Genomic DNA, 115,343 nt, shown 5'->3' with positions numbered 1-115,343 from the left:
GGGCATCAGCCCATCCCTGTACGAAGCTGCTTCGATTGATGGAGCAACCCGGATGCGCAGAATCTGGCACGTGACTTTACCTGGCTTGCGAACTACGATCGTGCTCTTGGCTGTGCTAAGTTTGGGAAACGTGCTCAACGCAGGTTTTGATCAAATTTTCAATCTGTACAATCCGCTGCTGTACTCGACGGGCGACATTATCGATACCTGGGTATACCGAGAAGGTCTGCTGAACATGCAGTATGGACTCGCAACCGCGGTTGGGTTGCTGAAATCGGTGGTCAGTTTTGTGCTCATCATCGTCTCGTACCTGCTTGCTTCGAAGTTCGCCAATTACCGCATATTCTGACAATGAGAAGGAGTCGAGCGAGATGATAAGAGAAACGACGCTGCGATCCAGAGTATTCGATGTCACGCTGCTGGTCGTGCTGCTCCTGATCGCGTTCCTGTGCATATTGCCTCTCTGGTATACGCTGGCCGTGTCTTTAAGTGAAAAATCGGCTGCTGCTGCCGGGAAAGTATGGTTATGGCCCGTTGGCTTCAACCTCAATTCATACCAGCAAATTATCGGAGACCGTTCCTTTTTCAATTCCTTCTGGATTTCCATACAACGGGTTGTGCTTGGTGCGACAATCACGTTCATCGTGACGACAATGATGGCTTATCCGCTCTCCAGAAGCCCGCGCGAATTTCACATGCGCAACGTGTTTATGTGGATTCTTGTGTTCACACTGCTGTTCAACGGGGGGTTGATTCCCTGGTATATGACCGTAAAGGCCATCGGGCTTTATGATACCATTTGGGCACTTGTGCTTGGCGGGGGAGTGCCGGTATTTAACGTCATTTTGATCGTGAACTATTTCCGCAATTTGCCCAAGGAGCTCGACGAGGCTGCGCTCGTGGACGGGGCCGGACCGTGGCGAATGTTGATCACCATTTATGTACCGCTGGCCGTGCCCGTACTGGCCACGGTAACGTTGTTCACCATCGTGTACCACTGGAACGAGTTCTTTCATGGTCTGGTGCTGACTTCAGGGCAGGATCAGTATCCGCTGCAAACGTTAATCCAGCAATTTGTCGTGGTCATCGACGCGTCCAACATGACAGAAGACCAGTATAAACGGATGAATGAGTTGTCCAATCAAACACTGAATGCCGCGAAAATTTTCATCGCCATGCTCCCCGTACTGATTGTTTACCCTTTCCTACAGCGCTTTTTCATCCACGGGATTACACTCGGTTCGGTGAAGGAGTAGTTGCATGGTTCATGATGAAATTCAGAGCAGAGTGCACCGCATTGAGCTACAAATGATCTTCCTTCTTTAAATATATTTACTGATTTCAATCCGGAAGCTTTTACGCAACTGAGTTTAATTCAACACTTTTAAATGGCATTATAAAAGTATCCACAGTCGTGTGGCTGCCTGTGTCTTATTGTTTTGGTAGTGGCTTAGCGCCACCAGCCGGAGCAAGACCGTCGAAAAAGTGGATAAGAAGCCTCTCCGCTCTATTAAGCAGGAAAAAGCACCGAAAGCTGCAAAAACGGATGAGCGAACCAAACAGAAACAGCCGGCCGGGATTGGCGGCGGAAGTTCCATTTCCGCAAAATCGACGGAACAGGCACAGCAGGCAGCACCGTCTCCGAAACTGCCGTCCGAACCAAGGGAAGCACCCCGAGCCATAACATACGCATTTTAAGCAGATTAATATTAATTCGTATATAATTGCCTTAATGTACGCTGAAGATTGATAGTGTCCTTTGTCATATTTGGGTTCGAGAGGTAGCAATTAAATGGGACATTTCGGAACGTAGAATACAAAAACTTTGTGAAGAAAAACGGATTGACGGAACGGTTTAAGTTGGACGTTCGTGGTCGATTCCAAAAGACGCAAAAAGCGTGTTGATGAGCGATATCAAGAGAATTGAGGAGTACGTATATGAAAGCGAAAACTGTTTTGTATATTGAAGATAATCAGGAAATCGGTTCATTATTTGATCCTTGTTCTGCTTTCGCTCATCATCATTATCATGGCAATCGGAGTATATCCCTCTTCAAATCAAACGGACTCTGACATATCGGATCATTATCAAGCTATACGGATTTCTATTGTAATCATCATTACCGTATTTGTTTTCGTTTCAGGAGCGTTCTTCTATGGCCTTCGACGGCTCATACGCCTGCAAAAGGCCATGTTTACACTGCCCTAGATTGCTGTCGTGCTCGGTTATTACTTCATCGCTGGCCCACTCTTATGAGACCAGACATTTTTGGCGAAGTCTCTTCCTGACACCGCAGGATTTGTTATGTGGTTTCCGCAACCTGATAATGCCGGTGTGCTCACCCCTCTGCAAGGGAGCATCCTTCTGATCACATGGACACTTGCTGCAATCTTGATCGCTGTGATTGTATACCGCAAACGAGATATGTGATTCAGGACTTGTCCACACAGAAGATTGACAATAATCTTATTGCAATTTGATTAAATCGGCCGATTTATATAAACGACATGCAACTGCCAAAAATTGAAAGATTATGGTAGGTGACTAAATGCGCGCATAAAAGGACCTTCCGATGGCAGTAATGCAATTGGAGGCCTTTTTATGCGCGCAAGGGTTTTGTATCGGTTGATGGAAGGACTCTCACCTTATTTTAATCACCGGGGTAGCTGAAACCTTCATCCGTTATAGCTTCAAAAAAACTCAAAAAAAACAGAATCTTTTTCGCCCATTTTCCATTCGACACCTTTCGGGGATTTCCCTTAGAAGGTGTTTTTTTACTATTTTTTGACTATCCACGAGCTTTAATATAAGCGTGAAGCTGAAATTTGCCAATGATTACTGCAGAGTTGCGGAATACATTGAGGTCAACACCTCCGAGAACGCGGTTTAGAGGCACCGCATTTTTAACGGCAGTTTGCTTTCCTAATAGAAATGTTCCGGTCTCCACGCTCGGCACTGCGCGGAAGGGAACACCTACGGCCCTCCGGGCGGATGCAACGCCTGGAGGGCCGTACGGAGTCACTGCTGGCAGGGCTTATGGCTTGGAGACGAGCTCCAGAACGGTGGACTCATAGAGCACCGCCGATACAACCTTGGCGGTGCGCTGGGAGATCTTCCAGCCGTTCGGGGTGCGCACAAGGGTGTCCTCGTAGATCCCGTGGAGGTTGAGGACCTTTTCGGGGTTCTCGCGACTGGTCTGGATGTTGGCGTTGCCGTAGCACCGGGAAGTGGCCTTATCGCCGTTGATCATGATGGCGATGTTGCTGACGTGGTGCACGGTCAGGCCCAGGTTAGCGTGCCATTCCTCATTGAAGGAGGCGAGGTCCTCAAGATTGTTCCATGCGCCCGTGGGGAAGTCGGCCTGGACGTCGTCAGTGAAGCAGGTGCGGTACAGCGACCAGTCTTTGCGGTCGATCGCTGTCGAGTAGCGGATCAGGACGTCGGAGATCGCTGTCTTGTCCTCGAAGTTGGTTGCCGCTACGGATTCAATAATCTTTTCTGTTTTCATGTTAAGTAGCCTCCCATAAAGGTTGAATTGACTTGCCTTTTTTCTTTATAATCACACTTCACCGGAAATTTTATTGCCGGCAGGCGGAATGTAACAACTCAGGCCCCCGCCGTATTGGTCAGTACACGTATTTGTTTTCTTCCATAAGAACTGACCGATCAAGTACCATGAGCTTCGTGAAGCTCGATACTGTCGAAGCCAATACTTTGGCATTGGCTTCCGCCTGTACGAAGGCATCAACAATTTTGACTATTTCTTGTTGAGAGTAATCATTGACCTTGCCTCGTAAGCTTCACCGTAAAAGTCTCGATTCTGTCATGATTAGTCCAACACCGTTTTCAGGCCTGCGGCGAAATGACATCTTCACCTCATCGACTCCATTATGAACCGGTCCTTAGTACGAATGCTATTTTAAAAGACTAGAGGGAAAAGAACTTGAACCAATTACCATATTGGACAAGAACATGGTCCGATTACCGATTAGACATATAACTAATCGGTTCTTTTCCTCGTTAATTCATTAAGCTAACGGGCAGGAAAGCTTGGTATGGCTTTAATGAAATGACTACTGTTTTGACAAGAAGAGAATCGAGTGATATTATTTGCATGTGCAAACAAATAATATTGGAGGTAATTTTAAAATGAATAATTTATCCACACCTTTCAAACTAAAGAACCTGGAACTCAAAAATAGAATTGTCATGGCTCCGATGTGTCAATATTCTGTTGAACTAAAAGATGGCGTACCCAATGATTGGCATTTTGTGCACTATGCTTCCAGAGCTGTTGGTGGAACAGGACTAATCATTGTAGAAATGACCGGAGTTGATCCTGATGGAAGAATAACAGATGGTGATCTTGGTCTGTGGTCCGATGATCAAATTCCTACATATCAACGTCTCGTCTCTGAAGTCCAGAAGCATGGATCTAAGATAGGTATACAGATTGGGCATGCCGGCAGAAAGGCAGAGGATGCTATTCAACCAGTAGCGCCGTCCTCTGTTCAAGGTGGAGCGCTACCTGAAGAGACGAAATATGGGGAGTTAAAACTCCCCAGAGCTTTAATGATCGAAGAGATTAATCGAGTAATTAGTCAATTTAAGGATGCTGCTAGACGTGCAGTTGAAGCAGGGTTTGATACCATCGAACTTCATGGTGCTCATGGGTATTTGCTTCATCAGTTTATGTCACCCAGTATTAATATCAGAAAAGATGTATATGGAACAGACCTTTCGAAATTTGGTGTAGAGGTCATTCAAGCGGTGAAAAGTGTCATGCCTAAAAATATGCCCCTGATTATGAGACTTTCTGCAATTGAATACATTGATGACGGGTATGACATTGAACATGCATTGAATATGGGAGAAAGATTTAAAGCTGCAGGTGTAGACATTTTCCATATTTCTAGCGGTGGTGAAGGAATTCCAGGCAAATTGAAGCCATTAAACACGCCTGGTTACCAAATACCTTTTGCAAGAATGTTTAAGGATCGTCTTGGTCTTCCTGTGATTGCTGTAGGAAAGCTTGAAAATGCTGAACTTGCTCAAGCAACTATTGCAAATGGTGATGCAGATCTGGTTGCGGTGGCGAGAGGAATGTTGAATGATCCTTATTGGACATTGCATGCGATCAAAACGACAACAAAGAAAGTGGAAGCGCCTTTTCAGTATTCTAGAGGTATTCGTTAAAGATTTAGTCTTATCTGCATATGACTTTGCTTCATAGCTAAGAATAAAAACAAATTTAAATAAAGGGAGAAATAAAACGTGAAAAATATTACAAGAGGAATCGATCATATTGGAGTAACCGTGCCCGATATCGAAGAAGCAACAATTTTCTTTAAAAAGGCTTTTGACGCTAAAATTGCTTATGATAATAAAAAATTAGATGATGAGCCTTTAGCTGGACCAAATGTAGAGAAAACATTAGGTCTAAAAAAAGGAACCAAAGTTATCCATATGCGTTTGCTTTCTTTCAATAATAGCGCTAGTATCGAACTATTTAATTATGCCGATACGGATCAACGGAAACCGTCAATTGCTTCTGACTTGGGTGTTCAACATTTTGGTTTCTATGTGGATGACATTAAAGAAGCAGCTAAAGCATTTGTTGAAGCAGGTGGAGAGTTATTAAATGATCCCGGTGAATTGTTAGGAGATGTTGAAGATGGAACAGGTCGTTTTGTGTATGGGCGTGCACCATGGGGAATGTTAATTGAACTCATTAGCTATACACCGCATGGATTAAACTATCCTGAAGATAGTGAAGCAAAACGTTTTACACCATAACATCTACACTAATGACCAACCATATAAGAAATTTGATGCAAAGAGAAAATTTCTATTCATGTAAGTAATGCTGTATCCCTATGTCAGTATATTCTAAGGAACTGCATGCACTAAGCTATACTCATTTTGAGGAGACGGCATCGATTTGATCTTTTGACATCAGCTTAAGTTGAGGTAATACTATATGTGAGACAATACAACGTATAGAATGAAAGGACGATATACTTGAGCGATTCGGATTATCTAATTAATGACTGGGTCAATTTCTCCAAATATCATGATCGGATTAATAATGCTTTAAACCATATTCTTCAGGAACGTTATCAATTTAGCTTAAAAGAGTTTTATTTGCTTATGTACCTATATCATTCCGAAGACAATAAGCTTCGTCTGTCTACTGCATCGAATATGATTGGTTTAAGCCAAAGTGCTCTTACTCGTCTAATTACCAGATTGGAAAACCATACTTTTCAACCTGTAGAACGAGTTGTGTATGAAGAAGATAAGAGAGGCTTCTATGTTGTTCTTACTCCAAACGGTGAGAAATATACGAGTGATATTATTTCGGAAGTTAGTTTTGCTTTAGAGGCGTCTATGTCTGAAAAGGATAAAAAAAACATTCGATTATTTACGTCTTAAATACGGTACACAAATAAATTTGCCGACATCGAATCATATTCAGACCTTTGGAACTCTCAGCGCTCATCACACTAATCCGACTATCAAATAAACGGACACTATAACAGTAAATGCATGATGGGCAAAATAACCACAGTCGCAATGTATAGCGACTGTGGTTATTTGATCGTTACAAACAGAGATTGTCTTTTAAATCACAGCCGGAGTTACAAAAGACTAATTTGCATGAACTCATTATGCCTGAGAATATCACATTGCTTCCTTCAGTATCTTCTTGGGAAGAGGCAATACGAATAGGTGCATTATTCAAAATAAATCTCATACTTTGTCGAGGGACAAGAACATATTCCCATTGAAGTCGCTATATTAGCGGCTTTTTAATTTTATCGGTACAAGTTCGTGTCCCGAGCCGAAGACAAGAACTTGTACCGATTACCGTATTGGACAAGAATCTTTTCCTATTACCGATTAGTCGTGTATCTAATCGGTATGGTGTCACAAACAAGAAAGTGTTCCATTCACCAATCTGAGGACAAGAACTTAGTCCGATTACCGAATAGGCATATATTTAATTTTTTTTCTTTTGTAAATCTAATGGGCAAAATAGTCTTAATATCCAGTCCAATATTAAGAAAATACAAATACGAGTGGTCAGTGATACGAACCAAAAAAGTAATGTGATGCTCTAGAAAGAGTGCACAGAATCTATTAATAAATATACCCGGGTATTATTGATATTTTGTGTTTTTACCCGTGTATATTCATCATAAAAGAGCTGTAAAGAAGGAGGATATATATCTATGTCACTATCAACGAAATGATCTAGTAAAGCAGGTCCATTGGTTTAAGCAAAATACTGCGTCGGCAACCGGATTATAATGACATGGAATACGGCAGCAAATGTTGAGATCGACGGGGGGGATGCTGTAGACTTGGTATGGGCGATTTGTGTCCGCGTACGAGTAAACGCTGCATTAAAAAAAGACCTACACCAATGTTTTAGGTCTTTTTTTCACCATTTCAAGGTAGAGCTGTTACTTCATTGGTAATATTAATGGGCGTATAAGTGCTTCGCCCTTGTCAGCCCTTCGCGATGCTGACGACACCTTCATTGATATTCCATTGGGACTGCTGCATGATTTTTTTTGCTATGGCAGTATCCCTTTGCGCAAGGGCTTGAAAAATAGCTTCGTTCAAGGAGTGCTTGCGTGTCGGGGCTGCGCGACAATGTGTTGCCGCCGATGGTGTCGAACACGACATCGACTCCGCGGCCACCCGTTTCTCGCATGACGGCGTCGACATTTTTCAAAAGAAACGAGTGTCTATTATATTGAAGAGGCAGCTTTTGCTACAGGCGAACATGATGATCCGAACAGCGCTGTTGGCATGGGTAATGCTAGCACCTTAAGGAGTTTGTAGCTATGGAACTATAGTGGTCAGGAGAGCCTAACCTCGGCAAGCGCTTCCGTACGGAGTCATCTCATTGCGTTTGCCGCGGAAGAATCCCGTTTGACCCGGGGTAAATCGATTGATTTAAAGGAATAAGCAAAAGAAATAATGGCTGCACAAGAAGTTACCGAGCAGCAAAAGATATAAGCAAAGTTTTAGTAGCGATTGCTTCCGGGAATGGGGGAAGCAATCGCTATGTTTTTTTGCGGATTTTTTATTTTTTGTCCGTCACATGTGTACAAAAAATAAAAATGATGATACATTGAAATTAGTTTATTTCCTTATTATAACAGGTTTTTTTTGAAGAATACCGTGTCTCCTGTACGAGGACATGCGTATATCGAGGAGGGAATGGAATGTCAAGTCAAGCATTGGACCAATTTTTAAGTTCGAACATCGAAGATCTAAAGACTAAAGGTCTATATAACGTCATCGATACGCTGCAGGGGGCAAATGGTCCTGTTATTCGTATCGACGGAAAGTCCCTAATCAATTTGTCTTCTAATAACTATTTGGGATTGGCAACTGATCACCGCCTGATCGATGCTTCAGTTAAGGCGTCGCAGACATACGGGGCAGGCGCAGGGGCTGTGAGAACAATTAATGGTACGATGGATCTTCATATTGAGCTTGAAGAAAAACTGGCCCGTTTCAAAAAAACGGAAGCCGTTATCGTGTATCAATCGGGATTTAACTGCAATATGGCTGCTATATCCGCGGTAATGGACCAGCATGATGCGATTTTATCAGATGAGCTGAACCACGCTTCGATTATTGATGGCTGCCGCCTGTCGAGAGCCAAGGTGATTCGCTTTAAGCATTCGGATATGAATGATTTAAGACAGCAGGCGAAAGATGCCAAGGAATCCGGTCAGTACCATAAAATTATGGTCATCACCGATGGGGTTTTCTCCATGGATGGTGATATAGCAAAGCTGCCTGAAATCGTGAAAATAGCAGAAGAATTCGATCTGATTACTTATGTGGATGATGCCCACGGTTCGGGCGTTCTCGGAGCAGGTGCGGGAACCGTGAAGCATTTTGGATTGTCCGACCGCATTGACTTTCAAATTGGTACTCTTTCCAAGGCGATTGGCGTTGTCGGCGGTTATGTGGCGGGTAAAAAACAGCTGATCGAATGGTTGAAGCTGAGAAGTCGTCCGTTTCTGTTCTCGACATCGCTACCTCCGGCTGCAATCGCTTCTTGCAGCGCTTCTGTCGACATTTTGATGAATGACAAAGAGCTGATCGAGAAGCTGTGGGAGAACGGCAATGATTTGAAAAATGGCTTGAGCCGGCTTGGATATGATGTAGGCCAAAGCGAAACGCCGATCACACCTTGTATCATTGGCGATGAAGTAACCACCCAACAGTTCAGCAAACGGCTTTATGAAGAAGGCGTTTACGCCAAGGCAATCCTGTTTCCCACGGTTCCGAAAGGAACCGGAAGAATACGCAACATGCCGACAGCTGCCCATACCAAGGAGATGCTCGACCAGGTGATCTCCGTTTATGAGAAAGTTGGCAAGGAAATGAAGCTGATTTAGCTGCATTCGCGGGAGTACATTTCGGGAGGAATGTCTTATGATCAAGATTTTGGTGACCGGAGCACTGGGCCAAATCGGTTCTGAGTTAGTTGTTAAATTACGTGAAATTTATGGTGCGGATCACGTCGTTGCTACGGATCTCAGGTCATCAGCCCACGAAATTACCCGATCGGGGCCATTCGAGTTGCTGGACGTGACGAATGATAAGGCGATGTTTGAAATCGCCAAGCGGTACGAAGTTGATACCGTCATCCATTTGGCTGCGCTGCTGTCGGCTACCGCAGAGGAGAAACCGCTGCTTGCCTGGAATTTGAATATGGGCGGATTGATGAATGCACTTGAAATATCCAGGGAGCTCGGCTGCCAATTTTTCACTCCAAGCTCCATTGGATCTTTTGGTCCTTTGACTCCGAAAGACAATACCCCTCAGGATACGATTCAGAGGCCCAATACGATGTACGGCGTGAACAAAGTGTCCGGCGAACTGCTTTGTGATTATTATTTTCACAAATACGGCCTGGACACTAGGGGGCTGCGATTCCCGGGTTTGATATCTTATATGACGCCTCCCGGCGGAGGAACGACGGATTACGCCGTGGAAATTTATTACGCAGCCGTGACGGCTGGCCGGTATACATCTTATATCGCCAAGGACTCAAACATGGACATGATGTATATGCCGGATGCCCTGAACGCTATCATCGATTTGATGGAAGCGGATTCTTCCCGGTTGATACACCGAAATTCATTTAATGTCACCGCAATGAGCGTGGATCCGGAGGCGATCGCTGCAGCGATTCGGGATGAGCTTCCCGGCTTTATCCTCGATTATGACGTTGATCCAAAGAGACAGGCGATTGCCGATAGCTGGCCGCATTCCATTGATGCAACGGCAGCAAAAACAGAATGGGGATTTCATGCTCGCTACGACCTGAAGGCCATGACGAAGGATATGCTTTCACAGCTAAGCGAGAGACAAATGCTTCGCAAAGCTTAAAGTTATTATAAATTCACTGTACAAAGCGAGTAGAAATACAAAAAAATCTGCATCAAGAGGAGATTTGACGTTACCCGGGCCTTTTGTTGCAACTTCTCTTTTGATCCTCCAGCTTGCGAGAAGAAATATGGAATCAAAAGCCACACCTGTAGTAAAACAGTTGTGGCTTTTGGTTAACTGTCGAGGTACAAGAACTTATTCTCATTGAAGTCGCTATTCAATTAGTGTATATTTCCAGTATATTGGAATGGGATAGGCGGGAATTGTACATATTTTCGGGGGAAGATCTTTAGTATGTGTATAGGAAAGAACAAGCGGGGCTTGTACAATAATATTAGAAATTGTAAACGCTTGCTTCACTCCCGAAACTGAAGGAGAACAATTCCAATACCAAAGGAGATGCCTTATGAATCAACAACAACTACCTAAGCCCCACCAGCCGCTCGTAACCCACATCTTCACTGCGGACCCGTCCGCCCATGTCTACGAGGGCAAAATCTACATCTATCCTTCCCATGACCTCGATCATGACGAGCCGAGCAACGATAACGGCGACCAGTATAAAATGGAAGACTATCATGTCCTCTCGATGAACAACTTTGACTCCCCTGTGGTCGATCACGGCGAAGCGCTGCATCTGAGAGATATTCCGTGGGCCTCCAAGCAGCTCTGGGCACCGGATGCCGCTTATAAAAAAAATACCTATTACCTGTTCTTCCCGGCACGGGACCATGACGGCATCTTCCGTCTGGGTGTGGCAACATCAGAGTCTCCGGCAGGCCCGTTCAAGCCGCAGCCGAATTATATGGAAGGCAGCTTCAGTATCGATCCAGCTGTACTGGTGGATGACGACAATCAGTCATACATCTATTTCGGCGGACTCTGGGGCGGACAGCTGGAGAAATGGCAGACCGGCAGCTTCATGCCAGATGCAGAAGGACCTGCTCCTGACCAACCGGCGCTTGGACCGCAAGTTGCACTGCTTAGCGACGACATGCTGTCCTTCCAGGGCAAGCCTGCCGAGATATCGATTGTCGATGAAGACGGGAATCCGATTCTGGCCGGGGATGAGGACAGGAGATATTTTGAAGGCCCATGGATGCATAAATATAACGGCTATTACTACCTGTCCTACTCTACAGGAACCACGCATAAGCTCGTATATGCGATCGGCAAGAACCCGATGGGACCATTCACGTTCAAAGGCGAGATTCTCTCTCCGGTTATCGGCTGGACAACCCATCACTCTATTGTGCAAGTTGAAGACAAGTGGTATCTGTTCTATCACGACAGCTCCCTGTCGGAAGGCGTCAACCACAAGCGCTGCGTTAAATATTCCGAGCTGAAATACAACGAAGACGGAACGATCCAGAAGATCAATCCTTATCCGGGTACCGAGTAAACTGGCGGGGCTGCTTTTTTTGAGTAGAACAGTAAAACTATAGAGGACCATTAATCATAAGAAATCACTTAGAATATTTTGCAAACAATTGTTGTAATACTTCTTTTACCGGCATTGGTTTACGACCAAGTAGCATTTCTAAGTCCGTTGAATTGTTGACTGATTTTCCTTCACGGATACCTATTTGTGTCATTGCTAGCATGCTTGCTAATTGCTCAGGTACTTTACCTTTTAGCGTCTCACCAAATGCTGCATCATCTACGTGCAGGAAAAGAAGAGACTAGGAAGAAAGAGGATTACGTTAACGGAAAATAATAGAACAATATAAGCAACAAAACAGCCGATCATTGTGATCGGCTGTTTTGTTAAGTTAACAGGCAGGTAGTTGCTCTTAATAACTTAACACAAAACTAATGTTATCTTCGTATCTTAATGATTACTCTCATTCAAAGATGGCTTACGATGGTGAGAGGACAACTTGGACTGGCCATAAGGTAAGTAGGTGATATCCGTCAGAAGAGCGAGACCAGGGATTCTTTTCTTGAAGTCTCTCTGCAAAAGCGGCACTGTTCTTTTCTTCTGAGAGGAACGACCAAACCGAATTTATACATCAATCTGCGAATTTATTTAAACGACCACATCCAAAATTTAGTGAAACATATACAGATATGATATATAGGTTTACCATTTAATTTGGTTTATTATCAAGTATCCTTCAGCAATTCAACCATGTTAGAATAGTGAATTTCACTAAGTTGCTCGATAAAGTTATCTACCCTGTAGTTCTCCGGTTCAACAATCCAGAGACAAATTACTCCTACCAATCCAGATATCATGTATTCGAGACCAATTTTTATCTTCTCATCGTGACGATGATCGCCGATCCCCGAAAAAATGATCGTTTTAAACGCCTCTTTCAAGTATACGGAGAAGTTTGGATAAATATTTTGAGTGATCATTGTCTTAAAAAATATCATATTGGCTTCAATATTGTCGAAAATCGTTGTTAACATGGTAGCAAACATATCTTTATCCATCTCATGAATTGAACTCACTTCCAGGCTTAAGCAAGCATTTAAACTCTCCACATTTTCCTGAAATAACTTCTCCATGAATTGAGGTTTATCTACATAGTGCAAATAAAATGTGTTGCGATTTATCATTGCTTCTTCGGCAATGTCCTGCACAGTAATTCGTTCATAGCCTTTGGTTTGTACTAATCTCAGAAACGCTTCTTTAATGGCTTTCCGCGTTTTGAGAATACGGAGATCCACTTTATCTTTACCCAATTCGTACTTCCCCTCCATAAATAATAGTCAAATTTATCAAAAGTGATGTTTAAGTAACACATTGAATTATATCAACCATTGAGTCGTTTAAGTGTACGTTTTACAATTAAAACTGTCAATTGAACTCACTAACTCATTCATAAAAGGAGAATCATAAATGAAAACACTGGCGGTTATTGGTGCGGGTAAGGGATTAGGATTATCTATTGCGAAGAGCTTTGGCAAGCATGGCTTCCAAGTGGCATTAGTTGCAAGAAATGCTGCTAAGCTGCAAGATATGGTGGATGAACTGAAAGGGGATGGTATCGAGGCATCTTATTTCGTAGCAGATATTTTTAACAAGGAACAGATTGAACAGGCTATGACCAACATGAAAGAAAAATATGGTCTGATTGATGTGTTGGAATTCAGTCCAACAGCAGGCAATTATCCTCCCACTTCTGTATTGGAGTTAACGGCGGAGAACGCCAGGGACGCATTTGAGGCGAATGTGGTTAGTGCCATCCATGTCGTCAATGCTGTTCTCCCTGATATGCTCGCCAGGAAAGAGGGAGCCTTGCTCTTTACCTCAGGATTATCCGCCATGTACCCTGTGTCCATGATGGGGAATATCGGTATTGCTCTTTCAGGGTTACGCAATTATGTTGCTAATCTTCATACATCATTGTCTGCTCAAGGGATTTTTGTGGGCCACCGCTCTTTAGGCTTATTAATCAAGGAGTCAGGTACTGGCGCAATTAATGATCCGGATGTAATTGCCGAGATGTGGTACCAGGCCTATGTAGAGAAAAACGTATGGGAAGAAGAGTATCCTAAGGGTGTTACCCCCGAAACCATTCTGTTTTAACATTTGTGGTGATTTCTGCTTCCTTGCAGAGATGTGGAGGTGGATAACAAGAACATCACAGTATTTGGCTGTACGGGTAAAACCGGACGAGAAATCGTCCGTCAGGCGCTTGAAGCGGACACTCCGTAACGGCTTATGCTAGGTATCCACAAAAGCTTGAACATCTTCAGATGAAAATGGCTAAAGATCTCGATTCATCCCGAGAAAAAGCAAGAAATCAGTTAGCTCCACTTTGAGCCTAAGGCAATCTAGAGATTAAGCTAACGGGAAACTATAACTCAAAATACAAAGAAGCAGCTGTTCAATATGATCGGCTGCTTTTGTTCAATAATGGGCAGGCCGAATTGGGGGATAGGCCGGAGACCGGTGCGCAGATGGGGAGGTGGGCAGCCTGTCTGCGCTCCGCGGTTCTGGCCCTTACGGTCATCGTACCGGTTTATCCGGCAGAACGCGCATCGGCGGCCTCGGCTACGATGGCCTAGCAAGGAGGGTTTACACAGGATCAACTCGACGGATTGGCTTATCTGAACGAGATCCATAGAATCGAGCCAGCGGTCATGAGGTAGCTTTCGCCTCATGACGTACAGTCGAATGAGAGCTCCCTCTTTACAAGCGTATGCTTGCACTGCGGACACGCCCAGTTAACGTCTTTAATGGTCAAGCATTCCTCACCGCTGCTCCTCCTTCAACCATAGCTAGGCTCTCCTTCGGTGCCGGAGGCATCTTCACCAAATGGACAATTTTGAATACTCTTCTACCTGCGACCATATCGGTATGATTTTGCGTGCCGGGTGCCTCCAGCCATTCCCATACTCGATCTTCCCCTTCTAAGGAGCCTTTAAGCGCGTGCAGGCGGGTTTCCAGAGCATCGTCTCCCGATTGTAATACATTGCCTGTAATATCCCGGATCAAAGAGGTGTGAAAGCCTAGTCTTTGCCACTGCTCTTCATAGTGCGGCACGTCGGAAGCGCTCATAATATCCGCGTACAAAAATGTCCCACCTGGCTTTAATACACGGTAGGTCTCCGTAAAGAACAGCTCAATATGAGGATACAAATGCGAGGACTCGATGTTCAGCACAATGTCGCAGCTTTCCGTTTTAACAGGCAACTGCTCCGCGTCGCCAATACAATAGTAAGCCTGCTCATATCGGTTATTCCTTTGGCAAAATTGAATATTGGACGGTGTCAGATCAATGCCGACCACGCTGCCGGTCCCATAGTTTTTGCATAGCTCGCTCACGTTGCCTCCCCGTCCACAACCGATTTCCAGGATATCCTTGCCTGAAACATCCAGGCCGCCAATAATTTCGCGAAGCAACTGGATACTGCTGTGGTTAATACCTTGAAGGCCGCCCGGTAGTTCGTTATCGGATGCATAACCCCAGTTAATAAAGGTGGAAAATCTGGACAGTCTTTTCTCCTCAAGCGACTGGTTAATAGAGTCAAACATGCCGATGATCGCTTCCTTTTGCGCCGCGCCTTCGGCAAGCTTCTCCGCTACAGGACGGTCAATTAACATACTTGCAAGACCCTCTTCCCAGGCGTATTCGATGCCGCAAGTCTTGCAGATCAAACAGTTGTCCGCTTCATAAAGATCACTCTTGCATTCAGTGCATACCAGGGTAATACCGGACAAAGGCCAAGTCGTTTTCATATCTACATCTCCTCATCGTTTTAGCCGCTATCGCTGCTATAATTATTTATCGTCTTACTCCATATCAAACGGACATTTACCAGAAGAAGCATAATCTTTACTCCCCATTTTAATTTCAAGAATATGGATTTAATATACAACTTTCATACATATGTTTCCAGTTATAATTTAGAATAGTGATGAATAATCTCTGCCAACGTGTCGAGGGACAAGAACATTGCACCATTTAAAGTTACTATTGGATAGGATTTGATAGATAAAAATATAATGAGTTTTAACAATGAAAAAAATGACCTCTAAATCATTGCGGAGGGTTGGGACTGGCTATAAAAGCATTACAAAGCACAAACGCATAAAGGCAAAAGGCACCTGAAACCGTAATTTGGTTTTTGGTGTCTTTTGTATTAAGACTGTAGTGAGCCACCTCTTCAACGATATCACCTTACCCTAGACGCGATGAACTCCAAAATCAGCGAAGTGTCCACCATGATGGATCATATTGTTTAGTAGACCTCGCACGTGGTGGTACATTTGGGTATTCAATAGTTTACATTTTATTTACTGAATAATTAAATGCGAAAGGACAACTCAAATAAAAATGACTTTTTTCAGATAAAACACTATAAAATTGTGCATATGTAAACTAAAAAAAGTTTATTTTCATTTAAAAAATAATGTTAATGTAAAAAAATAGTTTGACATTTGTACACACGTGGATTATTTTGTTAAATATGGGCATGTTGTTTTGGTGCTCTTGTAGTTTTTCTTGGTTGCTTCTTTAGAAAGGTGGACTTAATCTGTCCCGAACGAGTTGAATCAAGTCTAATATGGATCTTATTTAAACCCAAAGGAGCGTGAGCAACATTAACGAAATGCACTTATCAGATGATATTAGCAGCAGAAAAGGATCAGGAAATCTGTATTACAGGGAGACATACAGGCCCCAATTTCATTATTCACCTGGGGAGAATTGGATGAATGATCCTAACGGCATGGTTTACTATGAAGGTGAGTACCATCTGTTCTACCAACATACCCCACATGATACGCAGCCTGACTTCGGCAATATGCATTGGGGGCATGCGGTAAGTGAGGATTTGGTGCACTGGGAGGAACTTCCACCAGCCATCCCGCCGGGGGAAGACGGAGCAATCTTTTCGGGAAGTGCAGTGGTTGATAAGAACAACACAAGCGGTTTCTTCAGCGAAGAAGGATCAGGATTAGTTGCAATTTATACGAATGAGGGCAACGTGGCTCAGCCCGGCAAACCACAGGTGCAGAGCATCGCTTACAGCAGGGATAAAGGTCGAACTTGGATAAAATATGAGGGTAACCCTGTTTTGTTCCCAACGAAAACGCTAGACTTTCGTGATCCGAAGGTGTTTTGGTATGAAGAATCGTCAATGTGGGTTATGGTTCTCGCCGTAAGAGACCGCGTCGAATTTTACACGTCTTCGAATCTGAAGGAATGGTCTTTTGCAAGCGATTTCGGTTCCGATATTCCGGGCATCCATCGAGGGATATTTGAATGTCCTGAGGTATTTAAAATCCAAGTGGATGAGGATCCCAATATCACTAAGTGGGTTCTGATGCTGAGTGTCGGGGATAGAAATGGTGTGAATCCAAACGATTCAGAACCACCGGCAGGCGGTTCTGGCATGATGTATTTCATAGGGAACTTTGATGGTAGTTCATTCACACCAGATGATACGTTGGAATCTTTAGATGTTATCAGATGGGTAGATTACGGATCTGACTTTTACGCGGCCGTGACCTGGGATGGTATTCCGAAAGAAGACGGACGAAAGATTTGGGTCGGTTGGATGAACAACTGGCGTTATGCTTCAGCTCTTCCTTCAAAGGAATGGCGTGGCCACATGTCAATCCCCCGAGAGATAAAGCTTAGGATGTTTTCGGAGGGAATTCGCTTAATTCAAACACCCATAAGTGAATTAAGTCAGCTAAGAAAAACAACTTTGTTGTCTCTTCAAGACTTGACGATTAAACCAGATATGAACGTTTTGTCTGCTATCTCTGCTGCAAAGGTGGAAATTATTGCGGAATTTGAAATCGGTACTGCCGTGGAATTTGGGTTCAAGGTGCGAAAGTCTTCCTCTTCCACTCAGGAGACAATCATCGGATATGATGCCTTGAATGAGGAGTTGTTTGTCGATCGGACGAAGTCGAACGCTACTGATTTTCATCCCGATTTTGCTGCAAAACATAAGGCTCCTATGAAGCCAGAGCATGATCGGATACAGTTGAGCATTTACGTTGATTGGTCTAGTGTGGAGGTCTTCGGAAATAAAGGAGAAACAATTATTTCAGACATGATTTTCCCTGACTTGGAAAGTAGAGGGTTAGAACTCTATTCCCTTGGCGGAGAACTAAAGGTCGTGTCGCTTCAAATCAATGATCTGATAAGCATTTGGGAAAATAGAACTGTTTAGATTTTATTGAATCGACGAATGGTTACTTCCCGATTTTGGGCACCTGGATCTGAACTTGGTGTCCAAAACTAATTAAATCTACCAAGGGGGTGCCTAATTGCGATCCAAGATATTACCGATGCAGTATCCGGCCGTCACCTCGTGGCAGTGGCAGGCAAATACGTTTGCCGTCCTAGCCAATTACCCGCAAGCAAAGCCGTGGATTATGACACATTTCATTCCGCTCCAGCTCACCTTAAATTTAAATGAGGGAAGTTCCTACGTGGACTTCTACCGTACTCCTACCTTTGAATTTTGTCCTTGGCTGCTTCGCCAACATTTAAGTCGTCAGTTGGTCCGAAATTTCAACAAGGATATATGTACTTTTCTGATGGATTGTATAGACATGAATAATTATATTTATTTGCTTCTTGATCACGCGCAGTTTTTGGATATTGAATCTTTCTTCTCACATGACTCATTTATTTTTGGTTATGACGAGGAGAAGGACATATTTCATATCGCCGATTTTACATTCGAAGGGGGGAAATACTCATTTAACGAAATCACATTTGAGCAAATGAGACGTGCCTACGAGGGAATCGATGACGATGGAGATTGGTTGTATGCGTGGAAGGGTGGTCTCTCTCTGTTACAGTTCAACAAGCGAGCAGCTTATGACTTTAATCTAAACTATGTTATTGAGCACCTTAAGGACTATTTAAATGGAGAAAATCCCGCCGACAAATACAGAGAGTTGGGTTATATAACAAATCCATGTGTATGTGGAATTCGTGTTTATGACGAGCTGATTTTGGATATAAGCCGCATACGCAGTGGACAAATTGAGGAAGATAATCGCCCGTTTCAAGTGATCTATGATCACAAGATCTTGATGTTGGAACGAATTGACTTCATGAATCAAACTGGTGTTCTAAGGGGAAGTAATCAGCTCAGGGTTCGCTATCAGATGATTGCCGACGATGCTCTATTAGCGCGAAATTTGATTATCAAATATTCACTGACGAAAAACGAAGATAACCTCAAAACAGTGGAAGTGTTAATTAGGCGTATTCAAGCCTGTGAGCGTGAGGCTATTGAACTTATGATCTACAACTTGAGCCTTGTGTCAAACATAACTCCAATGGGCGTTGAGGAGGAGGTCTAACGTTGAGAAAACAACCCTGTTTGGAACGCATCCAAAACCTAATTCATCAAAAGATACCGGACTACGATAAACAACGGATAAACGCCAATGTGTTACTTAAAGAGATATGGATCCAAATGAGTTCTATGGAGATGATTACATTCGTCGTGGAGCTCGAAGCCGAATTCGGTCTAGAGCTCCCGGACGAACTGGTAGGTAACATGGCGGGCAGTCATCTAACCCTTGGCGACTTGGCTGATCTTATTAAAAGTTACCAGGAACGCTTATAGCAAGTGGGACTTGATCATGCACACTCACAACATGCAGTCTGAAGCAATATGAGTTTGGATCAAGCTGATGCTCTGGCGGACGGGACGAATGCGCATGTTGAATCACTTGTCTAAGCATCTCCCATCGGGAGTGCCATAATAGACGGATCTGGGAGCGGTATTCCAGGATGGCCGCAGTCTTCTGTTTCAAACTGCACTTGGGAAGCGAAATGTAGACTGGATATAGATTCCGGGCTAGGTCAATTTCCCATTTTATATCTTGACCATAGTTTAGATACGGTAGATCTTCGTAGTAAATCAAACGGGCAGAGACTTCCAGATTACTAATACTTCGTACAGCTTGTTCGGCCGCAACCCGCACGATACCGTGATCCACATGTCTGCCGATTGCAAGCGGAATATAAATATGATCGTAGTCCGTAAGACAGAGTCGTGTCAAAAGTACTTCTGTTGCCTCAGAAATCACGTCCAGCTCGGTCTCGTAGTCACTACGGAACAGATCGTCCAGCTTTTCATATGAGGGGGCACCGCTGCGATCTTTACGATAGATACATTCCTGCATGTCCAGATGAATCGTGTCCACATCGAGAAGATCACATGCACTAATGTCCTCTTCTCGCCGTACCTTCATCACGTCGGAGCTTAGTCCGAACTTTTTGTGCAGGATGCGAGCAAGTAAGGATAGATCTGTGCCAGTACCAGTGAAAACAGTTGCTATGGTCACATGATAGCCAGCACGAACAAGCGAATCGATATAATCGCCGCAAGAAATAATAGCATCGTCCAGATGGGCGGAGACAAACAGACAGTGGTGATTCAAGGCTTCAAGACCTCCCTTTAACAGCAATAAGAAATATATTACTATTATACCTTTTATTTAACTATTTGGGATTAAATAAAAATCGAGACTGCAAATTGAAAGGATGACGTTTATGTTTGAAACATTAAAAAATATCATTGCAACTGTGCTCGAGGATGACTCGCTTCGTGAAACTCTCACAATGGAGAGCGACCTGATTAACGACGTCGGGTTAGATTCCCTACAGATGATAACGTTTATTCTCGGCGTTGAAGATGCTTTTGGGGTGGAGATCGTTTACGAGGACCTGGACTTGGCTTGTCTGCGCTCAATCGGTGCCTTCATGGCATTCCTAAAAGGCATGAATCAAGAGGTCGGGTAGTATGTTGGTTGCCAGCACTTTTGATTCGGAAACCTATTGGCGTGAAGAAGGGAGTAGCAGGTTGCCTTTTATTCCTGATCCTTCACGGTCGCGGGTCGTAATGGCTATGGATGAATTGCTGGCTTCCTTATGTGGCCCGGAGGACACACTGTTGACCCGCTTTGAGATGGATGAGGCGCACATGGATTATTTGGCGCACATCGGCTTTCATTTTAAACAGCTTAGTGCGAATGTCCCAAGCCATGAACCAAATCTGTTTCGTGCTCTGTACGAAGTTCCAGAGACCGACGAGAGGCTGAAGCAGTTTAGTGAAATGACTCCCTTTTCAGTCGCACCTTACGCTCACGAGCTTCTCGACAGGTACAACTATTCGAACAATCTGCCCACCCTTCAAGATGTTAAACGAGTAAATTCTAAGTTGTATTCCGCTGACCTTGCTAAGAAACTTCTGGGCAGCTCCTATAGCCAGCCAGTGTTCAGCGCGGATGAATTGGCTGCAGTAGGGCGAGAGCTTATGGGGTTGGCGAATGGGGTCCTGTTAAAAGACCCCTTTGGCGTAGCTGGAAAAGGCAATATGCTGTTTAAAAACCTATCATCTTTGGAACGTGTAGTAAGCTATTTGCGCAAACAAGAGCAAGCTGGTTCCTCAACGGCGTTTCTTGTCGAGCCGTTCCTTGACGTGGAATATGATTTTTCGTGCCAATTTTCAATTGATGAGAGCGGGTCGTACCAGATCATCGGCTTGCAGCAAATCATCAATCGACAGTTTGCTTATGTGGGGTCACAAGTGATGCAGGAGGAGAACAGTCATTCGCTAATACGGAACGGTTATTTCGATGTCATTGAGAAGCTTGCTTCCTCACTATACAAGGACAGGTACTTCGGCCATGTTTGTGTAGACTCCATGATACTAAAGGACGGCACAATCGTGCCGATTGTAGAAATCAATGCCCGTCAATCGATGGGACTGGTCAGTCATCGACTGGGCGAACGGCTGGAAAATGGGAAGCACGGGACATTTACGTTCCGAACGGTAGGCAGTCGCCATCGATTTGATTACGGGCAGTGGCTGCGGCAGCTGGATGATGACAGCGTTTTATACCCTAATCATACCGGTGAGGGCATCATCCCGCTTTCCCCGGCGTGCATGTTTGCTGGCTATGGGGAATCAGATTACCCACAGACATTAAGCGAAGGCAGTTTCATCAAGGGTAGGCTTTATCTGTTTGTAATCGCGCGAGATGTACAGGAGCAGAAAAGTTTAATCGACAAGCTAAAGGAACGTTTTGAAGTCCAGGGAGGCAAGTGGTATGGATAGTCATTTGAAGCCTTGTGTCACTATACTTGGATCCGGTAACTCACTAGGTGTGTACATGCCCGCCGTACAGCTAGGCATTTACCTGGAGCGTTCCGGCATTTCAAACGAAGTCTGTGTGCTCGAAAATGTGTATGTCGACGGCGTAAAGAACAAAGTGCCGTCTTATCGTAAAGCCTTTCATGATAATTTCGCCATCGCCCGAAAGAGTGTGGAGTTGGCTCGCGATATTTCAGATTGCCTGGATCCCACCAAGATACAGCTGCTGCTGGAAGATTGGTCCCGTGAGCGTCGGACGTCGTTCATTGCGTTGACTGGGTTCTGGATCCCGATTTTGGAACAATATGAACGGTTTGTTGGGACTCGGCTCAAAGTCGACATGCTTCATCTCGATGCTGCGCTTTCGCCATCTTATTTGGTCTATGGATCTCGAAGCGAGCGGTACAACCACATTTGGTTTTACGAACCGACCAAGAAGCGTTTTGAATTACAACTTCCGTTGACGGACGAAGCACCGATCCCGTTTCGCCAGCGAGAAGAGAGGTTGGTGGTCCATGGTGGCGGCTGGGGGATTGGGACCTACCCGCAGGCTGTTCGAGACCTGCTTGAAGGCGGTATGGAGCTGGATGTTCTGGCTTATTTTGACGAGGATATCCAGCCTGATCCACGCATTTGCTATTATCGGAACGACCCATCGTGGAGTCCGTGGCTGAGGAATAGACGGGGGGAATTCGGTTTTCCTCCATTTGCTCAGATCCAACATGGAGAGACTCCCATTTACTTAGACCGCGGAAGTGTTCCTCTGCTATTTGAACGAATTCGCCGTTGCACAGCCATTGTCAGTAAGCCGGGTGGCTATTCCTTGATGGAATCGTTCGCCGCTGCGACGCCTATGGTTTTTCTTGAGCCCTTTGGAAGACACGAAACCGCCAATGCTGATTATTGGATTAAGCAAGGATTTGGCGTGTCCTTTACGGATTGGAAGATGCAGGGGTTCAACATCGAGATATTGGAACGTGCTCATTGTAACCTACTACATGCTCGTGAGCATTGCAAAACTTATGGAGGTGTAAATTATGCAACCCAAAACGAGTCGGAAGTTTGATGAGCGTGTGTTTAACGATCTGAAGCGTACAATTATGAATATGTCCCGGGTCAGTCGGCTTCGAGCGACCGATAGTCGCTATGCGATGGAGATCCCGGAAGATATCGGGATCAAGCTGAACAACGGGTGCAACTTGCGTTGCAAGCATTGCTACGAGTGGAACGCGGACGGCTTTCACTGGGACATGTCCAAGGAGGAGCAAGGTAAAGAAATCGATGTCGCGTTGGTCGATAAGCTCCTTGCCTTCACCCATGAGAAGAAGTCGAAAGTTTATCTTTGGGGCGGAGAGCCGCTGTACCATAGCAAGTTCGATCAGATTGCGAATCTGCTGGAACGCGATCAGCGGACGACGACGATTTGTACTAACGCGATTCTTCTGGAGGAAAAGTTAGATTCACTGCTTAAGATCGGTGAGGGACTTGTCGTACTAGCCAGTCTGGAGGGATTCGAGACAGAGAACGACGCGATTAGGGGCAGAGGGACCTACAAAAAGGTGGTTAGTGCCATAGAACGTCTGCTGGAGTTGCAGCGTCAGGGCATTTTCAAGGGCAGAGTATCCGTCAGCTTGACGATGAATGATCTCATGATTCCCAAAATGTTTGATTTTATGAAGTTTTTCGAGGAGATGGGCGTGGATTCGGTCTACTTTGTATATCCGTGGTATATCGCACCTGAGTCTGCTCAGGAGATGGACCATTTCTTCATCAAAGAGTTTGACTGGCTGGATCCAATCCGTCAGGGTAGCTGCAGTTGGAATTCATTCACTTATCATATCTCCGGCGAGAAGGTGGGGGCACTCAAGGAGGAGGTTCTCCGCATCTCCCAGCAAACATGGGGAAGCCGGGTTCGATTTATGCCCGCATTGGAGCAAGACGAGATAGAGGATTTTGTCACTGGCGTGCAGAGAACCGGGATGAAGCGGAAGGAATGCTTGGCGATCTCCACCCGAATGGACGTATTGCCGAGCGGAAACGTCACTCCGTGCAAGTTCTTTCCTGAGATGGCGGTCGGCAACATTAGTGATGTGGATGTGAAGGAGGTTTGGAAGGGAGAAAATTTTGCCAAACACCGAGAGGTATTAGCTTGCGGACTGATGCCGGTCTGTTCCCGATGCGGGTTACTTTATCATTATGGCCGGTAAACGTTATCGTCCACCTTCTAGTTCTATTTCATGGTTAAGGAGGAGCGCAATTGACAGCGATCCAAGTGGTGCAGTTAGCTAAAAACTTCACCTATTACACCAAAGAGGTCGGAATGCTTCATTCCATTAAAAACCTCTTTTATCGGAAAAGTTTGACAAAGGAAGCGGTGAAAAATATCTCCTTTTCGATCGAAGAGGGGGAAATGGTTGCATTCCTTGGGCCTAATGGGGCAGGCAAAACGACGACGCTAAAGATGCTCTCTGGCATCTTACATCCAACTAGCGGCGAACTTACTGTACTGGGCTTCAAGCCTTATGAGCGAAATAAGGAATTCAAGAAGCAGTTCGCTATTGTAATGGGGCAGAAGAGTCAACTATGGGTTGACTTGCCTGCGGCGGAATCCATTTTGCTAAACAAATATATCTATCAGGTTGACGATCAGCATTACAAACAAACACTGAACGAACTCATCGAACTGTTGGACGTCAAGCACATTATGAATGTTCAGGTAAGGCGTTTATCGCTAGGTGAGCGTATGAAGATGGAGCTCCTTGCGGCGCTTATTCATAAGCCGAAACTGCTTTTCCTGGATGAGCCGACGATCGGACTCGATATTGTTACACAGAAAAAGGTGCGGGAGTTTTTGAAGTATTACAACGAACAGCATAGGACAACGATTATTTTGACAAGTCATTACATGAAGGACATCGAGGATCTGTGCAAGCGGACGATCATTATCAATGATGGCAGGCTCGTCTTCGACGGGGATCTGAAGCGAATCGACGATGTCTTGAACGACACAAAAATCATACAGTTGAAATTTAAGCAACAAGTAGCGACTGGACAGCTGCAGTTGTACGGGAAGGTGCGTCAATCGGACGGATTTCATGCCACGCTGGAGATAAGTAAGGAGCGCATTAGCATGGCTTCCAGGGATTTGCTTGAACACTACCCGATTGAAGATATTACGATCGAAGATATTCCTATCGAGGAAGTCGTTGTATCCTTGTATCAGCGGGATGATCGGGTATCCGGATGAATGCCTTTCCCAAATACGGACGCGTGTTCCAGTTAGGCGTTCAGTCTTCACTCGAATATCGACTTGACTTTCTCTTTTCCTTGATCAGTGCATTCTTTCCGATTCTGATCCAATATTATATTTGGACAGCGGTCTATGGAAGATCAGAATCGTCGGAATTTTTCGGATATACCTACGGCCAAATGATTTTATACACAATAACGGCAGCCATCGTGACAAAAATTGTGACAACGGATATAGGTCAAAACGTGGCTACCGAAATCAAGGATGGTGGGTTGAATAAATATTTGGTTCAACCGGTCAGTTTTTTCGCTCTAAAGCTATTTACTATGCTGGGGCAAAAGATTTTCTTTTTTTCAGCCATGCTATGTATCTTGCTGTTTACACTCGTTTACTTGACCGGAACTTATGGTATACGGATTCCCTTGACACATATTCTACTCTTTATGGTGTCAATGGTCCTGTCTTTGTTGTTAAACTTTCTTATCTCTTATACGCTCGCGGCTGTTGCATTTATATTGTCTGAAATCTCCTATTTTTTTGAAATGACCGGCTTATTTGTCATCATTTTAAGTGGTGGTGTTTTTCCGATTGAGGTGTTTGGTAAGACCATAAATAAGATTTTAGACTACTTGCCATTCAAGTATACGATCCATTTTCCTGCGAATGTTATTAATGGCAGATTGTCAATGGACGAGGCAGTACAAGGAATCGGGATGCAGTTCTTCTGGATGATCGCGCTGCTTGCCTTTTCACGGATCGTATGGCGCGCCGGTATGAAGAAGTATCTCGGATTGGGGGGCTGACCGGTGAGAGGATGGCTGGGAACGCTTCGCAACTACCTAATGATTTACTTTTTGTTCATTAAGAACTGCTTTATTGCTCAAATGGAATACAGGACGAACTTCATACTCGGGATTGCTGTGGAAATCGCTTACTTGTTTGCCAAGCTGCTTTACGTCGTAGTAGTTTATGAGACGGACTTGCATATCGGATCGATCACGCCTGATGGTATCTTGATGTTTGTCGGCACATACACGATTATGACCGGTCTCTATTCCGGGCTGTTTTTCCCTAATTTCGTGAGGGTATCCGAGTATATACGCAACGGGACGTTGGATCTACTCATGGTTAAGCCAATTTCACTACAGTTTTTGGTTTCGCTTCGATACATCGATCTTGGGATGCCAATTCCGAATTTCATCGCGGGTGGAACGATGGTTGTGATCAGTTGGAATGCATTAAATATTCCGGTAACGGCATGGAGTTTATTCTCATTTTTGTTTTACTTGGGGACAGCGTTGATCATTACTTACTGTCTGATGTTCATCCCAGCTTTGTTATCCTTCTGGCTTGTTAATACGGGAGGACTGGCGGGAATTTTCTATTCCATTTGGGACGCCAACAATATGCCAATGCCGATCTATTCACGTTTCATCCAACGAATCGGCGTGTATGTGCTGCCTTTTCTCGTCATTACGAATTTTGGGCCTATGATGGTGATGAATCAGCTGACACCTGCTTTGGCGGTATGGGGCGCTATCGCACCAATCGTGCTCCTTGTAATCGTTCGCTTTGTCTGGAATCGGGCTATACGTAATTATAACAGTGCAAGCGGCTAAAGGCTGACAGCTTAATTGAGGGAGGAATGACATGCATATGCTTCGTTGGCCGGCAACCGGCATTTCCTTAGTATGTCCTATTTGCAAGTCAAAGCTAAACACATCGGATCAGATGTTGGTGTGCGGGGAGTGCGCGGTCAGTTATCTCTTCGGTGATGGTGGTGTTCCGTTTATGCTGGCTGATCTGCAAGGGCAGGAAAGCGGGGAAACTGCAGTCCTCAAAAAGGATATCATGAAGATGTTCACTAACTATAATCGGTCCTTGGACGAGAGTGGCTTTTCCCGCTTCTCGACATTTATCAATTGGGGGTTCGCCTCCGAGTTCAACCAGGCACCAGCAAGTGTCAATCGAAACTCCATCCGGCTTCTGCAGGAGTGCTTGGATGGTTTATATCTCGAGGATAAGAACATTTTGGAGGTAGCCTGTGGCAGGGGGGGAGGCGTGCGAGAGCTCTGTCGAAGTTACGGTGTGAGAAGCGTTGTTGGCTTAGATCTGACCGAAGCCAATATTGCATTTTGCCAATTGACCAACCGTTTCCCAAATGCCTATTTTTGTGTTGGGGACGCCGAGAGGCTTCCTATCGGTTCGTCATGTTGTGATTTTGTCCTCAACATGGAAGCGTCTGATCTATATCCGTCGATTAAGTCTTTTTATGACGAGGTCTTCCGGGTGCTGAAACCGGGCGGGACTTTTGTTTATGCGGACGATTTGCCAACCTGGAAGTTTGACAATGGTGAACGGTATTTGCTTGAACTGGGCTTCGAGCTGCTTATATCACGCGATATCACGGGGGAAGTTTTGCTTTCAAGTGATCAAGTTCTAAAAAATCGCATAGCCGCTTTTGGATCTGAAGGTCAGATGGATACTGCGATTTGGAAAACAATGGGTGTGCCAGGTACGTCCTTGTACGATGAAATGAAGAGCGGGGAACGCCAGTACAAGATCATGCATTTCCGAAAGCGGGCTCATCACAATGTATGAGAACCACTTGACGATCGTCGATTATTCCGTCTATCTCCCGAAGTCCCGTATCCATGTCACGAAAGCGATTCAGCAGGTGAAGGCTGACGGCGTTGAATTTCGAATGAGCGATTCCGAATACTTGAACAAAGGCTTTGAGCTGGTGCCCATAGAAGAGGAACTTGAATTGGAACAGATGATTGCTACCGTGTGTAGGCCAATTCTGCACCGGGCTCTGCAAATGAATGTACAGATCGCGGCAGTCATGTTTGCTAGTGTAACGAATAATGAAAACGGTGAACGGAATCTTTTTGATCGCCTAACAGATGAATTCGCCCTTGAGACAGTCCCATTTATCCCTTTGGAGGAATATTCTTGTTCCACGATGCACTTATCGTTGAGCCTGGCGTCGAACTACTTCATGGCCCCGTGTCAGCAAGGTAAAGGAATCTTGTTCATCACTGCCGACAGAGCTATGAATTCTTATGAACGGAGCGATCCGTTTATGGTGTTCGGTGACGGCGCGAGTGCTGCTTTATATATGAAGGGGCAGCGTCAAGGACAGCAGACACTTGCTTCGGTTATGAGAGTCGACGGCCTCGTATACGATCTGGATCCAGATCGTATTCAATTATATTACTCAACGTTTTATTTAGGGGTCAGACAGGCAGTAAAAGCAGCATTAAGCGAGTCCGGTATTCACATTGCTCAGATCGCCGTGATCTTTTGCACCAATCTGGGGCTACACGTATGGAGTATGCTGGCTCAAGTACTGAGGGTGTCTCTGGAACGCTTCTACAATCTAACCCTCTCCAAGGACGGACACATTCATAACACCGATATCCTAAATAATATCGATCACGCTATCTGTTCAGGTTTCTTGAAAGAAGGGGACTTGTATATGACGATTTCCGTTGGCTTCGGAGGCTATTACGGTTGTGCGATTCATCGGTATTCCAAGAAGGTGAACGAGCTATGTATTTGACATTTCATCATGCTGAGGCAGCTTTGGGATTAGAAATGCCATGGGGACGGATAACCGATCTAATTGAAACGAATAGGAATTGGACCGAAGGAATTGACTTGCTCTGTTACTGTCATCAGACGGACTTGGAAACTGGTGTTAATGGCTGTGCTAAACTGAGACAAGAATTAGGGCTAAATGAGGTTATGCCCATTTCCGTCGGGCAGTCGGGTAGCCTTTCTCTATATAATGCATTAACATTATTAGACTGGATGTTCAATAGCGGTACAAAAAATCATGCTCTTTGCGTCATTGCCGACTCATTCATTCCGGATCATATGGACAAACAAGGGAGTTACATGAGTATGATCGCATTGATCGGTGTATCGACTATGGCCGGGGATTATCGAGTTGAAAGCTGCCGTAAGCTTCCAGGTACCAGCGTTAAAGCTGGAGCGAAAAGTGCAGTTGAACCGATTCTAAAGCTTGGGCTGCACCACCCGGAGTTTACAAGCGATCCGGAGATGGAAGTCGTCACGTTCGATGCTGGAGTCTTCGGCGCATGCCAACTGAAGTTGCGACGAACATAATTCCCTTCACCCGCTCAGTTTTACCAAGACCATATAGGAGAATGTTTGGTTTTTTCCATGCGCTCCTTCGTGACCCCGAGATGATGGCGGCATTTTACATTGCGCAGAGTATTACAGGTGGAATTACACTAAACTCTTCTCAGAAAATTATTCTCGGCGGCAGCGTCTAACTTCAAATGTCGAGGGACAAGAACTTGGTTCCTTTGCCGAAAAGGACAAAAACATTGTGTCATTTCGGATTAGCTAGATTTCTAAATAGCATCATGATGGAACTTCCATGGCGAGATAAAAGTCACATAAATATAAAACTTCGCTTGAATAACGATTTTTCTGTATCAAGAATAGGTTTTTCGGATTTTCGTACCTAACGCAAGAACTTAGTATTTGCTGGAAAGGTTAAGAACATGGTACCATGTCGATTAAAATATTAATCAGCAGTACCGACTAAGAATGTGTGGTATCTTCTGGTAGAGCATCGTACTCGCTATTGAAGTAAGGTTATTATGAGAGACCAGTAGAAAAAAAATCCAGGGAAGCCTGCGCTAGCTTGAGCATATTAAAACACCAAAAAGCAGCTGATCAACGTGATCGGCTGCTTTTGTTCGAGTCTTAGATAAGGGTAGTAAAGCATGAGAGAGCTTAGTCATGACCGATTAGTAGGTTATCGGAATTGTGTCTGTAAGGCTATCTCTGAGCCAGCCTGAAATCATTTCTTCCTGAATCCTAAATAATTTAGTTAGGATTAATAATGAATATTGAAATAACCACCACCGAGGCCATTCGGAGAATTTGCATATATTTGTTGATAACCATAGGCCCCTTCAATTATTACTTTTTGACTTCCATATTGTGTGGCTTCATGTCTTACAGGATATAATGTTCCATTCTCATTTCTGAGTTGGAATTTGTAGGTGCCTAGAACATTAGCTTGAAAAGTTATTTCAATTCTCCCCGTCATATAAATATATGGAGTGTACACACCATTATCAAAATAACCGGGGTATGGATTGCTTGCAAATATACTGATTCCATCTTTCACTTGTCTCTGCATAAGAATATCTTGTGAGACAGGGGTAGTGGGAGTCAAAGCTTGATCAGCAAAAGCAGCTTGAAAAGGGACTATCATAGAGAGGGCTGAGAGTAATGCAATCGTTGTTTTTTGATATTTTTTCACGATCAACATCTCCTTGAGAATTTTTGATTTTACATTTTAGACATGATTTTCACAAGTAAAAACAACAAGTAACAATAAAAAGGATGCTAATGGATGTTCCCCTCACCCCCTAGATATAAATTGGATTTTACAATAATAACAATACATATATTTCCATAATAAAACAGTTACAAAAATCACTATCACTCTAGTTTTTTTGATATTTTCTTATGTCATTCTTTGTCGAGGGACAAGAACTTAAGCCGATTACCGATTGGTGCAGGAAATACACGGAAAGTCTTTTTTATTTACGATAGTATTTAACTCGAAGGGAGGGAGAACGATGGATTGGTTTGGAGAGGATGAAAAGCGCAATCGATAATATCGAAACAAATAAAGACAGAACAAGATAGCCAGATTACCCACCATTCAAAAGGACGTCTTTCAGCGAAGCTATTTGTACCATGAGGACGAGTTTGATTACATATGATCCTCTCCTCGTTTATTATGTTTACTTTTACATACCAAAAATACATCCCTGATGCTTATTTTCAAGGTTTATATAAAAAGTACGTATACATATTAATGATGGTTATTATAAGGTTTACAGGACTGTTTATGGCGGTTTAAAAGCTATATTGACCTAGGTTTTTAGGTCTATTATTATGTTAGGGAACGCGTTCGCATTGTTTGATCTGTTGTTGTTGAGGAGTAGATAGAATGGAATTTATAATGGTATTTGGCTTTAATCAATTTTAGTCGTTATCCTTTTGGCATTTATGATGAGTTTCTTGGGTACAGGTCAGGATGTAACTTTAGTACTCCTAGTAGGAAAGAAAGTGCTATTTTTCATAGGCGTATTTGTTGCAGGGGTGTTTATAGTTCCTCGCGTTATGGATTTGATGGGGATGGCCGGTATAGTCGGTTCATTTGCTGCCGGTATTGCTTCAACTGGTTTACAAGAAGGGCTTCTTTTACCTGAATACTTCACTTCAGTTTTTATAATGGTCATACTTACAACTTTAATAGCGCCACCAATGTTAAAGGTGTTATTTAAGCCACGTAAGGGAAACTGCTTCAAAAGAAAGGCGGACTATAAGAGTAAAAGGGGGCTGATTATCATATCTAAACTCTACTTGTTTTCTTACAAGCCTAAAAATGAAGGATGGACCGAGGAGTGTATTAACTTTCATCTTGAACATCTGTTTGAGGTCAAACATCTTCATGACAGAGTGTATTTAATTAAAACAGCTGATGATATTGATTTGTTAGATAAGTACCTTCTTGAGTGTCTACGTACACACGATAGTTATTTTTTGCTACAAATTAGTGAAATGCCTGTCACACATCGTCAGAATGGTCTTATATCTGAAGATGTAACTAGATGGCTTCAACTCTAAATAATTTTATCGGACTTTCATTAGATAGTTCGTTATAGACAGGTTAGTTTAATTTTATGGCCCCATGTGCTTGTCCTGGTTGAGGACATGAATACGGGGCCATTACAAATTACATTGCGAATCTAATATTCTAAACTAAAAGATTAATTCAGACGCAATAAGCTCCAACACAATCGTCTCTCTTTCAATGGAAAATCCCATGGAAGCCTCTTTATTCAATATTACCTGCCGATTATGCTTAATGGCCTGATGAATGTCGATCCAGACGGCAGACATCCCATTGTTCATTTCATAATCTTCGAGTTTGGCTTCTCCAAGCTGTTCATGAATGTTGCAAACATAATAATAAGATAACATATGGATCAGATCATATTCGGGTTTGTAATGGGGACGATACTCTTCAATGTAGCCGAACTCGCTTGTCACCTCCACCTGGGTAGCTCCGGTTTCTTCAGCAATTTCTCTTCTTAGCCCACGAAGTAGGTCCTCATCCGCTTCCACACCACCTCCGGGAAAACTGTAGTCGTTATATCTACGGGTATAGAGTAGAAGAATCTCAGAACCACGCATAATAATGCCACGTGCTGCTTTTCGTTCAAAAATCCGTCCATTTAGGGCGGGTGTATCGGGATGAATTAACTTTTGAATCATTCTCATTGTTTAGTCGTCCTTTACTTGAGTAGGATGTGAAACGCTATGAATGGAAGAGAAAATCACAGGAGTACGTTGTAATTGTGAGTAAAAGAAGTTCTGGAGTACTTCTGAGATTTTATGTTCCCAGATCTCACAGCTGGCTTCTTTTTTCTGCTCTAGTCCATATAGTGCGGATTTCAATTGTGATTCTGCTGTTTTCATCAGTTTGTTAGCATCTCGTACATAGACAAACCCTCGGCTAATGAGGTCAGGCCCTGATATCATTTGGCATGTCTCATTGTTTAAGACAAGTGCGACAATAAGTACACCATCCTTAGCCAATCTATTGCGTTCATCAATGAGTTCAGGCTCATGATTTTCAACTTTACCACGTATCACAAATGACGATCCCGAAGGGAGATTTCTTCCTTTTCGAGCATGATATTTAGTAATGAGGAGAGGCTCTCCAATATTCAATACATAGATTCTGTTGGAGGGTATTCCAACTTGCTCAGCTAGTTTTTGATGGCTTACCAGCATTCGATATTCTCCATGGATCGGTATGAAATATTTCGGGCGCATGGTCCGTATCATCAGTTTTAAATCCTCACGTGATCCATGCCCGGAAGTATGAATGTCATACTCTGCTCCGTAGAGGACAGCGGCTCCAGAACGCATCAGCATATCTATGCTTCGATTGACTTGAATGACGTTACCAGGAATCGGAGAAGATGAAAAGACAATCGTATCTCCTGGGAATATTTGAACGTGACGGTGGGAGCCGGATGCAATACGGGTTAATGCTGCATTAGGCTCTCCTTGACTACCCGTGCATAAAATGATGACTTGATGATGTGGAGTGGTGTGGATTTCCTTCATATCCATTAGCATACCTTGAGGTATATGAAGGTGTCCAAGTTCTTGGCCAATGGAGAATATTTTTTCCATGCTGCGGCCCAGTATTAAAATTCTCCGATTACACTCTGAAGCAGCATGAATAACTTGTTGTAACCTGTGAACATTGGACGCAAAAGTCGCAAACAAAACTCGGCCTTCACATTGCTGGATTAATTCCAAAACAGATTTACCCACTGTATGTTCTGAAAGGGACTGACCTTCACGTTCACTGTTGGTACTATCAGACAGCAAAGCAAGCACGCCTTTTTCACCTAACTACATCATTTTATGAAGATCTGCTGTCTTTCCTTCAGGTGTCATATCAAATTTGAAGTCACCTGTGTGCACAATAGAACCATAGGGTGTATCTACAACGATACCAAAAGCATCGGGTATGCTGTGTATTGTTCGGAAAAAATGAACAGAAAGATGCTGAAATGACACGCGTTCGTGATCCTGAATGATATGAAAATCCACTGAATTCGTTAACTTGTGCTCTTCCAACTTGGCTTTGACCAAGCCGATCGTTAGTGCACCGCCATAGATTGGAAAGGAAAGATGTTTGAGCAAGTAGGGGGCAGCACCAATATGATCTTCATGTCCATGGGTAAGGAAAAGAGCTTTGATCTGTTGAGGCTTGTCCAGCAAATAACGTATATCAGGAATAATGTAATCTACACCATTCATATGGGCATCGGGGAATTTCAAACCTGCGTCAATCAAAATGATTTCATTTTTGTATTCGATCCCATACATGTTCTTTCCAATTTCCCCGAGACCTCCAAGCGCAAAAATACGTACAGCAGGAGGATGATAGCGTGATGTTTTTTGTGGTTTTTGAGTCTTTAATTTGGAGTGTTCCAAGATATTCTCTCCTCCAGTCAACGTTTAAATGATCTAATCTAATTCCTTTTAGAAAAAGAAGCGAGACCTCTGCAATTGCAGAGGCCCCATGCTTCATATCCATCATCTATTTCACAATCATAACTGGACAATGAGCCCTCTTAACGACTTTATGACTTACACTTCCAAGTACGAATTCCTGTAAGGAGTTCAGTCCCCGGCTACCGATAATAAGCAGATCAACGCTGTTCTTATTCGCGTAATCAACAATCGTAGGACCAGGATCTCCATTTACGAAGGTAACTCGATAGTTCACATGTTTCTCTGTAAGTTCTTGCTGAACAGGCATAAGTTTCTGTTTACGTTTCAGTTCGATTTCCTCATGATTCTGAGAATGGAGAACTTCCTCTTTGACCTTGGACAGGTCTACAACAAACAGAATCTCAACTTCGACATCTGGAATCAATGATGCAATATAAGCGGCTTCTTTCGCTGCCCGAATGGCATTGTTAGAACCATCTGCAGCAAGTAGAATATGTTGATACATGTTCATCTCTCCTACCTTAATGTGATTTTAATTGTGCATTTGGATCTTGATACACCGCTAACTTATTTACGAGTTTTTCACTTGAGGTATTCAGTCCTTTAATCGTGACACGGTTATGATTCTCCCGATATCTTATGACCACTTTATCGACAGCCCCTACACCTGAGTCATCCCAAATATGTGCATTTGAAAAATCAATACTAATGTCCGAATCCGCAATCTCGAAGTCAAAAGATTCAATAAATCCTTCCACGGATGCAAAGAATAATTGACCCGTCACATCAAATCTTACGTTTTTCTCCGTGGAGAGATGCCTCACTTTAACCTTTGAGATTTTGGAAGCGAAGAATATCGCACTAAGAATGACGCCGACAATGACACCCAATGCAAGATTATCGGTCGCTACAACGACAATAACGGTGACTAGCATAACAAGTGCATCACTTTTTGGGGCTTTACGGAGATAAGAGAAGGAAGACCAGTCAAACGTTCCGACGGCTACCATGATCATAATCCCGGCGAGTACAGGCATAGGGATCTGAACAACGACACCGCCAAGTACAAGGATAAGGAACATGAGAAATACGCCAGCTACGAGCGTAGATAACCTTCCTCGTCCGCCAGACTTGACGTTGATCACAGACTGTCCAATCATGGCGCAGCCTGCCATTCCGCCGAAGAAACCGGTAATGACGTTGGCAATTCCTTGTCCGCGAGCTTCTTTGTTTTTGTTACTGTTCGTTCCCGTCATATCATCCACGATGGAAGCGGTCAAGAGAGATTCGACCAATCCGACAATAGCCAGTGAAATAGAATAAGGGAATATAATTTGTAATGTTTCGATATTAAAAGGAATATCGGGAATAAAGAATGAGGGAAGAGATTGTGTGATAATACCTAGCTCTCCAACCGTTCCCAAATCCAGGTTACCCCAAATGGCAGTTGCGGTTAAAACCACAATGGCAATAAGAGGTGCTGGAATGGCTTTGAAGAATCGGGGCAAAACATATACAATAAGTAAGGTAACTGCAACGAAGATGTAGGTCAGCGTAGATATGCCTACAAAATGGGGAACTTGTGCCATGAATATCAGAATAGCGAGAGCATTCACAAAGCCGATCATGACAGCCCTCGGGATGAATTTCATGAGTTTCCCGATTTTGAATACACCAAAAAGCAATTGGATAACGCCAGTAAGAATGGTGGCAGCCAGTAAATATTGAACGCCATGTTCCTTGACCAAAGGAACCATTAGTAAGGCCATGGCACCTGTAGCAGCAGAAATCATCCCTGGTCGGCCACCAATAAATGAGATGATGACAGCAATACAAAACGATGCATACAGACCCACCATGGGATCTACACCAGCAATAATAGAAAATGCAATGGCTTCGGGGATGAGTGCCAATGCCACTACTATCCCGGCTAATATGTCCCCTCGAATATTAGAGAACCAATCTGTCTTAATCCGTTCAATCACGTGTACTTCCACTCCTTATCTTTTTTTTTATGACTCTTACTCGACTAAAAGTCATATCCGGTTGAAGTATATTGATCTTATCACAGGGAGTTCCAAAAAGGAACCATTTTGGTTCTTATTTTGTGTTATAATTTTATAATGTCAGTTGCAGTTAGGAGTTTTAACATGATTATTGGCTATATGAGACCTTCACAGGATGACCCGAATTGTCAAAATCAACACGAAATTTTAAAGCGGAAATCCTGTGATCGAATATTGAAGGAAGAACATTCATCTGCAAAGCAAAGAACGCAGCTAAATGCCATGATGAACCAGCTCGAAGCAGGAGATGTCGTCGTTGTTACTCGATTGTTCTCCTTAGCTGACTCTACAAAACATCTTGTCGATCTGCTGAAGGAATTTCAAAAGCGAGAGGCTCATCTGTATTCTCTGAATGAAAATTTGAATACCCAAGACAGTTCTGGTCGTATTTTTCTGGAGCATGTGAAGGCTTTACTTGATTTCCAAGGAGATTTAACTAGTGAAAGCACGAAAAAAGGAATGGATGAAGCGAAGGAAAAGGGGATGAAGTTAGGTCGTCCTCGTAAATTAGATGGCAATGTGATGAAGGCGATACAAATGTATGAAAGTAAAGAGTACAGTCTTGCTGAAATTCGTGAAGAAACAGGTATTAGCAAAACAACGTTGTATCGATACCTCGATAAGTAATTAAATTAAGAAATAGCCTGATTTTTCTCCACGACGAATGGAGAGAAATCAGGCTTATGTTTTAAAATTTGTATAGCATTAGAGTACGATCGACTAACTTTCAGAAGACATGGCAATGGCTTTCGTTTCATGCACTGTCCCATAAGGATGCTCAGGCGGCGCATAGATCACGTACACTTTAAGAGGTATACTGCCTGTGTTGGTGATATTGTGCCATTTTCCAGCAGGCACCATAACGGCATAGTCCTCACAGGCCATCGTTTGAAAATTCAATTTGTCTTTCTCGTCTCCCATTTGGACAAGTCCCTGACCTTCTTCAATCCGTATGAATTGATCGGTTGTCGGGTGGACTTCCAGACCGATATCTTCGCCAACACGGATACTCATCAGAGTCACTTGAAAATACTTTCCTGTCCATAGAGCCGTACGATAATTTTGATTATACTTTGTGGCTTGATCAATATTGATTACAAGTGGTTGTTGTCCATAATCTTTTATTTCTAAATTTCCACCAGGGTGACTAAGGTTCACATTTCCATGGCAATACGGAGGGGTGAGGCCCTGTCCGTTGTTATTCCGGATGTTAGGCACTGGATTATGCCATTGATTTCGATTTGATAATTTAGGGTACATGCTCATTCTCCTTCTTTGGTGAAATGTCTACTCACAACCTATGCAGCCGCCTATATAAAGGTATACAACATTTGCAATAATGGGCATGAGCCTACATGAACACTCACAGGGTAGGTTTTTAGATGAGATAACTAGTCACCGAAGAAAAACACTTGCATTTTGCAAATAAATAAATATACTAAACGAGTACATATCTTGTAAGAAGGAAATTACTCTAACTATATTTGAAGGAGATGTGTTATGGAACCAACACTCTGGGATGTCATTGTTATTGGTGGAGGTCAGGCAGGACTTGCTTCCGGTTATCATTTGAAAAAGAGAGGGCTGTCTTTTTTGATTCTGGAGGCAGGAGGAGAAGCGGTAGGGGCGTGGCCACAGTATTACGATAATTTGAAGTTATTCTCACCTGCCAAGTACTCTTCTCTGCCTGGGCTTTCGATAGATTCTCCAGGAGATCGATACCCTCATCGTGATGAAGTTATTCAATACTTGAAAGACTATGCTACTCATTTTGACTTGCCTTTGGTTTATAACAACCGTGTAGATCAAGTATCCAAAGAATCTGGCGTTTTTACAGTAACAACTTCAAGTGGAGAGAAATACGTGGCTCGCAATCTGATTTTGGCAACAGGATCGTTTAGCAGGCCCTATACCCCTTCGATTCCAAGCGATGAACAATTTGAGGGGGAAATCTTACATTCCGCGACGTATCGAACACCGGCCCCTTTTCATAATCAATCGGTCATTGTTGTAGGGAGAGGAAACTCCGCGGTTCAGATTGCGATGGAACTATCCGAAGTAGCTGAAACAACACTTGCTGTGAGAGAACCAGTAGCACTAATTCCACAGCGTCTCTTGGGCCAGGATATTCACTTCTGGTTTAAGTTAACGGGGATCGATTCGTTTTGGAAATTTGGGAAGTCATTTGCAAACTGTTCATCCGTTCTGGATTTGGAGGGATATAAGCAGCGGCTTAAAGCGGGAAACCCGAAACAAAAGAAAATGTTCACCGCATTTTATGACAGTGGGGTGATCTGGTCTGATGGATCACGAGAAGAGGTCCAAACCGTCATTTTCGCGACAGGATATCGCTCTAACGTTTCTTATATTGATGCATTAGGTGGACTGAATGGCCAAGGCGAACCCCAGCAACAGAACGGGATTAGCAAGACAATCCCCGGACTTTATTTTGTAGGCTTGTCTGGACAGCGCTCCTTTGCATCAGCGACCCTTCGGGGTGTCGGACCAGATGCTGATTATGTCGTTAAACATATCCAAAACAATGTGAAATAGCAGAAGAATACACGATAGTTGCAATATACAAATAATATGATTATAATAGACACCAAGAGGTGATCATGTTGCCGGATAACCAAAACCCAAGAGAGTTATTACAGATCATGGTACGTCGCTTCGGCTTGCTGGATAAAAATTGTTGTACGGTTGGAGAGCAGGAAATATCTTTAATCCAAAGTCATATTCTATATGAAATTGACCATCAACATGAGCCATCCATGCAACAAATTGCCGAAACGCTAGCCATGGATATTACAACCTTTAGTCGTCAAATACAGACGTTGATTAAGAAAAACCTGGTCTTAAAAACACCTCATCCTGAAGATCGGAGAGTATACATTCTGAGATTGACGGTAGAAGGGAAGTTTGTAGCGACAGCTATAGATCATCGGATGAATACACATCTGGAAGAGGTTTTTTCTTTCATGACCGATACAGAAAAAGCAATCGTTATGCAATCTGTTAAACTGCTTAATGAGAGTATGTTAAAATCGAAAATGTGCTGTACGCCAGTGGGGTAATGAGCATTATTACCCCGTTACATTTCTCTAATACTTGTAATTTGCAAATATATTCAATTAACTACTGGAGGTCGTTTGAAATGAAAAACATTGAATTCAAACAAGTCGAGTCCTGTTGTGCACCTACGCTCACGGAAAACCAGATCTCTCTTCAAGAGCCTGTACACCGAGGAGAGCTGTCTCATTTACCTGTAGCCATCATTGGTGCTGGGCCTATTGGTCTGGCAGCAGCAGCACATCTGATTGAAGCTGGCCAATCCTTTATCATTTTTGAAGCGGGGAGCAAAGTAGGTGAGAATATCTCCAAGTGGGGCCATGTTCGTCTATTTTCGCCATGGCAGTATAACCTAGATAAAGCAGCAGAGAGGTTGTTGACGAAGAATGGGTGGATTGCCCCATCTCCAGACGAATTACCGACGGGACATGAGCTTCGGGATCAGTATTTACGACCACTCGCAAAACTTCCGAAAATTCAAACTGCTCTTCATTTAAATACACGTGTTGTGGGGATTAGTCGCAAAAATACAGATAAAATGAAAACCGTAGGCCGCGAGAAACAACCCTTTATGATCTATGTTGAAGAGGAGGGGAAGAATAGACGCTATGAAGCTAGAGCTGTGATCGATGCTTCAGGAACGTGGGAACACGCTAACCCTGTGCTTTCTAGTGGTGTACTCACTCTTGAAGAGAAAGCTCTTCATGACCGTATATTCTATGGCATTCCGGATGTACTAGGGGAAGCGCGGGAGCGTTACACGAATAAACATGTTGCCGTTGTAGGAGGTGGACATTCGGCCTTGAATACGTTACTTGATCTATCCAGTCTGCAAGAAATGGATTCAGGTACAAAACTGACCTGGTTGATGAGAAGAGATCAAGTAGAGGAAGCTTATGGTGGAGAAGCGAATGATCAACTGGAAGCCAGAGGTGAACTAGGAAGCCGAATTCATCAACTCGTTGATGCTGGAAAGGTCAACGTGATAACGCCATTTCATATTCAGGAACTTCAGCAGAATGGCGATCAAGTTACCATCATTGGAGAGCAACGTGGTGTTATTCAGGAAATACCTCAAGTGGATGAGATCATTGTGAATACAGGTAGCAGACCCGACTTTACCTTCTTAAGAGAGTTGAGGTTTAGCATTGACCAGATTACCGAAAGTGTCGAAACCCTGGCACCATTAATTGATCCGAATGTTCATAGCTGCGGCACCGTTCGTCCACATGGTGAGAAAGAGCTTCGTCATATGGAACAAGGATTGTATATTGTAGGTATGAAGAGTTATGGACGTGCACCTACTTTCCTGATGGCTACAGGATATGAACAGGTTCGATCTGTGGTGGCCTTTTTAGTTGGTGATCTAGAAGCCGCTTTAAAAGTAGAGCTGGATCTACCGGAGACCGGTGTATGCAGTGTCAATCTCCAGCAAGTGAAGGTGGTAGCTGAGGAAAAGGGTGATTGCAGTCCTTCTTGTACCAATTGAAAATGGAAGAGAGTTTACGAACACCCGAAGCGTTGGTTCTAATTTGAACCAACGCTTTTTAAGCGTTAATTCGAATTAAACGTTGACTTCAAATTTTTTATATTATAATATAAGCATGCACTTATATTAACGGAAGGAGGAAGTGATATGGATTCTATTCAAGAAGCAGCGGATAAGATTAAATTGCTGGGCGATAAAACACGTCTTACTATACTTACACTCCTCAAAGAACGTGAATGGTGCGTATGTGAATTTGTAGAGATTTTAGATATGTCACAACCTGGAATTAGTCAGCATTTGCGCAAGCTGAAGGATCAAGGCTTGGTTAAAGAAAGTAAACGTGGCCAATGGGTATACTATTCTTTAAATGTAGAGAATACACCCTATATTAAATCTGTCTTGGAACTGATGCCGGACACGGCAACGATTCTTAAGTCCTTGAATAAAGAGAACATTACTTCCGTCTGTAATTAATTTTTAATCAATATATAAGTATATTGTTATATACAAATATAAATTTAGAGGAACTGAAAGAGGGGGAGGGTTTTGTTTTCCACGCTGTTAGCCTGCATCATCTTTTTAATTACGTTAGTCCTCGTCATCTGGCAGCCTAAAAACCTGTCCATTGGTTGGTCAGCTTGCGGCGGAGCAATTCTTGCTTTACTTGTGGGTGTGGTCAATCTCCAAGACGTCTGGGATGTGACGCAAATTGTTTGGAATGCCACGCTTGCGTTTGTCGCGATCATTCTGATTTCGTTAATTCTGGATCGTATCGGATTTTTCGAGTGGGCTGCCTTACATATGGCCAAGGCTGCTCACGGAAATGGTGTCCGGATGTTTGTTTACGTCTCGATCTTGGGTGCTGTGGTTTCTGCCTTCTTTGCCAATGACGGAGGCGCACTGATTCTGACGCCGATTGTTCTAGCCATGGTACGTGCACTGAATTTCGATGAGAAAAAAGTGTTTCCGTTTATTATTGCTAGCGGATTTATTGCGGATACGACCTCTTTGCCACTGGTTGTAAGTAACCTGGTCAACATCGTATCTGCTGACTTCTTTGGGATTACATTCATGGAGTACGCAGGAAGGATGTTTGTTCCGAATCTGTTCTCACTGGTGGCGAGTATCGGCGTATTGTATCTATTCTTCCGAAAAAGTATTCCAAAACGCTTTGATGCGAGCGAATTGAAACCACCAGCAACTGCCATTAAGGATATGAAAATGTTTCGGTTGTCGTGGGTGGTGTTGGGTGTTCTTCTCATTGGATACTTCACCAGTGAATTCGTTGGTATTCCCGTATCTCTTGTAGCAGGAGTTGTCGCTATATTCTTCCTGTTCATGGCTTCCCGCAGTTCTGCTGTACCGACTACATTGGTGGTCAAAGAAGCGCCGTGGGCCATCGTATTCTTCTCCATTGGCATGTATGTCGTGGTTTATGGTCTACGTAACGTGGGTTTAACGGATCTCCTGGCCGTAGTCATTCAGGCTGTGGCGGATCAAGGATTGTTTGCGGCAACGATTGGTATGGGCTTTATTGCGGCAATTATTTCATCTCTGATGAACAATATGCCTACCGTGCTAATTGATGCGCTTGCCATTGATGCAACAACGGCTACAGGAACGGTTCGGGAGGCGCTCATTTACGCGAATATTATTGGTTCAGACTTGGGTCCCAAGATTACCCCGATCGGTTCACTGGCGACGCTGCTCTGGCTTCATGTGCTTAGCACGAAAGGCGTCAAAATCTCATGGGGCACTTACTTTAAGACAGGTATCATTATCACCGTTCCGACTCTGCTTATTACGCTATTGGGTCTGTATCTGTGGTTAAGCATTATATAATTCAAACAACGAGGAGACGATGAACATGAGTAAAAAAACACTGTACTTCCTATGCACAGGCAATTCTTGCCGGAGCCAAATGGCCGAAGGCTGGGCCAAGAAATATCTAAGTGAGGACTGGAACATCTATAGTGCAGGCATCGAGGCACACGGTCTGAATCCAAAAGCAGTGGAAGCCATGAAGGAAGTTGACCTGGATATTTCCACTCAAACTTCCGATATCATTGATTCAGAGTTGTTGAACAATGCTGATTTTGTAGTCACATTGTGTGGAGACGCCGCGGATAAATGTCCAATGACACCACCACATGTCAAGCGGGAACACTGGGGATTCGATGATCCTGCCAAAGCGCAAGGTACAGATGAAGAGAAATGGGCTGTATTCCAAACGGTTCGTGACCAGATTGGGGAGCGCATTAAAACGTTCGCTGAAACCGGCAAATAATACAAACCTGCCCGGAGAATGTTTCCCGGCTTTTCCTATGCGGCTGGACTTGGACTCGTCGTTAGCGGAGGCTCAAGCCGCTGTTAGGAACAACTAGAGAAGGGGAGAATAACGTTGTCTAATTATCATGAACTGGTTAAAGGTAAAGTATATATTGGGGGAGCAGATGCTGCTCTAAGTGCGATCAAGGAGCAAGGTGTAACAGAGGTATTTGATCTCCGAGATGATGGTAAGGCACAAGAAGGATTTCCTGATTCAGCACACCGACATCATTATCCAATTGTTGAAAATCGGAATGATCAGGAAGAATCCATCAAATCCGCCATTCAAGCCGTGACTGAAGCTGTTCAGGAAGGTAAAAAAGTATTCTTTCATTGTGCTGGTGGCCGGAACCGTACAGGTACAGTAGCTACAGCTCTTTTGATTAACTTGGGTGAAGCTAGTACGGTTGAAGAAGCCGAAAAGCTGGCCATGGAGAGACGTCCGGACATTTCAATCAAGCCTGAAATGCGTCATGTGCTGAAGAATATGTATGAAGCAAATAATAGTTAATATTATCTCTTTTAATAAAGGGACGTTGTCATACACAATGACAACGTCCCTTTATTATTATTTTAGTAGTCGTTAAAGAGCGTTGCTTTCCAGCTTAGTGAATATAACGTTTATCTGAAAGATACGCAAATCTTATAAATATTATCGGCGCAAGTTGTTCAGGCTTGTTGCGACTTAGGCCTTCTCCAAACGCAGCGAGACCATGTGATTGATACCAGATATGCGGGCCTGCCTGGGAGATAGGGACTTGCGTTTGTACTCCGTGAACCCCAGCTTCTCATACAATCGAATGGCCGGGACATTGGTATCGGCAACCTCTTCTATCAGATAGTTACGGTACGGCAAATGAACCAGCATATGTTTAATAACTGCCGAAGCCGCTCCTTGGCCGCGGAAGGATAAGGCAGTACCGATAAACTCGACCGATCCCGTTTCGGCCGGCGGGTCCACAAACGGCTTTTGGAACTCCCTCTTCAGAATGAGTGCCGCCATCGAACCCTTGAACCAACCCAGATGCCTGCGGAGCGGTGCGCTCTGAAGTTCTAGGGAGAAGCTCTGACAGTCCGTGCATGCGCCGAAGGCCGCCACCCGATCACCAGCGAGAGCCACATAAAATTGATCTAGCACGAACATATGGGCGAACGCCTTTGCGGTGACATCTCGGTCTTTAGAAAAATACGTGAGCCATTGCGAGAAGCCGTCGGCGAAAATCTCCGACATCTGGTTTCTGACCTCTACACCCGCGTGGTCTGCGCGGACAACCTCAAATGCGCCCGAGTACTTCATAACGTTTCACCTTCCTTTTCGAATACTAAGGTCAAGAGCGATCTCGACGGCATCGTGAATTTTTCTTCCAGCATCACCTTCATCATCGCCAGCCCCTGAATGGAGGAAAAGAAATATTGGGCCATCTCAAAAGCGTTCCCTTCACGGAGCTGGCCCTGCCGTTGTCCTTGAACGATGAGCGTGGCAGTCGCTTGCAGTAGATCGGTATTAATCTGCTTGAGAGCCGCTTTCCGACCGTCCGTCTCCGTGGAGAAGAAGGATTGCGACATCAGCAATAAGAGGTGCCCCAAGTCATCGCCAGAAGACAGATCGAGATACACCTCGGTCGCGAACCGTGCCAGTTCCTCAGCAGGCTCATCACTGGTCTGAAATCTCGCGATCAGCGTCTCAAGTCCGGCCATGGCGAACTGCACCAGTTCCTCGAATAGCTGATCCTTTGTTTTGTAATGGCGGTACAGCAGACCGGTGCTAATGCCAGCCTGATCGGCAATATGCTGCACATTGGTGGAGCCGTATCCTTGACGAACAAACAGCCGCATCGCCGCTGTCTGAATTTTGGTGCGGGTTGCAAGGCGCATAGCCTCGTATTGCTCGGGTGTACGGGGCACTTTGGACGCTCCTTTATTGAATGAATTTTAATTCATCATAAAATCATTGAAGCAAATTGTCAACGTGTAATGTGGAGTAGGGAGCCCAGTCTAAAACATCTTATTTGAACTTATTGAACATATGAACGTTGATATTACTGAATTGCCCACATGAACATAGAGTTCAAGCAGAATAAGGTATACAACCACACCGGGTGGGTAAACCGACCTTTGAAGTTGAGGGTCGGTATTTTTTGTTTAATTTGACATTCAATTATTATGGCAGAGTGTCATTTGCATATGAATTGTGTTATCCTTTATGTCTTTAGCAGGTAGTGGTGATTAATAAATGAAGGATTTGAAAAATTGGCTTTGGTAAACCATTACGGATCGGAACATGTCGAGGGACAATACCATGGTCCCATTGAAGTCGCTATTTTAGCGGCTTTTTTATTTTATCGGTAGAAGTTCTTTCAACGCTAGGAGGTATTTCCACTGGAACTGTAATCCCATTTGAAATGGATAAAACAAGTTCGTTAACAAGCACTTTAGCAAAGAAAAGGGGAGGAATCTGAATGTGATTTTGGATTAAGGGAGGGGAAACATATGCAGGTATTGTACTTTGTGCTGATTTGTCATTGTTAGGCACAAACAAGAAAATGTTTCTATTGCAGAATAGGCGTAATCGTTATTTTGCCCTCTTTAATTTCATTAAGCTAACGGGCATGTTAGTTGAATAAATTGAGGAGAGGGAAGGTCAACGTGTCGGATATACAAAAATGAGTTGAATAGTAACGAGCCCAAATATAAAACTTCTTTACATAAAAAAAAGTTCCGTAGGGAAAATACCCTTTTTTCCCACTAATCACTGCATTAGGACTTCTTAACTTAGAGATCATAGCATCATGAGACGAACCCGCAGTAATAAGCTGCGGGTGTGAGATTGTATTAAAATCCGCTAATCGCGTCGTTATTGACCCGCTGGTGTGTAATTCTCGTTTAGAAATGATTGAACAGCTTGGAACGCTTGAACTCTATTTTTTTCGAGCAGTACCATATGAGTACCTTCTCCGATTTCCACCCAACGGCGATAAGCAGCTCCAGTTAAGGAAGTAAAGAAGTTTTGTGCCAAATCTAATGGTACATCGATATCCCACTCCGCATGAATGAGGAGTACGGGTACGGTGATATCTTTAGGTTCATAGAAGGCTTTTCCAACTGTCCAATATTCACGTATGTCTAGAATCGGTCCGTTGGTAGCGCGAATATGCTCAGGGTGTACGGTCTTGTTATTAGGATCGGTGGCCAGCGTTGCTTCAACCCATTTTTCAAACCAACCCTCAGGGAGCAAGCTGTCACGTTTTCCTTCAGGAGCAGCACTTAACCAGCGTTCTTTAGTAGTGGCTGCGGGCACAAGGCGATAAGAGCCAAGCGGGCCGCCTGTATCAATAGGGATTGGTTTGTTGCTCAGCCACTGAGGAGCAATAAGGGTTAACTTGTTCACTTTGTTATTATTACGGCTTGTATATGCCCCAGCCACTGTACCGCCCCAAGACATCCCAAGTACATTGACCTTCGATAGATTTCGATGCTTTAGGACGAAGTCTACGGCCGAGCCAAAGTCACGAACTCCGGTTTCTGTACGGACAAGCGGAGGATTCTGATCAGCAGGTTGCTCCATTTCTGGCGGTCTTGTGGATCCACCATAGCCACGAACATCTACTGCATAGACGTCATAACCGTGACTTGCGAGGTAATCAAGGAAGGTGAAACCGTCTAGCTCAACATCATATAGGCTGCCAATTGGATAAGTAGCACCGTGGACCATGACGATCGTTTTCTCATTAGAGAAGACAGTCATAGATGCAGGACGTTTATTAAGGACCGATAGCTCAATACCAGGCGTATCGCTAGCTATGTTAAAGTTCTCAGATACGATGGAGATAGATTTGTTGAATGTGTTGTTAGACATTATATTTTTCGCCTCTTTTCAATGTATTAGATAAAGCGCCAGTTGAAGCCGTCTTCGCTTCGGGTGACGTATCCCGCTGAACTCTCTGGGAAGTGCGTACTGAAATAGATAATTGGACGATCGGCAACATATTCCAAAGCCCAGCGGCGTGAAATTCGGGCCTGATCGCCAAATTCACAGTACATAGAATTCCAATCCGGTCTCATAACTTGGAATGGGTGATGCATGATATCGGCGCCGAACAAAGCTTCTTCACCACCCGATGAAAGACGAATAGACATTTGTCCGATACTGTGACCTGGAGTCGGAATGAATGTAAATATATCTAGTAACTTTCCTCCTTCTGGACCGATAGTTTCCGTCAAGCCTGCCTCAACGATAGGAAGTACACTCTCTTCATAAACATTGAAATTTGCTTCATTTTCTTTGTTATGGCTCGCTTCGCTGGAGTAATACTCTTGTTCTTTAATAGGAAATACGTACTTGGCATTGGGGAATGTAGGTATCCATTTACCGTCAACTAGCTTCGTATTCCAACCCACGTGATCCACATGCAAATGAGTTAGTAACACGTAATCGACTTCTTCTGGAGTAACGCCTGTCTCTTGAAGTCGCTCGAGATAAGGTAGCTGCAGATTGGCAAGATCCGGATTTAGTGGCAGGTTTTTATCGTTACCTGTAGCTGTATCAATAAGAATCGTATGATGGGGTGTCTTCACGACCCAGGTGCCAATACTCACGATGAGTTGCGAATTTTCGTCAAGCAAGCCCTCAGGGAAGAATTGTTGATTCTCTTCTAATACAGAGGGATCCCACGTACCTGGGAAATAAATTTCTGGTGGAACACCACTGATTACCATTTCGGTGACTCGGGTAACCGTAGTATCGCCTACGGTGTAAATCTTAGGTAGCTTAGTCATATAGCTCATCGCCCTCCTTCAAAATTTCGCTGGAAATGAAATTCTATATTTAAAAAGCATTAGGTGTACATGTCCAGGGAACGTATTTGCACATCAGCCTTGTTAAAATCTTAATCCAATAATATTCTTAAATCAACGTTTTTACACCGAAATTGAACCACCGTAAGAAAGCTTGCTATTGCTAGATATTTTAATTATTATCAAATTATAAATTTCGCTGAGAGCGAAAAAAATCAAATGTGAAGGAGACATGAAAGATGAATTCTATAGGCGAGGTCATTAGAAATACCCGCAAAAAGCAGAAATTAACTCTTAAAGAAGTGGCAAAAGCAGGATCTATCTCAGTCTCTTTTCTCAGCGAAATTGAACGGAACAAAGCGAACCCGTCGATAAGTGTCCTAAAAAGGATTGCCAATGCGTTAAACGTGAATTTTACTGATCTATTTGGAGAGAAAGAACAAAGCATCGTTGTGAGAAAAGACGAACGTAAACCGTTGGTACATTCTGAAGGCTCACGTATTACATGGTATTCCCTTAGCGAGGGAAGTAAAAATAAGATGGGACCAATCTGGGGGGTGCTTGAAGAAGGTGCGACTTCTGGTGATGTTGGCGTAGGACACAGCGAAGGAGAGGAGTTTGTGTATGTCCATTCTGGTTGCCTGGAGTTCATGCTTGGGAATGATAGATATACGTTAGAAGAGGGGGATAGTATATATTTCGATGCCAAGACACCGCATAGCTATAAGAATGTATATAAAGGTGAGACCTTGGTGATTGCCGTGTCGACGCCTCCAACTTTTTAAATCCAAACCGACAATGTCAAAATAGTAAGTCTGCTAAAAACACTTACATATTTTTACTTCAGCGTTGTTGGTTTTGTCATTAAATCAATTTATTCTCGAAAGGTAAAACGGGCTGGGAGGTTACTATTGTGTTGATAGGAAATGCACCTTTCTTCTGGTCAAGAGTCTTCTGCAAAGGAAAATGAAATAAAAGAGTTGACCATTGCTAAGCTAACGGGAAACGATAGCATTGTAAAAAAAAGTAAGCAACAGATCAACCACATTACTATTGGGGATACATGAGCAGAATGGCAAAGATATAGACACTTGGGAATGGAAAGGAATTTCAGAAATAAAAATGAACGAACTGGGAACGTTAGTTGAAGTATCGAAAGCTATGAATGGAAGTTGTAGAAATCGAATATAAAATTACATTGTCGAGGGACAAGAACATATTCCCATTGAAGTCGCTATTTTAGCGGCTTTTTTATTATTTTATCGGTACAAGTTCTTGTCCCAAGCTAAGGACAAGAACTTGTACCGATTGCCGATTAGGTGTATATCTAAATAATCAGCATATGCACTTATTTGGGAACAACTATAAACAAGAGATATATTCGGGCGGACAACCAACTAACAGCAGCTGTAGATAGTATGGAGAGCAGCGGCAGAGATACAAGTACCGCAGCAGCATTAGAGAATGAACGCCTGAATGCTTCGGATAACGATGTCACGGATAGTGCCGATACTGATAACGATCTTGTCGATAACGCACCACTTCAATCAGAAAGTTTATTCCGGAGTTTCTGAAGTTGTACGTACCGTTCAATGATAAAGATGATTTTTTGAAGAATTCAAAGCCGTATCTGACTGAAAACCTTTATAAAGCATTAGAGCAAAAACAGCGCCGCGGAACGCTAACGATCGTCAAAACCAAAATGACCAATGTAGAGCTGGAGCCGCAGAAGGAAGGAATCAAGGAACAATGGTGGAATGCAGATATCGAGGTAGAGAATACCGATCAGGAAGGCCAAACCAATATTAGTACGTTAGCTTATATCATTAAGGCCAAATTAGTAGATGGACAATGGAAGATTGATGATTTGGTGTACGTTCAAGGGCGTGGAACCCATGAGGATATTGCGAAAGAAATCCATGTCGCTCGCGCCATCGACTACCGGGGGATCGAACGGGGAAAGGACTGTGAGTTCTTCGCTTGCCGCATGCGGGTGGTCACTTGATCGGTCAGTTCCAGAATAATGTTACATTAATTAAATCCAAACCCCCGAGTTAGCTGTCTATATAACAGGAGGTGAACGACAATGATCGATGCACAGCAACAAATCAACGCCGCACAAAACGGAGATCACGATGCCTTCGTTTCTCTTATAAAGGATCGAACGGATAAGCTGCACCGAGTGGCTCGCCATTATGTACGGGAGTCCAAAGATGCGGAGGATATCGTTCAGGATGCCCTGGTTAAGGCTTATGAGTCACTGCGAACGCTGCAGCAAGCCGAAGCGTTTGAGAGCTGGCTTACCAGAATTGTGGTGAACCGGGCGCTCAATCATTTGGAGAAATCCAAGCGTGTTCACCTGAGCGAAGACCCGCAGGCGCAAGAGCCATTGGTCGTTAATGATATCGATCAAACCCTGGATCTGGAGCGTGCATTGGCCAGTCTGAATCCGAAGCTGCGTCAGCTCCTGTTCTTAAAATATAAGAAGGACCTGACCCAGCAGCAAATCGCCCATCTCCTGGATATGCCATTAGGTACTGTAAAAACACAATTACGGAAGGGGCTGGAACATTTGCGCAACGAAATGGCTCAAGATTTTCTCGAACGAGACCTGGATACATTACGCCTGCAGTTAAGACAACAGGCAGAGCACCAGTTTGCCGTTTCACCGGATTATGATTTGATCGTCAATGACTATCAAGAGAACACCATGAGGGGAACAAGGAAGGGAGAAGCGGGATTCTTATGGGTTAAAACGGGGAGTGATGACGCCGTTTCTGCCACGCTCTCCAGGGACGGCAACTTGCTAGACTATGCCATTTCCTGGGCCTCATTGGACAACGAGACACGGATATCTGAGGAGGAGCTCAAACAGCAGGCAGAGCAATTCCTGGAAGATCATTATCCCGGCGCACTGCGTGATTTTCCGTATTGTGGGATGGAGTGGATGGAAGGGATGTTTGGGTACACACGACAGCAGAAGGCGATGGGGCTGCCGCTTCCTGAGACGGGATGCCTGATTATGGTTCACCCCAGCGGTCGCGTGGTCGGATTTAGGTACTACGGAACCGTTCCAGGGCCAGCACTCCCAACCATGATCACACCAGAAGAGGAACAGATGGCATGTCTGAAGGCGAATTTTTTGCTACATGTGGAATATTGCGTATTGGACAAAGCCGTGTACACGGATGGTGACGATCAGGTCCATCTGGTTTACGCCCCCCGAAGTAGAGGACTAATCTATACTGCATCATCACAGGAGGAAGTTCCGACAGCCTATAGGGCAGAAGCTGTCCCCTCGGACCCAAGAACTCTGGACGAGTGGCCAGGTGAGTTCCCGCCCGCACGAAGCCTAGAAGAGTGGATTGGCGTAGACAACGACCAATTTCAGTTAGTACAAGACGACAATATTGGCTCGAACACCAAGTTGATGGTGTGGAAGCAACAGAATGAAGAGCGTCCAGCCAAGAATGACCGGTCTTGGAAGGCCTATTGGGCTGATCAGATGGAGGGAGCGGTCAAGGCGCGAGTAGACAGCCAAACCGGACAACTGATTGACTTTGTTTCGCATGGTAAGCCAGATCAACTAGCTCCATTAACCTGGGATCGAGACGCATGTATAGAAGTAGCTATGGACTATGTCCGAGGACTAGCAGCCGAAATGTTGCCGTATCTCAAGCTTCTAACTGAAGAGACCGACGACGAAGATCGTTTGGAAATCATTCGCTTTGGTGTATATGTTCAAGACGTATCTGTCAGGGATGAATGCTATCAACTAGCTGTTGACCGCTCTAATGGGAGGGTTAAAAGTTTGATGTCCCCCTCCATAAGGCCAGAACAGTTAAAGAAGCTGGAGACCATGCCTTCATTTGATTCCCAGACAGCCATCCTCCGATGGACGGCACAGGCCAAGCTACGTCTGCAATGGGAACGGATGCACAATACTAGGGCGGAAGAGGCCCCGTACGAACTAGTGTATCGAATGATTGGTAGCGAGCACGAGCGGACGCCCGAAGTGCTTGATGCACATACGGGGAAGTTATACGAAAATACTTTTTACTGACAAACAAAAACATCTAGCCCGAAACTAAGGGCTGGAAGGCATTCAAAAGCCTGCGGACATAGAACAGCATTGGAAGGAGGTTGGTGTCCATTCCAGAATGCCCATCGATGGTTCCTTATGGAAGGACGATCCCATCCTTTCTTCCTATCCACCGTCCCGTGTATACAAGGTCATGGTGCTCCAGCTTGCGCGTCACCAACCGGACTTCAAGCGCTGGCTATGCAATCGATGTTAAACTTATTGGAAAGCTAGCTCGTATTTTCATTGCACACACTAAGGTAAGAACGACTCACTCACGAATGTTGACCCATTCGCAGGATAAACAGAACGCATAGATGAACCGAGTATGGCAAGCGTTTATTGCAACAGCTTTTGGAAAGCCGGCTTTGACGGTTCATTCTTGGAAGAAGGAGGTTTAAGATGCTAAGTGTTTATAAAACAAATAGGTGGAAAAAGAGATTTGTTTGTAGGGGAACATAGACGGTAATAGGTACAAGTTCTTGTCCTTTAACGGTACATGTTCTTGTCCCAGTCGGCCAAATCAGCTTAAAAAGACTATCGAAATGATAATGAGCATTAGATGCTGATAAAAATCAGTCTAGAGACAACATATCGCCATAATAGGAAGTCTATCAGGTCTTGTGTACACGTTAACCATGAAAATTCCAACAGGATTGAATGTTTCAGTAAAAGTGAAAGATAGTTTGGATGAAGCTTTAATCGTAGCAGAAGGGCTGCCTGGAGCAGCCTCGGAAACATTGAAACAGGCCGCGCGATTTGTGTTTGATCAGTCCTTTTTCGCTGTTATTGTAGCCATTATTGTGTTACTGGTAGTTGCTTCATTAGGCATGCTATGGATTGGAACACGATCAATAAAAAAACAGCCGAAAACTCAATAGAGTAAGGCTAGAGATATCGTTCACAATCTTTTGCCTCCAGGGACACATTATATGCCCTGGGGGTGATAACGGCATCATTTCGATAATAAATCTTTTACCATTAGGTAATGCGGAATTCCATCTTCCATAAATACATCGGAGGTAGTCTGGTATCCTAGCTTGTGATAAAATCCTTCTGCATGTGTCTGTCCGTGTAATTTAACTTTGGATATTCCTTTATTTTCTGCGATTTCTTCCAGTGATGTAACGATTAATTTACCCAGACCATATTGGCGATAAGGTTCTAAGATACATATTCGATCTAATTTACCTATGCCATCTCGAATAATAATTCTGCCTGTTCCGGCGGGTAGTTCATTAAAATAGACCAGAATGTGCTCACACTGTCCATCTAATTTATCATAATCATCAAACTCATCTTCGATTGGTACATTTTGTTCTTTCACAAATACTTCTTCTCTTATTTGAAAAGCGATGCTGAGCTCCTCAATTGAGTCTATTTTTTTTGATTTCATTTCTTATAATCCTTTCAGAAATTCATCTAGTAATTAAAAACAAATTTAACATACTTTTAGAATAATTATAAACGACAGTTCTTTTGTTGTAAATACAACAAAAAAGGAGGAACTGAAGGACTACGATTACGAAAGACGGTCCCGATCCATGTAACCGATAGATGGATCGGGACCGTCTTTACGTGGGATGTCGCGGGACAAGAACACTGTACCATTGCCGAAATGAAGATTGTATCATTACTGAGGACAAGAACATATTCCTATTGCCAGTTAGGCGTATATCTAATCTTAATCTTGCCCATCAATTCATTAAACTAAGGGCAGTAACCATCTACCGGCTCTTCAATATGTACCATAACCCGAACCAGAAAATCCTCTGCGTGCTGCAAAACAATCTCATCCTGCATGTAATCCTCGTAAGCATCGCCTTTAATGACATACTGTTTCTTCTCAATATAATCAAAGATTTTTGGAAAAAACTTCTCGGTATCCCCATAGTCGGCTCTGGCATAAGACACCAGATAAAATCCCTCCGGCATATACGCCTGTTCATGATGCTCTGTGGTCATGTAGCTGTACATATGAGAGATCATATCTCCATCCTTGCGTAGCAGATCCGATTTGGGGATGATGACGCCTCCGGGATAACCGAGTGGTGCATGTTCCTTGTTCAAACGCACTCGAAAATCCTCCCATAGTTCCTCAGGAAACTCCTTTTTGGATGAGTAGATGCGGCGGCTCAGCAGCAAAGGAGCTTTAGGTTGCCAAATGACATGCATTTGGCTGGTGTCCAGGTGCATGGATTGCTCTATATTTTCCGCACGCTGAATAATCATTTGTTTCGCCTGAGTCAGTTTGGAAATCTGCAGCTGCAGATTTTCCTCCTGTTTACGCAGCAGTTGAAGGGTGGTTTCCGGAGAACGCTCACCGAGATGCTGCTGAATTTCCTCCAGGGACATGCCTAGCTCTTTGAAAATATGAATAACGCCGATCGTTTCAAACTGGCTGTGGCTGTAATAGCGATAACCGTTATCTGCCACATAAGCAGGTTTGAACAGACCAATGCGGTCGTAGTAAATGAGGGTTTTGCGCGAAACCTCGGAAAGCTTGGAAAAAGCACTAATGGACAACATTTCATTGGGATGCATAGGTACCTCCAGGTCCAAAAAAGGTGATTGACTGTATAGTTGCTATACAGTTTATAATACATCTGTTCTGATCGTCGGTCTACTTTTTAGATCACAGATCAGTGTGTTTATTTTAGATGAGGAGAATGCTTATGGTCAGGAAATTACTGCTAAGTGTACGCGAATATAAAAAGGATACGTGGCTGACGCCCTTGTTTTTGCTAGGTGAAGTGGCCATGGAAGTCATCATTCCGCTGTTTATGGCTGAATTGATCGACCAGGGGATCACGGGGGGCCAGATGAATCAGGTAACCAAGTACGGCTTGATTCTGGTGTTGTTTGCCCTGGTGTCTCTGGTCTTTGGAGCGCTGGCAGGTAAGCATTCTGCGATTGCCATGTCGGGGTTCGGAAAAAACTTGCGTTACGACCTGTTCCGTCATGTACAGCAGCTGTCGTATTCCAATATGGATAAATTCTCAACTTCAGGTATCGTCACCAGGCTGACTACGGATATTACGCATGTGCAAAATGCATTTCTGATGATTATCCGGATTGCTTTCCGCAGCCCGGTGATGATGATTTTTGCAACGATTATGACGTATCGCATCAGCCCGGCTATCGCAACGTGGTTCATGATTGTTATACCCGTGCTGGCGATTGGCATGATGCTCATCATGAAGTATTCTTTTCCGATTTTTGAGCGTGCCTTTGGCAGTTATGATGATCTGAATAAAGTTGTGCAGGAAAATGTACGCGGCATTCGGGTCGTGAAATCTTATGTACGTGAAGAGCGAGAGGTATCCAAGTTTCAGGCCGTATCCCAGCGGATATTTGCACAGATGGCTAAGGCAGAACGCATTCTGTCGTATGAACTTCCACTGATGCAAATTGTGCTGTATGCCGTAATGCTGATGATCTCATGGATTGGCGCCAAACTGGTTGTGGGTGGGAACATGACTACCGGGGAGCTTACGAGTGTATTCGCGTATTCTATGCAAATTCTAATGAGTTTGATGACACTGGGCATTGTTGTCATTATGGTTGCCATTGCTCGCGCTTCGGCGGGACGGATTAATGAACTGTTAAGTGAACAGCCCGATATCACCAGCCCCGAATCGCCAGTTACAGAGCTGCACAGTGGAGAGATTGAATTCCGCAATGTGTCCTTCCGTTACTCAGGCAAAGCCGAGAATTATGCCCTGTCTGGCATCAATCTGCGAATGGCTTCGGGACAGACGATTGGTATTATTGGAGCTGCGGGCAGTGCAAAATCCACCTTGGTGCAACTGATTCCACGTCTGTATGATGCCAGTGAGGGTGAAGTCCTTGTCAGTGGAGTCAATGTGAAGGAATACGATCTAAGTTTGCTTCGCAGCCAGGTCGCGATAGTATTGCAAAAAAACGTCCTGTTTGAAGGTACGATTAAGGAGAACCTGCGTTGGGGCAATGAAAATGCGACCGATGAAGAATTGATTGAAGCGTGCAAATCGGCGCAGGCACATGAGTTTATTTCCACGTTTCCGGATGGATATGATACTCATTTGGCGCAAGGTGGTACGAACGTTTCGGGAGGTCAGAAGCAGAGACTATGTATTGCCAGAGCTTTGCTCAAAAAACCGAAGATTCTGATTCTGGACGATTCCACCAGCGCGGTAGATACACGGACCGACGCGTTAATCCGCAACGTTTTCAAGGAAAGCATACCGGATACAACCAAAATTATTATTGCCCAGCGTATTGCATCTGTTGAAGATGCGGATCAGATTCTCGTGCTGGATGAAGGCAAGATGGTAGATATCGGAACCCATCAGGAACTGCTGGGCCGAAATACAATTTATCAAGAAGCTTATTATACACAGACGAAAGGCGGTGAAGCACTGGATGGATAACATGAATTATGGTCAGACGATAAAACGTCTGCTAGCCTATTTTAAATATTACAAATTCAGAACCGCATTGGCGCTGATCCTGGTTCTGGTTAGTTCCGCCGTCTCTGTCGCTTCAGCTGCCTTTCTGCGATTGCTGATCGACGACTTTATTACGCCGTTGCTCGGGAATCAGAATCCAGTGTTTGATGCCTTGTTACAGGCTTTAATCATTCTGGCTGTAATCTACGCTGCTGGAGTCATCAGTACGTTTGTCTCGAAACGGCTGATGATTACCGTCTCACAGCAGATTATGAAGAGGATTCGTGACCGCTTATTCGAACATATGCAGAAGTTGCCGATTAAATATTTTGACCGTAAAGCCCACGGGGATATTATGAGTCATTACACGAACGACGTGGATACGCTGAATATGATGTTGACGGATGGATTACCACAGCTGCTGTCCACTGCCGTGACGGTTGTGGTCGTTCTTGGTACGATGCTGTATCTGGATGTACCATTAACGATCGTGGTTGTGCTAGGGGCACTTGCCATGCTCTGGATTACCAAAGTCGTGGGTACTAAGGCAACCGAGCATTTCTTCAAGCAGCAGGAATCGATCGGTGTGGTGGATGGATATATCGAGGAGATTATTCATGGGCAGAAAGTGGTGCAAGTATTCGGTCGCGAGCAAAAAGCGATGGAACAATTTGCCCGCCTGAATGATGGATTATTTGACGACTCAGCTACAGCTAACAAATATTCGAATATCCTTATGCCAATCAATGCGAATCTGGCCACATTAATCTACGTGCTTGTGGCCATTGCAGGCGGAGCTATGTCAATCTCGGGTTGGAACACCGGTCTGAGTCTGGGAATTATCGCAGCTTTTCTGAGTTTATCTCGTAATTTTACGATGCCCATTGCCGAAATTTCCTCGCAGATCAGCATGTTTGTCGTAGCTCTTGCGGGGGCTCAGCGGATATTTAACATGATGGATGAACAGCCGGAAGCAGATGAGGGCCTTGTGACCTTGGAGAAAAACAAGGATCAGGCCGGATGGGTCTGGAAACTGGAGGAAGGAACAAGTGTTGTTCTGAAAGGCAAAGTGGAGTTTAAGGATGTCAGCTTTACGTATGATGGAAAGAAACAAGTGCTTCAGAACATTACATTATATGCCATGCCCGGACAGAAACTCGCGTTCGTAGGTGCAACGGGTGCGGGCAAGACTACCGTAGCCAACCTGCTCAATCGTTTCTACGATATTACAGAAGGCGAGATCATCTATGATGGCATTAACATTCAGCGTATTCAAAAAGCTGATTTGCGGCGTTCTCTGGGAATTGTCCTGCAAGATACCCATCTGTTCTCGGGTACGGTCGCTGAGAACATTCGATACGGAAGGCTGGGGGCCAGTGACGATGAGGTGATTCAGGCTGCGAAGCTGTCATATGCGGCGAGTTTTATTGAACGTTTGCCTGACGGGTATGAGACCCGGCTAGATGGCAGCGGCAACGGACTGTCACAGGGGCAGAGTCAACTGCTGGCGATTGCGAGAACAGCGATTGCCAATCCGCCCGTCATGATTCTGGATGAAGCCACTTCATCCATCGATACACGTACCGAAGCGCTGGTTCAGAAGGGCATGGATAATCTGATGCAGGGTCGAACGGTATTTGTCATTGCACACCGTTTATCCACTGTGCGGAATTCCGATGCCATTATGGTCATGGAACATGGCCACATCAAGGAACGTGGTGACCACAAACAGCTGCTAGCGGCGAAAGGTACGTATTATCAATTGTATACAGGCGCTTTTGAGTGGGATTAACGGAAACATTCAAGATTCATACAACGCATCAAATTCATCAACACATCAATGCAATGATAAAGAGGATGAGATGCTGACGAGTGAAAATAATAAGTGAAAACGAGGCAATGGGGAAGAGAGTTCCGGTTCCTTTTTCCAAAACGATTTATATCCAGCTTAGATCCTGAGTATTTAATTATTGTCGAGGGGACAAAAACAAAGATTTATCATAACGATATCAATGCCCGTGTTAAAGAAATAGGCTATGCTAAAAACGAAAAAAGAAGTCTCCCATTTCGTGGTAGACTTCTTTTTGTTATGGATCATTCATGCACAGCACTTTAACTTAAAATGGTTAACAGAGAGTAGAAGAAGGACTAATAACAACTGTATTGAAAGAACATAGACATTGTATTTCTCAACTAATGGAACTCAAGAAAACAGATGAATTAGCTGAATTCCCTACTATATGTCCATATGCATATGCCTATGTGTATTTTGGAGAAAACCTCTGCTGAACAAAAAAAATTTTTACTGTGACACTATGTTTGCAGACCAAATCGTTAGTCATCAAATGAGAAGTGCGGGGGGATTAATAAAACGCATTATTCTGGGTATTAGAAAAGATAATAGCTCATTTTAGTGCAAACTACTTGTCGAGGGACAAGCTGTAGAATGACATAAAGTTACCAACCAGGCTGGAATTTGACATAAAGTTCCCTACTACCCTGGAGAGAATCATTTTAACTTTGTGTCATTTTGGTAGGGAACTTTGTGTCAATCAATGTACTGCCGCAGGACAAGAACATTGTACCATTCCCGATTAGAATGTTATCTAAACAGTTGCATGAAATGTGGGTACGAGAAATTTGTTCCCAAACTGTATATCGATAATCCAAATATCCTTCTGGTTCGATTCTGAGATGTAAGCAGTTAAACCAATTGGGCGCATCCGACTCGTTTATTGCTTGATGGAAAGTGGGCAGATCCGGATAGATCTCAATAGCGATTTTCTGAGAAGGTTGATGACGATAGGTTGTAATAATTCAATCTACATTGCTTTTCAACTCTTCAAATAAGTCATGGTACACCTTGTTCATACCATCATTCTTGGAGGAGCCTCGCTTTTATCCACAATTGATATCAATTCTTTAATAGACATGATTGTAATGTCACCCCATTCTTTTAATTCTTTTTTAGATTGTTTAAGGCACGATAGAGTCTGTTCTTGATTGCGCTTTGAGGCATCCCGATGATTTTGGATATTTCCAATAAAGTGCAATCGACGAAAAAACGCAATGATATGATTTGCTGATCTAATTCATTCAATCGGGCTAATGCAGCACTGATATCAAGACGGATATCGACATCTCTAGCAATATTGAGGGATATCGATTGGGACTGAAAGTCGATTACTTCGTGCAACATTTCTTTATTTCGTGATTTCGTACGATATTCGTTTTTCACGATATTTTGCGCGATTTTGAATAGCCAAGTAAATATACTGGAGTTACACTTAAACAAGTGAAAGTTTTCTCCATTGCTTTTAAAAAAGCTTGTTGCGTTAAGTCATCGGCAGTTGCCGAATTTGTCTTTACTGCAATATAATTTCGAATTCTATCTCGATTAAGTCATTATTGAATAAAAACGACGATGAATCACTAACAAAAGAGGATTTAGAGTCACTGACCGACGTTAATTTATCGGGTAAAGGAATTAAGAGTTTGCAGGGTTTGGAATATGCAGTCAATGTGACGAAGCTCTCTTTAAGTGGAAATCAAATTGCTGATATTTCCCCTCTATCCGATGCTGTGAATTTGACGACTGTGGTAATCAAATTGTGGATATTAAGCCCCTCAGGAAGTTAACGAAGATGACAGATTTATCTCTAGCTAGCAACCAAATCAATGATCTTTCACCGCTAGCGGGACTAGTCAATCTGAGTACGTTGTCCATAAATTCCAACAAGATCACAGATCTAAAGCCGCTAGCAGGATTGGTTAAGCTTAGGAGACTCGAAGCTGCGAATAATAACATCAAAGTTCTTGCTCCTTTGTCTAAATCAACTGTCTTGGTTACTCTGAATTTATCATCTAACCAAATCTATGATTTGGAGCCGTTGAGAAATCTTCAAAGTTTGGGTTACCTCTATTTGAACAACAATAAAGTGTGGAATTTAGAGCCGATCCAACAACGTAATTTTTTTCCGTATTATGATACGGGTGCATTCATTGAACCACTTGGGCTGCAAAATAACTATTTAGATTTGAGCAAGGGATCGAAAACATATAAATTATTCGTGACACTGGCAAGTAATGATTTGCCTAGCGGTCAGAGTAAGACACAGCGCTTGGTGATCGGCAACAAGACAGCTTATGTGGGAGACAGTGCTTATCGTATTTCCACAGCGCCATTTATTCAGACAGGACGTACCTATTGTGCCGATCCGTTTCATCTCCGAGAAGCTTGGGGCAACCGTGAATTGGAATCAGAGCACCAAAGAGGTAACGATTCAGAAGGATGGTAAAACGATTCGTTGGGCTGTAGGGAACAGACAGGTAAAAGTAAACCAGCAAACGGTGATGCAAAATGACTTCTGAAGAACGGCAGTGCGTTCGTTCCTGTTCGTTTTGTGGCGGAGCAGTTAAATACTTCCGTAGAATATATGGGAAGCAAGCATATGGTCGTGATTTTCAAAAATTAAGCAGTATAATGGAATTACAGAATAATATTTGAAGATAAAGACTCAGTGACCATGCTTCAAAACAAGAGTAAAATATGTAGACCGTCATTAAACTAACGGGAAACGTTAGTTTAATGACAACAGCGGCAGTCAAAGACATTATTTTTCAAGTCTTGGTCTGCCGCTGCTTCTTTTAATGGACTTGTCTAAAAATTATTTTCTAATAGCTGACCGATTCTTCTCTTTAAAACCTACGGTAATTCAACGACTCCGGTCTAACACTTTTTTTTCACCAAACAGTTACATATGCTAGAATATAATCATTTCTCATCTTTTTGATGAAGCAATAAACATTCACATAGTACATTTTTTTTGTACTTAACAGTAGAAAGCAGGTAAAAAGGTGTCTAGATTATATAAGGATGGATTTGATAAAGAGTGTATAAAGGAACATAGAGAAGAAGTTTATGGCATTGCCTATACCCAAAACATACTTTCTGGGCGTTGGAAATATATCATTCTTTGGTATTTAAAGACCAAAGAGCGTCGTTATAGTGAGATTAAAGCTTTTTTATGGGATATTCCACAAGGTTCTCTTACAAAGCAACTTCGAGAATTAGAAAGAGATGGCTTAATAAATCGTAAAGTTTATCCAGAGGTTCCTCCTCGAGTAGATTATTCATTAACCTCAAAAGGGAAAGAATTCATTCCTATAATTAATTTGATGGAAGAGTTCGGGAAGAAGTTCGGGGAGCAGGTAGACTAACTAAAGCGTTCTATTTACGTTTATAATTTACCCCAAAATTTAAATAGTGGATAAAGTAACAGTTTTGGGAGGAGAGATCGTTCTAACGGCAGTTTTCTTTTACGATAAAAGTTTGTGAAGAAATGTATTAAAGTAACGTAGGAAGAAGTAAAGATCCTAAGCTGTCATTGTGGCAGCTTTTTTTACACTAACCAAGCTATTCAGTACAAAAAATGTACTAAGGCAATTTTTATTGCCCTCTTTAAAAAAATGAGAATTGGTTTTATTCTATTGTCTGTAACAAAGTTACTCAATGCACCAAGTTGATAGGCAAACGGTGTAATAAACTGAATCTGTCATTTTAGTGTGAAACGATGATGTGGGTTCATCTTTCAAGCTTTTGAGTTAGATCCATACTTTTGCCCCCGTTCTAGATAAACTCAATCCGTTAAAATGTGAGGAGGTCCGTTTCACCATGTTATAGTTTAGCACGCTAAATACATTTTGATAGTGGGGGCATACCTATGATCTTTAAGGTTGGATGCGATTTTCATGAGTCGTTAGATAAAATTTCATCCCAAATGCGGCGAGATTATAACAAAAGTCTAAGAGAACTTAATCTTCATGTACGCCAGGATAAACTAGTCGCTCGTTTGTGGTTAGGTGATGGAATAACACAAATGTTACTCAGCTATGTGAACATTTAAAATGCGTACCGACTATGGTAACAAATATGGAGAACAAAACAATCAAGTTATTTCTAGGAGGAATTACAATGTCAAACTCTCAAAATTCAGAAAAGATCGAACAGCAACTGTTCTTAGATGTGATTCGTGAACGTCGTTCTGTTCGTTCATACGATCCAAACGTGCAGATCTCACGTGAAGAAATGACTGAAATACTCGAACTGGCAACATTGGCTCCTTCGTCTTCGAACCTGCAGCCATGGCGTTTTCTCGTTATCGATAAACCAGAGTTGAAAGAAAAGCTTTTACCTATCGCGTTTAACCAACAACAAGTAGTCGAAGCTTCTGCAGTTATTGCTGTGCTAGGAGATCTGAAAAGCTACCAGAAGGCAGAAGAAATTTATGGTCAGGCTGTTGAAGCAGGCTTTATGCCGATTGATACGGCTAAATCATTCATCGAACGAAATGTTGATATGTACTCAAACCTGCCTCCTGAAGAGACGCTACAAATTGTATATACGGATGGTGGCCTAATTTCGATGCAGCTCATGCTTGTCGCACGATCCAAAGGTTACGACACTGTTCCGATGCATGGATACGATAGAGCAAAGTTATTTGAAACGTTCGGAATTTCCGAGCAGTATGTGCCGGTTATGATCATTGCGATCGGAAAAGCAATGAAATCAGGACATCCTACTACACGTCTTCCTATTGAGGATGTAGCGTTCTTTAACGAATTTCCATCAGAATAAGCTTGACTTAATGCAAAGAAGTATTTCATATAAAAAGTAAAACTTTATTTTATCCCTATTAATTTATATGCCTATAAAGGGGGGACTCTGAGATACGTGCAAAACAGGTGAAAAGGTGTCTAGATTATATAAGGATGGATTTGATAAAGAGTGTATAAAGGAACAAAGAGAAGTTAATGGCATTGCCTATACCCAAAACATACTTTCTGGGCGTTGGAAATATATCATTCTTTGGTATTTAAAGACCAAAGAGCGTCGTTATAGTAAGATTAAATCCTTTTTATGGGATATTCCACAAGGTTCTCTTACAAAGTAACTTCGAGAATTAGAAAGCGGGCTTAATAAGTTTGTGAAGTATTAGCTGTCATTGTCGTAGCTTTTTTTGCACTAACAAAAAGCAAGATAACAAAAAAAGACTTCTTTTAATTGGAACATTTGCAGGATTAATAATCTTTTGTATGTTCCATTATAAATTCTTTGTCAAATACGTCTTTACAAATTCTAGCCATCTTTTTACCTACTTTTAGTTATTAAGTACAAAAAAATGTACTACGGCAATTTTTATTGCCCTCTTTAAAAAAATAAGAATTAGTTTTATTCTATTGTCTGTAACAAAGTTGCTCAACACAACAAGTTGATAGGGTAACGGTGTAATAAACAGAATCTGAACATTTCAGTGTGAAAAAGTTGATTTGGATCAAGGTTCTATCTTATTGTTGGATCCATACTTTTAACCTCCATTCTAGATAAATTTAGCCCGATAAAATGAGAGTAGGTCCCTTAAGATAATGGATACCTAAATGTCACGATGATATAGTTAGCATACTAAATATATATTTATGACTAGCGGAGGCTGGTATGAACCATAAGGTTGATTGCGATATTCGTCAGTCGTTAGATAAAATTTCATTTCAAATGCGTCGAGATTATAATGAAAGTCTTAGGGAACTTAATCTTTATGTAGGCCAAGATAATTTACTCTCTCGTTTGTGGTTAGGAGATGGGATAACACAAATGCAGCTTTGTGAACATTTAAAATGTGAACCGCCTACGGTAACAAATATGGTTAAATCATTGGCACAAAACGGATTTATATACCGTAAACGTGATGAACAAGATGCAAGGGTTATGCGAATTTATCTAACGGACAAAGGCAAAGAATTAGAGAAGCCGGTTGAGTTCAAATGGAAACAGCAGCAAGAAAAATTACTCCATTCAATCTTACCGGAGGAACGCTTAATATTGAGGGATCTTATGAAGCGATTGGAGAGAAACCTAGAATAAGGTTAATTAATAAATATATTTAGCATATTAAATATATTTATTTACTTAGCAACCTAAGTATCTGGGTAATCACCAGTTAATTAGTTAGCAAGTTATATATCACTTCATTTTCTCCGATCTATCGAAATGCGATTGGGAATAATTTACTCCAGGCTCTTTTGCTTACTTGGAGCATATTTAAAACAAAGGAGATACATGGAATGAAAGAAAAGAGATGCAACTAGCACTACAATGGTTTCGGGGTACGGAGCCGAATCAGCACTTGGAGAATGCAGGGCACCGCCCAAGCAGCCGAATAGTTATGTGAAGCGGCTAAATTAGCCGAAAAGGAAAACTTTCAAATGATCTTTATCGCCAATACTCCAGCATTAACCGTCGACTTAAGACCTCAGATTCCTTTTCAGACTAGCTAACCAGACTAGTCTGAGAGAAGGCGAAGTATTCTAAAATAGAAAGTGAGGAAACACAATGAAAAATCGTGTAACAGACATTTTAGGGATTGAAAAACCTATTATTCAAGGACCAATGAGTTGGCTAACAGACGGTAAGTTTGTCGGAGCTATTAGTAAGGGTGGAGGACTAGGTGTGCTTGGCATCAATGCTGGACAATCAGAACCTGCCAAGACCGTTGAAGAAACGGTGGAGAATATGCGCCGTGAGGTTCGTATTGCTAGAAGTATCACCTCAAATCCTATTGGAATCAATATCATTCCTACGGTGGCAGGTTTTGACCTCTATACACAACCCATGCTAGACATGATGGTAGAAGAGGGGGTCGAAGTGGCTGTGATGGTAGGGGCATTTTCAAAGGAATGGACTCAAAAATTTAAGGCCAACCATATCAAAATCATTTATCGAGGGGCACCAACTGTTGAAGTGACAGAGGAAGCTATCAAAGGTGGTGTGGATATTCTGGTTGCCACAGGTTTTGATGAAGGGGGACAAGTTCCAGCAAACGTTATTGGTACCTTTTCTATTGTGCCCTTGGTGGTAGATGCTGCAAAAGGTCGTGTGCCAGTATTAGCCGCTGGCGGGATTACAGATGAACGCACTGCCAAAGCTGCAATGGCTCTAGGAGCGGAAGGGGTCTTTGTCGGGACTGCCTTTCTTGCCTCAAAAGAGTCTCGTATGGCTGATAATATTAAAGATGCTTTAATTAAATCAGATGCTAATGATATGTTGCTTTATCGCACGCAACCTGCCTATTACCGTTCTCTACCGGGGGAACTCCCAAATAAATTGGCAGAATTGGATCGCAATTTAGCCAAAAATGAAGAGATTTACCAAGCATCGAATCCAGCATCGGGGATGAGAAATGGAATGCTATACGGTGATTTATCAAAAGGTTTCGCCTCATTGGGGCTTGGCATTTCAATGATCCATCAAATTGATTCGGTTGAAATCATTATCGATCGTTTAATGAGTGGCATTGAGTGAAAATATATTCTGGTAGATGCTTTAAGATAAGAAAGGACGATTTAAAATGAACAACTGACAAATTTATCGCACCTGTTTTACTGGTAAGCGGTTGTGATAGATGATGTTTATGTTAATTGATTTTTATCAAGAAACGGCTTCAAAAGATAAAAGTTTGAGACTTTATAGCGAACTTGGACATTATTTGATGTTTGAACCAAACGGAGATGTAGTAGTTGATGATATTGTGGGATGGATCAATCAGAGAGTGAAAAAAAATAAAGGAGGAAAACGATGCACGACTATTTAGATAATTCAAACAAGCAAATCAAGCTGGCCATCATGTTTGTAACAGGCTATGGTGGTGAGGGTTATTCTTGGCGATTTAATGATAGTAATCCAAAGGCTTACACCGACATCAATGCCTATATTGAGCTTGCCAAACTTGCTGAACAGGGTAAAATTCACACGCTGTTTATTGCGGATACACCTGGGATGGTGGGAGCTGGGGTAAATGGTGATATGGCTCGAAAATCACCAATGTTTGTAATGGAACCGATGACGATGCTAGCTGCTGTTGCCACGCATACCCAGAAAATCGGTTTGGTAGCAACCTATTCTACCACTTACAACTTACCGTATAATTTGGCTCGCCAACTTAAAACGCTGGACCTCATAAGTGGTGGGCGTGTCGGTTGGAATGCGGTAACAACAGGAACTCGTGAGGTTGCTTATAATTTTGGAGCTAGTCCTCTGCCTGACACTACCACTCGTTATGAAATGGCAGATGAAATGGTAGAAGCAGTGCAGTCTCTTTGGGGAAGTTTTGGCGAAAATGCCTACATTACAGACCAACAAACTGGCGAATTTATCAAACTGGATCAATTAACCCCTGCAAATTTCAATGGTCAATACTACCAGACCCGAGGCCCACTTCCCCTTCCACCAAGTCCGCAAGGGCAACCGCCTATTTTTCAGGCAGGTCCAAGTTTTGAAGGGGTGGAAATGGCAGGTAAATTTGCCAGCGGTGTTTATGCTAACCCTTTTACGATTGAAGAAGCTCGTCATTACCGTAATTTGTTAAAACAAAGTGCGATAAAATACGGTAGAAACCCTGATGAAATCAATATGTTTTCTGGTTTTATGGTTACGGTGGACGATACTTATGAAGAAGCACTTGCCCGCCGTCATCAGTTACTGGATTTTATGGGGAAAGATGCATTTGAAGGACAAATTCGCTATTTATCAGCGATGATTGGCGTAAATTTACATGACTTGAATTTGAATAAACCCCTACCAAAATCTTTACAATATCAAGCCACGCCGAATCCAGGCGACCCACGCTCACTAAGAGCAGTAGAGCTAATCAAACAAGGGCTAAGTCCAAGAGATGTATTGGCAAACGGAATCATCAACTATCACCCTGTAGTGGTTGGCACGCCTGAAGATGTGGCGGATTTCATTGAAGAATGGTTTAAAGCAGGGGCAACGGACGGTTTTTCCATTGTGCCAGAAAGTCAAAAAGGTGTAAAAGATTTTGTGGAAAAAGTTGTGCCCGTGTTGCAAAAACGAGGCTTATATCATCTTGATTATAAGGGAAATACTTTGCGTGAACACCTGGGTGTGCCGAAGCAATATGGAGTGAGAAAATAGATTAATTTCTTTGATACTGCTGATAATTATTCAGAAGGTGAAAGTGAAATTATTCTTGGACAATCCTTCCGATCATTTGTCACCTAAATAACGAATCATATGTTTTACTTGGATCTCAAGGCAAGCGTTTGTCCATGCGGCTGAGATCTGATGACTGTGAACGATTATCCAAATTTGCTTATTTACTTGATGTTTTAGTTCAGGGAGCAGCATCCGCATCGATCATAACCGAATTGCTCAAATAAAGAAGGTTATGATTACGTCATGGCTCAACTGATAAGAGTAACCTGGATGAAACGTCAGAAGGACAGATACGGAGATTAGCAAGCCACATCGATGGAAAGAGTCCATACGACTATGTACCTTGAGCATGGTCTTGGGCTAAGCATGTGGAAAGATCATAGAAGAGCAGAAGAAGGTACGGATGGTGTTAGATGGATGGAAGAGAAGCGTGAGTGTATAAAGGAGTGCTTTGAATAAAACCGTTCACAAATAAACCGGCTGAAAGCCAGTTCCTTGTTAGTTGGCTAGTTTGATGTTTGAAACATGGACTGCCAAGGACCAAAAAATAAAGACCTAGACTGTCGCTGTTTCATTGACTAACGCGCTTCCATTCTGCGGATCGTACGGATACATCTACGCTCTTTCGAAAATACGATATGTTACACTGTACCCTTCATTCAGATAGTTAACTCAATCCAAACACCTTATACCTGCTGAAAATTATAATGAATAGTCGGAACTACAAGGAAAAACAATAATATATAAATAATGGGTATGATTTTCTCTTACGGACGAACAATAGTTGACGGCTGAACTACACACATGATATATTTAGCCTGCTAAACAATATCAATAATAAAGGTTGGGAGAACAACATGGAGAAAGAAATTGACTGTGATATCCGTGAGCTGTTCGATAAACTTTCGGCAAGAATGAGACGAGATTACGGCGAAAGTCTTAGGGAACTAAACCTGCATGTCGGACAAGATAATCTGCTCTACCGTTTATTCTTAGATGATGGAGTAACACAAATGCAGCTAAGTGAACAATTAAACTGTGAACCTCCCACTATAACCAACATGGTTAAAACACTTGAACAAAACGGATTCATCTATCGTAAGCGTGATGAAAAAGATGCACGAGTCATGCGGATTTATTTAACCGATAAAGGAAAGGAACTTGAGGAGCCCGTTCGTATTATATGGAAAAAGCATCAAGAAAAGTTGCTAAAATCAATCTCAATGGATGAACGACTCCTCTTACGACGGCTTATGAAGCAAATGGAGAGTAATCTGTTTTAAGCACTCTCCACTTTCTGAATATTAGTTAGCAGGCTAAATTAATATTTAGCACGCTAAATAATTTGATGTTTGAAAGTTTATCTAATTGGTTAGTGGGCTAATGATCTATGTCTCTTTCATACAAACGGACAAAGAAGATATATTCATGACGACTTGAGCGGCCATTAGCAGCATCCCATGTGTATTCATATGAAGAAGAAAGAGCCAAGGAATTCAACCGTGAACGATTTGTTATCGGAAGTATTGTAAATGTGGCCAAAGACTAAGAGAAAAAGCAAATGAAGCCTGGGTGGACGAAATTATGATTCCGATTTTTAACCCGAAAAGGCTACGAGATTAAAAGCCATTGGGTTATTGGCTAGAGAGTTTGATTTTACAGAAAGAGGAGCAAAAATGAAAAGTAAAAAACAGCTTAAGATCGGCGTTATAGTTGAAGGGGTTGGTTGGAGTTACTGGGCATGGCGCCACCCTAATATGCCTGCCAATGCAAGCGAAAGTGTAGATTTCTATGTCAAGATGGCGAAACGAGCAGAAGAGGGCAAGTTCGATATGGTTTTTTTAGCAGATGTAAGCCATATAGGGCCTGGAAATATCCCGCATTTTCTAAGCATGTTTGAAGGTGTAACGATACTATCCGCATTAAGCATGGCCACTAGCCACATCGGGCTTGCTGCGACTATAGCCACGTCTTACGCTGATCCATTTACAGTGGCTAGACAGATGGCCTCTCTCGATAAAATTAGTAACGGGCGCGCGGCATGGAACGCTGTTACATCTAATTCTGGGGGGTTGGCTAACTACAGCAGAAGGCATTTGTCTAAAGAAGATTTATACCCTTTGAATAAAGAGTTCATCGAAATTGTAGAAGGCCTGTGGGATTCCTATGAAGATGATGCTTTTGTTCGTGATAAAGAGAGTGGTATCTTCCTCAATCCAAGAAAGATGCACAAACTGAATTACAGAGGCAAGTACTTTTCTGTTGACGGTCCGCTTAATATTAGTCGTTCTCCACAAGGAAGACCCGTCATTTTTCAAGCGGGTACGTCTGAAGCGTTTATGAATATCGCATCCAAACATGCTGAAGGTGTGTTCATAAATGGGGATGATTACAACTACGCCAAGCAATTTAGTGAGGAATTGAGAAGAAGAGCAGGCCTTGCAGGACGAGCTCCGGAAGACCTGTTAATTATGCCTTCACAACACATCATCGTTGGAAGAACAGAAACGGAGGCGAATGAAAAGTTTCTGGAGTTACAAAGGTTATCGCCCCCAGGATACCGTACTCCTAAACCCCTATTTTTCGGATCCGCAGAGACCGTAGCCGATAGGATTGAACATTGGCATCAAACGGGCACAATGGACGTATTGCTTCTAAGACAAGAACATCCTTCGGGAATTGATGATTTTATTGATTTGGTCGTACCGATCCTGCAGGAAAAGGGAATATTCCGAAATGAATATGAATCCCGTACGTTGAGAGGTAATTTAGGTCTTCCTTTCCTGGAAAATAGGTATACAAAAGATAAAGCCTGACGACCGTCGTTATGGTGCAGGTAGGGCAAAAAATAAACGATTATATTGATTTCAAGGAGATAGTGAGATGAAGAAGCAATACAATACACGTGCCATCTTGGCATCGCTGCTTATCTGTGGTTTTGTTGGGATGTTTAGCGAGACCGCTCTAAACATAGCAATGACTAATTTAATGGAAGTGTTCCACATTTCGGCGGCTACAGCGCAATGGTTGACAACAGGTTACTTACTAACACTTGGTATTCTAATGCCGTTCACTGGTCAATTATTGCAAATGTATACAACAAGACAACTTTTTATCGTGTCAACAGCTAGTTTAACGGCAGGTACATTCTTAGCGGCTGTATCCTTAAACTTTGAAATGCTCATGTTTGCACGTGTTATACAGGCAATTGGTATGGGGTTATTATTACCGCTCATGTTTAACACATTGCTTGTGATTTTTCCTCCAGAAAAGCGAGGCGCAGCGATGGGCTATATTGGGTTAGTCTTATCGTTTGCACCCGCACTGGGGCCAGCGATTAGTGGGATGATAATCCAGTATTTGTCTTGGCACTTTATTTTCTGGCTCTTACTACCATTCATAGTGATTGGTATGTTGTTTGGGATGAAGTATTTAGAAAATGTAACAGAAGTAAGTAAGCAACGTATTGATGTTCTTTCAGCAGTTTTATCCACAATTGGTTTCGGAAGTATCGTATTTGGATTTGGTCAAGCTGGTGAAGGAGGCCATGGGGGGGGAAGTTCCGTCGCTCTGACGTTGATTATTGTTGGTGTGATTGCACTTATCTTGTTTGTATTGAGACAAAATAAGGATCAGCCGTTACTAAATTTACGTGTATTCAAATATCCGATGTTCGTTGTCGGGGTTTTCCTTGTGATGATGTGTATAGTAATTTTTATGACGACAATGATTGTGTTGCCAATGTTCTTGCAAACAGGGGCAGGGCTATCTGTATTTGTTACAGGCTTGATATTATTGCCGGGTAGTGCACTAAATGGTATTTTCCAGATGGTTGCAGGGCGCTTGTCCGATAAGTATGGACCGAAATGGGTTATAATGCCAGGTTTAGTCATTATAATGTTGGTTTTATGGTTCTTCACAACATTAACGCCAGCTTCATCAGTTGGATTAATTATTGCATTGCATATGGTTCTAGCGGGAGGGATTGGACTCATTTGGCCAGCCTCACAAACAAATGCCTTAAACTCACTGCCACCTGAATTATATCCACACGGTTCAGCTGCCCTGAACACGTTGATGCAAGTCGTTGGGGCTATGGGAACAGCTGTAGCCATTAGTATTTTAACAGGTGGAAAGAATAAGTATTTAGCTACCTCATCTACACCAACAATGCCGAATGAAATCGCAAATGCGATAACTGCGGGGGCGCAAAACGTGTTTTGGATTTTGCTTTTAATTGCTGTTATTGGCTTTATTATTGGCTTGTTCGTGCGCCGCTCCGTTATCAACCGCGGAACAGTAGAGAGCATGAATATGCACTAAATATGAAAGTTCATTTACACGTATCACCATGCTTTTATGACTAGCTATAAAAAAGAAGAGGCACATAATAACGGATGTAGCGGACAGTTACATGCTGATTGCAAAGCGAGTATGATTGTGATGCTATAAAATGCCCAATATTAAGGAGGATATACAGAATGAAGTATAAGCAGCTTGGAAATACAGGACTTTTAGTTTCACAACTTGCGTTAGGCACAATGACGTTCACGAGTGGAAAGGATAACCATAAAATTCTCGGTTTAGTTGGGCAAGAAGTAGCCGACAAGATGATAAAAAAGAGTGTCGATATCGGAATTAATTTCTTTGATACTGCTGATAATTATGCAGAAGGTGAAAGTGAAATTATTCTTGGACAATCCTTCCGCAATCTTGGTATTGCGCGGGAGGAAGTTGTAATTGCTAGCAAAGCCGCCGGACGAACAGGTATGGGACGTAACGATGTCGGTGCTTCAAGAGGACATATTATGAATGCAGTGGAAGCAAGTTTAAAGAGATTGAAAATGGATTATATCGATTTGTATCAGATTCACGCCGATGATTTCTTGACACCTGTAGAAGAAACTTTAGGTGCTTTAAATGATCTGGTAACACAGGGTAAGGTACGATATATTGGCGTATCAAACTGGCATGCTTGGAAAATTGCTGATGCTCTTGGTATTTCTGAACGCAAAAATCTGGCTCGCTTTGAAACGGTTCAGGGGTATTATTCTCTTGCCAGCCGCGATGTTGAACGAGAGTTGGCGCCTTTGATGGAAGCAAAGAAGATGGGACTTCTGGTGTGGGGTCCGCTTGCTGGCGGTCTGCTGTCAGGGCGTTACGATCGACACAATCAAAAGGCAGAGGATTCGCGCCGCTCTGCGGTTGATTTCCCGATTGTAGATAAAGAGCGAGCTTGGAATATCATTGATAAGATAAAACCGATCGCTGAAGCACATGGGACAAGTATAGCAAGTGTGGCGCTCGCTTGGCTGATGACAAGACCAGTTGTAACCTCTGTTCTTGTTGGCGCGAAACGATTGGAACAGTTGGAAGAAAATCTGGAAGCCGCAAATTTAGAACTGACGGATGATGAAATTCAGCAACTTGACGAAGTGCGTATACTGCCTCCTGAATACCCAGGTTGGATGGTTGACTATCAGAAAAGAGATCGCCTGGAACCGCTTTTTTGACAGAATATTCAGTCCTGAGTATCGTGAGCTTAGGTTATAACGAAGGAATGTAAAGGCAATGAACCGTTGAGATATGGGATGGTGAACCCCAAGGGAATTAGTGGAGTATGTGCAGAAGAAGTAAACTGGGGAAATTTTTCTAGCTATTCCAGATGCCCAGCCCAGCCTCTTTAGAAAGGGAAAATTTCAAATGATATTCATCGCTGATACTCCAGCTTGATGGTTCTCAGGACCACAGTCTCCTATGGTCCCTCGATGGATCCTCTGTTGGCACTATTGGCTGTGCAAGGGAAACGAAACATAATGGGCTTGCTGCTGCACTGTCAAGCAGCTGTTACCTAACTATGGCTCACTTTTTCGATTAGTCCAGGTTCATCATTTGAACAATATGCTCTGCTATACTTTGTTCTGTTAGTTTAATTTGTTCAGCAGTATGCAAAGTAACTGCTTCATTAATCATGTTGGCATAGATTTGTACGTACAAAGTACGTTCATCAGAGGATATTTCCTGCATACAAAGATTCAAATAATGCTTTAGTGCATTGACTAATTTTAAAGAGAGTAGAGGAATAATTCTGTTATAGTTACGGCGACATTTCTTTTTGACTTGTTGATGATACTCAAATGCTGCGAATACTAATTGCATCATATTATCTTTTGTAAAAGTACACACACCATTAGTATGTTGTTGAATAAGTTCTTCCGCTGATTTTTTTATAATCTCATCCAACAATTCATATTTATCTTGGAAATGAGCATAGAAAGTTGCCCGATTGATTTGGGCTCGTTCCGTTAAATTTTGTATTGTTATTTTATCAAAATCTTTTTCTTCCATCAGTTCAAAAAGTGACTCAAAAATGGATTCTCTTGTTCGAGTTGTACGAATATTTCTTACTTTAAGTCCCATGGATCTAACTCCTTTTTTTAAACCAACAAATGGCCCGCATTGTTGGTTGTTCCTCAATGATGTTCCCGATACAATTGAACTACTAAAGCAACTATTGTTGTAATAGTATACTGCATAGAAGGTGGTTAGTCCATTTTGAAACCTTAAAGTGCAAGATTAATAGTTAATACCGATTTCATCGAACAATGTAATACAATTTCAAAATAATTATAACCAAATATTGGAGGAATTTAAAATGAAACTTACAGGAAACACGATCTTCATTACAGGTGGCGGTTCAGGAATTGGACGTGCATTGGCAGAAGCTCTACACAACCTTGGAAACAAAGTAATCATCTCGGGTAGAAGAAAAGAGCGTCTGGAGGAAGTGATTAGTGCTAATCCTGGAATGTCTGCAGTTGAACTGGATATACAGGATCTTTCCAGTATTGAGGCAACCGCTAAGCAACTTATTCAGGACTTTCCTGATTTGAATGTCTTATTTAATAACGCCGGCATCATGCTTTTCGATGAGGCTGCGGGTGTGATTGACGAAGAGGTTCTGGTTTCAACGGTCTCAACAAACTTGCTTGGACCAATTCGAATGACGTCTTCATTAATTGAACATTTGAAGTCTAAAGAAGAAGCTGTGATCATTAATACGACTTCTTCAGTCGGGTTTATTCCGTACGCAGCGACTGCGGTGTATTCGGCGACCAAAGCAGCGCTCCATTCCTATACCTTATCACAACGTTATTTGTTTAAAGATACAACAGTAAAAGTATTAGAAATCATACCACCTGGGGTTCAAACGGAACTCATGGGAGATATTAGTAACAATCCGCATGCGATGCCACTTGAAGCATTTATTGAAGAAACCATAAGATTACTCGGTACGGATGCTGAAGAGGTTCTAGTGGAACAAGCGAAAATGATTCGTGATAATCAAGGTCCGAATGAAGGAGCTTTTGTAACCCAACTTAACGATATGGCGAGCCAAGCGCCAACAGACCATTAATTTCATCCATCTAGGACTATCGGTTCCATTGTGTAACACGAAGGTGGTAGGCTTATTAGGTGTCTTTCAAGTGCCGGATGCTGAAGAATGCGAGAATGCCGTATATGATGCGCTGATGGCTGGTTATCGCCTGATCGACACCGCGGCTGGTTATCTCAACGAGGAAGCGGTAGGACGCGCGATCAAGCGTAGCGGCGTACCACGCGCAGAGCTGTTCATCACGACCAAACTTTGGGTTCAGGATGCCGGTTACGAGAGTGCCAAGCTGGCGTTTGCTAAATCTTTGAAAAAGCTGCAGCTCGACTATTTCGATCTATATCTTATTCACCTGCCGTTCGGCGATTACTACGGCGCTTGGCGTGCGATGGAAGACCTGTACCTCGAAGGCAAGATCAAGGCGATCGGTGTCAGCAACTTCCTGCCCGACCGTCTGATGGACCTCATCGTGCATAATGAAATCGTGCCCGCAGTCAACCAGATCGAAACACATCCTTTCTACCAGCAGGCTGAGAACGCCGCTTTTATGAAAGAGCAGAGAGTGCAACACCAGTCGTGGGCGCCGTTCGCTGAAGGACTGGGCAACATGTTCGGCAACGAAGTGCTGGCCTCGATCGCAGAAAAACACAACAAGTCCGTCGCCCAAGTCGTGCTGCGCTGGCTGGTTCAGCGTGAAGTCGTTGTAATTCCAAAATCGGTGAGAAAAGAGCGGATCATCGAAAACATCGACATTTTCGATTTCGAATTGAGTGCAGACGATATCGAACAAATCTCCACCCTCGATACGCGGGAGAGTTTATTCTTATCCTTCCACGATCCGAAATCTGCCAAGATGCTAGGCACCTCGAGAGTCGAGCTGTAATCCTTGATCCAACAGTAAACTCATCACGCGTTTATCCTCATCTATTAGAAAGGACAGGGTGCCCCTGTCCTTTCTTTACTTGAACATCGAATTCTATTGTAGAATGACATAAAGTCGCCAACCAAGAAACCTCTAATAAATCAAGGGGGTTTAAATTTTTTGTAGGGAACTTCTTGTCAATATTTAATAAACAAGCTAAATTACACCTTATGGGTCGAATTGACGATAAGTTAAGTGAATTACCTTGGTATGTTACTGAATTTATTGACAGTAAGAAGCGTAAGCTTTCTGCCTCAACACTTCTTAATTACTGCCACGATTATATTATCTTTTTTGATTGGCTGATTACAGAGAACTTTATCACAGTTCAAAAAAGAACAGAAATTGAATTATCCACGCTAGAAACATCGCGAATCGTATGGAAGGGAAAATACTGAGAGAAAATGATTTTGAAGCTTTTAGAGTGTTTCTAGCATACGATTATGGCGAATTAAACAAAACAAATAAACGTATCATGAATTTCCATCAGTTTAATCGTGAACGAGATACGGCAATAATTTCATTAATCTTAGGATCAGGACTTAGATTATCGGAAGTTTCCGGAATCAATCTTGAGGATTTAGACCTGACGAAATCATCTGTAAGAGTAACTCGAAAAGGGGGAAAAGAGCAATATGTTTACTTTAGCAGCCAAGCATCCCTAGATATTGAGAATTACCTGCAGGTAAGGGAAACAAGATATTCCCCAGAAAAAAATGAAAAATATTTGTTTATTGCAGCACCTGTAGGACGCAAAGGTAAAAATAGACGTTTAACACAACGTTCTATAGAAAAACTTGTTGAGAAATATGCAAAAGCCTTTTGTCGAGGGACAAGAACATGGTCCCATTGAAGTCGCTATTTTAGCGGCTTTTTTGTTTTATCGGTACAAGTTCTTGTCCCGAGCCAAGGACAAGAACTTGTACCGATTGCCGGAATGGACAAGAACATAGTCCGATTACTGATTAGATGTATATCTAAACATTGATAACATGCACTTAAAGCTTTATTAAGTACCATAACACATGAGAATGTTCACAATGTTATGTGACAACTGACAAGATGAGAGGTTAAACACGTTTGTTAGGTATTAAAAAGGTGAATATCGGGCTGAGAATAGCTGCTGAGAACAAGAACTTGTACCGATTGCCGGAATGGACAAGAACATAGTCCGATTACCGATTAGATGTATATCTAAACATTGATAACATGCACTTAGAGCTTTATTAAGTACCATAACACATGAAAATGTTCACAATGTTGTGTGACAATTGACAAGATGGGAGGTTAAACACGTTTGCTAGGTATTAAAAAAGCGAAATATCAGACTGAAACTGGCAGTTGAGGACAAGAACTTGTACCGATTGCCGAGAGGGACAAGAACATGTTCCTATTTCCGATTAGGCGTTTTTGCATATAATTTTCTCCAGACGGAATTGTGTCTGTGCCACTGCACGTTCCACCTTAGCTTTGTGCATGAGCAAAAATTGTTTTCTGGCATCGAGAGGAGGATATCCTTGTCGAATCAGTTCTGTGTAAGCCTTAATATCCTCAATAGACATGCCCGTATCTTTCAAAGCGATAACCAACTCCAGCCACTCTAGGACTTCGTTCGAATATTCTCTTCTACCTGAAGCATTACGTTCCACATGAGGTAAGCTGTCTTCTTGCTCATAATAGCGCAGGGTGGAGGGACGTAAACCTGTAATTTTCTCAATTTCACTAATACTGTACATGCCAAACGATCCTTTCATAGTTAAAGTTAACTCGAAGTGAATTGCACACTAGTAACGTGTTATATGCCGAATCAAAGACTGGTCACAGTCAGCAGTAAAATATAAACGACAACGAAATGACTTATGCATGCTGATGTTATGAAGTTTTAAAGCATAGAATCCTCATTTTAGATAGTTACTTACATTGTTCTTAAAATCTCGTGGTGTCATGCCGTAAATAGCCTGGAACACCCGATTGAACGTACGCTGGCTATCGAATCCTGCATTCATCCACACCGTTGTTAGAGACGCATCTGTGGTACGAATTAACATGGAAGCATACTCAACCCGAAGCATCGATAGATAGTTTCGCAGGTTCATTTTGAATCGCTTGGTGAAGATGCGAGAAATATAATATTTACTTACGTTAAACTCGGAGGCAAGAGTGTCTAAGGTGATGGGCTCGGTGAAATGTGTTGCTAAGTATTCCATCAGCTTCTTGGATAAATCCTGTACTGGAAGTTGCTGTACTTGTTCAAATTCAATTTCGCGCAATAGATGCGCGATGATGATGTGAATCCAACCAAGCTTAATGGCATAATCATCATCCCGTTTCACTTTCTCAAATGCAACTGCAACGTCTTCATGAACATATGGTTTAGTAATAGTTGGATTCTTAGGATGGAAGCGAGTCAGATCAGGAAACAGACCGCCTAAGAGCTTGGGATGGATAATAATTAACACCTCCCTCGTATAGGAATCCCCAGTTGTTTCGTAACGGTGAACCATATCAGGGAATATCATTGCTGCGTCACCTTCGTGCAAATCATACGTTTGATCATTCACTTCAATCCGTTGAGACCCTGAGATGACATATAGAATTTCAAGATATCCATGCATATGTGGAGGGAAAGAAATCTCCTTCAAATTCCGGATAACCGATAATTCATCCTTACGAATCTCATAAAAAGGTAACATCCGTCTTAACCTCCAGTGCAATTTTTGGCTAGTTTTATATTCTTTATGTCTATATTCTTGTTCATTGCCATGATAAACTCTAGTGTGACGAGATCTACAACGGCTCAACATTTTTATAGTACGGCAAAATGCAAGCGATTACATGACTGCCGTGAAGGGTTTCATGACAAATGGACTCAAGATGTACCAATTCAAACAGATGGAGGAGCAGGACATGCGAAAGAGTAAAACGTTTACGAATATCTTTGTCTCGATCCTACTCCTTAGCATTGGACTCGTTGTAGGTTTTGGGAGTTATATCTATGTTGCAACTACAAAATCGGTAATAGAGCGTGTAAGCGAAGGGCACCAAAGCTTAATTCTGCAGGTGAGAAATACACTGGAACAAAAAATTCAAACCATTGAATATGCTTTTGCCACGTACAGTACGACGCCATCGTTTCGTAAGGTCATTAACAGTCCATTAAGCGGGCAAGATTATGAAGCATATCGCGAACTGAATTCCCAGCTAGGTTATATTGCAACGATGGGGCTTGATGGCGTGCAGTATTCGCTTGTGAGTCTGAAGCAAAATTGGAGCCTGTCTAACGGATCGTTATCACGAATTACAGATGAAGAGAAGCAACAGATGCAAGCCTTATTCGCTGATCCGGAAGGCAATAACCTCTATTGGACCAAAACAAAGGAAGGTCTTCGATTGCTGCATGCGTTACCGATGTATTCGAAGGACAAAGAAGCCATTGCGATGTCGGACATCTCTTTGCGAACACTGAATCAATCCCTACAGACGCAATCCGATGCTCCTATCTACATTTTGAACAAACAGGGTGAATTGCTCTATGCAGCTTTAACCGAACAAAGCCCTATATCTGCTGACCAAATGAGTTTAATCAGCAAACAAATAGTTAATGAGCCTCCTTCAGGACAGATTAAAATTCCTGCTGCATCGGGTGATTCAATTATGGGATTGTACGCCCGTTCTACTTATAATGGATGGACTTTTATCACACTTCCGAATCAAAAAGAAGTCAGCCAAGCCCTATCATCGACCCGTTTGGGTTTAATTGTAATGGGTGCCGTCATTATGGCTCTGATGATCATTCTTGCATACATTATAGCTTTACGGCTTGCTAAGCCCGTTCTTCAAATTCAGCATAGTCTTGGCGGACGTGCTGAGAGAACGGTCAGGGACGAGGTCGGTTGGATCATTCAGTCGATCCATTCTATTGTTTCAGAGAAACAACATCTCGAACAGCTTATCCATCTTGAAAAGCCCAAACTTGAAACACAATTTGTTCTAAATGTACTACAGAATAGGTTAACCAGGGAAGAGATCCATAGCTATCTTGAACGATTCGCATATACGAAGATGCACAACGAGATGTATGCAACGATGTTGATTCAGATTGACCGTCCCGGGAAAGGCTCGCTGGCTGATAAAGATACACTGCTGTTGGCCGTTAATCAGTTAGTGCAAGAGATCATTCCCCCGTCCCAACGGATGTTACCCGTCGTTCTAAATGAACGGACACAAGCAACAATATTATCCTTTGCTGGCAGTTCTTCAGACAATCGAGAAGTGATGTTGCAATATGCCAAAAGGGTTATTCAATTGTCTCGCGAGTATTGGTCCGCTTCAGTCAGTGTGGGCTTCAGTGGTCAATATGAAGACCTGATGAATACCCGGGAAGCCTGTGATATGAGTCTTGAAGCATTGTACCAGCGTCTTAAGCTAGGCAAAGAGTCCGTTATTTTCTATGAGGATATCATACGCGGTAGCAGCGGACCTACCTTACTTCACTACCCTACAGAATTGGAGAGTCGGCTGTTTGATGCCATACGTCTTGGTGACAAAGAAGAGGTGACACGTACGTTATACCCGCTGTTAGCAGATATGATGAAGCACAACCTTAATCCAATGAATCTGGAGATCACATTGATTCGATTCGTGAACAATTTGATTCAGCTGGAGCAGCTCATTGGTACGGACGTGTTGCTTACACAGAGTAACGGCACATTGTATCATCGACTGCTGCATACGCTGAATCCGGAAGAAGTTGAACACATTCTTGTTCACGAAGTCATCTATCCTATGGTAGATAGTATGCAGGAGAGAGCGAGCCAACAGTTTCGCACACTTGCAGATCGTATGGCCTCTATTGTACGCACGGAATACGACCAGGACTTGTCACTGGAAACCATAAGTGAACGATTGCATTATACGCCGAACTATTTAAGTAGCATTTTCCGTAAAGAGTACAATATGACCTTTAGCGAGTACTTAATGAATATCAGACTAGATGTAGCAAGGAAATGGTTGGTGGACACGAACATGCCCATTAAAGATATAGCCGAACGACTGGGATATCAAAATTCCCAGAACTTTATACGTACTTTTCGAAAAAAAGAGAACCTCACCCCTGGTGCATATCGAAGGTTGCGGATGGATAGCTGAGCATCCCAGTGTATGTTAGCAGTATCCGATAATCCGTAAGCACCTTCGAAATTCAACTCCACTCCATGTAAGCGTAAATCCCCTCAGGTTGATCCCGAGGGGATTGTTATTTTCCATATGTGCCTCATCTCAACCTTTCACTGAACCAAGTAAAGCGCCTTTGGTAAAGTGCTTCTGCACGAAAGGATACGCGAGCAGCATCGGTACAGTAGCGACAACGATGACACTCATCTTAATGGTCTGTGATGGAGGGACAATGTCTACAACCGAGCTGTTGCCATCCATGCCACTGGAGACAATTACAATCTGGCGTAGCAATACTTGGAGTGGCCACATCGTTGACTCGTTGAGATATAGGATCGCATTCATATATGTGTTCCAATAGGATACGCCATAGAACAGGGATAAGGTTGCGATGGAAGGTAGAGCCAGCGGGATCATAATTTGTAGCAGAATCCGAAAGTCGTTGGCACCATCAATTTTGGCAGATTCCTCTAGACTATCCGGTAGCGCCTGGAAGAAATTGCGCATGATGATCAGATTGAATGCATTGATCGCAGTAGGGATAATCATGGACCAGTACGAGTCGATTAATCCAACGGCTTTCACAACTAGGAAGGTAGGAATCATACCCCCGCTGAACAACATCGAGAAGACGACCAAGAAATTGATAAAGTTCCGTCCTAAGAGATATCTTCTGGATAACCCGTAAGCCATAAGTGCCGTCAGCGTCATACTGACAATGGTTCCTGCCAGCGTGATGAAGATGGATACGCCGAGTCCTTTGAAGATGGTAGGTGTGGAGAAGATGTAACGATAGGCATCAAGCGAGAAGGATGTCGGAAACAGAATAAACTTCTTCTGTACAATCTCCTGCGTGGAAGCGAAGGAACTGGCAACGACGTTTACGAAGGGTAATAGGCAGGCCAGGGAGAAAAGAAGCAAGAACGTATAATTTATTACATTGAATATGACGCCACCGAGTTGTTCCTTTTTAACATTGTGTTTGGACATCTGATATGTTCCTCCTTGTTAAGTAGTGATTCTCCCTTACCATAACAAGCGAAGAATATTACGTACATAATCCTGACCTACTGACTTAAAATGGAACGTTGTAGTGATGCAAAAGCTTTGAAATACCATGATAATCCATATTACCAATAATAATCATGATCTACGATCTGCACCTGTTCAACTGGCCTTAAGCCGCGCTGGACGGGGATTCCTTCAACTACAATAGCTAATGATTATGTACGGAATCGCTTACATCTCATATGCTTAGGAAGCATTCAACTACACCATCCCAAACAAGGAGGTCAGCAAGCAGTGAGAGAATCTGAGCCATCAGTCGTTTCGTTGCAACACAAAGCATATCGGAATACAGGATTAGGTCACTATTTGAGAAACGCTGCATCCAACAAGCTTCTTTATTTAATGATTCTTCCCGGTTTTATCTACTTTGTGATCTTCAAGTATTTTCCGATGGGCGGACTTATTATTTCATTTCAGGATTATCAGCCGTATCTAGGAATTAGAGATAGTCCATGGGTGGGCTTCAAACATTTTGTCCGTCTGTTCACGGAACCAACCTTCGCCATGCTACTTAGTAATACATTGATCTTGTTCGCGCTTGAATTAGTGATTTTCTTCCCGATTCCGATCATCCTTGCACTCATGATGAATGAAGTACGACACAGATTATTCCGAAACTCCATTCAAACGATCGTATATATCCCACATTTCATGTCATGGGTGATTATCGTCTCCATTACGTACGTGTTTCTTAGTGTGGATGGGGGCGTCGTCAATGAAATTATAGCTGCATTGGGTGGTAGCAAGATCAGCTTCTTAACCTCACCTGAATGGCTTCGTCCGATGTATATTTTGCAGATTATATGGAAGGAAGCCGGTTGGTCAACGATCATCTACCTCGCAGCTATTACCGTTGTAGATACCCAGCTGTATGAAGCTGCCGAGATGGACGGTGCGTCTAGATTGCGCAAAATGTGGCACGTAACTTTACCCGCAATTCGCCCGGTCATTATTACATTGTTGATTCTCAAAATCGGAAACACGCTGGAACTAGGCTTTGAACATATGTACTTGTTACTGAATTCGCTTAACCGGGAGATCGGTGAGATATTTGATACGTATATCTTCACGGCAGGTTTGAAGAATGGACAATTGAGCTTTAGTACAACGGTTGGGTTGTTCAAAGGTCTGGTAGGTTTGGTGCTGGTTATGTTCGCTAATCATCTCGCCAAAAAATTAGGAGAAGACGGCGTATACTAGTAGCAATCCCGAATGACAACAAGGATGTACTGGTAGAATCTAATATTGGTGAAAAGGGGATTGAACGATGAGATATAGAACTGCCAAATTATTAGCGCTTACGTTAAGTGGAGCCTTACTGTTATCTGCCTGTGCGGGAGGAAGTGGGGATTCAGGAACCAATGCTGATGGCAAAACAACGATTAGTTGGTTGAATATTATGCATACCGCTTCACCACCTACGGATACCGTACTTAACAAAATCGAAGAGATTACGGATGTGGATATACAGTTTTCCTGGATTCCGGATGCTTCTAAAGAAGAACGGCTTAATACTTCACTTGCTTCCGGTTCTCTCGCTGACATCGTATCCTTGACGATTCTGGAAAATTCTTCGGTACGCAATGCGCTCAAAGCAGGCGTCTTCTGGGAGGTTGGTCCGTATCTTGATGAATTCCCGAACCTGAAAGGCATATCTCAGGATATGCGTAATTCCGCATCCATTGAGGGGAAGTTGTACGGTATTCCGATGCAAAAACAGGTTGCACGTAACGGTGTCATTCTTCGCAAAGACTGGCTCGATCATGTTGGATTACCTGTACCCAAAACAACTGCCGAATTAATGGAAGTTGCCAAAGCCTTCACGGAACAAGACCCTGATGGCAATGGAACTAACGATACGACAGGATTCATTGATCGAAGCGACTTGGTATTTGGTGCTTTTAAGACCCTGGGATCATACTTTGGTACACCAAGTGGTTGGGCAATTAGTGAGGATGGCAAAGTGACACCTGAGTTTGAGTCCGAAGGTTACATTCAGGCGATGGATTATATGAAAGAGCTGTACACCAATGGATACATTAATCAGGATTTTGCAGTAACAGCCAAGAAGGATCAGCAGGAAGGCTTCGCACAGGGCAAGGCAGGGATCTATGTGGGAGCTCTATTTGATAGCAAGGGGCTGTTCAATCTTGCCCAAGGAGTTCAAGATGACATGGAGCTTGTCATGGTCAATGACATTACATCCACAGGCAATGAAAATGATCGAGCGATCTGGTCCACATCCAATGGCGTAGGTGGGTTGCTTGCTTTTCCTAAATCGGAGGTTAAGGACGAAGCTGAATTGAAACGTATTCTGAAGTTTATGGATGATCTGATGAGTGAAGAGGTATTTACCTTGATGACATATGGAATCAAAGATGTGCACTATAGCCTCGACGAGAACAATGGTGCCACCATAATTAATACCAAGTTATGGGAGCAAGAGGTACAGCCATTTTCATCTTCTCGCCCTAACGAGAACGGATATGCCATTGTGGATGCTGACCCACTCCGTATTGAATCGACACGGTTAATTGAGGAAAACACAACCTTTGCCGTACTGAACCCAGTGTATTCACTGGAATCACCAACGTTCTCAGAACAAGGCTCTGAGTTGCAGAAGATCATCACGGATGCAACATACAAGTATATCCTGGGCAAGATGGATCGTGTCGGCTTCCAGAATGCTATTGATACTTGGAGAAAATCAGGTGGAGACAAAATCATTACCGAATATGAGGCAGCGCACCAAGCCGTATTAAACAATAAATAAATAGCAAATATGTACCGAGGAGGAACTCTACAGATGCTTGAAACAAAATCTGCTATGGATCTATGGGCAGCCAAAACAGCCGCATCCATCATGGAGCGAACCCCTGAGTTGTATGAAGAGAACGGGCATCACGGCAAGTGGTCTTATGATTATGGCGTAGTGCTAAAAGGGTTTGAACGATTATGGCAAGCGACAGGTGATGAGCAATATGCACAATATATCCAGCATAATATGGATTATTTTATTCAAGGTGATGGATCGATTCGGGGATACCGGATGGAAGAACATAATATTGATCATTTGAATAACGGCAAGTTGATGTTCGGCCTGTATGACAGGACAGGGCAAATAAAATATAAGCTTGCGGCTGGATTGCTACGTGAACAACTTGTTACTCACCCACGCACATCAGAGGGAGCTTTCTGGCACAAGCAAGTATATCCCTATCAGATCTGGTTGGACGGTCTCTATATGGGCGCGCCGTTCTATCTGGAATACTTGCTTCGTTGGGAGCCAGAAGAGGGCTTGTTGAACGATGTGACTAAGCAATTTATATTGTGTGCCCAACATACCCGAGACGATGCTACAGGACTGCTCTATCACGCTTGGGATGAACAACGCGTTCAGCCTTGGAGCCATTCAGTAACAGGACAATCACCAAACTTCTGGGGCAGATCTATCGGCTGGTTTGTTATGGCTTTAGTGGATGTTCTGGAGTTATTACCAAGCCATCATCCCGATTATAACAAGTTGGTTGATATTTTCACAGATACGATGACTGCGCTGCGCACCTATCAGAATACAGCTAGCGGGGTATGGTATCAGGTGGTGAATGAGGGAGATCGCAAAGGAAATTATCTGGAAGCTTCAGCATCCAGCATGATTGTCTATGCCATGGCCAAAGGGATTCGGCTAGGATGGTTACCGCGGGAATGGGAACTGATATTGAACCATGCTTATGCAGGATTAATCTCTGAATTCGTAATGGAGACCAATCAGGGTTGGGTGAATCTCTACAAAAACTGCCAGGTTGCAGGGCTCGGTGGAGATGCAAGGCGTGACGGAAGTTACGCGTATTATATAAGTGAACCGATTATAACGAATGATCAAAAAGGAATGGGAGCTTTCTTGCTCGCATGTACCGAATACGAGTACTTGCTGCATGCCAAAGTTTAACGATCTATGAAGAGACCCGTTGGATAGGAAACCTAGAACGTGATCGCAGAAAGAGTACGGATAGGTTTCAGATTACAACGGGTTTTCGCATCCTTTTACTGATAACGCTTACATTACGTTGAGGAGGTGATGCCAGATCAGAGAAAGGTTTATCGCATGAGCATCTGGCTCTCAGTGAGGTAACATTCTGTACAATTACATGTAAACCGGAGGAGGAAGATTCGTTGAAAAGAATGGTATCATTCGTATTGGTCGTTGCGATGTTATTCAGTTTGCTACCAGGTATGGTTGCTGCAGAAGATGAAGCTACTCCATTATTGCCCGCATTTCCCGGTGCTGAAGGCGGCGGTAAGTACGTGACAGGTGGTAGGGGAGGGTCAGTGTATGAAGTGACCTCCCTCGCCGATTCCGGCCCTGGATCACTTCGAGATGCTGTTAGTCAGAGTGATACCACCGTAGTATTCAGAGTGGGAGGAACGATTCATCTAGAATCCCCTCTGGCGATTACCGGTTCTAATATCACGATTGCTGGACAGACAGCTCCAGGAGAAGGAATCACTGTATCCGATTATTGGACCACATTCCAAGCGGACAACATTATTGTCAGGCATATGCGCTTCCGGCTTGGGGATAAGCACCCTAGTGAGGATGACGTATTTGGTGGACGATACCACAAAAACATTATGATCGACCACTCGTCGTTTACCTGGTCTGTTGACGAAGTCCTGAGTATGTACGCCAACGAGAATACAACTGTGCAGTGGTCTGTCATCGCTGAGAGCATGCTGATGACTACGCATCAGAAGGGGCGGCATGGATATGCAGGTATCTGGGGAGGGAACAACACCTCCTTCCATCACAACATCATTGCTCATAACGTGAGCCGTAACCCGAGATTTGCAGGGGCTCCTGGTTTTAATACCGAGTCTTACAACAATATTGTCTACAATTGGGGGTTCTTCTCTGCTTATGGCGGTGAGGAGGGCAACTATAACCTCATGAATAACTACTATAAATACGGACCGAATACGTATCGAAATGCCCGGGATCAGATTTTCCTTGATGTTGCACCTGATACACGATTACATGTGAGTGGCAATGTCGTGGACAGTTATCCCGATGTCACAGCGGACAACTGGTTAGGTGTGGGAGAACTTGCGAATCCAGATTCCAAACTACTCGCTCCTGTGCAGATGGCTAATCCCACATCCATGGACGATGCAGAAACAGCCTATGAGCAAGTTCTTGCAAAAGCAGGTGCAAGTCTGCCTAGACGGGACGCCATCGATGCTCGAATCGTAAATGATGTGAAAAACCGCACCGGACAACATATTAATTCACAAAAGGAAGTTGGCGGTTACCTTGAGTTCGAGGAGACAGCTTCAGCTCTGGTTGACTCTGATCATGACGGTATGCCCGACGAATGGGAGATCAGTATGGGACTCGATCCGAATGATCCTGCTGACCGTAACGAGATTCATGAATCAGATTATACCAATCTGGAGGCATACCTGAACAGTATTGCTGGCAATGGATCTATGAATCCTACGGTTACAATTCAATCACCTGCCAACCATACCGTTCAGACTGAAGGGTCTTCCGTTGAGATCAAGGCTTCTGCGTCAGATATAGACGGCAGCATTGCCAAAGTGGAATTTTATCAAAATGATGTGAAACTGGGGGAAGATGATACAGCACCTTATACGTTTACATGGGAAGATGTGCAGGATGGCACTCATTATCTCACCGTCCGAGCAATTGATGACTCAGGTACTTCAACGCAGTCCAACAATGTCACGGTACATGTTCACAAGCAGAACAGTATTGCCCCTTGGTCATCAACCGATATTGGAGAACCGGGCATTACGGGTCATACCCAATTGGGAGCTAGTGATACTGACGTTACGGTAAAATCAGCTGGAGATATCCATGGAGAGACGGATCATTTCCACTATGCTTACCAAATCTTAGAAGGAAATGGTGAGATTGTAGCTAGAGTTGATCAGGTGACAGCTACCGACGATGGGGCCGAAGCAGGTGTCATGATTCGTAAAAGTCTGGATGCGTCATCCCCGTTTATTGCCGCCATGGTCACTTATGTGAAGGGTGGACAACAAGTGGTTAGCCTTGTTCGTGATGGAGCGGACACCGAAGTTGTGCATCAGGAAAAAGGCAGCATGGTCACACTCCCGTATTGGGTTAAGCTTGTGCGACTTGGGGATCAAGTGACTTCACTTGTATCTAAAGACGGTAACGATTGGTTTGTTATCGATTCACAATCATTCCCAGCAGACGAAACGGTCTACATCGGATTGGCAGCCGATGCTTCCAAACCGGATGATGAAGTTGATAAGCTCAATGCATCTGTATTCTCCAATGCATCCGTTCAGGAGTTGCCTGCTGATTTCCCGACAGCACCTACTGAACTTGTAGCTGAGCCGGACCTCAAGTCCATTCACTTACATTGGGTTGAAGTGCAAAGCGCTGACTCTTATTCAATGTATAGAACAGATATACCTGGTGGGCCATACACGTTGCAGCAAGAGGGGATTACGACCACGAGCTACACAGATCCCAATCTTACTGTAGGAAAAACCTATTATTACGCAGTGAAGGCTACGAATGATCATGGCACAAGCTTCTATTCCAATGAGGCTAGTGCAGCAGCGGAAGGAGAGCCCGAGACTATCTATTACATGAATGATGACTTTGAGGATATCGAGATCAATACGACACCAGCAAGTTATACTGTACTACCTGATCCACAGACGAACGATCTTAAAGTTGTTGTTACCCAGATTCCCACAGGAACAACAGGAAACGCTTCTACTAAAGCGCTCATGCTATATGACAATGGGGCTGGGATCGCCCAATTCGTAAGATCATTTCCACCACAACAGGGAAGTTTTGTGTTTGAGGCTGATATCATGTCTCAAGGCTGGCCTGGCACATCAACCGTTCTGCAATTGCAAAATGGCACCGGCAGTCGTGTCGCACTCTCCATCGAGCTACGCAAACCTTCTGCTCCGGTAGCAGAGGATCAGTATACGCTAATATACAAAAAAGACGGCAAAGATCACAAATTAATGGATGCACCGGTCAATAATCAATGGTACAACTTCAAGATTGTTGGCAATGTAGCCTCGCAAAAAGCGGATATATACGTTGATGATGTGCGCGTCGCAGATGATGTACCGTTTCAGGGCGATGTGACTGCCGATGGTGTTGCACAAATGTTTGCCAGAACACCAGGCACGGGTAAAGGCACGTTGTTCTATGACAATGTCAAACTTTATGTTGAACCGGTTAGTTCTCCTAAAGGGCTTCGTACCGAACCAGGCAATGGTATGGTGAGATTACATTGGGAGGAAGCGGACGGGGCTTCTACGTACAATGTAAAGCGTAGTATTCAGTCCGCGAACGACTATGAGTTGATTGCTTCTGAGTTAACTGAGACAACTTACATTGACGAAGAGGTCACCAATGTAACGACTTACACATATGTCGTCACGGCCGTTGGTCCATTGGGCGAGAGCGGCAATTCCAACACGTCTTCAGTGACACCCTCCGAGGATGCTGTACGACCAGAAATACCTGAGAATCTGAAGGCTGTTGCGAGAAACGCACAAGCAGATTTAACGTGGGATGAAGTCGAAGCAGCTAACTACTACACTGTAAAACGTAGTTTGCAGGCTGAAGGCCCGTATACAGCTGTGTCGTCTCGTACAGCTGTTCCTACGTTTCGGGATGGAGGACTGGATAATGGAACGACCTACTATTACGTCGTATCTGCGACTGGTATTGGAGGAGAGGGAGCGGATTCTTCCCCGGTTGCTATAACTCCAACCATGGCTCTAACTACTCCCCAAGTCACGATAGAGTCTCTTCCCGAATCCGTTTCTATTACGTGGGAAGCGATAGAAGGCGCTTCGACTTATGTGATCAAGCGTGCAATGTCCGTGACTGGAACTTATGATGTCATTGCTGATCAGGAATCAGGAACTTCCTATGTGGATACAGGACTCTTAAACGGTAAGCCCTATTATTACAAAGTGACCGCACTGGCTCAAGGTACACGAAGCCTTGACTCCGCAGCCGTTGGTACACGGCCAGCAGTGGATGATGGTAGACCTCAAGCTCCATCAGAGATTCGTGCTGAGCCAGGTGAAAGTACAATCACTCTTACTTGGCAAGAAGCCGAGGAGGCTGAGGAATATGCAGTGAAACGAAGTGAATCACCCGAAGGGCCATTCGTTACTGTAGCTTCCAATGTAAATGATACTTCGTTCTCTGATACACAGTTAATCAATGGCACTGCCTATTATTATGTCATTACGGCATTGAATGAAGTTGGCGAGAGTATGTCGTCCGCTCCAATATCTGAAATTCCTGCACCAATTCTAACCGTCTCATCTGATGGAAGTGCACAATATGAACAGGTTCAGGAAGCTATACATGCTGTTCCGGACAATAGCACGCTTCCTACCATCATACGAATTAAGGATGGAATTTACCGTGAGAAGCTGGACGTACCGTCCAGCAAAAAACATCTGCGAATGATTGGAGAGAGCCGGGAGGGCACTGTGCTGATCTACGGTGATTCTGCCAGCACATTGGATTCATCCGGCAATGCACTCGGTACCTCAGGTAGCTATAGCTTCCGGGTGCAGACAAACGATTTTACAGCTGAGCATCTGACGATACAAAATGATGCTGGCGACAATGCAGGTCAAGCGGTTGCTCTGTTCGCTCGTGGTGATCGTCTGGTATTTCGGGACGTTAGCTTGAAGGGGTGGCAGGACACGCTTTATGTGAATGATGGAAGGCAATATTATGTGGACAGTTATATTGAAGGTGATGTCGACTTTATCTTTGGCAATGCAACGGCATTGTTTGAGAACAGCGTCATTCACAGTTTAAGCAATGGTTACGTTACTGCAGCATCCACCGCGGAGGAGAAGTCTGGTTATGTATTCCTGAATAGCCGCATTACTGGCGATTCTAGTCTTGCTGGAACTATACCTCTTGGCAGACCGTGGAGACCTTATGCCAATGTAGTCTATATCAACAGCTATATGGATAATCACATTAGTGCATCTGGATGGAATAACTGGAGTAACCCGGATAATGAACGTACAGCACGTTTTGCCGAATTTGCCAGTTACGGGCCTGGAGCGAATCCCAAAGCACGGTTTAACTGGACGACTCAGTTGACGACGGAAGAGGCAGAGAAATATTTGCCTGCCCAGCTCTTTGCCGGAGCGGATAATTGGAATCCGGCCGCAGAACTTTCACTCGTGCAAGAGAGCGCTGATTAATAATCCATAACATTTGAATGAAGGAGAACTTGACGTGAAAACATTTCGCAACCCTGTGTTGCCGGGATTCCATCCAGATCCGTCGGCCATTCGTGTAGGAGAAGACTATTATCTTGTTACGTCCAGTTTCGAATACTTTCCCGGCGTACCGTTATTCCACAGTAAAGATCTGGTTCATTGGCAGCAGCTAGGTCATGTTCTTGACCGTGCTTCACAGCTTAATTTGGATGGAATTATGCCTTCTCGGGGCATTTGGGCTCCAACAATTCGGTATCATAAGGGCACATTCTATATGATTACTACATTCGTTGATAACGAAAAGAAGGAACATAACTTCTATGTAACCACTACTGATCCGTCAGGTGATTGGTCTGATCCGGTGTGGCTGGATGATGCGCCAGGTATTGATCCGTCCCTTTTCTTTGACGAAGACGGGCGAACCTATTACACCGGGAATAGAATCCCACCGGCAGGACAGGACTATCCCAAACATATGGATATCTGGCTCCAGGAAATTGATTTGAAGCAGGGCAAGCTTGTTAATGAAAAAATGAGCATATGGCAGGGGGCGCTCAAAGTTGCCCATGCTCAGGAAGGACCTCACATCTATAGAAAAGATGACTGGTATTACCTGTTAATTGCAGAAGGAGGAACCGGCCATACACATGCGGTAACGATTGCACGAAGCCGCAACATCACAGGTCCCTTTGAAGGTCACCGTGCCAACCCAATTCTCACACATCGGCATCTCGGTAGAGATTATCCGATCGTGAATGTAGGCCATGCCGAATTAATTGAGACCCAGCAAGGAGACTGGTGGTTGTTTTGCCTTGCTTCCAGAACAGCTGGTGGATATTATCGGAACCTGGGTCGGGAAACATTCCTGACTCCTGTTCGATGGGAAGAGGAGTGGCCTGTTGTCAGTCCGGGTGTTGGCAGACTGGAACTGGAAACAATATCGCCTGACTTGCCTGAAATGAAGTGGCCAAGTACGCCTGTTAGAGAGGATTTCGACGAGGACCGTCTGTCTCCAGAGTGGAATTTCCTGCGAACTCCACGCGGCGAGTTCTGGAGCTTAACTCAGCGACCGGGACATTTGCGATTAAGATTGAAATGCGACCATCTGACGGATTCAGGAAACCCGGCATTTGTGGGACGCCGTCAACAACATTTGTGCTTTTACGCAGCAACACAAATGGAATTCAAACCGCAACATGAAGGAGAAGTAGCCGGTCTTACTCTTTTTCATAATGCGGATCATCATTTTCGATTCGAATTGACTTTAAAACAAGGAGAGCTTGTGATTCAACTTGTGGAGCGCGAAGATGGTGAGGAAAGGCTGCTCGGTTCAATACCTTGGAACACCAGTAGCATCCAGTTAAAAGTAGAGGCGCAACAACAGCAATACAGTTTTTATTATCGTTTAGCCGATATGCATGAATGGGAAGTATTAGTCGAATATGTGGATGGTCGGTTGCTCAGTACGGATCGTGCTGGTGGATTTACGGGAACATACATCGGCATGTATGCGTGCAGACAAACTACTATAAATTCAGTAAACAGCATTGATAATTTATACTATGATATCAAAAATTCTTCTTTTGTTGATTTTGATTGGTTTGATTACAAAGGAGATTGAGGTTTTAACTGAATGCTATTTTAAAAATAACAAAGTCCAGCAATGATTCTGCTGGACTTTAAGTTATATATAAATACTTTTCAACTACGTCAGATTGTTACACTGAATCAGATCGTTACTCATATTCCAAACTCGTTCATTTTTTATTATTGGTGTGCTTATTTAAAAATCCCACCATTGCTTCATAGCTATCCTTAGCTGCTCCAGGGTCATTCTTTAAGTTTGACATATATCCATGTTTTGTTTTTCCGTATTTATTAATGTCTGGATAAAAATATAGATTATCCACTCCAGCTTCTGTCAGTTTATCAGACATGTGTTGCATGTCCTTAGGAAATCCATCATCGGTTCCTGCCGTAAGAAATGTCGCTGGATAATCGCTATTAATATAGTTAATTGCATTGTACTGATACGCAGTCTCTTTATTATTAAAGAACACAGAATCATCTAAATAGTTTCCTATGAGTACTTTAACTGAAAAATTATCGAAAGAAGGAATATCAAGCGGTGCATCATCAATAGCAAGTGCTTTAACATCATCTCTAGTCAATTTTGGCGGTTCTGCGAAGTTAAAAGTTTTCGCGTAGTCAGAATTAGATAGAATGGCACCATATTGCGCAGTCATAATTGCCCCTGCAGAACCTCCCATGATGACAACATTATGCATATCCAGTCCAAACTCTTCGGCATGGTCAACTAGATAATTGATTGCCTGATTCATTTGAATGACTGGCACAGGAAAATGGTGGTCTGGAACCAGTGCATAATCTACATTCACCAAATTATATCCTTTTAATACAAGACTATCATATAGATAATTAGAATCATTGTTCGCTGCCAATGGATCTCCCATTGATTTTGAACCTGCAAAATATCCTCCACCATGGAAATAAATAAGCGTAGGTCGATCTACAGTCTCATCCTTATTTAGATAAGATATATCAAGAAAACTATTAGGATATTCATCAGCATATTTCAAGTCGCTTACATAATACACTCCATTTTCTTTTGTCGTTTTAATAGGTTCCTTCAATGGTTCAAATGAATTAATCGGAGAATTCCCATACATTACTTTTTGTATTCCGCCAACTATAATTCCTGGGTGAAAACTAACATACAAAAACAATGAGCTAAATAGTACAACTATAGTAAGCAGCGTTATGCCCATAATCTTAAATAATCTCTTCCTTTTTCTTTTCTTAGGTTTAATCATCTTTCCATCCATTTCGTTTGATACGCTATCAATTGAATTTTCCATGTTGATTCCTCCTGTTAATCTTGCTAGAAAGACATTATTTTACCCATATTCTGCACCTAAAATCTCGATTGTATGCGATTCAATTGAACGAGAAACGTTCCTCATGTTTTGCATGACCTAAGTATAGCTGTATAAAATAAACTCAAGATCAACTAGAGTTGTTTTTGTCTCTCAGTTTACAATCTCATCAGAATAGACAACTGTAGGGGGGATTTTACATGATAAACATTATTGGTTTTTCAGAAACATTACGAATCAAAAAATATGCTAAAAAAACCATTAGTCTTCACCGATGGTTTTCTTTCATGAGGTTGGCACCATAATGGCCCCATTTTAAGAGGATTTTTATTTATCAGAACACGTTCTTGTACCGAGCCAAGGACAAAAAACGTGTTCCGATTGACGTTCTTACATTATGAAACGCTTATTAAATCAAGAAATTTTAATCTTGGTAATCCGCATCAATGGTTGTTTCTTTCCATTCTTCCATGCTTTCAAGCAGGAGGGTGAATTTGTGTTTGGCCGCTTGATAAGCTTGTTGCCCCAGAAGCAAACGGAGAGGGGGGGCGGGAATTTCAACAATATGAATGAGTGCCTCGGCTAATTTAACAGGATCACCTGCTTCTTGACCAGCCCCAAGTTGAACCCCTTGCAACATTTGACCTATAATGGATTCCTTGTATTCAGGTATGGATGTCTCGGTCTTCACAGAAGAGCGACCGCCCCAATCTGTGCGGAAGCTACTTGGCTCAATCAAAGACACATGAATATTAAAAGGAGCAAGTTCTTGGGCAAGACTTTCCGAAATCCCTTCTACTGCGTATTTTGTAGCGTGATAATATCCAAGTGTAGGGAATGAAGTCAGACCACCAATAGAAGAAAAGTTAATAATATGTCCGCTTTTTTGATTGCGCATGTGAGGAAGTACGGCATTTGTTACATGCATCAGCCCCCAAAAGTTGATTTCGAACATGCGGCGAGTCTCTTCTTCAATACTTTCTTCTACTGAACTGAAATATCCGATGCCCGCATTGTTCACTAAGACATCAATACGATTAAACTTTTCAATCGTTAGATCAATAGCCGTACGGATCTGATCTGGACTGGTCACATCCAACGGGAGCGTGAGCGTACTTTCTTCATGACCTGTGGTAATATCTGTGATCTGCTCCACATTACGAGCAGTTACAACCACTTTATATCCAGCACGAATCGCTTGTTCAGCGATCTGACGTCCAAACCCTGTTGAGCATCCAGTAATAAACCAAACCTTATCTTGTTGAGACAATATAATCACTCCTTCAAGTTGATAACCATACTTTAAATGTTAAAGTTAACTTGAAGTCAATACTTATTTTTAATAATCTTCTATTTCATCTTTTAAAACATTAAACCATCATAAATCGCGATCTTGCTAATGATCTTTTCCAAATGGAATTGCGTCAGTGATACAGACTGTTCTACCTTGGCCTTATGCTCCAACAAGAAATACTTTCTGGCATCCAACGATACATCACCTTGCCGAATCAACTCTGTGTATGCCTTAATATCATCGATCGACATTCCAGTGTCTTTCAGAGCAATGACCAACTCAAGCCATTCGAGTACCTCATCCGAATATTCTCTCCTACCTGAAGTACCTCTCTGTACATGAGGCAATATACCTTCCTGCTCATAATAGCGAAGAGTAGACGGACGAAGGCCGGTAATTCTTTCGATCTCGCTGATACTATACATGATTGAATATCCTTTCGTTGTTAGAGTTCACTTTATGTTTAGCTCACCAAAAATCTCCGTTGAAAAAACTAAGTCTATAAGAAGAAATACTCACTCTTCAGAAAGGAAGGAGTAGTTAGTGGCGTGATTGGTTTATGCAAAACAGCGTAGACTCATTCTTATCCGAATGTCTCACAAAATAGAAATTATTGTCTAGTATCAAATAAAGTTTTTGAAATTTTTTGGGTTAAATAATCGATATGAGGAACGATGAGATTATCATCCACCAAATGGAGCTTTTCAGGTTTGAATAACTGTACCTTTTTTAATTTGTAAAAATCATAAAGTACTTGTTCGATAGTCAAACCATGCATTAACAGATATTTAGTATCTAACATCGTATTTAATAATTGGTCCTGCAAAATTAGTATTTGTCCGTTTAATTCATTGAATACACTATTTCTCATACCTTCTTGATAAAAGGTGAGCAATTGTTTTTCTCTTTCTTGTGTGACGACTAATAATTGTTCGTAAATTTCTGGGTAAACACTAAAAAGATCATGTTTATACTCCTCAGTAACAAACATCGTTAAAGAAACAGATTGTTCAAATAGCTGCTGAAAGCGCACAGCATACAAACCTTCTTCTTCTGGTGGTTTCCCAATTACCACCTCTTTAAAGTAATCAATAATTGTATTGGTAACGATCTGAATAATCTCTTCTTTTGTTGAGAAATACTTATATAAAGTAACTCTACTAATATTCATGATCTTTGCTATCTCATCCATACTCAAAGAATGAAATCCACTCTTTCGTATAAATGGTAATAATCTGAAAAGTAATTTTTCCTGGGTTTGAAGAAACTTCTGCATTTTTTTTTGCTCATCCTTCAAATTAGTCACCCCCTTATTTGAATAGTATAACTGAAAATAAACATTTTATAAACGTTACTTAGTTAACACTAAATATAAAAGTTGTAAAGTTTGTTTGATGGTGATATGCTTATCTCGATTCCACACACAAAGGAGAGAGTGCATTGAAAACAAGAAAATTAGGCAATAGTGATATTACAGTTTCTTCCATAGGTTTAGGTCTTATGGGTATGTCCGGAGTATATGGTCAGAGTAATGATAATCAATCAATCAAAACGATTGAAAGAGCATTGGATCTGGGTGTTACATTGTTAGACACTGCGGATGTATATGGAAATGGGCACAATGAGGAATTGCTCGGAAGAGCACTGAAAGGTCGTCGAGATCAAGCGGTTGTTGCTACCAAGTTCGCAATTGGCCCTAATTTTCAAGGAGTGAATGGGCATCCCGACTATGTAAGAAAAGCGGTAGAGGATAGTCTGCAAAGACTTGATCTCGATTATATTGATCTCTACTATCAACATCGCGTGGATCCGAATGTTCCAATCGAAGAAACAGTTGGAGCTATGGCAGAGTTAGTTAAGGAAGGGAAAGTTCGTTCTCTCGGGTTATCCGAAGCATCAGCACAAACGATAAGACGTGCTCATTCAGTCCATCCTATTTCTGCTCTACAGACGGAATACTCTTTATGGAGCAGAGAAGTAGAGAACGAAATTCTGCCAGTTGTCAATGAACTAGGTATTACGTTTGTTGCTTACAGCCCTTTAAGTCGTGGATTTATTTCAGGAGACTTACGTAAATTTGAGGATCTCGCTGCCGACGATGTTCGTAGATATTTACCGAGGTTTCAACCAGATAATTTTCAGAAGAATGTTGACATTGTAGATGAGATTATAACAATTGCTAAGGAAAAAGGGTGTACTCCTTCACAGCTGGCATTGGCTTGGTCAATCGCTAAAGGTGCACTGCCTATTCCGGGTACAAGACGTGTCCATTATTTAGAGGAGAATGCCGGTGCTGCGGATATCACGTTGACATCAGATGACTTGGCACGAATTGAAGCTGTTAGCCCTGAATCAGCCGTTCAAGGGGGAAGATACGATGTGGATAGTATGAAAGGTATTAATCTTTAATATTTGAAATTTCGTATTAGACGAGAACATAATGAACTTTAAATAGAGTTTTGCTATCCAAGTTAAATAAAATGAATGAACAACATTTAGCCGTTTCCCAGTTAATCTGGGAACGGTTATTTAATTTCTACCCATAATAACAATGGCTTGATTCATTTGAATGATAAGGCACCGGAAACTTATACTCAGGCACTAAATATAACTGAGTTTAATCAGATCGCATCCATTTTCCACAACTATCGAATAGCATATTGGCATCATCTTTTACTGCCATTGGGTTTTCATTGTCTTGCCTACTGCAAAATAACCCCCACCATGAAAGGGAACGATCGTCGGTCTTTTTAATTTAGCTATCTATATTAGGATATTCCTCAGCATACTTGTGTAATACACATTGAGTATGCTATTGATTTTTATTCTTCTTCAAGGTGGATTAAAAGGTTCATAGGAATTAATCGGTTGCTCGTTGTATTAAGCATCTTGAATGAAGCCAATAATGGATGTGTACGTACATATAAGAAACAAGCTGCTATATTAACGTTAGCGATAAAGAGCGTTCCCCTATATGTTCAGTATCTTGTGCTTTTTTCTGGTAGAATTTAAATCATTTGATTTTTTCATTTGCTTCCTCCTGTTTTCTTGTCAGTAAATGCTACAATGGCTCTAATGTACCTTTACAAAATAAACTGAAAATCAATTGATTTAAACGATATTGTTTATGTTCAATTTACCTTTTAACGATAAAATGAGATAACTTATTAGTAATTGAAGGAGATATTTATATGTTAAATATATTAGTGGTAGAGGATGACGAAAGTACCAGAAAGTTAATGTGTGTGGTCTTACAAACGAGAGGATTCAAAACATACTGGGCCGAAGACGGGATAAAAGCGCTTGAGATCATTGAGAGGCAACATATAGATTTAGTGGTACTTGATTTAATGATGCCGAAGATGGACGGTTACGAATTGACACGGCAACTTCGGGTATTATCGGAACACCTCCCGATCTTGATGGTTACAGCCAAACAGGAACCGAAAGATAAAAGGCAGGGATTTCTTGCTGGCACCGATGACTATATGACAAAACCGGTAGATGAAGAGGAACTGGTTCTCCGGATTAAAGCCCTCCTTCGCAGAGCGCGGATTGCCAGTGAACACAAGCTAACCATCGGGAACGTTGTACTCGACTATGATACGCTGGCAGTAACACGCGAAGAAGAAGTTAACATCCTTCCAGCAAAAGAATTTTACCTGTTATTTAAATTACTTTCATATCCAAACATGATATTCACCCGTTTGCAGCTTATGGATGAAATTTGGGGTATGGAATCGGAAACAGATGACCACACACTAACAGTCCATATCAATCGCTTGCGTAACCGTTTTCGAGAATGGAAAGAGTTTGAGATTATCGCGGTTAGAGGACTCGGTTATAAGGCGGTGCTCCAAACCAAATGAAAGAATTTTTTCGCAAACGAATAAGTCTTACGATCACGTTGGTCATGTTTGTTTTCGGTGTGTTGGTGGCTACATTGCTACTGTTAATCGGCTTTAGCATTCTCCTGCAAAATCTGGATATTATTTCGCTTGCTCCTTCTCCGAGCCAAGGATTAGGTGAACGTCTGTTTTCAATTCTTTTCCTTTTCGGCCTATGCGTATTGATAGGAACTTCACTTACTGCATTTCTCAGCAAAAAAGCATTGAATCCTATACGCAAGGTCATTGACTCCATCCATAGGGTTGCAGATGGCGACTTTAGCGTAAAGGTGAATTTGAAAGGAATTGGAGAATTAGAAGAATTGTCAGAAAGCTTTAATAAAATGACGAAAGAACTTGCGAGTATTGAGACGCTAAGAAGTGATTTCATCAATAACTTTTCCCATGAATTTAAAACGCCTATTGTTTCGGTTCGTGGTTTTGCCAAAATTCTAAAAGAGAATCCTTTATCTGAGGAAGAAAGGCAAGAATATCTTGATATTATCATCAAGGAATCTGAGCGTTTAGCTACGCTCTCCACCAATGTGCTTACTTTGGCGAAATATGAGAATCTTGAAATTCTAATGGATAAAAATCCGTTTAGATTAGATGAACAGATCAGAAGAACCATCATATTAATGGAACCTAAGTGGTCAGCTAAGGATATAACCATTAATTTGCAATTAGACAAAGTCGTTTACAGTGGAAATGAAGAAGTGATCCAGCAGATTTGGATCAATCTTTTGGATAATGCCATTAAATTTTCCCATACAGATGGTTTGATTGAAATTACCCTTGCCATCTTTAATGAAGAGATTCATTTTAGTATCCAGGATCACGGGATTGGCATGGATGAACATACGCAAGCTCATCTTTTTGATAAGTTCTTTCAGGGCGATTCTTCTCATGCTAAAAAAGGATACGGGCTTGGACTTCCTCTTGTAAAACGTATAATAGAACTGTGCAATGGCGATATTATCGTACAAAGCGAGCAGGGAAGAGGCAGTAAATTTAGCGTAGTCTTCTATAGATAAACTGGATGTATTTAACGTAAAAACAGCTGGTAACCGGACAATTCCGGCGTCAGCTGTTTTTTTGCATTTGAGCATTTCCAGCTGTATTCTCCTCATATTCGTAATAGGCTACTGGGTTGAGCCAATCACTTAAGTCACATTAAGAATGCGATACATATGATTGAATTCCTCTATATATTCGTCAAAATGCGCTCACCTATAATAAAGAGTGTAGCCGCCATAAATGATTCCTGATCATTGAGTGGTGTGCTTCAGCCTAAATTAGCTGTATATAGTGACAAAGTTAAACAGATCACCAAATAAAGGAGAACGATGTTATTGGAGTTATATCCCTATGAATTGGAGCATATTGAGACCTTGCGGCGTCATGCATCAGAATGTATGGTTCTGTTGAAGGCAAATGGCGATTTCCCACTTAGCAAAAACGGCGAAATCGCTCTCTACGGCAGTGGCTCGCGCCAGACGATCAAAGGCGGTACCGGCTCAGGTGACGTAAACTCTCGGTTCTATGTCACAGTGGAGCAAGGTTTGGAGAAAGCTGGGTTTAACATCACCACCAAGGACTGGATGGATCGTTACGATCGTGTGCAGGAGCTGGCTCATCAGGAGTTTGTCGCTGGCATCAAGTTCAAAGCTCAAGCCACCGGCGTTCCAGCGATCATGCTGGGAATGGGCGCCGTGATGCCTGAACCGGAATATGAACTGCCGATTGAAGAAGCGGGCGATACTGCGATCTACGTGCTTTCTCGTAATTCGGGAGAAGGATCTGACCGTAATGTCGTAGGCGGTGACGTGTTGCTGACAGAAACCGAAATCCGCGACATTAGGGCAATTGCCAATACCTACAAACAATTCATGCTGGTCCTGAATGTTGGCGGTGTGGTTGACCTTACCCCGGTAATAGAAGTACCGAATATCCTAATTTTATCCCAACTTGGTGTGGTCACCGGCGATGCATTAGCTGACGTGCTTCTTGGCAAAAACTGTCCTTCCGGCAAGCTGACGACCACTTGGGCCGCCTGGGAAGATTATTCTCCAATCGGAGACTTCGGCCTTGAGGACGACACCCGCTATCGAGAAGGAGTCTATGTCGGTTACCGCTATTTTGACAGTGTATCCCAAACTCCGCTGTTCCCCTTCGGTTTCGGGCTTAGCTATACAAAATTCAGTATTGTTGAGTCTGTTGCCTCACTGGATGGTAGCCGTGTCAACGTAAACGTAACTGTGAAAAACGTGGGCTCTACTTCTGGCAAGGAAGTTGTTCAGTTGTACGTCTCGGTTCCCTCCGGGAAGCTGGATCAACCATTCCAGACGCTCGCAGCATTTGCCAAGACCGAAGAGTTAGACGCAGGACAGGGACAACAAATAATGCTGAGCTTTGCAATGGAAGAACTCACTTCTTACGACACAGAGCGTACGGTTGATGTGCTGGAAGCAGGAGATTATCTGCTGCGTGTGGGCAGTAGCAGCCGGGACACCCAGATTTGCGGCATCGTTCGCATGAACCAGGAGGTAATTACGCGGCAGCTATCCCACGCAGGCGGCACGCCGGATTTCGAGGACTGGAAGCCGGAAGCTCAGCAATGGACTTATGCCGGGGAATCCGATAAAAGAGCCAATGCTCCGGTATTGATTCTTAGTGCCGATGACTTTGTTGCAGGGGTGAATCCTGCGGTACCGGAAATCGACTCTGCTGTAAGGAATATGGTCGAAGGTCTGTCAGACAGTGAATTGGCCTGGCTCTGTATAGGGAATTACCGCTCCGGCAATGAAAGCGGCAGCGTTATCGGCAACGCAGCCTTCACGGTGGCCGGCGCGGCCGGTGAGACCACTACGCGGCTAAAAGAAAAGGGCATTCCTTCTTTGGTCATGTCAGACGGACCAGCCGGTCTGCGGCTCAGCCGCCAGTACGGTATTGATGAGTTGGGTGTTTACGCCGTGGGAGAATCCATTCCACCGACGCTTGTTGACTTTATGGATGATACGGTGATGGCGGCTCTTGGATTTCAGAAATCGGGAGGAGTGGAGCGCAGCGGCAGGATTTTTGACCAGTATTGTACCGCGCTGCCAATCGGCACGGCTCTGGCTCAAAGCTGGAATCTGGATTTCTGCCGGGCTTGCGGCGATATCGTAGGTGATGAGATGGAGCGATTCGGTGTGCATCTGTGGCTTGCCCCTGCATTTAATATTCATCGTAGCCCGCTGTGCGGCCGGAATTATGAATACTTCTCCGAAGATCCGCTCATCAGCGGCAGAGTGGCCGCAGCCATTACGCGTGGTGTGCAGAGTCATCCCGGGTGTGGCGTAACTATCAAGCATTACGTAGCTAACAATCAGGAAACCAACCGTTTCCGCTCCAACAGTGTCGTCAGCGAGCGAGCCCTACGGGACATTTATCTGCGCGGGTTCAAAATCTGTATTGAAGAATCGCAGCCCTACGCCTTGATGACCTCCTACAATCTGCTTAACGGGGTGCACACCTCAGAGCGTAAGGACATTATCACCGGTATTTTGCGCGAGGAATGGGGCTTTGACGGCATAGTCATGTCAGACTGGGTCGTTAACGGTGTTCAGCATGGGATAAAAAAGTATCCTTATGCCACGGCAGCAAAGAGCATTAAGGCCGGCAACGATGTGATGATGCCCGGCGGCGAAGCGGATCACACGGATGTGCTGACGGCTCTTGCCGGTACCAACAAAGCTGTCACATTGACGCGGGATGAAGTCCAGGGCAGTGCCGCACGTATTATCCATATAGTACTTAGACTGGCGGGGGTCAAGACACGACCATCTATTATTATAGAAAAGGGAGTCTGAGAACATATGAAGACACATGAAATAATTTTAAATGAAACAAGAAATGTGAAGTTTTCGGCTTGGATACAAAACGTGGGCGGTGAATTCGGCAAGCTGGAGAAGCGCCCCGCCATTCTGATTCTGCCCGGCGGCGGATACAGCTTCTGCTCCGACCGGGAAGCAGAGGTTGTCGCTGCTCCTTATCTGAAGGCTGGGTTTCAGGCCTTCATTCTCCGTTATTCAACCGGGGAGCACAAAGATTGGCCTAATCCACTGAATGATTACGAGCAGGCCATGGATCTAATCCTGAACAGGGCGGATGAATGGCATGTGCAGACGGACAAAATTGCGGTTCTCGGGTTTTCGGCCGGTGGACATCTGGCCGCTTGTGCAGCTACTAAAGGAAAACACAGACCTAATGCGGCGATCCTTGGCTATGCAGCTTTGTCGCAGGAAACGGCCGATATGTGCCAACCAGGTATGCCTTCGCCGATTAATGATGTCGACAAAGATACTTGTCCGGTTTTCTTGTTTGCTACCCGAGATGACAATATCGTGTCTGTTCAAGACACGGTGGACTTTGAGAAGGCGCTGCTTGCTAACGGCATCATGTTTGAGTCTCACATCTATGCTTATGGTATGCATGGATTTAGCACCGGCGAAAGCTATCTGAATCCCAATAAAAACTGCAGCCGTGTTTCCCATTGGGTACAGGACAGCATCGAGTGGCTGGCAGAAGTGTTCGGCACGCTGCAATCGGAGGGCTTCAGTGCCCCTGCTTATTCGAGTAGGGTCAACGGAGACTGGGATACAATGTTGTCTGCAGACTGCACCATGGCTCATTTGCGTAAGCAGCCGGAGGCGGTGCAGCAGTTACTTGCAGAGGTCATTGCGGTTATAAGCGCGATTGTGGCGCAGAAAACGGGAAAAGGGTTGAGTATGACCCCATTTTTTAAGATGATAAAGCTTCGGGATCTAATGACAATGATCGGCCAGCCGGAAAGCGCAATTGAGCGGATTGATGCTTCATTAAGGCAGTTCTCTAACATAAGGTGATCAGCAGTAAATAAGAAACGTTAGGGTCTCACAGTCCGGTATCTTTATATGTTCTCCATCATGGATCGCATGTTGGCGATCTCCAGTGTACTAAGCGAGAAATGGCAAGGAACTCCAGGAAAACTATTATACAGCGGTTGTTTAAGGACGAGATAACTAGGCCGTGAGGACATATCAAGGATAAACAAGCATGTTGGTTGCCTTTGATTTGGCCTCAGGGTTTTGCTCAACGATAGAAAAGAAGTGGCTCTTGGGCTTCTTCTCAAAATAAATGATCTTGACTTAATAGACCAAACTCGCTTTGTTCGAAATTTTCTGAATTCTTTGTTTCATACAGTTAAATGCTTAGAACAGACTAGCGCCGTGTTTGTATCGACACTAGCGGTGTTAGTTTTCCCGTTTATTTATTCATATCAATGCCTTCCTAAATATTAAACTGAATCCCCTCATTACAATACCACTGTAAACCACTTTACTAATTCAGACTCACGGTAATCTCTTTCCCACATGTGTTTGTAAGCACGTTAATGGAAAACAAGAAAAAACGCTCAAATTCCCTAATGCTAATGTCAAAGTAGTTTTGCCTTTCTTCCGCAGTTAAAAGGATCAATGCTTTTATTGCTGAAATAAACTTATCAGTTGATCTTCAGTTTATTTTATACTGCTACGCTAGAGCCATTGCAGCATATAGAGTCTACTTGCAAGGAAAAGAGGAAGGGGTAAGTTTAAACCACCATATGCAGGTACTTTTATATTTATTTTAAACTGGAGAAGTAGATTTTTACTTTCACCAGAAAGTCAAGGAGGGAATTATGACAGCTAGGAATTCAAAAAAGAGAAAACAAAGAGGACTGAAAATAGCAGGTACACTTTTGCTGGTAATTATTGCAATAGGCGTTAGTGGATTCATTGCCCTCAAACATTATATAACGGCTGAATTTCCAGAAATAATGGATAATCCGAAGGTTGGAAAATGGTATAACATTTATCCAAAAGGAGCATTGTCCGCTTTGGGTGAACAGTGGCACGGCAATATTAAAATCGGAAAAGAAAATAAAGTCTTAATTAAGTTCTATGGTGGCGGAGTTAGTATAGATGATTACACAGAAGAAAGACCAAATATAAAAGGTATTAAAGATGGCTTTTATAATGTAGCTAACGTAGGCGGTGATAACTTAGCCAAAAGGGGAATTAGTGGAGCTCAAAGTAAAAATCCATTTAAAGATTGGACTGTAATTACAGTACCCTATTCAACAGGAGACTTTCATGCTGGAGCTGGAGCCTATGAATATGTAAAAGAAGACGGTACAGAAGATGTAAAATATCATTATGGCTATATTAACTATACCAAAATGCTCGATGAGGCATTGAAGTACATCGATAATGATCCGGAAGCTTTAGTAATCACAGGTTCTTCTGCTGGTGGATTTGGCACAGCAATTCTTGCTGATGACATCATTGGTCATTTTCCAAACACTGAAAATATTACAGTTGCCGTAGATAGTTCACTTCTTTTATATGACAAATGGCATGAGACTGCGGAGAATATATGGCATGCACCACAAAAAATATCTAATAGATTAACAACGGACAATATAACACTAGATAGCTTAGTTGCTTTAAAAGAAAATTATAATGATAGAGTCAAAATTTTATTTGATTGTTCTGTAAGAGACTCATTGCTTTCTAAATATCAAGGCTATATAACTGATGGAACTTATGCAACATCTAGGGAAAGAGGAGATATTTTTCAAAGTGATTTAAAAGAAATGGTTAATGATCTTCAAGAAAAAATACCAGGTGTTGGAGTATTTATTTTCGAAGGATCGATCAACAAAGATACACATTTAACTCAACATACCATATCAGTTGGGTCTCAAGTATTTAAAAAATTTACAGATGATAAAAGTATTGCTGAATGGATGGATGACGCTGTAAATGGTAATGTGAAAAGTTATGGGTTAAATCTATTAAACAAAAAATATTAGTTTGATATTTCGTTATGCAGCACTCTGTTAACATACAACAGGTGCTGCATTTTTTACGGTGTTGCTTTATTGTTAGTTCAATTGCTTCTAGAGTATTGGCCAGGGCAAATGAGTGACTCAATCATGCTGCCGAACTTGAAATGCGATATGTATGTTTATATTCCTTTATATCATCGACTAATTACGGGAACCTATAATTAAGTTGTAAAACGCAAAAGTGAGCACTTATGATGCGCTTTTCAATTATAATCCGGCGAAAGCCGGATGCTCCATGACTAAGAAAGAGGGGAACTTTATGCCGAACGACGGAACATTTGAGTTACTTGCTGGTTTGCATGACGACAACCAGGCAGCTATGTCTTTTCTCCAAAAACCTGTGTACAATCTTGACGAAATGGATCGCCGGGAGTCTATGATCTCCTTAGTCTATTCTGGTTGTTTCTGTATCAAATCTTCCAAGCACATCGATCCTCAGCAACCCGGTATGGTCTATATCGATAGCAAGGCCACGGAAGCCCCATTAATCGAAAAGCCTACGGCGATGTTCGGTCAACTGGTCGGTATCATTGTCCGGAAATACCTGTTGGAATACAACAAGGAATATGAGGTCCGCTATGCTGGCGCCTATGACACCGAGGGTATGGAGATTCCGGAATTCTCCTTCAAGCTGAAGACTCTACCCCGGATCGAGCCCGGGGTCAAATATCCGGAGCACGACGCCATCGTTCTCCAGGCTGCCCGTGAAGGTGCAGTTTTGCTAAAAAATAATAATACTCTTCCCATGTCATCCGGAAGCTGTGTGAACGTCTTCGGCGCTGCTGCCGTGGTCTTTCGTCTGGGCTGTCTGGGTGCTGGTAAAATTAATCCCCGTTATGGCATCCGGGTCAAGGAGGGCATTGAGAAGTACTCATCTCTGGAGCTTAACCAGGAGCTGTATGAATTTTATACCGAAGAGAAGAATGTCTTTCCGCCGGAGGATGTGGTTGCACGCGCCAAGGACCGCAACGGCACCGCTGTTCTATTTATTACCCGCGGCAGTAGTGAAGCCCATGACGCTCCAAAGGACAAGGGCGGATATTACTTGACCGATGAAGAACGCGGGCTGATTCAGAGAGTCACCGCTGCCTTTGATAAAACAGTTGCCATTCTGAATGTGGCCCATCCCATTGAAACGACATGGATTGAGGAATTCGGTGTGGACGCCGTCCTGCTGACTGGCCTATCTGGCATGGCCGGAGGTCGCGCCCTGGCCGAAATTCTTGAAGGCACCGTCAATCCCTCCGGCAGGTTGCCTAACACCTGGGCCTACGACTATGAAGATTATCCGAGTGCACCTAACTTCCTGACCAAGGAACAAATCGTGAACAATTCCGGAGGAGCCCCATTTCAATACGCAACCACGGTATATGAAGAAGGCTTGTATGTCGGGTACCGCTACTTCGATACCTTCCAAAAGCCCGTAGCCTACCTGTTCGGTCACGGACTTAGTTATACGACCTTTGATTCCAAGCTGAAGTCAGGAGTCAAAACGGATGTATGTACTACGCAGATGGAGATTGAAGTCAAAAATACCGGAACCAGAGCAGGCAAGGAAGTCATTATGCTCTACGCTCACTTTGACGAGGGAAAACTGGAGCAGCCGGACAAGCGTCTGGTGGCCTTCGCCAAGACTAAGGAGTTGCTCCCCGGCGAGGCTCAGATTCTCTCCCTGGAGGTCAGCGAGAAGCGGCTGAAATCCTACAGTGAAGCTGAGGCAGCGTGGATCATCGAATCGGGTAGAATTAGCTTCCTTCTTGGAGGTGCGCCTAATAGGGCGAAGCCGGTCTGGTCCGTGAACGTTCCCGATAAGATCGTTGTAGCCCAGGTAAAGAACAGGGTAGCACCTCCCTTTCTGGTCAAGGAGCTGTCAGCCAAGGACCTTGCCGGGACGTATCCACAAGGTGAATTGACCAAAGTTTATACTGCGGAGGAGTGCGAGGGTAAGCTTCCTTTCAAAAATAGCCGTAATGCTATTGGTAACGATGATGTTCCCCTTGAGCATACCATAGACCGTCTAATCCGCTTTCCCGATCTGGCGAAGGATCCTGCGCTGGTGGAGCAGTTTGTGGCCCAGATGACCGACTATGAGTTAGCCCGTATGAGTGTAGGCGGACAAACTGGTTGGGGCATAGAGGATAACGGGTATGCGGGAACTCTTTTCAATGAAAAAGTCTTGGACAAATATGAGATCCCGGACTATTTCTTTGCCGACGGAAATAATGGTCTTAACATGTTTGAGGCCAACATTGGCTTCCCCGTCTCCACTACGGTATGCGCCAGCTTCAACGAGGAGCTATCCTATGCCGAGGGCACAGCCATTGCCCGTGAAGCCAAAGACATGAACCTACACTGTCTGCTGGCTCCGGCTCTCAATCTGCAGCGGAATCCACTTTGCGGACGACATACGGAGTATTTTAGTGAAGATCCATTCCTCGCTGGTCGTATGGCTGGCCAAGAAAGCCGTGGCTTCGAAGAGTCCGGTGTCTCCAGCTGCATGAAACATTTTTTTGCTAACAACGCCGAGACCATGCGCAACACCAACCACAGCATTATGAGCGAACGCACTGCACGGGAGTTGTATCTGGCAGCATTTGAAACCGCTTTTGAAGTAAATAAACCGGATACGGTGATGACCGGCTACAACGCGGCAAATGGTGCTTACTGTTCAAATGATGAGGAGCTGCTCCGCGGCATCCTGCGGGAGGAGCTTGGCTTCACGGGCTATGTCATGACAGACTGGAACGGCTATGGTGATGAAGGAATGTCAGCTCCACTCGCCGCCGGGGTAAGCTGGCTGGCACCTGGGAATCCCGATGATACACTGGTTACGCCAATTGAAGCAGCGCTGAGGTCCGGGGATTTGCCACGGGCACGGGTGCAAAAGAACCTGGTTGATCTGATCAAGGTCGTCCTCAAGTATCAAGAGGCATGACAGGTCTGCCGGTATGTGTGTTCCTTTAACAATTCTCAGGAGTGTGGGTATCATGACAAAAAGTCTAGAAGAATGGATTAAGTTGGCCAAAGAACGTCAAGTCGAGGATTTAGAGGGAGAACCAGAGGAAGGACAATGGTATAGAATTCCGGTTCCTGGTGCAGTTTGCGCAGGAGGCTCACCTTACTGGGGCTACCTGCGTAAAGGTACTGAACCGAACCTCATTGTCTGCTTTTCTGGCGGAGGGGTATCCATTAATGAATATACTGCTGCTAGGCCTAACCGCTTAGGTGTAACAGGGGAGACGTTTTACTCTTCTGAAGATACCATGCCTATCAACGATTTGATCTTGGACATCGGTATATTTAATGATGAACCGTCTAATCCATTTCGGAATTGGAGCCATATCTTTGTGAGCTACTCTACAGGTGATTTTCATGTAGGGAATGGAGATTACCATTATACATCACCTGACGGATCTCCTGCTGTACTTCACCATCATGGTTACCGCAACTACCGGGGGTTAATGGATCAGGCAGTCAAGCACCTATCCCCTCCGGCGAAGCTGTTGATTACTGGCGCCAGTGCAGGTGCCTTCGGTGCTTCGGCCTTAGCTTCGGATGTCATGAGTTATTTTCCAGATTGCCATGATGTGACATGCTGTCCGGACAGTTCGTTACTTCTCTACGATCAATGGCAGGTAGTCGCTCGGAATATATGGCAGGCGGAGGAACGGATATGGAAACCCGTACATAGCTTCGATATCTGTCTTGACTGGATGCGCAACCTCTACGCCGAGAAAGGCAATAATATAAAGTATCTTTATACTTGCTCCATTCGGGATGCTATGCTGGCCAAGTATCAACACTTTATTGATTACGGTACACTAGAGCTGACTCAGGAGCAGTGTCTGCAGTTTGAGAAGGATCTCAAGGGGATGATCGATGTTCTGAAGGCAGAGCTCCCAGGTATTGGCCTCTTCCTGACCGACAGTCCCGCAGCGGGGATGGCGCCGGAAGTTCCAGGTACTCAGCATACGAGGATTCTAGACTTCAATTTCCCTCTATCTGACATACATGGTGTCAGTCTTCGGGACTGGATGTGGAGTGGTGTGAATGGGACCGTTTACGATGCGGGTCTGGAACTTTTAAACAAGGAGGAATCTTAAGGACCGAAACTCTATCAAGCTGTTGGACAGTGTTAAAAAGATTCCCCAATGAGCAATGTTTTACAGTATGAGTTTGGTAGATAGAAAGGCAGTAGACCATTTGGATCGTCAAACAACCAGATTGTCTACTGCCTTTCCTCTTTTATTTCTCAATAGGTACTTTGAAAAAGATTAGTGAAACCCAAAAAAGTCTAATCGGCTTCCGGAAACTTCTAAAGTTAAAATAAGATGATAACTTCGTTTCATTTTGTTAAGTATCAATTATATAGCTGTCCTAAGCTTGTTCAAAACAATAATTTCTTAAAAGTCCTAGATAAAATGATAACTTACTTTATTCTTCCAGTTCACTGCTTTTATCCCAGACCAGCTCCATGCGAATTCCGCCGTGTTTATTTTGGGTAATATTCAAACACGCTTTGGAGCCAAGCTGAATAAGCATCCGTTGCCGAATGTTCCATAACGCACAGCCCATCGTATCATCTAGTGGTTGTTCAATGCGATGCAGCAGGCTCCGAATCTCTTCCGGATTCATGCCTTTCCCGTCGTCTTCTACTACCAGAGACAACCGATCTCCATCATCAGTACCTGATATGTGTATGAGTCCGGCACTTTGCTTTTTCTCAATTCCGTGGATTACGCTGTTCTCGACCAACGGTTGAATAAGCAGCTTGGGAACAAGCAGGGACATCATGGATTCCGGAATATTAATTTGCGCATGCAGGCGGTTGATACGCAAACTCTGAATATTAAGATAATTACGGACAACACCGATTTCTTTCTCAAGTGTGGTTAGCGGATCGTTGATCCGCGTTGTGTAGCGGAAATATTCAGCCAAATTCTGGGTCATGGCATTCACAGCTTCGTCATTTCCCATACGGTTCATATTATTGATAAAGAACAGGCAATTGTACAAAAAATGCGGATTAATTTGCGCCTGCAGTTGTTTAACCAATGCTTCTCTTGAAATGATTTTTTCTTTGTATACATTTTCAATCAAATCCTCGATTTGCTGTGCCATATTATTAAAATTGTGATACAGAATAGCAAACTCAGTATTGGACGTTCTGCTGATCCGGTGCGAGAAGTCGCCCTTTTGAAGATGACGGACACCTTTCAACAATGTAAGAATCGGGACTTGCACTTTTCGATAGAAAAATATCAGGGTTATTACTCCGGACAAAAATAACAGAACACAGGTGATGTAAAAGAAGAATTGAGTCCTTACAATGGGTTGAAGTGCTTTGTCCAGAGGAACATAATCCACCATATACCATCCTAATGTCTGCGCTTTCAAAAAACTGACCATATAATCCTTATTGCCGATTTCTATTAACTCAGTTCCTTCGCTTTTATCCATCATCATTGGAGATATTTTGGAAACCAGTTCCTGGACTAGGCTACTCTGATGGGAACGGTTTGCAATGATCAGGGAATCAAAGGAATAGAAGAAGGGATCATTATTTTCTATCTTGGCTGAGTCCAGCATATTTTCCAAATTAGCTTTCGGAAAAGTTACCCGGACGGTATACTGATCATATTTCCTGTACATGGAGAATAACTTTTGTTGCCCTTCCAATACCCATTGCCCTTCTGCCAAGTCAGCTGAAGGGAATGTCTCGTTTTGGGATGAACCTACCCATTTATTCAGCAGAGTTGAATAAATGTCAATTTGGACATTCCAACCCTGTGTAAAGCTCTGCAGCTTTATTTTTTCCGAGAGATCCAGTATAAGCTGGTCCTGTTCGTAATTATCCATCATGTCCACAGATTTCAGTAATCCCATTTTAGATTCCGCATTTAGAGCAACAGACAACATGTTAAGCTGTTCAACATTGAAATCTAAAGAATTAACCAAGATACGAAGTCGGTTCAGGTTGTTCGTTTGAATATCCTTTTTCACCGTATCTAAACTGGTCTCCACGGTATACGAATACATCATCAAGACTACTATTGTAGATAGTAAAATAATAATTACCGCGCTGAGAAAGGTCCGATATTGCTTTAACATGACAACAAATCCTTTATAAAGAGGTATCCCCATTATAAGAATTCGTGCTATGACTGGCAATGCGTATCGTTTGAAAACTAAATAAAACTTTAGAATGCGATATCTATGTTTATATTACTATATTAGATCTATTTAGTATGCGATATGAATGTTCGGAATACGTTATTTAACAGCAGGAAGCATTTTTCTATAATTAAAGACGTATTCAATAACATCATCAGGGGGTTCTGTATGAAGATGAAAAACAGAGTGCTGACCTTAGCACTTGCCGCTGCCATGCTGACAATGGGAGTGCTTGGTTGCAGCAACACCAATAATCAGGGCAGCAGCGAGAATGACACGGTCAACAAAGAAACCAAAGAGCTGAATATTGTGAACGGGAAAATTGAACCAACCGCGACGTTTACGACAATTAGGTTAGATAATCCGGCCGTTAAGTTTAGAGACGGAGAATCGATTTCAGACAATGTGTTTACCCGTTGGGTTGATAATTCGCTTGGGGTAAAGATTAAAACCTTGTGGACGGGCGGTGCTACAGACGGCTCGTTTACCACGAAGTTGAAGCTCATGCTCTCTTCAGGAGAAGAAATGCCGGATATCGTCAATTTGGGAGATCCCAATTCTATTAATCTTTTAATTGAGTCAGGCAAGTTTATGGATGTGGAAGATGTGTTTGAGAAATACGCATCACCCATCTATAAAGAGGCGGTCGCTGCAAAAGAAGATGCGTGGCTACCGTTCATCCGTGACGGCAAGAAAATGGCAATTCCTTCAGCCGATGAAGATTTTGGTCAAGCACAATCGGTGTTATGGATTCGCCAAGATTGGCTGGACAAGCTGAATTTGAAAGCTCCTACTACGATTGAAGAACTGGAAACAGTTATGGATGCGTTCGTCAATCAGGACCCAAATGGTAATGGAATCAAAGACACGTTTGCCCTAGATTTTTCCATGAAGGAAAGGTTGAGCGGAGCAGCCATTGGAGATGCCTCTTGGATCTTCGGGCTATTTGGATCCGTACCAGAAAGATGGTATCCAGGAGAAGACGGTAAACTCCAATACGGGTCCGTTCAGCCTGGTATCAAGCAGGGATTGGTAAAGCTGAATGAGTGGAAGAGCAAGGGGTATATTGCCAGCGATATTGCCTTACATGATACTAATACGATTGTGCAAGCGGTCACATCGGATAAGATAGGCATCGTATCTGCCCCTTCGTTTTTCATGCAATATCCCGGCTCACTTCTGCTCGCTAGCAACCCAAATGCTCTATATGTACCGTATTCGCTTCCTGTAGGCGCTAACAGTCAGAATATGCGCACCAATTTGAATATCGTCGGTGCAACGTTAATTAACAAGGATATTTCAGACGAAGCGTTGCAGGCTTACTTTCATTATATGAATTCGATGTATGGTGTGTTTGAGTCAGAAGACCCGTTTTACTTCAAAGGGTACCAGGAAGGGTATGATTATATCGTCAAAGACGGCAAAATTGTAACGGATGAGAAAGAAATTCCAGGTGGAAAGATTGACACGAGTGTTTATGTCTTTGGAGCGGCACTTGCACACCCAATTAAGAATAAAGAACTGTTTGATAAAATCGCCAATCAGGAAAACCTTACGGAACAGGATCGCGCCCTGATGATCAGTACAGGTACGAGTGAGGGTTCCAACCCAATGCAAAAAACGGTCTACGATGCATATCTGGTCAGTAAGAAGCAAGCTTCGGCGAATGTAAAGCAATATTATATGGGGCCGACGACCTCCACGATGTCGTCCCGAAACGAGCTGCTGCAAAAGATGCAGATGGAGGCCTTCACGAAAATTATTTACGGTGAAGCTGCTGCGGATACGTTTGATCAATTTGTGGAGAAATGGAAATCCACGGGTGGAGATACCATTACAAAAGAAGTAAATGAATGGTATGATTCTATCAAATAAATCATGATGATTAATAGGGAGCTTGATGCAGGTAACTGCATTAAGCTCCCTTTTTTTTGAGTGGTAGACCTTACAATTTTAATATTTAGAATGCGTTATTAGTATTTGTATTGCTTTATATCAAGCCGAAATCGCTGAAATTATAATGAACATAGATGATAAGAATCAGCTGGGAGGATTTAGACCATGGGCATGAATACTGCTGTACCTGCTGTACCAACAAAAAAACTGAAATTATCCAGAACAAAAGGTAGTTGGGGATTATATTTGATGATCCTGCCTGCGGTGGTACTGACCGCGATTTTTGTCTATGTACCCATGAGTGGCCTCTTAATGGCCTTTCAGGATTATAAGCCTTATCTGGGGATCTCCAATTCTCCCTGGGTCGGGTTAGACCAATTCAAGTTTTTATTTGAGTATCCTGACAGCATCCAAGTCATTTGGAACACCCTGAAAATTTCGTTCCTCAAATTAGTCATCGGCATGATCAGTACGCTTGCGTTTGCGTTGTTAATCAATGAAGTGAAACATAAATTTCTGCGCACTTCGGTTCAGACCTTTGTGTTTCTGCCTCACTTCATTTCCTGGGTGGTGCTCGGGGGCATTTTCATCCAGCTGCTGAATCCGGAGTATGGATTGGTGAATCAGTTGCTCCAAGCCCTGGGGCAGGAGCCTGTGTTCTTCCTGGGGAGCAACCACTGGTTTGTGCCCATTGTGCTCTTGACGGACGCATGGAAAGAATTCGGCTACGGGTCCATCATTTATCTGGCGGCTCTGGTGGGCATTAATCCGGCTCTATATGAAGCCGCTCAAATCGAC

98 protein-coding genes and 2 pseudogenes (2 of these 100 cut by a window edge) are annotated in these 115,343 nt (G+C 43.2%); 73 read left to right on the top strand and 27 right to left on the bottom strand.

Features of this window, described 5'->3' with window-relative positions:
* The 4 genes from AC6CIF_RS22165 to AC6CIF_RS22150 form a co-directional block, all read left to right on the top strand.
* Nucleotides 1-349, top strand: partial view of an ABC transporter permease gene (locus AC6CIF_RS22165; RefSeq protein WP_498201575.1) — the final stretch only. The gene continues 542 nt to the left of window position 1, outside the view; 349 of the gene's 891 nt are visible here — the last part of the coding sequence; the start codon falls outside the window, past its left edge; the stop codon is at nt 347-349.
* Between the two features lie 22 nt (nt 350-371).
* Nucleotides 372-1,256 (top strand): carbohydrate ABC transporter permease, encoded by an 885-nt coding sequence (locus AC6CIF_RS22160; protein ID WP_498201586.1) that lies wholly within the window; start codon nt 372-374, stop codon nt 1,254-1,256.
* Between the two features lie 229 nt (nt 1,257-1,485).
* Complete coding sequence (locus AC6CIF_RS22155; protein ID WP_498201574.1) at nt 1,486-1,698, top strand: hypothetical protein; 213 nt, start codon at nt 1,486-1,488, stop codon at nt 1,696-1,698.
* A 607-nt stretch (nt 1,699-2,305) separates the two neighbouring features.
* On the top strand, nt 2,306-2,431 hold the full coding sequence (locus tag AC6CIF_RS22150) for a hypothetical protein (RefSeq protein ID WP_498201573.1): 126 nt from the start codon (nt 2,306-2,308) through the stop codon (nt 2,429-2,431).
* A 604-nt stretch (nt 2,432-3,035) separates the two neighbouring features.
* Here AC6CIF_RS22150 and AC6CIF_RS22145 read toward each other — a convergent pair.
* Nucleotides 3,036-3,509, bottom strand: a complete 474-nt coding sequence (locus AC6CIF_RS22145) for a nuclear transport factor 2 family protein (RefSeq protein ID WP_498201572.1) — start codon at nt 3,507-3,509, stop codon at nt 3,036-3,038.
* Nucleotides 3,510-4,150: 641 nt separating this feature from the next.
* Here AC6CIF_RS22145 and AC6CIF_RS22140 point away from each other — a divergent pair.
* From AC6CIF_RS22140 to AC6CIF_RS22130, 3 genes are all read left to right on the top strand, one after another.
* Nucleotides 4,151-5,197: an NADH:flavin oxidoreductase/NADH oxidase gene (locus AC6CIF_RS22140; RefSeq protein ID WP_498201571.1), complete on the top strand. Its 1,047-nt coding sequence runs from the start codon at nt 4,151-4,153 to the stop codon at nt 5,195-5,197.
* A gap of 78 nt (nt 5,198-5,275) precedes the next feature.
* The gene (locus AC6CIF_RS22135) at nt 5,276-5,797 is read left to right on the top strand and encodes a VOC family protein (protein ID WP_498201570.1); all 522 of its coding nucleotides are present in this window, start codon (nt 5,276-5,278) and stop codon (nt 5,795-5,797) included.
* A 225-nt stretch (nt 5,798-6,022) separates the two neighbouring features.
* Nucleotides 6,023-6,436 (top strand): MarR family winged helix-turn-helix transcriptional regulator, encoded by a 414-nt coding sequence (locus AC6CIF_RS22130; protein ID WP_498201569.1) that lies wholly within the window; start codon nt 6,023-6,025, stop codon nt 6,434-6,436.
* A gap of 1,080 nt (nt 6,437-7,516) precedes the next feature.
* Here the strand turns inward: AC6CIF_RS22130 and AC6CIF_RS22125 are convergent.
* Complete coding sequence (locus tag AC6CIF_RS22125) at nt 7,517-7,696, bottom strand: hypothetical protein (RefSeq protein ID WP_498201568.1); 180 nt, start codon at nt 7,694-7,696, stop codon at nt 7,517-7,519.
* 545 nt (nt 7,697-8,241) lie between these two features.
* On the opposite strand from AC6CIF_RS22125, the gene AC6CIF_RS22120 reads away from it, so the two are divergent.
* The 3 genes from AC6CIF_RS22120 (at nt 8,242) to AC6CIF_RS22110 (ending at nt 11,831) form a co-directional block, all read left to right on the top strand.
* Nucleotides 8,242-9,432: a glycine C-acetyltransferase gene (locus AC6CIF_RS22120; protein WP_036673649.1), complete on the top strand. Its 1,191-nt coding sequence runs from the start codon at nt 8,242-8,244 to the stop codon at nt 9,430-9,432.
* Nucleotides 9,433-9,469: 37 nt separating this feature from the next.
* Nucleotides 9,470-10,429 carry an L-threonine 3-dehydrogenase gene (locus tag AC6CIF_RS22115; RefSeq protein ID WP_498201567.1) on the top strand — a complete coding sequence of 320 codons (960 nt, stop codon included), beginning with the start codon at nt 9,470-9,472 and terminating at the stop codon, nt 10,427-10,429.
* Nucleotides 10,430-10,835: 406 nt separating this feature from the next.
* Nucleotides 10,836-11,831 (top strand): glycoside hydrolase family 43 protein, encoded by a 996-nt coding sequence (locus AC6CIF_RS22110; protein ID WP_498201566.1) that lies wholly within the window; start codon nt 10,836-10,838, stop codon nt 11,829-11,831.
* Between the two features lie 704 nt (nt 11,832-12,535).
* Here the strand turns inward: AC6CIF_RS22110 and AC6CIF_RS22105 are convergent.
* Nucleotides 12,536-13,120: a TetR/AcrR family transcriptional regulator gene (locus AC6CIF_RS22105; RefSeq protein WP_498201565.1), complete on the bottom strand. Its 585-nt coding sequence runs from the start codon at nt 13,118-13,120 to the stop codon at nt 12,536-12,538.
* A 157-nt stretch (nt 13,121-13,277) separates the two neighbouring features.
* Here AC6CIF_RS22105 and AC6CIF_RS22100 point away from each other — a divergent pair, with 157 nt between their 5' ends.
* A complete protein-coding gene (locus AC6CIF_RS22100) occupies nt 13,278-13,967 on the top strand; it encodes an SDR family NAD(P)-dependent oxidoreductase (protein ID WP_498201564.1) in 690 nt (229 codons plus the stop codon).
* A 657-nt stretch (nt 13,968-14,624) separates the two neighbouring features.
* Here the strand turns inward: AC6CIF_RS22100 and AC6CIF_RS22095 are convergent.
* A complete protein-coding gene (locus AC6CIF_RS22095) occupies nt 14,625-15,623 on the bottom strand; it encodes a methyltransferase domain-containing protein (RefSeq protein WP_498201563.1) in 999 nt (332 codons plus the stop codon).
* Between the two features lie 872 nt (nt 15,624-16,495).
* Between AC6CIF_RS22095 and AC6CIF_RS22090 the strand changes: the two genes are divergently transcribed.
* The 3 genes from AC6CIF_RS22090 to AC6CIF_RS22080 all read left to right on the top strand — a co-directional run bounded on the left by AC6CIF_RS22090 (nt 16,496) and on the right by AC6CIF_RS22080 (nt 19,489).
* Nucleotides 16,496-18,073, top strand: a complete 1,578-nt coding sequence (locus AC6CIF_RS22090) for a glycoside hydrolase family 32 protein (protein ID WP_498201585.1) — start codon at nt 16,496-16,498, stop codon at nt 18,071-18,073.
* A 97-nt stretch (nt 18,074-18,170) separates the two neighbouring features.
* Entirely contained in the window at nt 18,171-19,220 is a 1,050-nt protein-coding gene (locus AC6CIF_RS22085; protein WP_498201562.1) for a hypothetical protein, read from the top strand.
* Between the two features lie 116 nt (nt 19,221-19,336).
* The gene (locus AC6CIF_RS22080) at nt 19,337-19,489 is read left to right on the top strand and encodes a phosphopantetheine-binding protein (RefSeq protein ID WP_498201561.1); all 153 of its coding nucleotides are present in this window, start codon (nt 19,337-19,339) and stop codon (nt 19,487-19,489) included.
* On the opposite strand, the gene AC6CIF_RS22075 is transcribed toward AC6CIF_RS22080, so the two are convergent.
* Nucleotides 19,464-20,309, bottom strand: a complete 846-nt coding sequence (locus AC6CIF_RS22075) for a PIG-L deacetylase family protein (protein WP_498201560.1) — start codon at nt 20,307-20,309, stop codon at nt 19,464-19,466. The genes AC6CIF_RS22080 and AC6CIF_RS22075 overlap by 26 nt on opposite strands.
* 112 nt (nt 20,310-20,421) lie before the next feature.
* On the opposite strand from AC6CIF_RS22075, the gene AC6CIF_RS22070 reads away from it, so the two are divergent.
* The 10 genes from AC6CIF_RS22070 to AC6CIF_RS22025 are packed head-to-tail and all read left to right on the top strand — an operon-like array spanning nt 20,422 to nt 29,408.
* Complete coding sequence (locus AC6CIF_RS22070) at nt 20,422-20,670, top strand: acyl carrier protein (RefSeq protein WP_498201559.1); 249 nt, start codon at nt 20,422-20,424, stop codon at nt 20,668-20,670.
* A gap of 1 nt (nt 20,671) precedes the next feature.
* The gene (locus tag AC6CIF_RS22065; protein ID WP_498201558.1) at nt 20,672-21,988 is read left to right on the top strand and encodes a hypothetical protein; all 1,317 of its coding nucleotides are present in this window, start codon (nt 20,672-20,674) and stop codon (nt 21,986-21,988) included.
* On the top strand, nt 21,981-23,090 hold the full coding sequence (locus AC6CIF_RS22060; RefSeq protein ID WP_498201557.1) for a hypothetical protein: 1,110 nt from the start codon (nt 21,981-21,983) through the stop codon (nt 23,088-23,090). Before AC6CIF_RS22065 ends, AC6CIF_RS22060 begins: the two co-directional genes overlap by 8 nt.
* On the top strand, nt 23,062-24,231 hold the full coding sequence (locus tag AC6CIF_RS22055) for a radical SAM protein (RefSeq protein ID WP_498201556.1): 1,170 nt from the start codon (nt 23,062-23,064) through the stop codon (nt 24,229-24,231). The genes AC6CIF_RS22060 and AC6CIF_RS22055 overlap by 29 nt, the downstream gene beginning before the upstream one ends.
* A 50-nt stretch (nt 24,232-24,281) precedes the next feature.
* Complete coding sequence (locus tag AC6CIF_RS22050; RefSeq protein WP_237175081.1) at nt 24,282-25,271, top strand: ABC transporter ATP-binding protein; 990 nt, start codon at nt 24,282-24,284, stop codon at nt 25,269-25,271.
* A complete protein-coding gene (locus tag AC6CIF_RS22045; protein ID WP_498201555.1) occupies nt 25,268-26,077 on the top strand; it encodes an ABC transporter permease in 810 nt (269 codons plus the stop codon). Before AC6CIF_RS22050 ends, AC6CIF_RS22045 begins: the two co-directional genes overlap by 4 nt.
* Before the next feature lie 3 nt (nt 26,078-26,080).
* On the top strand, nt 26,081-26,893 hold the full coding sequence (locus AC6CIF_RS22040) for an ABC transporter permease (RefSeq protein ID WP_498201554.1): 813 nt from the start codon (nt 26,081-26,083) through the stop codon (nt 26,891-26,893).
* 31 nt (nt 26,894-26,924) lie between these two features.
* Nucleotides 26,925-27,875: a methyltransferase domain-containing protein gene (locus tag AC6CIF_RS22035; protein WP_498201553.1), complete on the top strand. Its 951-nt coding sequence runs from the start codon at nt 26,925-26,927 to the stop codon at nt 27,873-27,875.
* Nucleotides 27,868-28,839 carry a 3-oxoacyl-[acyl-carrier-protein] synthase III C-terminal domain-containing protein gene (locus AC6CIF_RS22030; protein WP_498201552.1) on the top strand — a complete coding sequence of 324 codons (972 nt, stop codon included), beginning with the start codon at nt 27,868-27,870 and terminating at the stop codon, nt 28,837-28,839. Before AC6CIF_RS22035 ends, AC6CIF_RS22030 begins: the two co-directional genes overlap by 8 nt.
* Nucleotides 28,791-29,408, top strand: a complete 618-nt coding sequence (locus AC6CIF_RS22025) for a hypothetical protein (protein WP_498201551.1) — start codon at nt 28,791-28,793, stop codon at nt 29,406-29,408. The genes AC6CIF_RS22030 and AC6CIF_RS22025 overlap by 49 nt, the downstream gene beginning before the upstream one ends.
* A gap of 742 nt (nt 29,409-30,150) precedes the next feature.
* Here AC6CIF_RS22025 and AC6CIF_RS22020 read toward each other — a convergent pair.
* Nucleotides 30,151-30,582: a hypothetical protein gene (locus AC6CIF_RS22020; protein WP_498201550.1), complete on the bottom strand. Its 432-nt coding sequence runs from the start codon at nt 30,580-30,582 to the stop codon at nt 30,151-30,153.
* Between the two features lie 770 nt (nt 30,583-31,352).
* On the opposite strand from AC6CIF_RS22020, the gene AC6CIF_RS22015 reads away from it, so the two are divergent.
* Nucleotides 31,353-31,961, top strand: a complete 609-nt coding sequence (locus AC6CIF_RS22015; protein WP_372238410.1) for a cation:proton antiporter — start codon at nt 31,353-31,355, stop codon at nt 31,959-31,961.
* A 135-nt stretch (nt 31,962-32,096) separates the two neighbouring features.
* Here the strand turns inward: AC6CIF_RS22015 and AC6CIF_RS22010 are convergent, their stop codons facing one another.
* From AC6CIF_RS22010 to AC6CIF_RS21995, 4 genes and pseudogenes are all read right to left on the bottom strand, one after another.
* Nucleotides 32,097-32,618: an NUDIX domain-containing protein gene (locus AC6CIF_RS22010; RefSeq protein ID WP_076215242.1), complete on the bottom strand. Its 522-nt coding sequence runs from the start codon at nt 32,616-32,618 to the stop codon at nt 32,097-32,099.
* Between the two features lie 3 nt (nt 32,619-32,621).
* A pseudogene (locus AC6CIF_RS22005) lies at nt 32,622-34,247 on the bottom strand (ribonuclease J).
* 214 nt (nt 34,248-34,461) lie between these two features.
* The gene (locus tag AC6CIF_RS22000; RefSeq protein WP_175395107.1) at nt 34,462-34,881 is read right to left on the bottom strand and encodes a universal stress protein; all 420 of its coding nucleotides are present in this window, start codon (nt 34,879-34,881) and stop codon (nt 34,462-34,464) included.
* Nucleotides 34,882-34,897: 16 nt separating this feature from the next.
* Complete coding sequence (locus AC6CIF_RS21995) at nt 34,898-36,361, bottom strand: SulP family inorganic anion transporter (protein WP_498201549.1); 1,464 nt, start codon at nt 36,359-36,361, stop codon at nt 34,898-34,900.
* Between the two features lie 165 nt (nt 36,362-36,526).
* On the opposite strand from AC6CIF_RS21995, the gene AC6CIF_RS21990 reads away from it, so the two are divergent.
* Nucleotides 36,527-37,069: a recombinase family protein gene (locus AC6CIF_RS21990; protein ID WP_076215248.1), complete on the top strand. Its 543-nt coding sequence runs from the start codon at nt 36,527-36,529 to the stop codon at nt 37,067-37,069.
* Nucleotides 37,070-37,162: 93 nt separating this feature from the next.
* On the opposite strand, the gene AC6CIF_RS21985 is transcribed toward AC6CIF_RS21990, so the two are convergent.
* Nucleotides 37,163-37,702, bottom strand: coding sequence for a cupin domain-containing protein (locus tag AC6CIF_RS21985; RefSeq protein ID WP_498201548.1), 540 nt, complete (start codon nt 37,700-37,702; stop codon nt 37,163-37,165).
* 240 nt (nt 37,703-37,942) lie between these two features.
* On the opposite strand from AC6CIF_RS21985, the gene AC6CIF_RS21980 reads away from it, so the two are divergent.
* From AC6CIF_RS21980 to AC6CIF_RS21950, 7 genes are all read left to right on the top strand, one after another.
* On the top strand, nt 37,943-38,995 hold the full coding sequence (locus tag AC6CIF_RS21980) for a flavin-containing monooxygenase (protein ID WP_498201547.1): 1,053 nt from the start codon (nt 37,943-37,945) through the stop codon (nt 38,993-38,995).
* A gap of 65 nt (nt 38,996-39,060) precedes the next feature.
* Nucleotides 39,061-39,519, top strand: a complete 459-nt coding sequence (locus tag AC6CIF_RS21975) for a MarR family winged helix-turn-helix transcriptional regulator (RefSeq protein ID WP_079350227.1) — start codon at nt 39,061-39,063, stop codon at nt 39,517-39,519.
* Between the two features lie 80 nt (nt 39,520-39,599).
* A complete protein-coding gene (locus tag AC6CIF_RS21970; RefSeq protein ID WP_498201546.1) occupies nt 39,600-41,003 on the top strand; it encodes an NAD(P)-binding domain-containing protein in 1,404 nt (467 codons plus the stop codon).
* A gap of 147 nt (nt 41,004-41,150) precedes the next feature.
* Entirely contained in the window at nt 41,151-41,477 is a 327-nt protein-coding gene (locus tag AC6CIF_RS21965) for an ArsR/SmtB family transcription factor (RefSeq protein WP_498201545.1), read from the top strand.
* Nucleotides 41,478-41,549: 72 nt separating this feature from the next.
* The gene (locus AC6CIF_RS21960) at nt 41,550-42,845 is read left to right on the top strand and encodes an arsenic transporter (RefSeq protein ID WP_076215277.1); all 1,296 of its coding nucleotides are present in this window, start codon (nt 41,550-41,552) and stop codon (nt 42,843-42,845) included.
* 25 nt (nt 42,846-42,870) lie between these two features.
* Nucleotides 42,871-43,290, top strand: a complete 420-nt coding sequence (arsC, locus tag AC6CIF_RS21955; protein WP_175395097.1) for an arsenate reductase (thioredoxin) — start codon at nt 42,871-42,873, stop codon at nt 43,288-43,290.
* 114 nt (nt 43,291-43,404) lie between these two features.
* The gene (locus tag AC6CIF_RS21950) at nt 43,405-43,842 is read left to right on the top strand and encodes a protein-tyrosine phosphatase family protein (RefSeq protein ID WP_498201544.1); all 438 of its coding nucleotides are present in this window, start codon (nt 43,405-43,407) and stop codon (nt 43,840-43,842) included.
* A 174-nt stretch (nt 43,843-44,016) separates the two neighbouring features.
* Here the strand turns inward: AC6CIF_RS21950 and AC6CIF_RS21945 are convergent, their stop codons facing one another.
* From AC6CIF_RS21945 to AC6CIF_RS21930, 4 genes are all read right to left on the bottom strand, one after another.
* A complete protein-coding gene (locus AC6CIF_RS21945) occupies nt 44,017-44,475 on the bottom strand; it encodes a GNAT family N-acetyltransferase (RefSeq protein ID WP_498201543.1) in 459 nt (152 codons plus the stop codon).
* 149 nt (nt 44,476-44,624) lie between these two features.
* Nucleotides 44,625-45,236, bottom strand: a complete 612-nt coding sequence (locus AC6CIF_RS21940) for a TetR/AcrR family transcriptional regulator (protein ID WP_498201542.1) — start codon at nt 45,234-45,236, stop codon at nt 44,625-44,627.
* Between the two features lie 949 nt (nt 45,237-46,185).
* Complete coding sequence (locus AC6CIF_RS21935) at nt 46,186-47,043, bottom strand: alpha/beta hydrolase (protein ID WP_498201541.1); 858 nt, start codon at nt 47,041-47,043, stop codon at nt 46,186-46,188.
* A gap of 170 nt (nt 47,044-47,213) precedes the next feature.
* Nucleotides 47,214-48,107 carry an MBL fold metallo-hydrolase gene (locus tag AC6CIF_RS21930; RefSeq protein WP_498201540.1) on the bottom strand — a complete coding sequence of 298 codons (894 nt, stop codon included), beginning with the start codon at nt 48,105-48,107 and terminating at the stop codon, nt 47,214-47,216.
* 257 nt (nt 48,108-48,364) lie between these two features.
* On the opposite strand from AC6CIF_RS21930, the gene AC6CIF_RS21925 reads away from it, so the two are divergent.
* The 5 genes from AC6CIF_RS21925 (at nt 48,365) to AC6CIF_RS21905 (ending at nt 53,087) form a co-directional block, all read left to right on the top strand.
* Nucleotides 48,365-48,910, top strand: a complete 546-nt coding sequence (locus tag AC6CIF_RS21925; RefSeq protein WP_498201539.1) for a helix-turn-helix domain-containing protein — start codon at nt 48,365-48,367, stop codon at nt 48,908-48,910.
* A gap of 567 nt (nt 48,911-49,477) precedes the next feature.
* A complete protein-coding gene (locus AC6CIF_RS21920; RefSeq protein ID WP_498201538.1) occupies nt 49,478-49,699 on the top strand; it encodes a hypothetical protein in 222 nt (73 codons plus the stop codon).
* Between the two features lie 2 nt (nt 49,700-49,701).
* On the top strand, nt 49,702-50,130 hold the full coding sequence (locus AC6CIF_RS21915; RefSeq protein ID WP_498201537.1) for a hypothetical protein: 429 nt from the start codon (nt 49,702-49,704) through the stop codon (nt 50,128-50,130).
* A gap of 81 nt (nt 50,131-50,211) precedes the next feature.
* Nucleotides 50,212-52,188, top strand: coding sequence for a sigma-70 family RNA polymerase sigma factor (locus AC6CIF_RS21910; protein WP_498201536.1), 1,977 nt, complete (start codon nt 50,212-50,214; stop codon nt 52,186-52,188).
* 641 nt (nt 52,189-52,829) lie between these two features.
* Nucleotides 52,830-53,087, top strand: a complete 258-nt coding sequence (locus AC6CIF_RS21905) for a hypothetical protein (protein ID WP_498201535.1) — start codon at nt 52,830-52,832, stop codon at nt 53,085-53,087.
* Between the two features lie 74 nt (nt 53,088-53,161).
* Here the strand turns inward: AC6CIF_RS21905 and AC6CIF_RS21900 are convergent, their stop codons facing one another.
* Nucleotides 53,162-53,602 (bottom strand): GNAT family N-acetyltransferase, encoded by a 441-nt coding sequence (locus AC6CIF_RS21900; protein WP_498201534.1) that lies wholly within the window; start codon nt 53,600-53,602, stop codon nt 53,162-53,164.
* A 314-nt stretch (nt 53,603-53,916) separates the two neighbouring features.
* Entirely contained in the window at nt 53,917-54,750 is an 834-nt protein-coding gene (locus AC6CIF_RS21895) for a MerR family transcriptional regulator (RefSeq protein ID WP_498201533.1), read from the bottom strand.
* Nucleotides 54,751-54,881: 131 nt separating this feature from the next.
* Here AC6CIF_RS21895 and AC6CIF_RS21890 point away from each other — a divergent pair, with 131 nt between their 5' ends.
* Both AC6CIF_RS21890 and AC6CIF_RS21885 read left to right on the top strand, forming a co-directional pair.
* Nucleotides 54,882-56,618 (top strand): ABC transporter ATP-binding protein, encoded by a 1,737-nt coding sequence (locus AC6CIF_RS21890; RefSeq protein WP_498201532.1) that lies wholly within the window; start codon nt 54,882-54,884, stop codon nt 56,616-56,618.
* On the top strand, nt 56,611-58,428 hold the full coding sequence (locus tag AC6CIF_RS21885; protein WP_498201531.1) for an ABC transporter ATP-binding protein: 1,818 nt from the start codon (nt 56,611-56,613) through the stop codon (nt 58,426-58,428). Before AC6CIF_RS21890 ends, AC6CIF_RS21885 begins: the two co-directional genes overlap by 8 nt.
* A gap of 1,164 nt (nt 58,429-59,592) precedes the next feature.
* Here the strand turns inward: AC6CIF_RS21885 and AC6CIF_RS21880 are convergent.
* Nucleotides 59,593-59,874, bottom strand: a complete 282-nt coding sequence (locus AC6CIF_RS21880; RefSeq protein ID WP_498201584.1) for a sigma-70 family RNA polymerase sigma factor — start codon at nt 59,872-59,874, stop codon at nt 59,593-59,595.
* A gap of 406 nt (nt 59,875-60,280) precedes the next feature.
* Between AC6CIF_RS21880 and AC6CIF_RS21875 the strand changes: the two genes are divergently transcribed.
* The 14 genes and pseudogenes from AC6CIF_RS21875 to AC6CIF_RS21810 all read left to right on the top strand — a co-directional run bounded on the left by AC6CIF_RS21875 (nt 60,281) and on the right by AC6CIF_RS21810 (nt 73,160).
* The gene (locus AC6CIF_RS21875) at nt 60,281-60,934 is read left to right on the top strand and encodes a leucine-rich repeat domain-containing protein (RefSeq protein WP_498201530.1); all 654 of its coding nucleotides are present in this window, start codon (nt 60,281-60,283) and stop codon (nt 60,932-60,934) included.
* Complete coding sequence (locus AC6CIF_RS21870; RefSeq protein ID WP_498201529.1) at nt 60,885-61,007, top strand: stalk domain-containing protein; 123 nt, start codon at nt 60,885-60,887, stop codon at nt 61,005-61,007. The genes AC6CIF_RS21875 and AC6CIF_RS21870 overlap by 50 nt, the downstream gene beginning before the upstream one ends.
* Before the next feature lie 32 nt (nt 61,008-61,039).
* A complete protein-coding gene (locus AC6CIF_RS21865) occupies nt 61,040-61,111 on the top strand; it encodes a hypothetical protein (RefSeq protein WP_498201583.1) in 72 nt (23 codons plus the stop codon).
* A gap of 382 nt (nt 61,112-61,493) precedes the next feature.
* Nucleotides 61,494-61,856 carry a winged helix-turn-helix transcriptional regulator gene (locus AC6CIF_RS21860; RefSeq protein ID WP_192267439.1) on the top strand — a complete coding sequence of 121 codons (363 nt, stop codon included), beginning with the start codon at nt 61,494-61,496 and terminating at the stop codon, nt 61,854-61,856.
* A gap of 754 nt (nt 61,857-62,610) precedes the next feature.
* Nucleotides 62,611-63,273, top strand: coding sequence for a nitroreductase family protein (locus AC6CIF_RS21855; RefSeq protein ID WP_498201528.1), 663 nt, complete (start codon nt 62,611-62,613; stop codon nt 63,271-63,273).
* 115 nt (nt 63,274-63,388) lie between these two features.
* Nucleotides 63,389-63,586, top strand: a pseudogene (locus AC6CIF_RS21850) (winged helix-turn-helix transcriptional regulator); the annotation flags it as partial.
* A 545-nt stretch (nt 63,587-64,131) separates the two neighbouring features.
* Nucleotides 64,132-64,557 carry a MarR family winged helix-turn-helix transcriptional regulator gene (locus AC6CIF_RS21845; RefSeq protein WP_175398576.1) on the top strand — a complete coding sequence of 142 codons (426 nt, stop codon included), beginning with the start codon at nt 64,132-64,134 and terminating at the stop codon, nt 64,555-64,557.
* Between the two features lie 468 nt (nt 64,558-65,025).
* The gene (locus AC6CIF_RS21840) at nt 65,026-65,994 is read left to right on the top strand and encodes an NAD(P)H-dependent flavin oxidoreductase (protein WP_498201527.1); all 969 of its coding nucleotides are present in this window, start codon (nt 65,026-65,028) and stop codon (nt 65,992-65,994) included.
* 100 nt (nt 65,995-66,094) lie between these two features.
* The gene (locus AC6CIF_RS21835; RefSeq protein WP_498201526.1) at nt 66,095-66,283 is read left to right on the top strand and encodes a hypothetical protein; all 189 of its coding nucleotides are present in this window, start codon (nt 66,095-66,097) and stop codon (nt 66,281-66,283) included.
* The gene (locus AC6CIF_RS21830) at nt 66,268-67,626 is read left to right on the top strand and encodes an NtaA/DmoA family FMN-dependent monooxygenase (RefSeq protein ID WP_498201525.1); all 1,359 of its coding nucleotides are present in this window, start codon (nt 66,268-66,270) and stop codon (nt 67,624-67,626) included. The genes AC6CIF_RS21835 and AC6CIF_RS21830 overlap by 16 nt, the downstream gene beginning before the upstream one ends.
* Before the next feature lie 878 nt (nt 67,627-68,504).
* Entirely contained in the window at nt 68,505-68,930 is a 426-nt protein-coding gene (locus AC6CIF_RS21825; RefSeq protein WP_498201524.1) for a MarR family winged helix-turn-helix transcriptional regulator, read from the top strand.
* Between the two features lie 393 nt (nt 68,931-69,323).
* A complete protein-coding gene (locus AC6CIF_RS21820) occupies nt 69,324-70,463 on the top strand; it encodes an NtaA/DmoA family FMN-dependent monooxygenase (protein WP_498201523.1) in 1,140 nt (379 codons plus the stop codon).
* Nucleotides 70,464-70,530: 67 nt separating this feature from the next.
* Nucleotides 70,531-71,970, top strand: coding sequence for a DHA2 family efflux MFS transporter permease subunit (locus AC6CIF_RS21815; RefSeq protein WP_498201522.1), 1,440 nt, complete (start codon nt 70,531-70,533; stop codon nt 71,968-71,970).
* 158 nt (nt 71,971-72,128) lie between these two features.
* Nucleotides 72,129-73,160 (top strand): aldo/keto reductase, encoded by a 1,032-nt coding sequence (locus tag AC6CIF_RS21810; protein ID WP_498201521.1) that lies wholly within the window; start codon nt 72,129-72,131, stop codon nt 73,158-73,160.
* 361 nt (nt 73,161-73,521) lie between these two features.
* Here AC6CIF_RS21810 and AC6CIF_RS21805 read toward each other — a convergent pair whose 3' ends face one another.
* Nucleotides 73,522-74,067: a TetR/AcrR family transcriptional regulator gene (locus tag AC6CIF_RS21805; RefSeq protein WP_498201520.1), complete on the bottom strand. Its 546-nt coding sequence runs from the start codon at nt 74,065-74,067 to the stop codon at nt 73,522-73,524.
* A 235-nt stretch (nt 74,068-74,302) separates the two neighbouring features.
* Between AC6CIF_RS21805 and AC6CIF_RS21800 the strand changes: the two genes are divergently transcribed.
* The 3 genes from AC6CIF_RS21800 (at nt 74,303) to AC6CIF_RS21790 (ending at nt 76,815) form a co-directional block, all read left to right on the top strand.
* A complete protein-coding gene (locus tag AC6CIF_RS21800; RefSeq protein WP_175398568.1) occupies nt 74,303-75,064 on the top strand; it encodes an SDR family oxidoreductase in 762 nt (253 codons plus the stop codon).
* Nucleotides 75,065-75,092: 28 nt separating this feature from the next.
* On the top strand, nt 75,093-75,923 hold the full coding sequence (locus AC6CIF_RS21795) for an aldo/keto reductase (RefSeq protein WP_498201519.1): 831 nt from the start codon (nt 75,093-75,095) through the stop codon (nt 75,921-75,923).
* A gap of 418 nt (nt 75,924-76,341) precedes the next feature.
* On the top strand, nt 76,342-76,815 hold the full coding sequence (locus AC6CIF_RS21790; protein ID WP_498201518.1) for a tyrosine-type recombinase/integrase: 474 nt from the start codon (nt 76,342-76,344) through the stop codon (nt 76,813-76,815).
* Nucleotides 76,816-77,362: 547 nt separating this feature from the next.
* Here the strand turns inward: AC6CIF_RS21790 and AC6CIF_RS21785 are convergent.
* Together AC6CIF_RS21785 and AC6CIF_RS21780 are read right to left on the bottom strand one after the other, a co-directional pair.
* Nucleotides 77,363-77,698 carry a MerR family transcriptional regulator gene (locus tag AC6CIF_RS21785; RefSeq protein ID WP_062329847.1) on the bottom strand — a complete coding sequence of 112 codons (336 nt, stop codon included), beginning with the start codon at nt 77,696-77,698 and terminating at the stop codon, nt 77,363-77,365.
* Between the two features lie 162 nt (nt 77,699-77,860).
* Entirely contained in the window at nt 77,861-78,655 is a 795-nt protein-coding gene (locus tag AC6CIF_RS21780; protein WP_498201517.1) for a helix-turn-helix transcriptional regulator, read from the bottom strand.
* Nucleotides 78,656-78,869: 214 nt separating this feature from the next.
* On the opposite strand from AC6CIF_RS21780, the gene AC6CIF_RS21775 reads away from it, so the two are divergent.
* On the top strand, nt 78,870-81,110 hold the full coding sequence (locus tag AC6CIF_RS21775; protein WP_498201516.1) for a helix-turn-helix domain-containing protein: 2,241 nt from the start codon (nt 78,870-78,872) through the stop codon (nt 81,108-81,110).
* A 129-nt stretch (nt 81,111-81,239) separates the two neighbouring features.
* Here the strand turns inward: AC6CIF_RS21775 and AC6CIF_RS21770 are convergent, their stop codons facing one another.
* Nucleotides 81,240-82,124: a carbohydrate ABC transporter permease gene (locus AC6CIF_RS21770; protein WP_062329851.1), complete on the bottom strand. Its 885-nt coding sequence runs from the start codon at nt 82,122-82,124 to the stop codon at nt 81,240-81,242.
* A gap of 420 nt (nt 82,125-82,544) precedes the next feature.
* Between AC6CIF_RS21770 and AC6CIF_RS21765 the strand changes: the two genes are divergently transcribed.
* From AC6CIF_RS21765 to AC6CIF_RS21745, 5 genes are all read left to right on the top strand, one after another.
* Nucleotides 82,545-83,402, top strand: a complete 858-nt coding sequence (locus AC6CIF_RS21765; RefSeq protein WP_498201582.1) for an ABC transporter permease — start codon at nt 82,545-82,547, stop codon at nt 83,400-83,402.
* 67 nt (nt 83,403-83,469) lie between these two features.
* Entirely contained in the window at nt 83,470-84,975 is a 1,506-nt protein-coding gene (locus AC6CIF_RS21760; RefSeq protein ID WP_498201515.1) for an extracellular solute-binding protein, read from the top strand.
* A gap of 33 nt (nt 84,976-85,008) precedes the next feature.
* Complete coding sequence (locus tag AC6CIF_RS21755; protein ID WP_498201514.1) at nt 85,009-86,151, top strand: glycoside hydrolase family 88/105 protein; 1,143 nt, start codon at nt 85,009-85,011, stop codon at nt 86,149-86,151.
* Between the two features lie 233 nt (nt 86,152-86,384).
* The gene (locus AC6CIF_RS21750; RefSeq protein WP_498201581.1) at nt 86,385-91,469 is read left to right on the top strand and encodes a pectinesterase family protein; all 5,085 of its coding nucleotides are present in this window, start codon (nt 86,385-86,387) and stop codon (nt 91,467-91,469) included.
* A gap of 34 nt (nt 91,470-91,503) precedes the next feature.
* Nucleotides 91,504-93,108 carry a glycoside hydrolase family 43 protein gene (locus AC6CIF_RS21745; RefSeq protein WP_498201513.1) on the top strand — a complete coding sequence of 535 codons (1,605 nt, stop codon included), beginning with the start codon at nt 91,504-91,506 and terminating at the stop codon, nt 93,106-93,108.
* A 136-nt stretch (nt 93,109-93,244) separates the two neighbouring features.
* Here AC6CIF_RS21745 and AC6CIF_RS21740 read toward each other — a convergent pair whose 3' ends face one another.
* From AC6CIF_RS21740 to AC6CIF_RS21725, 4 genes are all read right to left on the bottom strand, one after another.
* Nucleotides 93,245-94,366, bottom strand: coding sequence for an alpha/beta hydrolase (locus tag AC6CIF_RS21740; RefSeq protein ID WP_498201512.1), 1,122 nt, complete (start codon nt 94,364-94,366; stop codon nt 93,245-93,247).
* 442 nt (nt 94,367-94,808) lie between these two features.
* Nucleotides 94,809-95,663 (bottom strand): oxidoreductase, encoded by an 855-nt coding sequence (locus AC6CIF_RS21735; protein ID WP_498201511.1) that lies wholly within the window; start codon nt 95,661-95,663, stop codon nt 94,809-94,811.
* 83 nt (nt 95,664-95,746) lie between these two features.
* Complete coding sequence (locus tag AC6CIF_RS21730; RefSeq protein WP_498201510.1) at nt 95,747-96,103, bottom strand: MerR family transcriptional regulator; 357 nt, start codon at nt 96,101-96,103, stop codon at nt 95,747-95,749.
* A gap of 185 nt (nt 96,104-96,288) precedes the next feature.
* A complete protein-coding gene (locus AC6CIF_RS21725) occupies nt 96,289-96,975 on the bottom strand; it encodes a TetR/AcrR family transcriptional regulator (RefSeq protein ID WP_498201509.1) in 687 nt (228 codons plus the stop codon).
* Between the two features lie 143 nt (nt 96,976-97,118).
* On the opposite strand from AC6CIF_RS21725, the gene AC6CIF_RS21720 reads away from it, so the two are divergent.
* The 8 genes from AC6CIF_RS21720 to AC6CIF_RS21685 all read left to right on the top strand — a co-directional run bounded on the left by AC6CIF_RS21720 (nt 97,119) and on the right by AC6CIF_RS21685 (nt 110,578).
* The gene (locus AC6CIF_RS21720) at nt 97,119-98,087 is read left to right on the top strand and encodes an aldo/keto reductase (RefSeq protein WP_498201508.1); all 969 of its coding nucleotides are present in this window, start codon (nt 97,119-97,121) and stop codon (nt 98,085-98,087) included.
* A 782-nt stretch (nt 98,088-98,869) separates the two neighbouring features.
* On the top strand, nt 98,870-99,547 hold the full coding sequence (locus AC6CIF_RS21715; RefSeq protein WP_249913638.1) for a response regulator transcription factor: 678 nt from the start codon (nt 98,870-98,872) through the stop codon (nt 99,545-99,547).
* Nucleotides 99,544-100,599 carry a HAMP domain-containing sensor histidine kinase gene (locus tag AC6CIF_RS21710; protein WP_062329864.1) on the top strand — a complete coding sequence of 352 codons (1,056 nt, stop codon included), beginning with the start codon at nt 99,544-99,546 and terminating at the stop codon, nt 100,597-100,599. Before AC6CIF_RS21715 ends, AC6CIF_RS21710 begins: the two co-directional genes overlap by 4 nt.
* 312 nt (nt 100,600-100,911) lie before the next feature.
* Nucleotides 100,912-103,416, top strand: a complete 2,505-nt coding sequence (locus AC6CIF_RS21705) for a glycoside hydrolase family 3 protein (protein ID WP_498201507.1) — start codon at nt 100,912-100,914, stop codon at nt 103,414-103,416.
* Nucleotides 103,417-103,488: 72 nt separating this feature from the next.
* On the top strand, nt 103,489-104,451 hold the full coding sequence (locus AC6CIF_RS21700) for an alpha/beta hydrolase (protein ID WP_498201506.1): 963 nt from the start codon (nt 103,489-103,491) through the stop codon (nt 104,449-104,451).
* 812 nt (nt 104,452-105,263) lie between these two features.
* Complete coding sequence (locus AC6CIF_RS21695) at nt 105,264-106,439, top strand: pectin acetylesterase-family hydrolase (protein WP_498201505.1); 1,176 nt, start codon at nt 105,264-105,266, stop codon at nt 106,437-106,439.
* Nucleotides 106,440-106,734: 295 nt separating this feature from the next.
* Entirely contained in the window at nt 106,735-109,410 is a 2,676-nt protein-coding gene (locus AC6CIF_RS21690) for a glycoside hydrolase family 3 protein (protein WP_498201504.1), read from the top strand.
* Between the two features lie 52 nt (nt 109,411-109,462).
* Nucleotides 109,463-110,578 (top strand): pectin acetylesterase-family hydrolase, encoded by a 1,116-nt coding sequence (locus tag AC6CIF_RS21685; RefSeq protein WP_498201503.1) that lies wholly within the window; start codon nt 109,463-109,465, stop codon nt 110,576-110,578.
* Nucleotides 110,579-110,909: 331 nt separating this feature from the next.
* On the opposite strand, the gene AC6CIF_RS21680 is transcribed toward AC6CIF_RS21685, so the two are convergent.
* Nucleotides 110,910-112,586 carry a sensor histidine kinase gene (locus AC6CIF_RS21680; protein WP_498201502.1) on the bottom strand — a complete coding sequence of 559 codons (1,677 nt, stop codon included), beginning with the start codon at nt 112,584-112,586 and terminating at the stop codon, nt 110,910-110,912.
* 231 nt (nt 112,587-112,817) lie between these two features.
* Between AC6CIF_RS21680 and AC6CIF_RS21675 the strand changes: the two genes are divergently transcribed.
* Both AC6CIF_RS21675 and AC6CIF_RS21670 read left to right on the top strand, forming a co-directional pair.
* Nucleotides 112,818-114,524 (top strand): type 2 periplasmic-binding domain-containing protein, encoded by a 1,707-nt coding sequence (locus AC6CIF_RS21675; protein ID WP_498201501.1) that lies wholly within the window; start codon nt 112,818-112,820, stop codon nt 114,522-114,524.
* Between the two features lie 186 nt (nt 114,525-114,710).
* Nucleotides 114,711-115,343 carry the 5' portion of an ABC transporter permease gene (locus AC6CIF_RS21670; RefSeq protein WP_498201500.1) on the top strand. 309 nt of this gene lie beyond the right edge of the window, so only the first 633 of its 942 coding nucleotides appear in the window; it begins with the start codon at nt 114,711-114,713; the stop codon falls past the right edge of the window.

Source organism: Paenibacillus sp. GQ49 (assembly GCF_059759055.1).
Note: the sequence above shows the minus strand (reverse complement) of the source record. Positions and strands in the feature narration are given on the sequence as shown.

Bases quoted from the DNA above. Each gene is read 5' to 3' on its own strand.
- AC6CIF_RS22160 (WP_498201586.1), top strand. From the start codon at position 372: ATGATAAGAGAAACGACGCTGCGATCCAGAGTATTCGATGTCACGCTG.
- AC6CIF_RS22150 (WP_498201573.1), top strand. From the start codon at position 2,306: ATGTGGTTTCCGCAACCTGATAATGCCGGTGTGCTCACCCCTCTGCAA.
- AC6CIF_RS22145 (WP_498201572.1), bottom strand. From the start codon at position 3,509: ATGAAAACAGAAAAGATTATTGAATCCGTAGCGGCAACCAACTTCGAG.
- AC6CIF_RS22140 (WP_498201571.1), top strand. From the start codon at position 4,151: ATGAATAATTTATCCACACCTTTCAAACTAAAGAACCTGGAACTCAAA.
- AC6CIF_RS22125 (WP_498201568.1), bottom strand. From the start codon at position 7,696: ATGTCGTGTTCGACACCATCGGCGGCAACACATTGTCGCGCAGCCCCG.
- AC6CIF_RS22120 (WP_036673649.1), top strand. From the start codon at position 8,242: ATGTCAAGTCAAGCATTGGACCAATTTTTAAGTTCGAACATCGAAGAT.
- AC6CIF_RS22115 (WP_498201567.1), top strand. From the start codon at position 9,470: ATGATCAAGATTTTGGTGACCGGAGCACTGGGCCAAATCGGTTCTGAG.
- AC6CIF_RS22110 (WP_498201566.1), top strand. From the start codon at position 10,836: ATGAATCAACAACAACTACCTAAGCCCCACCAGCCGCTCGTAACCCAC.
- AC6CIF_RS22100 (WP_498201564.1), top strand. From the start codon at position 13,278: ATGAAAACACTGGCGGTTATTGGTGCGGGTAAGGGATTAGGATTATCT.
- AC6CIF_RS22095 (WP_498201563.1), bottom strand. From the start codon at position 15,623: ATGAAAACGACTTGGCCTTTGTCCGGTATTACCCTGGTATGCACTGAA.
- AC6CIF_RS22090 (WP_498201585.1), top strand. From the start codon at position 16,496: ATGCACTTATCAGATGATATTAGCAGCAGAAAAGGATCAGGAAATCTG.
- AC6CIF_RS22080 (WP_498201561.1), top strand. From the start codon at position 19,337: ATGAGTTCTATGGAGATGATTACATTCGTCGTGGAGCTCGAAGCCGAA.
- AC6CIF_RS22070 (WP_498201559.1), top strand. From the start codon at position 20,422: ATGTTTGAAACATTAAAAAATATCATTGCAACTGTGCTCGAGGATGAC.
- AC6CIF_RS22065 (WP_498201558.1), top strand. From the start codon at position 20,672: ATGTTGGTTGCCAGCACTTTTGATTCGGAAACCTATTGGCGTGAAGAA.
- AC6CIF_RS22060 (WP_498201557.1), top strand. From the start codon at position 21,981: ATGGATAGTCATTTGAAGCCTTGTGTCACTATACTTGGATCCGGTAAC.
- AC6CIF_RS22055 (WP_498201556.1), top strand. From the start codon at position 23,062: ATGCAACCCAAAACGAGTCGGAAGTTTGATGAGCGTGTGTTTAACGAT.
- AC6CIF_RS22045 (WP_498201555.1), top strand. From the start codon at position 25,268: ATGAATGCCTTTCCCAAATACGGACGCGTGTTCCAGTTAGGCGTTCAG.
- AC6CIF_RS22035 (WP_498201553.1), top strand. From the start codon at position 26,925: ATGCATATGCTTCGTTGGCCGGCAACCGGCATTTCCTTAGTATGTCCT.
- AC6CIF_RS22030 (WP_498201552.1), top strand. From the start codon at position 27,868: ATGTATGAGAACCACTTGACGATCGTCGATTATTCCGTCTATCTCCCG.
- AC6CIF_RS22010 (WP_076215242.1), bottom strand. From the start codon at position 32,618: ATGAGAATGATTCAAAAGTTAATTCATCCCGATACACCCGCCCTAAAT.
- AC6CIF_RS22000 (WP_175395107.1), bottom strand. From the start codon at position 34,881: ATGTATCAACATATTCTACTTGCTGCAGATGGTTCTAACAATGCCATT.
- AC6CIF_RS21990 (WP_076215248.1), top strand. From the start codon at position 36,527: ATGATTATTGGCTATATGAGACCTTCACAGGATGACCCGAATTGTCAA.
- AC6CIF_RS21985 (WP_498201548.1), bottom strand. From the start codon at position 37,702: ATGTACCCTAAATTATCAAATCGAAATCAATGGCATAATCCAGTGCCT.
- AC6CIF_RS21980 (WP_498201547.1), top strand. From the start codon at position 37,943: ATGGAACCAACACTCTGGGATGTCATTGTTATTGGTGGAGGTCAGGCA.
- AC6CIF_RS21975 (WP_079350227.1), top strand. From the start codon at position 39,061: ATGTTGCCGGATAACCAAAACCCAAGAGAGTTATTACAGATCATGGTA.
- AC6CIF_RS21970 (WP_498201546.1), top strand. From the start codon at position 39,600: ATGAAAAACATTGAATTCAAACAAGTCGAGTCCTGTTGTGCACCTACG.
- AC6CIF_RS21965 (WP_498201545.1), top strand. From the start codon at position 41,151: ATGGATTCTATTCAAGAAGCAGCGGATAAGATTAAATTGCTGGGCGAT.
- arsC (WP_175395097.1), top strand. From the start codon at position 42,871: ATGAGTAAAAAAACACTGTACTTCCTATGCACAGGCAATTCTTGCCGG.
- AC6CIF_RS21945 (WP_498201543.1), bottom strand. From the start codon at position 44,475: ATGTTCGTGCTAGATCAATTTTATGTGGCTCTCGCTGGTGATCGGGTG.
- AC6CIF_RS21935 (WP_498201541.1), bottom strand. From the start codon at position 47,043: ATGGTCCACGGTGCTACTTATCCAATTGGCAGCCTATATGATGTTGAG.
- AC6CIF_RS21930 (WP_498201540.1), bottom strand. From the start codon at position 48,107: ATGACTAAGCTACCTAAGATTTACACCGTAGGCGATACTACGGTTACC.
- AC6CIF_RS21925 (WP_498201539.1), top strand. From the start codon at position 48,365: ATGAATTCTATAGGCGAGGTCATTAGAAATACCCGCAAAAAGCAGAAA.
- AC6CIF_RS21910 (WP_498201536.1), top strand. From the start codon at position 50,212: ATGATCGATGCACAGCAACAAATCAACGCCGCACAAAACGGAGATCAC.
- AC6CIF_RS21900 (WP_498201534.1), bottom strand. From the start codon at position 53,602: ATGAAATCAAAAAAAATAGACTCAATTGAGGAGCTCAGCATCGCTTTT.
- AC6CIF_RS21895 (WP_498201533.1), bottom strand. From the start codon at position 54,750: ATGCATCCCAATGAAATGTTGTCCATTAGTGCTTTTTCCAAGCTTTCC.
- AC6CIF_RS21890 (WP_498201532.1), top strand. From the start codon at position 54,882: ATGGTCAGGAAATTACTGCTAAGTGTACGCGAATATAAAAAGGATACG.
- AC6CIF_RS21885 (WP_498201531.1), top strand. From the start codon at position 56,611: ATGGATAACATGAATTATGGTCAGACGATAAAACGTCTGCTAGCCTAT.
- AC6CIF_RS21875 (WP_498201530.1), top strand. From the start codon at position 60,281: ATGACAGATTTATCTCTAGCTAGCAACCAAATCAATGATCTTTCACCG.
- AC6CIF_RS21855 (WP_498201528.1), top strand. From the start codon at position 62,611: ATGTCAAACTCTCAAAATTCAGAAAAGATCGAACAGCAACTGTTCTTA.
- AC6CIF_RS21845 (WP_175398576.1), top strand. From the start codon at position 64,132: ATGAACCATAAGGTTGATTGCGATATTCGTCAGTCGTTAGATAAAATT.
- AC6CIF_RS21840 (WP_498201527.1), top strand. From the start codon at position 65,026: ATGAAAAATCGTGTAACAGACATTTTAGGGATTGAAAAACCTATTATT.
- AC6CIF_RS21835 (WP_498201526.1), top strand. From the start codon at position 66,095: ATGATGTTTATGTTAATTGATTTTTATCAAGAAACGGCTTCAAAAGAT.
- AC6CIF_RS21830 (WP_498201525.1), top strand. From the start codon at position 66,268: ATGCACGACTATTTAGATAATTCAAACAAGCAAATCAAGCTGGCCATC.
- AC6CIF_RS21825 (WP_498201524.1), top strand. From the start codon at position 68,505: ATGGAGAAAGAAATTGACTGTGATATCCGTGAGCTGTTCGATAAACTT.
- AC6CIF_RS21820 (WP_498201523.1), top strand. From the start codon at position 69,324: ATGAAAAGTAAAAAACAGCTTAAGATCGGCGTTATAGTTGAAGGGGTT.
- AC6CIF_RS21815 (WP_498201522.1), top strand. From the start codon at position 70,531: ATGAAGAAGCAATACAATACACGTGCCATCTTGGCATCGCTGCTTATC.
- AC6CIF_RS21810 (WP_498201521.1), top strand. From the start codon at position 72,129: ATGAAGTATAAGCAGCTTGGAAATACAGGACTTTTAGTTTCACAACTT.
- AC6CIF_RS21805 (WP_498201520.1), bottom strand. From the start codon at position 74,067: ATGGGACTTAAAGTAAGAAATATTCGTACAACTCGAACAAGAGAATCC.
- AC6CIF_RS21800 (WP_175398568.1), top strand. From the start codon at position 74,303: ATGAAACTTACAGGAAACACGATCTTCATTACAGGTGGCGGTTCAGGA.
- AC6CIF_RS21790 (WP_498201518.1), top strand. From the start codon at position 76,342: ATGGAAGGGAAAATACTGAGAGAAAATGATTTTGAAGCTTTTAGAGTG.
- AC6CIF_RS21785 (WP_062329847.1), bottom strand. From the start codon at position 77,698: ATGTACAGTATTAGTGAAATTGAGAAAATTACAGGTTTACGTCCCTCC.
- AC6CIF_RS21780 (WP_498201517.1), bottom strand. From the start codon at position 78,655: ATGTTACCTTTTTATGAGATTCGTAAGGATGAATTATCGGTTATCCGG.
- AC6CIF_RS21775 (WP_498201516.1), top strand. From the start codon at position 78,870: ATGCGAAAGAGTAAAACGTTTACGAATATCTTTGTCTCGATCCTACTC.
- AC6CIF_RS21770 (WP_062329851.1), bottom strand. From the start codon at position 82,124: ATGTCCAAACACAATGTTAAAAAGGAACAACTCGGTGGCGTCATATTC.
- AC6CIF_RS21765 (WP_498201582.1), top strand. From the start codon at position 82,545: ATGATTCTTCCCGGTTTTATCTACTTTGTGATCTTCAAGTATTTTCCG.
- AC6CIF_RS21760 (WP_498201515.1), top strand. From the start codon at position 83,470: ATGAGATATAGAACTGCCAAATTATTAGCGCTTACGTTAAGTGGAGCC.
- AC6CIF_RS21755 (WP_498201514.1), top strand. From the start codon at position 85,009: ATGCTTGAAACAAAATCTGCTATGGATCTATGGGCAGCCAAAACAGCC.
- AC6CIF_RS21750 (WP_498201581.1), top strand. From the start codon at position 86,385: ATGGTATCATTCGTATTGGTCGTTGCGATGTTATTCAGTTTGCTACCA.
- AC6CIF_RS21740 (WP_498201512.1), bottom strand. From the start codon at position 94,366: ATGGAAAATTCAATTGATAGCGTATCAAACGAAATGGATGGAAAGATG.
- AC6CIF_RS21730 (WP_498201510.1), bottom strand. From the start codon at position 96,103: ATGTATAGTATCAGCGAGATCGAAAGAATTACCGGCCTTCGTCCGTCT.
- AC6CIF_RS21715 (WP_249913638.1), top strand. From the start codon at position 98,870: ATGTTAAATATATTAGTGGTAGAGGATGACGAAAGTACCAGAAAGTTA.
- AC6CIF_RS21710 (WP_062329864.1), top strand. From the start codon at position 99,544: ATGAAAGAATTTTTTCGCAAACGAATAAGTCTTACGATCACGTTGGTC.
- AC6CIF_RS21705 (WP_498201507.1), top strand. From the start codon at position 100,912: ATGTTATTGGAGTTATATCCCTATGAATTGGAGCATATTGAGACCTTG.
- AC6CIF_RS21695 (WP_498201505.1), top strand. From the start codon at position 105,264: ATGACAGCTAGGAATTCAAAAAAGAGAAAACAAAGAGGACTGAAAATA.
- AC6CIF_RS21690 (WP_498201504.1), top strand. From the start codon at position 106,735: ATGCCGAACGACGGAACATTTGAGTTACTTGCTGGTTTGCATGACGAC.
- AC6CIF_RS21685 (WP_498201503.1), top strand. From the start codon at position 109,463: ATGACAAAAAGTCTAGAAGAATGGATTAAGTTGGCCAAAGAACGTCAA.
- AC6CIF_RS21680 (WP_498201502.1), bottom strand. From the start codon at position 112,586: ATGTTAAAGCAATATCGGACCTTTCTCAGCGCGGTAATTATTATTTTA.
- AC6CIF_RS21675 (WP_498201501.1), top strand. From the start codon at position 112,818: ATGAAGATGAAAAACAGAGTGCTGACCTTAGCACTTGCCGCTGCCATG.